Below are 100,193 nucleotides of genomic sequence, written 5' to 3' on the forward strand. Positions count from 1 at the left end.
CGGAGTTCTACAGCCCGGAGGGTTACAAGTTCGAGGGCAAGGTGCTCAGTGCCGCTGAGATGGGTGAGTTCTACGCCGAGCTGATCGGTGAGTTCCCGCTGGTCTCGATCGAGGATCCGCTGTCGGAGGACGACTGGGAGGGGTGGGTCGACCTGACGGATGCGATCGGCGACAAGATCCAGCTCGTCGGCGACGATCTGTTTGTCACCAACCCCGAGCGGCTGGAGGACGGTATCGCCCGGGGTGCCGCGAACGCGCTGTTGGTGAAGGTCAATCAGATCGGCACGCTGACGGAGACGCTGGATGCGGTGGCGTTGGCGCACAACAACGGCTACAAGTCGATGATGAGTCATCGCTCGGGTGAGACGGAGGACACCACCATCGCCGACCTGGCCGTGGCGGTGGGCTCGGGCCAGATCAAGACCGGTGCCCCGGCCCGCTCCGAGCGTGTCGCGAAGTACAACCAGCTGCTGCGCATCGAGGAGGAACTGGGCGACGCCGCACGGTACGCCGGCGACACCGCCTTCCCCCGCTTCGAGTTCACCAGCTAGTCCCCGCAGTACATCGAGAGTCGAAGGAGCACAGCCGAAGTGAGCAGTAGGTCCCGCCTCGTGCGCAGCCCGTCGGGCGGCGATGCCCGTGCGGACGGACGGAGCGCGGGGCGGACCGTCGTGCTGTTCCTCGTGCTGTGCGTCCTCGCCCTCACCCTCGCCGTGCCGGTCCGGACGTACATGTCCGAGCAGGCACGCGAGGAGAAGGTGGCGGCCGAGCACGCCCAGTTGCTCGCCGACATCGCGCGGCTCGAGGAGCAGAAGCGCCTGCAGGACGATCCGGAGTACGTCAAGGCGCAGGCCCGGATCCGGCTGCAGTACGTGATGCCCGGTGAGACGCCCTACCGCGTGCAGGTGCCCGGCGCGCCGAAGCCGACGCCCGAGCAGGTGGAGGCCGAGCAGGCGAAGCAGAACCCCTGGTACACCAATGTCTGGCGCACGATCGCGGTGCCGCACTGATGAGTGACGCAGTAGCTCAGGAGGATCTGGACCGGGTCGCCGCGCAGCTGGGCCGGGAGCCCCGTGGCGTGCTCGCCATCGCCTACCGCACCCCGGACGGCGAGCCCGCGGTGGTCAAGACCGCGCCGCGGCTGCCCGACGGTACGCCCTTCCCCACGCTCTACTACCTCACGGACCCGCGGCTCACCGCCGAGGCCAGCCGGCAGGAGAGCGCGGGGGTCATGCGCGAGATGGAGGCGCTGCTCGCCTCCGACGAGGCCATCGCCGAGAACTACCGCGCGGCGCACCGGCATTACCTCGAATCCCGCAACGCCCTGGAGGATCTGGGCACCGACTTCACCGGCGGTGGCATGCCGGACCGGGTGAAGTGCCTGCACGTGCTGATCGCCTACGCGCTCGCCGAGGGCCCCGGGGTCGTCCGGCTGGGCGACGAGGCCGTCGCCCTCGCCGCGGCAGCGGGCCTGCGCGGCAGCGCGATCCCGGCCGACTGGCCGGAGCCCCGGTTCCCCTGGGGTGGTGAGTGAATCCCCTGATCGTCGCGGCGATCGACTGCGGTACCAACAGTATCCGCCTGTACGTCGCGCGCGCCTCCGACGCGGGACTGGTGGAGCTGCACCGCGACATGCGGATCGTCCGGCTCGGTCAGGGCGTGGACGCCACGGGCGAGTTCGCCGCCGAGGCACTCGAGCGCGTCCGGGTGGCGCTCGACGACTACGTCTCCACGGCACTGGAACTGGGCGCGACCCGGGTTCGCATGGTCGCCACCTCCGCCGCCCGCGACGTGTCCAACCGCGATGCGTTCCTCGACCTCACCGCCGCCGCGCTGGGCCGGATCACGCCGGGTGCGCGCGCCGAGGTGATCGCCGGCACCGAGGAGGCGGAGCTGTCCTACCGCGGCGCCACCGCCGGGCTGTCGGCCGACGACCCGGCCCTCGTGGTCGACCTCGGCGGAGGCTCGACGGAGCTCGTCGTCGGCTCCGGAGGCGCCGTCGCGCGCGCCTATTCGGCCGACATCGGCTGCGTGCGGATCACCGAGCGTGCGCTGCACGCGGACCCGCCGACCGCCGCCGAGGTGGCGGAGGCGACCTTCCACATCGACGCCGCCCTCGACGAGGCCACCGCCGTCGTGCCGCTGGACGGCGTCCGCACCTGGATCGGCGTCGCCGGGACCTTCACGACGTTGGCCGCGCTGGCACACGGCCTCACCGAGTACGACCCCGCACTGATCCACGGCTCGCGGGTGCCGCTGGGCGATCTCGTCGCGCTGTGCCGCCGGCTGGTCGCGATGACCTCGGCGGAGCGCCTGGCGCTGGGCCCGATGCACCCCGGTCGCGCGGACGTGATCGGCGGCGGCGCGCTGGTGGCGATGCGGCTGGCCGAGCGGCTGGCCGCCGTCGGCGTGACCGAGCTCACCGTTTCCGAGCACGACATCCTCGACGGCGTGGCCATGGGGCTCGCCGAACCCGGGAATTAACGCACTGTTGACGAACTCACAGCCTTTCGGCAGCGCACGAAGCGGTTTCGCAGCCTAACGTCTTCGTCAGACGGCGAAAGGAAGTCGATGATGACGAAGGCAACCGAATGCGTGATCGTGGTGCTGGACGGCACCGACGCGACGGCACGACTGGTCGCTGAGCTCTCCGCGGCAGGGAACCGGGTGACCGCGGTGGGCACCAACTTCCGCGATGTGGTCTCCGTGCTCTCCGGTGACGTCTACGCGCTCGTGGCGGACCTCGCCGATCCGGAGCAGTGGTCGACGGCCGTCGACCGCGCCGAGGCGCGCCACGGCGTCGTCGACACCGTGCTCGACCCGGCCGGCCGGCTGGCCGCCTCCGCCGCCTGACCCGCACCGTCGTACCCCTGGAATAGGGGAGTATATCCGGGCTTTCACGGAGGCGGGCGCCGGTCGAACCGTCATAGCTTTGCCGCATGACGACGACGATCCCGTCGGTGCCGCGGATCGAGGCGCTCGACGCCCTGCGCGGCTTCGCGCTCGGGGGCATCTTCGCGGTGAACATCGCGATCATGGCGAACCCGGCGGGATTCGCGGAGGGCCCGGTGCGGTCCTTCGAGGAGATCTTCCTGCACAACCGCTTCTACGTGCTGTTCTCCTTCCTGTTCGGGTACTCGCTGACTCTGCAGTTCCGCTCCGCGGAGCGCGACGGTGCGAACGCCAGGGCTCGCACCGTGCGTCGCCTGCTCGCGCTCCTCGCGATCGGGCTGTTGCACACTGTTTTCCTGTTCACGGGCGACGTCCTCTTCGGCTACGGCCTGATCGGCCTGGCACTGCTCGCGTTGCGAGGGCTGGGGCCGCGGTCGGCGCTCCGGCTCGCCGGTGTCCTGTACGGAGCGTGCCTCCTCCTGTTCGTGGCGCTCACCGTCGCGCGGATCACCCAGTCCCCGGCAGATGCCGCGCAGACGGCGACCGACAACGCCGCGGCCCTCGACGCCGTCCGCGCGGGCTGGGGCGAGGCCGTCGCCTATCGGTGGAGCGACTGAGTCGGCCGCTTGGGGCCGACGGTCGCGTTCGGGATCCTCAACGTGCTGCCGCTGTTCCTCGTCGGCCTCGCCGCCGGAAAGGTGCGCCTGTTCGAGGACCCGGCCCGCTACCTCCAGCACCTGCCGCGGGTGCAGGCGATCGGATTCGGACTCGGCCTACCGCTCTCGATCCTCCCGGTGCTGCTGCACATCCCGCACACCGAGGCTCTCGGCTACGTCTCCGGACCCCTGCTCGCCGCCGCGTACGCCGCCACCTTCCTGCGGATCATCCACGCCCGCCCGGTGGTGTCCGAGGTCTTCGCGCCGGCGGGCCGGATCAGCGCCACGGTGTACCTCTCGCAGTCGCTGATCGCGGCCCTCGCCTTCACGGGCTACGGGTTCGCGCAGGCCGGAAGATGGTCCGACGGTGCGGTGCTCGCCTTCGCCGCGGCCGTCTTCGTCCTGCAACTCGTCGTCGCGCGCTGGTACACCCGGCGGTTCCGGTACGGCCCCGTCGAATGGGCGCTGCGGGTGGCGACGTACGGCGGCACCGCTCGGATGCAGGAGCACGCCCGCGCGACGGTCAGTGGGCCAGCTTGAGCCCGACGACACCGCCGACGATCGCCATGATGCAGACGACCTTGACCAGCGATGCGGTCTCCTCGCCGGTCGCCATTGCGTAGACCACGGTGAGCGTGGCGCCGATGCCGACCCAGACCGCGTAGGCGGTACCGGTGGGCAGATCGCGCATGGCGTAGGCCAGGCCGGCCATGCTGGCGACGAGCGCGACGCCGAACACGATCGACGGGGTGAGCTTGGAGAAGCCCTCGGACTTGCCGAGTGCGGTGGCCCAGATGGCCTCGAGAACGCCGGAAACGATCAGAACGATCCATGCCATGATGCGAACCTCCTCAGGTTCGCACCGTCTTTTCGCTCGCCGGGTACGGTGCGCCTCGTCCGGATGTCCTTTGCGACGCCACTTACGGTACTCGACGGAGTTCGATGGTCAAGTGACGGTGACGAATCTGACCCGCGCACTAGGGTGAGCTGCATGACGCGCGAACTGGTGTACACGGGATTCATCTCGCTCGACGGGGTGGCGGACTCGCCCGGCGGGACCGTCGAGGGTCATCGCAGCGGCGGCTGGGTGGCGCGGCACGACTTCCTCCCCGAGGCCTTCTCGCTCAAGGGCGAGGAGCTGGGGGAGACGACGGCGCTGCTCTTCGGGCGCCGCAGCTACGACGCCTTCGGCGCGGTGTGGCCGCAATCCGAGGACCACGCCGCCTACCGCGACCTGCCGAAGTACGTCGCCTCCACGACGATCGGCGAGGGCGACCTCGTCGACGGCTGGGGCGGTACGACGATCCTGCGGTCGACGGACGACGTCGCCGCGCTCAAGGCGACCGACGGCGGCGCGATCTTCATCCACGGCAGCTGCGAGCTCGCGCGCAACCTCGCCGACGCCGGCCTGATCGACCGGTACAACCTGTTGGTCTTCCCGTACCTGCTCGGCGCGGGCAAGAGCATCTTCGGCCGCGAGGATCGGGACGCCACGGCACTGCGGCTGCGGGAATCGCAGGCGTATCCCAACGGCGTGCTCAAGGTGATCTACGACGTGATTCGTTGACCGGTTCGCCGCGCATCCCCGGTTTCGGGAACTTGCGCGTGTGGCAGTCGTCCGTACCGTCGGAGGCATGTCCGATCTAGCCTTCCAGCTCAATGAGAACGGACGACAGTGGCTGATCCACACGCCCCTGGAGATAGGCCTCTACGTCGTCCTCGCCGTCGTCGTCCGATATCTGCTGCACCGCGGCATCGATCGGCTGGTCCGCGGCAACCGGCGCGACGGCGATTCGGCCCCACGGCGATTCGGCCTCGGCAGACTCGGTGGCCGGCTCAACGGTAGTCGACTGCCGGCCGTGCGGCGGCGCACCGTCGACGATCCGGCGAAGGCGCAGCGCGACCGGGAGGCCCGGGCCCGGCGGGCGCAGCGGGCCGAGACCATCGGCTCGGTGCTCAAGTCCGCGGTGTCCTTCCTGGTGCTGATCTGGGTGGTGATCCAGTCGCTCGCGATCGTCGGGGTGAACGTGGCGCCGCTCATCGCCTCCGCCGGCGTCGTGGGCGTGGCCTTGGGGTTCGGCGCGCAGAACCTGGTGCGGGACTTCATCTCCGGCATCTTCATGCTGATCGAGGACCAGTACGGCGTGGGCGACGTCGTACTGGTCCTCGGGGAGGTCACCGGCACCGTCGAGACGGTGGGCATGCGGATCACGACGGTGCGCGACGTGCAGGGCACGCTCTGGTACGTCCGCAACGGCGAGATCATGCGGGTCGCCAACTTCAGCCAGGACTACGCGGTGGCCTTCCTGCAACTGCCCATCTCGTACTCCGCCGACGTGGATCTGGCGTGCCGCGTCGCCCTCGAGGCGGCCCTCGAGGCCGTCGCGGAGGAGCCTTTGTCCGAGGACGTCCTGGGCGCGCCCGACATGTTGGGCGTCGACGGTGCCACCGCCGACCGGGTGAGCATCCGGCTCACCGTGCGGGTGCGCGCGAACCGGCAGTGGGCGGTGGAGCGCGAGCTGCGCCGCCGGATCCTGCGCGCCTTCGACGAGCACGACATCGCCCCGCCCTACCGCAGCGGACTCCCGGTGGCCGCCGGGGTCCCCGAGTGAGTCGCGATCACGTGGGCCGCACTCTGCGGTGTTCCGCGCATCGCCAACAGTCGTAGGGGGTTTCGGCTTCGGCGATGTCGTTCGCGGCTCCGCACCTGGGGCAGGTGAAACGTCGACGCCCCTCAGCGACCGGGCGCTCCTCTACTCCGCTGCGAGGCTGTGCCGGACGCCCCCGGTCTTCGCGCGGCGCGATCAGTGCGAAACCGGGGCCGAGCGGGCCGAGGAAGAAGAAGAACGCAGCGACGCTTCGGCCCCGCTGCTCGGCGATCATCGCCGCAGTGATCGCGCTGATGAACCAGACGGCTACAGCGATGATCAGCGCACTCGTGGTCAGTGACGTGAACGTCGATTCGATATCTTCGGTGACTTCCATTGCTCCTCCTCCGCGACTTCTGTGGAGGAATCTTTGCGTGCAGCGCCACTTTCCGGACGGAAACGGTGGACAATACAGACGGCCGAAGAAGTTCTGGACGAGGTGGTGAAGCGCCGATGCGCAGCGTGACCTATTCACTGAGCACGTCGGCGGACGGGTACATCGTGGGGCCGGACGGGGCGTTCGACTGGTCGCAGCCCGACGAGGAGGTGTTCCGCTTCGCCACCGACGAGGTGCGCGGGCTGGACGTGCACCTGATGGGGCGGAAGCTCTACGAGACGATGCTCTACTGGGACACCGCCGCGGAGACTCAGCCGCTGGACGCCGACGAGCGCGTCTTCGCCGCGCTGTGGAAGGACCTGCCGAAGGTCGTCTTCTCCACCACGCTCACCGCGGTGCAGGGCGCCAACACCCGCCTCGCCGACGGTGACCTGTCCGAGGAGGTCGCGCGGCTCCGCGCCGAACCCGGCGAGGGGAACATCGGCATCGGCGGCGCCGGCCTCGCGGCGGAGGCAGCGCGGCTCGGCCTGATCGATGAGTACCGCGTGCGCGTCTATCCCGTGCTCGTGGGCGGCGGCATCCCGTACTTCCCGCAGCAGGGGATCGCCACAGCTTTGGAGCGGGTGGGCGGCCGATCTTTCTCCTGCGGCGTCGATTTCGTGCACTACTGCGTCCTGCGGTAGGTATCCGTTCGGGGAGCGGTCGCTTCACGCGCAGATGGAGTCGGCCCGAGCGCTCTGGAGGGGCACGGTCGTCAAATGGCGACGAGTAGCAACCAACCGAAGCACATAAGGAGTGCGAGGCCGGATAGCACCATTCCTGCAATCGCCATGCCTCTCGGTGAATTCATCATGCCGACTCCGGAGAGTAGGAGGCCGATCGGCACCAAGAGCCACGCGATCATTCCGATCAATGGGATGAACGCGAAGAGCAGGGCGAGGAGTCCGATGACGAACCCTGCTACACCGACCGAGTTTCCAGGAGTGGCGACCTGGGTCACCACGATCTGCTGGGGAGGGTAGGCGTAGGGAGTCGGCGCCGGATACCCGTGCGGTGGCAGTGCGGGGTCGTAGTATGGGGCGTGTCGAATACGGGCCGGGGCTGAAGGGAGGGGGCGGGGATTGGGGTGCCGCAGGTGGCTCATGGGCCTCGGTCATGGTGTGCTCCGGAGACTCGTTCAACGGAGCGATGGAACCGGCGGCGGGTTCGCGCTGCGTCAAAGGTAAGTGGGAAAGGTGAATTCGTCGGGTGATCGTATATGCCGATCTCGTCCGATTCGAGCCTTTCCCGGCAAAAGGGGCCCGAAGTTGCGCGAACTCGTCATCGGCGCTGGCGTGTTGTGCCCCCAGTCGGACTCGAACCGACACTCGGCGGATTTTAAGTCCGCTGCCTCTGCCAATTGGGCTATAGGGGCGCGTGGGGAAGCCTAGCGCGGCGGCGCACCGTCGAGCCTGTCAACATGCGTTGACAGACCGAGTGTGTCAACGTAGATTGACAGGCGTGAGCTCACCACCCACCCTCGTCGGATCGGCGGCATCGGAGGACCCCGCGGAGGGGCTCCGGGCCGTCGTCGCACTGCGGAAGCTGGCCGACCAACTCGAGGCGGTCCAGGTGTCCAACGCCAGGAATCTCGGCTGGTCCTGGCAGGACATCGCGGAACACCTCGCGGTCAGCCGCCAGGCGGTGCACAAGAAGTACGGCAAGTAAGCCGGGAACAGGACTGCTGTGTTCGAACGGTTCACCAAGAGCGCCCGCGTCGCGGTCGTGCTCGCCCAGGAGGAGGCGCGCGAGAACGGCGCCGACAAGATCACCCCCACTCACCTACTGCTCGGCGTGCTCGGCACCGTCGACGGTCCGCTGCAGCACGAGCTGACCGACGTGGGGCTCACGCCCGAAGCGGTCCGCGCCTCCGCCGCCGGCCGCGTGCTCACGGACAGGGACGCCGAGGCCCTGCGCGGCATCGGCATCGACGTGGGCGCCGTCGCGGACGCGATCGAGAAGCGCTTCGGCTTCGACATTCTGCGGCCCATCCGCACGAAGTTCCGCGCCGGCCACATCCCGTTCGACCCCGCATCGAAGAAGACGCTGCAGCTCGCCGTGCGGGAGGCGGCGCACCGCAAGGATCGGAGCATCGAGAGCGCCCACATGCTGCTCGGTCTGCTGCGCAGCGACGACGCCGACTCGCTGGCCGCGGTGGAATCCGTCGTCCCCCGCGACGAGCTGCGCCGGCGCCTCTACGACCTGCTGGATCGTCCCGCGGCATAAGTTTCTGCACGCCCGCCGCGACACGGTTAAGCTGTTCGTAAAGAACGTTGCCGAAACTGGGAACTTCGGCCGCGGGCTCGAGCGTTGAAGAGTATGTACAGGTGCACGACCAGGGAAAGGACCCCACGGTGCGCGAAAGCAGCAACCCGATCTTCCGCGGGCTGACCAAGGAGACCCGCCAGCAGGCGCCCGCCGGCTATCAGCAGGGCTACCCGCAGCAGGGCTACGGTCAGCAGCAGGGATACCCGCAGGGCATGAACCTGGGGATGGGTGCCGCAGGCGCCGCCCAGGGCATGCAGTTCCAGCAGTACCAGCAGCCGCCGCAGGCCCCGTACCAGCAGGGCACGACCGGCGGCACCATGACCATCGACGACGTGGTCACGAAGACCGGTGCCACGCTCGGCGTGCTCATCGCCTTCGCGGTCGCGGCGTACGCACTCGTCGCCGGCGGCATCGTCGGTCCGATGCCGTTGGCGCTCGTCGGCGGTATCGGCGGCTTCATCCTGGTGATGGTCGCGAGCTTCGGCCGCAAGCAGGACAACCCGGCCATCGTGCTGTCGTACGCGGCGCTCGAGGGTCTGTTCGTCGGTGCCATCTCGTTCGTCTTCGCGAACTACATGGTCAGCGGCATCAGCGCCGGCGCCCTCATCGGTCAGGCCGTGCTCGCCACGGTCGGCGTGTTCATCGGCATGCTCGTGGTCTACAAGACCGGCGCCATCCGCGTGACCCCGCGCTTCACCCGCATGCTCTTCGCGGCCATGATCGGTGTCCTGGTCATGATGCTGGGCAGCGCCGTCATCGGCATGTTCGGATCGGGCCCCGGCCCGCTGCGTAACTTCCAGGAGAACCCGGTCATCGCGGTCGGCTTCTCGCTGGTCGTCATCGCGATCGCGGCGTTCAGCTTCCTGCTGGACTTCGACCAGGCGGATCAGCTGATCCGCGCCGGCGCACCGTCGAAGGCGGCGTGGGGCGTGGCCCTGGGCCTGACCGTCACGCTGGTCTGGCTGTACGTCGAGATCCTGCGCCTGCTGAGCTACTTCTACAGCAGCGACTAGTCACCACCGTCCGAACGCCCCGCAGCCCCGGCTGCGGGGCGTTCTGCGTTTGCGGCCGGTTCAGTCCCGGCGCAGGGCCCGGGCCAGGCGCGCCGTGAGTCGGTTCGCGTCGGCCGCCTCGGACACCTCCGGGGGCGAGGGGAGCGGCCCGTGCCACTCGCCGAGCGCGGCCAGCACCTCGGGGAGCAGCAGCCGCGCCGCCAGCTCGTAGCCCGCGGCCGACGGGTGGAAGTTGTCCGGCGAGAACATCCGCTCGGGCGCCTCCAGGAACTCCGGCGTCAGGGTGTCGGCGAAGGGCACGGGGTGTCCGCCCGCGGCGAGCACGTGCGCGCGCTGCCGCGCCGCCAGCTGCAGCCCGTACCGGCGGATCACCGACCGCAGGGGCTGGGGGATGGACTGCACGACGCCGATGTCCGGGCACGTGCCGACGACCACCTCGGCGCCCGCGCCGCGCAGCTGGGCCACGGCCGCGCCCAGGCGCCGCGCCGAGGGCTCGATCGAGTTGAGCGCCGTCACGTCGTTCGCGCCGACGATGATCACCGCCACGTCCGGGATCTGCTTCGCGATGAACGCCGCCTCGATCTGCGCGGCCAGCCCCTTCGACGTCGCGCCCACGATCGCCTTCACCGCGAGCCGCACGGTGCGCCCCGTCTCCGCCACGACGCCGCGTGCGAGCAGCACGCCGGGCGTGTGCTCGGCATCGTCGACCCCGAGGCCCGCGGCGGTGGAGTCCCCGAAGACCATGAGACTCACGTCGGCGGGATGGTGCGGCCCGGGCCGCTCGACGACGGTGGTGCCGGGGACGTAGACGCCGTCCTTCGCCGGTGCCTTGTCGGTGCGGTGGGGGATGACGGTGCGCGCGGTGCGCGCCTGCTTGGTGAGGAGCGCGTAGGCGCCCCAGGTGGCTCCGGCGCCGCTGACGGCGGCGGCCGAGGTGTACAGCGCGTCACGGGCGAGCCGGTTTCGGGAGTACCCCATGAGACCAATCTAGACGGCCTGGCGTGGACCGGGCGTGAGGCGTACCGGGCGCTCTGGGACGATGGAGGCATGCGTATCGCAGGACACGTCAGCGAGTTGATCGGCGACACCCCACTGGTTCGACTGAACTCCGTGGTGAAGCCCGGATCGGGCCTGGTCGCGGCCAAGATCGAGTACCTCAACCCCGGCGGGTCCAGCAAGGACCGGATCGCGGTGAAGATGATCGACGCCGCGGAGGAGTCGGGCGAGCTCAAGCCGGGCGGCACCATCGTCGAGCCGACGTCCGGCAACACCGGCGTGGGGCTGGCGATCGTCGCGCAGCAGCGCGGCTACAAGTGCGTCTTCGTCTGCCCGGACAAGGTCAGCGAGGACAAGCGCAACGTGCTCAAGGCCTACGGCGCCGAGGTCGTCGTGTGCCCGACCGCCGTCGCGCCCGAGCACCCGGACTCGTACTACAACGTCTCCGACCGGCTCACCCGCGAGATCCCGGGCGCCTGGAAGCCGAATCAGTACTCCAACCCCAACGGCCCCGCGTCGCACTACGAGACCACCGGCCCCGAGATCTGGCGCGACACCGAGGGTAAGATCACCCACTTCGTGGCGGGCGTCGGCACGGGCGGCACGATCACCGGCACCGGCAAGTACCTCAAGGAGGTCTCCGGCGGGAAGGTCAAGGTCGTCGGCGCCGATCCCGAGGGCTCCGTCTACTCCGGCGGCACCGGCCGCCCGTACCTCGTCGAGGGCGTGGGCGAGGACTTCTGGCCCACCGCCTACGACCCCGACATCCCGGACGAGATCATCGCCGTCTCCGACGCCGACTCCTTCGAGATGACCCGCCGCCTCGCCCGCGAGGAGGGCCTGCTCGTCGGCGGCTCGTGCGGCATGGCGGTCGTCGCCGCGCTGCGCGTCGCCGAGCGCGACCCCGACGCCGTCGTCGTCGTGCTGCTGCCCGACGGTGGCCGCGGCTACCTGTCGAAGATCTTCAACGACAAGTGGATGTCGAGCTACGGCTTCCTGCGCGCCCCGCTCGACCCCAACGAGCAGGAATCCCTCGTCGGCGACATCCTGCGCGGCAAGAAGGGCGAACTGCCCGACCTCGTGCACACGCACCCGTCGGAGACCATCCGCGACGCCATCGAGATCCTCGCCGAGTACAACGTCTCGCAGATGCCGGTCGTCGGCGCCGAGCCCCCGATCATGGCGGGCGAGGTGGCGGGCGCCGTCACCGAGCGCGAGCTGCTCTCGGCCGTCTTCGAGGGCCGCGCGAACCTCGCCGACCCGGTGAGCAAGCACATGGGCCCGGCGTTCCCGCTGATCGGTGCGGGCGAGCCGATCTCGGCCGCCAATACGGCGCTGCGGGAGTCCGACGCCCTCATGGTCATCGACGACGGCAAGCCCGTCGGCGTGATCACCCGGCACGACGTGCTGAACTTCCTCTCCCACGGCAAGTAGAAGGGCCAGCGACATGAGTGAGCAGAAGAGCGCCATCGACAAGCATGCGGCGCAGGGCTTCTCGACCCGCGCGATCCACGCCGGCTACGAGCCCGACCCGCTGACCGGCGCCGTCAACGTGCCGATCTACGCCAGCTCCACCTTCGCCCAGGACGGCGTCGGCGGCATGCGCGGCGGCTTCGAGTACGCCCGCACCGGCAACCCGACCCGGCGCGCCTACGAGGCCAACCTCGCCGCGATCGAGGAGGGCACCTTCGGCCGCGGCTTCGCCTCCGGCATGGCCGCCACCGACTGCCTGCTGCGCGCGACTCTGCGCCCCGGCGATCACCTGATCATCCCCGACGACGCCTACGGCGGGACCTTCCGTCTCATCGACAAGGTCTTCTCGCAGTGGGGGATCGAGCACACCCCGGCGCCCGTCACCGACGTCGACGCCGTGCGGGCGGCGATCCGCCCCAACACCAAGCTGGTGTGGATCGAGACGCCGACCAACCCGCTGCTCAACATCGGCGACATCGAGGCCCTCGCCGAGGTGGCCCACGCCGGCGGCGCGAAGCTGGTGGTGGACAACACCTTCGCCAGCCCGTACCTGCAGACACCGCTGGCCCTCGGCGCCGACGTGGTGCTGCACTCGGTGACCAAGTACCTCGGCGGGCACAGCGACACCGTCGGTGGCGCGTTGGTGACCAACGACGAGCAGCTCGACACCGACTTCGCCTTCCTGCAGAACGGCGCGGGCGCGGTGCCCGGCCCGTTCGACGTCTACCTCGCCCTGCGCGGCATCAAGACGCTCGGCGTCCGGATGGACCGGCACTGCGACAACGCGGAGAAGATCGTCGAGTTCCTCTCCGGCCGTCCCGAGGTGTCGACGGTGCTGTACCCGGGCCTCGAGAGCCACCCGAACCATGCGGTCGCGGCCAAGCAGATGAAGCGCTTCGGCGGCATGATCTCCGTCCGCCTCGCCGGCGGACGCGAAGCGGCGCAGCGGTTCTGCGCGCGGACCGAGATCTTCACGCTCGCCGAGTCGCTGGGCGGCATCGAGTCGCTCATCGAGCACCCCGCCGCGATGACCCACGCGTCCACCGCCGGCTCGCAGCTCGAGGTCCCCGAGGACCTGGTTCGGCTGTCCGTCGGCATCGAGGACATCGGCGACCTGGTCGCCGACTTGGAGAACGCGTTCAGCTGACGCCGCAGTACCGCCACATCCCGGACTCGTAGCGGAACTGCAGCAGCGTCTTCGCCCGGACGGGGTCCTCGTCCGGGTCGCTCGGGACACCCTGCGGCGAGTAGTGCACGACCATCGTGGCGGCCTCGCCGTCGACGGTGACGTCGCCGGTGGATCGGGGGCCGGGCGGGAACCAACGGGTGCTCCCGGCACCGTTCTTCAGTCGCGTGCACCACATGCCCGACACGTCGCGCGACGCGTCGACGTCGTCGGCGTAGATGCTGAACCGCGCTCGCACCGTGCGCTCGTCATGGGCGTCGACGGGGACCGGGTCGGACAGCGCGTGCACGAACAGCACGGCCAGTCCGAGGAGCAGGCCGGCGCCCACCGTGAGGATGACCAGGACGATCGCCGTCACGGTCAGGACGACGAAGGCGGCGGGGTGGCGCCGATGCCACGGCTCGAAGTAGTTCGGATGCACGGCACGATGGTCCGCTGCCGTCCTTGTCGGCTCCTTGTTCGCGCCTTAGGGGCCGCCGGGAGTAACGACTCGGTCACCATCTGAACCTTCGACTTCCCCTTCAGGGTTCGTGGGACTAAAGTGGCTCTTGTTGTAGAACATGACACAAGTGGCTGGAGTGAGTTCTTGAGGCCGAAGCAGAGCCGGAAGGTCCGCAACTACGCGGTCGCGGGGAGTGCCCTCGTGATCGCGGCTGCCGTCGCGGTCGGGTGCGGCGTGACCGGCGGCGATACGAGCCGACTCGGGTCGAGCCTCACCTTCGACCCGCTGCCGTCGGCCCCGTCGGGCGCCTCCTCGAAGCCGAGCGCCGGGGTCAACCCCGGGGCCCTGCCGCCGGGGCAGACCACCGCGCCCCCGTCGCCGCAGGCCCCAGCCACGATGACCGTGGTGGTGCCGCCGCCGAACGCGCCCGCGAAGCCGCAGCCCACCGTCGCCGGACCCACCGCGCCCGCGGTGCCGCCCGCGCCCGCCACCGCGGCCGGCGGCGACGCGAACCGGGGCGAGGGTGGACCGTCGGGCCAGGGCGGCGGACCGTCGGCCCCCGCGCCCGCACCTCAGGCGGCGGCGAAGCCCGTCACCAAGCCGGTGTACCTGCCGGACGGCAGCGTCGACTGCGCCAAGAGCAAGTGCGTCGCGCTCACCTTCTCCGGCGGTCCCGGCCCCGCGACCAGGCAGTTCCTGCAGATCCTCGACAATCACGGCGCCAAGGGCACGTTCTTCGTGACCGGCGCGCAGGTCAACCTCAACCCCGACATCATGACGGCGATCGCCGGCACCGGGAACGAGGTCGCCAACGGCACCTGGACCCAGCCCGACATGACGACGCTGTCCGAGACCGACAGCACCGCGCAGTTGCAGCAGACCAACGACGCGATCCGCAGCTCCGTGGGAAGCGCGCCCACACTGTTCCGGCCGATGGGCGGGCACACGTCGCCGTCCGTCGTGGACGCCGGCAAGCGGCTGGGCCTCACCCAGGTCCTCTGGGACCTGGATTCGATGGACTACAACTACCAGGGTGATCCCGACGGCCTGACGCAGGTGCTGCTGAAGGTGAAGCCGGGACAGATCGTGATGCTGCACGACACGTTCGTCTCGTCGGCGACGGCGATGGACCGCATGATGACGCAGCTCGGCGACCAGGGCTACGCCTTCGTCACAGTCAGCCAGCTCCAGAGCAGCCGCGCCGGATAGCAGCGACGCCGATACGCGAAAGCGGGCCCGTCCCCACTGGGGGCGGGCCCGCTTTCGACGGTGCCGGGGAGCTCAGGAGTGGTACGGCTCCGCGCTGACCAGGGTCACCTTGACGACCGCGCCGCTGGGGATCGTGTACTCGCGGGTCTCGCCGACCTTCGCGTCGATCAGGGCCGCGCCGAGCGGGGAGTTGGGGGAGTAGATCTCCAGCTCACCGTCGCCCCCGCCCTCCTCGCGCGTGGCGATGAGGAAGGTCTCGGTGTCCTTCTCGTCGCCGTCGTAGTAGACCTTCACGACCGAGCCGGGGAGCGCCACGCCGGACTGCGTGGGGGCCTCGCCGACCTTCGCGTTGTTGAGGAGCTCCTGCAGCTGGCGGATACGCGCCTCCTGCTGGCCCTGCTCGTCGCGCGCGGCGTGGTAGCCACCGTTCTCCTTGAGATCGCCCTCTTCGCGACGCTCATTGATCTCGGCGGCGATGACGGGGCGGTTGGCGATCAAGGCGTCCAACTCGTGCTTGAGGCGCTCGTGGGACTCGGGGGTCAACCACGTCACCTGAGTGTCCGTCATTTCTTCGTCCTTCGTCGTAGTCGGCGGCCCGCTGCGGCTTCACCATCCCACAGCCGGCCGGCCCCGAAACGGTGCCCGGGGCCCGTAAATGCAGCAATACACGGCTCCATCCGGAACCGTGTATCCGCTGATTCTAGCATGGGAAACGGAAACGGGTATTCGGATCAGGCGGCCTGGAGCGCCTGCTGGTAGGTGGGCTCCCGGCGTTTGAGGAAGCCGCACAGTGCGTAGCTCAGCGGCATGATGAGGATCTCGACCAGCGTCTTCCACACGAATCCCAGGATCAGGTAGTTGAGGAACTGACCCGGGGTGGTGAAGCCGAGCGCGGGCGCGGCGATGGAACAGAAGACGAGGGTGTCGAAGAACTCGCCGACGACCGTGGAGCCGAGCAGCCGCGACCACAGGTGCTTCTCGCCCGTCCAGGACTTCATGCGCACCAGGACCCAGGAGTTCATGAACTCGCCCACCAGGTAGCCCGCGAGGCCGGCGATCAGGAACCGCGGGACCACGCCCGCGACGGTCTTGAAGGCCTCGTCGTTGGGCCAGCCCGGGGCGGGCGGCAGCAGCGTGGTGACCCAGAAGCACAGTGCCGCGAGCGCGAGGATCGCGAAGCCGGTGAGGATCACCCTGCGCATGGCGCGGAAGCCGTACACCTCGGAGATCACGTCGCCGAGGACGTACGCGAGGGGGAAGAGGTAGAAGGCGCCGTCGGTGGCGATGCCGTCGATCTGCAGGCCGAGGATCTCGACGTGCAACGACGGGGCGAACAGCACGGCCTTGGTGCCCGTGATGTTGCTGATGATCATGACGCCGACGAACAGGCCGACGAGCATGGGGAAGTAGTAACTGCTGACTGTGGCGAAGGCCGGACCGCGGTTGCGGGCCGGCTGCCCAGACTTCGGGGTGGGGGAGTTGTCAGTGCTCACGCACGGTCAAGATACGCGGGCACGTTCGTCCCGCAACCGAAGACGTCGCCGACGGCGGGCGGTTCCGTGGTGCGCACCTCGCTGCTGACCACCACGACGGGGTCCGGCGACGGGGCGACGTAGAACTCGCGGCGGCCGATCTCGTCGCCCGCCTTGTTCTTGGCGTAGACGATGCAGCTGACCGCCTGCTGCGGGTCGGTGCGGGTCACCGTGACCTGCACGTCCACCGCCGAATCGGACAGCACCTCGTACCCCGCGGTCTCGCCGGTGACGGGCTGCCGCGAGAACTTCTGATAGCCCATCCACGCGAGGCCCACGCCGAGGATCACGACCACCACCAGCCCGATGAGGCCGATGCGACGCGTGCGCGCGGGATCGCGCTCGTCGGGGTAGCGATCGGAGGGGCGGACAGGGGCGGTCGACATGCTTCCATCGAAGCACACCCGGCGCGGCGGGCCCGCGCCCGATCGTGGAACACTGGGGGTCATGACCGGATACCGCCTCCTCGCCGTTCACGCGCACCCGGACGACGAGTCGAGCAAGGGCGCCGCCACCATGGCGCGGTACGCGGCCGAGGGGAACGACGTGCTGGTCGCGACGTTCACGGGCGGCGAACGGGGCGACATCCTCAACCCCGCGATGGACGTCGCGGGCGTCAAGGGCCGCCTGCCCGAGGTGCGTCGCGAGGAGATGGCCAAGGCCGCCGCCATCCTGGGCGTCGAGCACCGCTGGCTCGGCTTCGTCGACTCGGGGCTGCCCGAGGGCGACCCGCTGCCCCCGCTCCCGGACGGCTGCTTCGCGCTGGAGCCGGTGGAGGTGCCGACCGAGACACTGGTGCGCCTGATCCGCGAGTTCCGCCCGCACGTGATGATCACGTACGACGAGAACGGCGGCTACCCGCACCCCGACCACATCATGACCCACACCGTCTCGATGGCGGCCTACGAGGCCGCGGCCGATCCCGCGCAGTTCCCCGATGCCGGCGAGCCCTGGCAGATCTCGAAGGTCTACTACAGCCACGGCTTCCTGCGCGGGAAGTTCCAGGCTTTCGCGGACGAGTTCGAGAAGAACGGCCTCGAGAACCCCTACACCGAGTGGCTCGCGCGGTGGAAGGACGAGAAGAACGACATGATGGCCCGCGTGACCACGCAGGTCGAATGCGGCGAGTACTTCCCCGTGCGCGATGACGCGCTGCGCGCGCACGCCACCCAGATCGACCCCAACGGGCCGTTCTTCGCGGTGCCGATGGAGTGGCAGCAGCGCCTGTGGCCGACCGAGGAGTACGAGTTGGCGAAGACCACTGTGAGCAGCAGGATGCCTGAGAAGGACCTGTTCAGCGGGATCGAGAAGTGATGGGACCGCTACTGCAGCTCGCCACCGACGTCGCGATCCTCGCGCAGGACCCGCAGAAGCCCAAGGGGCCGGAGTTCGGCAAGTCGGGCCCGCTCGGCCTGGCCGTGATCGTCGCGCTTCTGGCGGTGACCTTCCTGCTGATCCGCTCGATGAACAAGCACGTGAAGAACCTCCCCGAGTCCTTCGACGACGAGGCGCCCGGCGAGGGCGACGAGGCCGGCGGCACCGACCACGCGGGGATCGAGGCCGACGGGGCCTCGCTCACCAAGGGCGACGGCGGACCGTCGAACAGTGCTGACGGTGCCGGGGGCGACGAGCCCCGGTAGCTCGACGCACGCCGCCGGATCGGCGGGGCGGTACGCCCGCTACTACTGGAAGAATCCGTAGACGGTGCTGATCCGGCCGTTCTCGACGACGGCCACATCGCGGCCGTTCCCCGCCGGCGGGTTCCCGGGCGACCCGAAGCTCCACTCGAAGTACACGACGTGGTGATGGCCGTGCAGCGCGCCACGCGTGAACTCGGAATCGGGGAACTGGGCCTGCCAGCCGGCCACGTAGGCATCGATGGCAGCGATTCCCCGCGCCGCGGAGTTCGGGTCCACGTAGTACGCGTCGGGCGTGAACACCGCGGCAGCCAGCGCCTGCCGGGCCCGCGGGTCGCGTTCGTTCCACATCGCGAGGTACGCCGCGACGAGTGCGGCGAAGCCGTCGTTCTCATCGGGCGTCCGGTCACCTGGGGAGGGTGTGTAGGAGTTCATGCGACCATGGTGAACGTTGAGGCCGGTCTGAAGGTCAAGGGGCTGACGAATGCACATCGGAGATCTGAGTCGCCGAACGGGTGTCAACGCCCACCAGCTGCGGTACTACGAGGCGCAGGCACTGCTGGATCCGGGGCGCACCGCCGCGGGGTACCGGGTCTACAGCGAGGACGACGTCGTCACGGTGCGGCAGATCCGGCACCTGCTCGCCGCCGGTCTCTCGACGGACGACATCGCCTACCTCCTGCCTTGCGCCAGGGGTGAGGCCCCGCAGCTCTTCGGCTGCCCGGAGCTGATCGAGGCCATGCGAGGCCGACTGGACCGCCTGGACGATCAGATCGGCACGCTGACCCGATCGCGAGCAGCGCTCGCGCATTACATAGACGAGGCTGCGCGACTCGGAGCCGAGACCTACGGGCCGTTCGGTGCGGGCGCTGCGGAGCAGCGCCCGACGGCGGCGCGCCGATGAACCGGTCGGCCTACACGCGCGACCCCGCGACCACCCCCGCACGCGGCGGACCGTCGGGCGGATCCGACGGTGCCGGGGCCGACGAGCCCCGGTAGGGGACCTCACAGCGACTTCCCAGGCTCAGGGCCGGGGGCGCGCAGTTCCGCCCGCGAGGGTGGCTTCCGTGAAGTACATGACTCCGCGGCGCTGTGCCGTGACCGCACTGCTCGCCGCCACGGCGCTGCTGTACTGCTGGAACCTGTCGATCAGCGGCTACGGCAACGACTTCTACGCCGCCGCGGCGCAGGCCGGCGGGCTGAGCTGGAAGGCCTGGCTGTTCGGCTCGCTCGACCCGGGCAACGTGATCACCGTCGACAAGCCGCCCGCGGCGCTGTGGGTGACCGGCCTGTTCGTGCGGGTCCTCGGCCTCTCGTCCTGGTCGATCCTGCTGCCGCAGGCGCTGATGGGGGTCGGCACCGTCGGGCTGGTGTACCTGACGACGCGCCGGCTCCTCGGCTCGCTTCCGTCGCGGATCGCGACCGGAGGGGCGCTGCTGGCGGGCGCGGTGTGCGCGCTGACCCCCGCGGCGGTGCTGATCTTCCGGTTCAACAACCCCGATGCCCTGCTGGTACTGCTCATGACCGCCGCGGCCTACTGCACCGTGCGGGCATGCCAGGCGGCGTCGTGGCGCTGGCTCGTGGCGTGCGGCGCGCTGCTCGGCTTCGCCTTCCTCACCAAGATGCTGCAGGGCCTCCTGGTGCTGCCCGGCTTCGGGCTCGCGTACCTGCTGTTCGCGCAGACCTCCTGGCTGCGGCGGGCTCGGGATCTGGCGCTGGGTGTTGTCGCCGTGGTCGTTTCGGCCGGCTGGTACGTGCTGCTGACGGTGCTGTGGCCCGCGTCGTCGCGGCCGTACATCGGCGGCTCGAAGGACGGCACGTTCATGGATCTGGTGCTCGGCTACAACGGTCTGGCGCGGATCGTCGGGAACAGCGGCGGCTCGGGTTCCGGCGGCTTCGGCGGCGGCGGGCCGGGCGGCAACGGCGCCACGGGCACGTCCTTCGGCGGCACGCCGAGCCTCGCGCGCCTGTTCAGCAACGAGTTCGGCAACGAGATCTCCTGGCTGCTGCCGGCGGCACTGGTCGTGTTGGTGATCGGTCTCGTGCTGGTGGCGCGGCGTCGCCTGGATCGTGATCTCGCGCTGGGGCTCACCGTCTTCGGCACCTGGCTCGTGGTGACCGGCGTGGTCTTCTCGTACATGAGCGGCACCGTGCACCCGTACTACACCGTGGCACTCGTCCCGGCGATCGCGGTGCTCGTGGGCGGCGGCGCGGCCGTCGCGTGGAGCCGCAGGTCGACGGTGCCGGGCACGCTCGCGCTCGCCGCTCTGGTGGTGGCCGCCGGTGGCTGGGGCATCGTCCGCGCGTGGCGAGCCGGGTATGCCTGGCCGTGGCTGGGGATCGTCGTCGGCGTCCTGATGGCGGCGGCGATCGTCGCGCTGGTCGTGACCCGATCGCGGGTCGGGCGTGCGGCGGCGGCCGCGCTGGTGTTCGCGCTGCTCGCCGGTGGCGTTGCGACGGCGGCGTTCTCGGTCTCGACGGCGAGCACCGCGCACAGCGGCGGCGTGCCGACGGCGGTGAAGACCGCGAAGTCCGGTGACATGTTCGGCGGGCCGGGCGGGCGTGAGGGGAAGGCATCGTCGGGCGGCGGAACGAAGGTCGAACTGCCCGCGGGCGTGGAGCTCCCGGAGGGCGTGAGCGCCGACGACATCAAGGCCGGCAAGGGGCCCGGCGAGCAGAAGTCCGACCCCGAGCTCATCGCCCTGCTGAAGAACACCACCACGCAGTGGGCGGCCGCGGTCAACGGAGCGCAGAGCCAGGGTTCGCTGCAACTGAACTCCGGCCGGCCGGTGGTCGCCATCGGCGGGTTCAGCGGCTCCGACCCCGCGCCCACGCTCGCGCAGTTCCAGCAGTGGGTGAAGGACGGGAAGATCTCGTACTACGTCTCCTCCGGCGGCTTCCGCCCGGGCGGCGGGAAGTCCGAGATCCAGAGCTGGGTGGAGAAGAACTTCACCGCCACCAAGGTCGGGAGCGCGACGGTCTACAAGCTGGTGGTGTAGTCATTCGCCGTGATCGCGCGTCACTCGTGCCGTCAATTCGGCTATCCGGGCGTCGACGTCGGCGAGCACGTCGATGATCCTGCGTCGCTCCGCTGCGGGAAGGCGGCGTTGCTGTAGGTCGAGTACCGCAAGGGCTTGGTGCTCGGTCCACTCGAATCCTTCCATCAACCGAGCCTTCGCAGTATCGACGTCCTCGGCCGCGTAGAGGAGCTCGTGCACTGTGCGATGTTCGCTCAACGCCAGGGCGATAGCAGCGAGGATGCTCCGCCGCGCAGACTCCTGCGCGAGAAGCTCGACGTCGGCCGGTGTACTTCTCCGGCTCATTCGTCGCCCTTCGGCTGACACGCAGCAATCCGCGGTGCTGCTGCGTATTCGTCCTCGACGCCTGCTTCCGGCCCAGCCGTGCCGAATCCTGTCGCGGCCATTACGACGTCCACGTTCTCCGACACGCTCGATGCGCCGCTGTCGAAAAGACCGAGGCGCATGTTCATCGCGGTCGTGATCGCGTTCACGCTCAGCCTCGGAGATCCACGATGACCGCGAACGGTAGGGACGTGGTTACCGTGCCGGTGAACACGTCCCCGTCGCGGTAGACCTGGGCCGCCGGGTCGAGCACGTAGGTGTACACGATCGGGGGTTCGTCGGCGGCCTGCTCGACGCGCCAGTAGAACCGGATTCCGGCCTTGGCGTACTGATCCGCCTTGACGACGCGGTCCGTTGTCTCCGAACCCGGGGAGACGACCTCCACCACGAGTAGGACGTCACGGGGCCGGGTCGGGGAGACGTCGATCGACTCCGCGCGGTAGACGATCACGTCGGGGCGCCGATTGGTCAGCGGTACGTCCTGCAGGCGGACGTCGAAATCAGTGTCGGCGTTCCACTCCTCGCCCGCCGCGGCATCAAGGGCGTTCGCCAACAGGCGAGCGAGGCGGTTGTGGCGTTTCGATGCGCTCGGGCTCACGACGACCATCCCGTCCACGATCTCGATGCCCGCGCACTGCTCCTCGGACCAGGAGTCGTATTGCTCGGCACTGATCTGCGAGCGCATCCACGACGGCGCGACAAGTTCCGTCACGAGCGCCTCCTTCGCGGATGAAATGCGACTACTTCGAGGATACGTCGGTCGAGGGCCGAATCAACCGCGGCCCGGAGCGGTCCGCGGGGGAGATGAGCGGCGGTCACGCCGGACAGGCGCCCGCGCCGGTGGGACCGGCGCGGACGGCACCGTCGGGCTAACCGACGGCGGTGCCCTCCAGCTCGACCTTCTGCCCCGGGATCGCGAGCCGGGTCACCCCGAGCATCGTGGTGGTGGGGGCGACCCCCGCGGCGCCGAGGCGCGCCGCGAGGACGCCGTAGTGCGAGAATAGCTCGTCGATGTCGGTGCTGTAGACGTTCAGGCGCACCAGGTTCGCGAGCGACATCCCGGCCGCGTCGAGCACGGCCTCGAGGTTGTCGACCGCGAGCGCGAGCTGCGCCGCGACGTCGTCCTCGTGCTTCGGCCGGCCGTCGGGGCTCATCGCGGTCTGCCCCGAGACGTACAGGGTCCGGGACTGTCCGGTGACCAGTTCGCCCTGGTTGAATCCGAGTTCCTGCGACCAGGACACCGGGTTGATCGCCGTGCGTTCCATGGCACTTCTCCGTTCGGTTCGGCGGGCGTGCGGCGGCCCCGTGGCCATCCGTCGATACCCGTACGACCAGGCTCGCAGCGAATCACGTCACCTCATGTCGTGATTTTCGGAGACAATCGAGCCATGCGCGCCGATCGACTGGTTTCGCTGGTGCTCCTCCTGCGCCGGCGCGGACGGATGACGGCAGACGAACTGGCCGCGGAGCTGGAGGTGTCGCCGCGCACCGTGCAGCGCGACATCGACGCGCTCTCGACCGCCGGGGTCCCCGTCTACGCCGATCGCGGGCGCCGTGGCGGCTACTCCCTCCTGCCGGGCTTCCGTACCGAGCTGACGGGCCTGACCCACGACGAGGCCCTCGCTCTGCTCACCGCCGGGTCGGGCACGGACCGGAAGGTGTTCGGCCTCAACGCTGCCCTCGCCTCAGCGATGCGCAAGGTCGTCGACGCGCTGCCGGAGGGGAACCGCGCGGACTTGGATCGGGCCGCGTCACGCTTCCTCGTCGAGCCCGAGACGGACCTGCTGTCCCGGCGCGCGGCGGCCGAGGAGTTCGACCCGGCGGTCATGGGCGAGGTCCGTCGCGCCGTCCTCGCGGGGCGCGTGCTCCGCTTCCGGTACGCCGCGCCGGAGAAGGAACCGCGGTGGCACACCGTCGATCCGATCGGCCTGGTCACGGTGCGCGGGCGCACGTACCTGCTCGCGGCGAAGGCGGGTGACGACCGCACGTACCGGGTGTCGCGGATGCTCGCGGCCGAGGCGCTCGCGGACTCCGCGCAGCGACCGGCGCAGGTCGACCTCGACCGGATCTGGGCCGAGCGGAGCGCGCAGTTCCTCTCCGAGAACCACCTTCCGGTCCTCGTCCGCGTCGAGGCGGCGCGGCGCGACGAACTGCTGAACCACGCGCGCGCGGTGCGCGCCGAAGTCACCGAGCCCGACGGGCGCATCCGCCTCGACGTCTCCTTCGAGGACCTGCGTCACGCGGTGTGGGCTGTGTGGCAGCTGGACACCGCCGCCGAGGCTCTCGCGCCCGAGGAGTTGCGGGCCGCCCTGCGTGCTCGGGCGATCGTCCTCGCGGACCGCTACCCGCCCACCTGACGATCAGGCCCCGTGGTCGCGGACGTCCGTCCCCAGCTCGGCGAAGGCCTTGAAGTCCTCCATGTGCTGCAGTTGCTGCTTGCGGAAGACGCCGGGAATCAGGAGCGCCATCAGGCGCATCAGGGGATTGCGGAAGCGGTACTCGTTCTCGCTCTCCCATAACGTCCGGTCCGGGCCGGCCTCCGTCAGCCGCTCGCGCGCGGCGTTCCACATCCCCGCGCCCTCGATCTCCCGCTCGTACCGCACGACGGTCCCTGCGGGGAGCGTGCGCAGGTCCGCCGGTTCACGGCGGGTGATGGTCTCGGTGAGCTCCATCGTCTGCTTCCCCGACCGCAGTACGACGCGCGAGACCGTCCCGACCTCGCCGTGCGTCCCGCTCACCGGTTCGTGGACCTCCATGCCCCGCAGCCACATCGGCAGGTGCGCCGGGTCGGAGAGCAATTGCGCGACCTGCTGCAGCGGCAGGGCGATCTCGATCGACGTCGTGCACTTCATGACCTCGGAAGGTAGTCTCCGCTCCGCGGATACGTCGAGCGCGAAGCCGGTATCGGAGGACTGGGGCAGGATGGGTACATGAACCGTCTCGGCGAGTCGACCAGCCCCTACCTGCGCCAGCACGCGGACAACCCCGTGCACTGGCAGGAGTGGAGCGAGGCCGCGCTGGCGGAGGCGGCGGAGCGGGATGTGCCCGTCCTGTTGTCCATCGGCTACGCCGCGTGCCACTGGTGCCACGTGATGGCGCACGAGTCCTTCGAGAACGAGGCCATCGCGGCGCAGATGAACGCCGGCTTCGTGTGCATCAAGGTCGACCGCGAGGAGCGCCCCGACCTCGACGCGATCTACATGAACGCCACCGTCGCCATGACCGGGCAGGGCGGCTGGCCGATGACCTGCTTCCTCACCCCGAGCGGCGAGCCGTTCTACTGCGGCACCTACTACCCGCCGGAGCCCCGCAACGGCCAGGCGAGCTTCCCGCAGCTCCTCGAGGCCATCACCGACACCTGGCGCGACCGGCGCGACGAGGTGAGCCGCGTCTCCGGGCAGGTGGCCGCGCACCTGCGGCAGGCCTCCGCCGGCCTGCCCGACGGTGCCGCACCCTCCGCCGAGGACCTGGCGGGGGCGGTGCGCGCGATCTGCGCCGACGAGGACCCGTCGGGCGGCTTCGGCCGCGCGCCGAAGTTCCCGCCGTCGGCCACCGTCGAGGCCCTGCTGCGGCACCACGAGCGCACCGGGGACCCGGCCTCCTACGGCGTCGCCGTGCGGTGCGCCGAGGCGATGGCCCGCGGCGGCATCTACGACCAGCTCGCCGGCGGCTTCGCCCGCTACGCCGTGGACGCCGACTGGGTGGTGCCGCATTTCGAGAAGATGTTGTACGACAACGCCCTTCTGCTCCGCTTCTACGCCCACCTCGGGCGCCGCACCGGCTCGCCCCTGGCGCTGCGGGTCGCCGACGAGACCGCCGACTTCCTGATCCGCGACCTCGGCGTCGACGGTGGCGGGCTCGCCTCCTCACTCGACGCGGACACCGTCGTCGACGGGCACGGCGTCGAGGGCGCCACGTACGTGTGGACGCCGTCGCAGCTCGTCGAGGTGCTCGGCGAGGCCGACGGAGCCTGGGCCGCCGAGGTTTTCGCGGTCACCGCGGGCGGCACCTTCGAGCACGGAACCTCCACGCTGCAGCTGCAGGGCGAGCCCGACCCGGTGCGCCTCGCCGACGTGCGACGCCGGCTGTACGACGTCAGGGTGCAGCGCCCACAGCCCGGCCGCGACGACAAGGTGGTCACCGTCTGGAACGGCCTCGCGATCACCGCGCTGGCGGAGACCGGTCGTGTCGACGAGGCCGCGTCCGTCGCCCGGTACGTCCTCGGAACCCATTGGGACGGTGCGCGACTGCGCCGCAGCTCACTCGGCGGCGCGGTCGGCGAAGCCGACGGCATGCTGGAGGACTACGCCGCCCTCGTCACCGGCCTGCTCGCGCTGGCGCAGCACGCGGGCGCCGCCGACACGGACGAGTCGCATTGGGCCGCAGCGGCAGCCGCGATCCTCGACGCCGCGATCGTGCGCTTCGCCGACCCCGCGGCGGACGGGAGCTGGTACGACGCACCGTCGGACGGCGAGACGCTGTTGACCCGCCCGCGCGACCCCGCGGACGGCGCCACCCCCGCCGGCGCGAGCCTCGTCGCCGAGGCCCTCACCTACGCCGAGGCGCTGCTCGGGGAGCGCTACGCCCAGCTCGCCGCCGCCACCCGGGCCCGCTCGGGGGAGCTGATCCGCCGGGTGCCGCGCGGGGCGGGGCACCACCTCGCCGTCGCCGAGCAGGCCGCGGCGAGCCTGCAGATCGCCGTCGCCGACGGGACGGGCGCCGCCGCCCTGGTGGCGGAGGCGCGCCGCCTCGCCCCCGGCGGCGCGGTAGTCATTGCTGGAGCTAAGGATTCGCACCCGCTGCTGGAGGGGCGCGGCCCCGTCGACGGGCGCGCGGCGGCGTACGTCTGCCACGGCACCGTCTGCTCCCTGCCGGTCACCGACGGTGAGACGCTCGCCACAGAGATCGCGCGATAGCTGTGCTATGTTCGGCTCGTGGGTATGAACGCGTATTGGCGCTTTACCGAGGCTCCGGGTGGAGCCGGCGGTGATGCGCGCATGCGCGGATAATCCCGACCGTACGAACCCGGAGCCGAAGGCAGCGAGATCACTCGCTGCCTTTTTCTATGGCACCGGAAGGGATCTGGTGCCGCCACCAGGAAGGTTTCTCATGACCATCGAACTCGATACACCGGCGTCGACATCGAACCGTCGGGTCTCGGCGTTCCACGCGATCCCCTCGCCCGCGCAGCTGCGCGACGAGCTGCCGCTCGCACCCCGTCTGGCCGCGCAGGTCGAGGCCGACCGGGCCGCGGTCGCCGACGTCATCGCGGGCCGCGACCAGCGGCTTCTCGTGGTGGTGGGCCCCTGCTCCGTGCACGACCCCGAGGCCGCGCTCGACTACGCCCGCCGGCTCAAGCCCATCGCGGACGAGCTGGCCGACGAGCTGCTCGTCGTGATGCGCGTGTACTTCGAGAAGCCGCGCACCACCGTCGGGTGGAAGGGCCTCATCAACGACCCCGGCATGGACGAGAGCTACGACGTGCCCCGCGGCCTGCGCACCGCCCGGCAGCTGCTGCTCGACATCCTGGAGATCGGCCTGCCCGTGGGCTGCGAGTTCCTCGAGCCGACCAGCCCGCAGTACATCGCCGACACCGTCGCCTGGGGTGCGATCGGCGCCCGCACCACGGAGTCGCAGGTGCACCGTCAGCTCGCCTCCGGGCTCTCGATGCCGATCGGCTTCAAGAACGCCACCGACGGAAACGTCTCCGTCGCGATCGACGGGGTGCAGGCGGCCGCCGCCCGGCACGTCTTCTTCGGCACCGATGACGAGGGCGCCGCCGCCGTGGTCGAGACCGTCGGCAACGACAACTGCCACGTCATCCTGCGCGGCGGCCGCGGTGGGCCGAACTTCGACGCCGCCTCCGTCTCCGCCGCCGTCGGCGCGCTGGAGAAGGCCAGCCTCGCCCCGTCGGTGATGGTGGACTGCTCGCACGCCAACTCGGGCAAGGACCACGTCCGTCAGGCCGAGGTCGCGCGCGAGATCGCGGGCCGCCTCGCCGCGGGCGAGAAGGGGATCTCCGGCGTGATGCTCGAGTCCTTCCTCGTCGCCGGCGCGCAGCAGCCCGGCCCCGGCCCGCTGGTCTACGGCCAGTCCGTCACCGACAAGTGCATGGACTTCGCCACCTCCGATTCGGTGCTACACGACCTCGCCGCCGCGCTGCGCTGAGGGGACTGTTCACGATTTCGCGTTCCGGCGCGGTACGCGTGCGCTGGAGCAGGTGTACGCGCGCAGAACCCGAAATCGTGAGCCGTCGGGCGCGCAGTAGATTCGTGGGCGTGGCGATCACACCGGACACCAAGGACTGGACGTGGGTCATCGAGCGGGCCTGCCCGGCCTGCGGATTCGACCCGTCGACGGTCCGCCGCGCGGACATCGCCGACCGCATCGCGCGGTCGGCCGTCGGCTGGGACGCCGCGCTGGCGAGGCCCGATGCCCGCGTCCGGCCCGACGAGCAGACCTGGTCGGTGCTCGAATACGGCTGCCACCTGCGCGACGTGCACCTCATCATGCGCGAACGGCTGAACCTCATGCTCGCCCGCGACGGCGCGACCTTCGCGAACTGGGATCAGGACGTGACCGCGGTCGAGGACGAGTACGACACGCAGGACCCGAGCACCGTGGCCGACGAGCTCGCGGACGCGGCGGCGGCGTTCGCGCAGGCCTACGCCACCGTCGGCGACGAGGACTGGGCGCGGTCGGGCCTGCGCTCCAACGGCTCCGCGTTCACCGTCGAGTCCTTCGCCGTCTACGCCCTGCACGACCTGGAACACCACCGCATCGACGTGGGAATGGAGAACACGCATGGCTGAGATCGCCGTCGTCACCGGAGCGAGCAGCGGGATCGGGGCCGCCACCGCGCGGCACCTGGTGCGCGCGGGGTTCGACGTGGTGATCGGAGCCCGTCGCGTGGAGCGGCTGGAGGACCTCAAGCGGCAGCTCGAGGCCGAGTACCCCGAGCGGATCGTCACCGCGCTGCCGCTCGACGTCTCCGACGTGGACTCGGTGAAGGCCTTCACCGACGCGATCGAGAAGGTCGACGTGCTGGTCAACAACGCGGGCGGCGCGCTCGGCGTGGACCGGATCGAGACCGCCGACGAGGCCGACTGGTCGCGCATGTACGACATCAACGTCCTGTCGATCCTGCGCGTCACCCAGGCGCTGCTGCCGAAGCTGCGGGCATCGCCAGCCGCGAGCGTCGTGACCATCGGGTCCGTCGCCGCGCTCGAGGCGTACGAGACCGGCGCTGGCTACAACGCCGCCAAGCACGGCGCCCGCGCGGTGACCCGCGTGCTGCGCCTGGAGCTCAAGGGCGAGCCGATCCGCGTCATCGAGATCGATCCCGGCCTCGTCGAGACCGAGTTCTCCGTGGTCCGCCTCGGCGGCGACCAAGCAGCGGCCGACAAGATCTACGAGGGCGTCGACAACCTCACGGCCGACGACATCGCCGACGCCGTGACCTGGACCGTCACCCGCCCGCCGCACGTGAACATCGACTCGATCCAGATCATGCCCCGGGACCAGGTAGCCGCTCGCAATGTGTACCGGAGGAACGTCTGAGCCACCCCGATGCCTCCCGACAGGTAGCCGCCCGCAACGTGCACCGCACCTAACGATCACCACGATTCGAACGGTTCCGATGCGAACCGCGGCCTGACAGAGTTTCCTGTTCGTGTGCCCACTGGGGCGCCGGAGAGGAATTCATGGCCGGGGAGCCCCCGCTACTGAGGGTCAAGAACGCCGTCATCGAACCGCTGCCGCTGGCGGTCAGGTCGTGGCTCGTCCGCATCATCGCGCTGCTCGTCTTCGTCGCCGCCTGGTGGCTGGTGAGCGGGCTGCGCCTGATCGACGAGACCTTCCTGCCCACGCCGAAGGCCGTCTGGGACGCCGCGGTGCGCGCGAGCACGTGGCACCAGGTGGCGCCGGGCGTGCCGCGCGAGGTGCTCGGCGAGCAGAACTACTTCCTGTGGGAGCACCTGGTCGCCAGCCTGCAGCGGATCTTCGCCGGCGTCGGCGCGGCGATCATCATCGGACCGCTGCTGGGCTTCGCGATGGGCACCTCGAAGACGATCAACACGATCATCGAGCCCTACCTGAACTTCCTGCGCGCGCTGCCGCCGCTGGGCTACATCGGCCTGCTCATCGTGTGGTTCGGCATCGGCGACACGTCGAAGATCTGGCTGCTCTTCCTGGCCGCCTTCCCCGCGATCGCGATCTCCACCGTCAACGGCGTGCAGGGCGTGAGCATCGATCAGATCAACGCCGCCCGCGCGCTCGGCGCGAACCGGCTGCAGACCATCCGCGGCGTGATCGTCCCGGCGACGCTGCCCGAGGTCATCAACGGCATCCGCATCGCCGTCGGCTTCGCGTGGACCACCGTCGTCGCGGCCGAGCTCAACAACGGCATCCCCGGCATCGGCGGCCTCGCCTACCTCGCCGGCCAGCAGCTCAACACCCCGCTGACGATCGCCTGCATCATCGTCATCGGCGTCACCGCGCTGCTGCTGGACTCGCTCATCAAGTGGATCGGCCTGCTGGCCGTCCCGTGGAAGGGGAAGGCATGAACCGCCTGAAGCGCCTCGCGCGCACGGCGCTCGTGGTCGGCGCCGTCGGCCTCACCCTGACCGGCTGCATCGTCGAATCCGGCCGCGCCGAACAGTCCCGCTCCATCGGCGGGACCACGGCGTGCCCCGTCGACCCGGACCCGACGGTGACCGGCACCGTCCGGATCGGCTGGCAGGAGATCCCGAACGGCGACCTCGTCGTCAAGGACACCGGCCTGCTCAAGACCTGCCTGCCCAACGTGAACGTCGTGTGGAGCAAGTTCGCCTCCGGCGGTGACGTGATCCAGGCGTTCGGCGCCAACAGCCTCGACGTCGGCCTGCTCGGCAGCGCGCCCGCCGCGAAGGCGCTCAGCGCGCCACTGAACATCGATATGAAGGTCATCTGGATCCAGGACCGGATCGGGGCCGCGGAGTCGCTCGTCGCCCGCGGCGACGGCATCAAGACCGTCGCCGACCTCAAGGGCAAGCGCATCGCCGTGCCCTTCGCGTCGACCGCGCACTACAGCCTGCTCACCGCCCTGGACAAGGCGGGCGTCACCGATGCGCAGGTCATCAACCTGGCCCCGGACGCCATCCGCGGCGCGTGGGGCGGCGGGCAGATCGACGCCACGTACATCTGGGAGCCGACGCTGAGCCAGCTCAAGGGCACCGTGCTCACCACGAGCGCCCAGGTCGCCGAGCAGGGCGCGCCGACCTACGATCTCGAGGGCGCCCGCGGCGACTTCGTGCGCGAGAACCCGGCCTTCCTCAAGGCCTGGACCGCCGCGCAGAGTTGGGCCGCGAACCTGCTGAACACCGATCCGAGCAAGGCGGCCGAGCACATCGCGGGCCAGCTCGGCGTGCCGCTGGGCCAGGTCCTCACCCAGATCAAGGGCTACGCCTACTTCGACGCGAAGACGCAGGGCGGCCCCGACCATCTCGGCGGGCAGCTCGGCGCCGACATCCGCCGGACCGCCGAGTTCCTGCTCCAGCAGGGCCAGGTCCAGGGCGTCGCTCCGGCGCAGCACTACACCGACGGCGTCTACGCCGACGCCGCACAGGGGGTTTCCAAGTGACCGGGACCGAACGCGTCGAGCTGACGGGGGTCGGCAAGACCTACGACACCGCGAGCGGGCAGACCATCGCGCTGCAGCCGACGGACCTCACGATCGAGCCGGGCGAGTTCGTCTCCATCGTCGGCCCTTCGGGCTGCGGCAAGACGACGCTGCTGCGGCTCGTCGCCGGCTTCGAGGACCCGACCGAGGGCGTCGTTGAGGTCGGCGGCGCGCGGGTGACGGCACCGTCGGCCGACCGGGGCGTGGTCTTCCAGGCCCCCACCCTGTACCCCTGGCTGACGGTGCGCGGCAACGTCGAGTTCGGGCCCAAGGTGAGTGGCGTGGGCAAGGCCGAGCGGCGTGAGCAGGCGCAGAAGCTGCTGGACCTCGTGGGCCTCGGCGACTTCGGCGACAAGCGGCCCTACGAGCTCTCCGGCGGCATGCAGCAGCGCGCGCAGATCGCCCGCGTCCTGGTCAACGATCCCGCGATCGTGCTCATGGACGAGCCCTACGGCGCGCTCGACGCGCTGACCCGCGAGCGGCTGCAGGTGGACCTGCTCAAGATCTGGCGGGAGGCGGGCAAGACCATCGTCTTCATCACCCACTCGGTGGAGGAGGCGGTGTTCCTGAGCACCCGCGTGCTGGTGATGAGCGCCCGCCCGGGACGCGTGGTGATCGACCGCAAGGTCGAGCTGCCGGGCGACGGGCCGGACACCGTGCGCGACCCGTCGGTCACCGCGACCGCCGAGTTCCAGGCCCTGCGGACCGAGCTGGCGGCCGCGATCTACGCGGCGCACGACTGACGCCGACCGTGCCGGGGACGGCACCAGCCTGGCGGGCGCCGTCCACCGTGCGCGAATGAGGCTGGGTCTCAGGTTCCGGTTGTAGGGTTGCAGGCGTGGTGAGTGCCCCCAAACTGCCAGTGTCGCTGCCCACGGACGCGGCCCGCAAGCTCGTCTCGCCGGCCTACGCGCTCTACGAGCGACGGCTGGTGAACGAGCTCACCAACGCCTATCGCGATGGAGCGCAGCGCCCCCGCCACGTGGCGGTGCTCTGCGACGGTAACCGGCGCTGGGCCCGGGCCGCCGGGTTCAGCGACGTGAGCCACGGCTACCGCATGGGTGCGAAGAAGATCGCCGAGATGCTCGAGTGGTGCGACGAGGCCGGCATCGAGCTCGCGACCATCTACCTGCTCTCCACCGAGAACCTGCAGCGCGACCCCGACGAGCTCGCGGCGCTGCTGGAGATCATCACCGACGTCGTCGAGGAGATCTCGGGCCCGGACAAGAACTGGTCGGTGAAGATCGTCGGCGCGATGGACCTGCTGCCGCCCGACGCCGCGCGCCGGCTCACGGCCGCCGCCGAGGGCACGAAGGGGCGCACCGGCACCCACGTGAACGTGGCCGTCGGCTACGGGGGCCGCAAGGAGATCGTCGACGCCGTGCAGTCCCTGCTGCGCAGCGAGCTCGCCGACGGGATGTCGGGCCAGGAACTGGTGGACGCGGTCACCGTCGAGGGGATCGACCAGCACCTGTACACCAAGGGGCAGCCCGATCCGGACCTGGTGATCCGCACGTCGGGGGAGCAGCGGCTCTCCGGCTTCCTGTTGTGGCAGAGCGCGTACAGCGAGATCTGGTTCACGGAGGCCTACTGGCCGGAGTTCCGCCGCGTCGACTTCCTGCGCGCGCTGCGCGACTACGCCGCGCGGCACCGTCGCTTCGGCGCCTGACCGCCCTCCTCGCCTGCGGTGATCGCTCGAATGAGCGACGATCGCAAATTATCTATCACTGATCCCTGGTGACCCGCGCCACATGCTGTTACGATTCATTCAACAGTCGTAACAACAAGGAGGCGGCATGACCCAGTTGGCGGAGCCCGAGGGCCGTACCGAGACCGTTCGTGCACCCGAGCGCTACGGGCCGCGATCGCAGTTCGTCGATCCGCTGGGGATGAGCGGCACTGTCGCCGGTCAATGGGCGTTCCTGCCGATCAACGGCGCGGCGTTCGTGATGCAGCTGATGCATCCCGTGATCGGCGACATCGTGGGGGAGTTCAGCGTCTCGTACACCGATCCGGTGGGGCGCGGGATCCGGTCGATGGACTCGGTGCAGCGCTGGTACTTCGGCGAGGACGCCGCCGTCGAGGAGGGCTACCGGCTCCGCGCGCAGCACCAGCCGCTGCAGATGCGCAACGCCGAGGGCAAACACATCAGTGCGCTCAATCCGGAGGCCTACGGCTGGGTGATCGCCACCGGAACGATCACGGGCATCGACTCGCTGCCGCGCAGCCTGGGTCGTCCGCTGACCGACGCCGACATCCTCGAGATCTTCGACGACTCCCGCAAGATCGCCGACATCGTCCAGGTGCCGGACGGCGCCGTCCCGTGGGAGCCGGAAGCCTTCGGCCGCTACTACGAGGACATGCTCACCAAACTGGTCGCGCATCCCGGCGCGCTGCAGTTCCTCGACGACTTCGCCCACGGCAACCCGCCGCTGCCGCCCGAGGCGGGCCCGTTCCTCCGGGCGATCGAGCCGGCGCTCAAGCCTCTCGGGATCGCCAACAACCGCGCCATCTACCTGCTCACGGTCGGTGTGCTGCGGCCCGAGGTCCGCGAGATCCTCGGCGTGTCGTGGAGCAGGCGCGAGGAGTACTCCTATCGCGCGGTCTCCGCCGCGATCCGTCACGCCTACAAAGTGATCCCGGAGCGGGTCGGCTACACGCCACTGGCCTACTACGCGCGCGGCAAGGCCCGCGCGTTGCGGGCGATGAAGGCTCGCGACAACACGGACTTCACCGCCTTCCAGCGCGAGCGCACGGCGACGTCGTCGTCCGCCGGCTGCCCGTTCGGCTGACTCGGCTACGCCGTCAGGAATTGCCGCACTGCGTCATCGAAGGCCTGCGGTGCTTCGACATTGGATAGATGTGTGACCGGGAGGGTGGCGATCTTCGCGCCTTGCACCACGCGGGCGATGTGTTCCCCATGCTCCGGCAGGCAGACGGCGTCGTATTCGCCGACGATGACGAGAGTCGGGGCCTCGACCAGTGCGACGGTGCGCCGCATGTCGAAGTCGCGCACGGCGGACAGACAACCCGCCAAACCCGTCGGGCTCATTCGCGTGATCGCCTCGCGGAACGGCCCGACGATCTGGTCGTCGGCCAGCAACTTCGTAGGAAACCAGTTGCGCACGAACCGATCGGCCGTGTCGGAGAGGTCTTCGCCCGCGAGCAGACTCGCGATCCGATCGTCCCACTGGCCCGAAGGCCCCAGGTGGGCCGATGTGTTCGCGAGGATCAGGCGATCGACCCGGTCAGGGGCGTGTACCGCGAGCCACTGCCCGATCATGCCGCCGAGTGATAGGCCGCAGAAGTGCGCGCGATCGATCTCCAGCGAGTCCAGCAGCTCGACCACGTCCCTGCCGAGGCGCGCCATCGAGTAGGCGCCGGCCGGGGCGTCGGACCCGCCGTGCCCGCGAGTGTCGTAGCGAAGCACGCGGAGGTCGCGTGCCATGACAGGGACGGTCTGGTCCCACATCGCTGATGTCGTGGCAATCGAGTTCGACAACACGATTACGGGGGCGCCCTCCGGTCCCTCGAGTTGATACCGCAGGCGCGTGCCGTCGCCGAGTACGGCGGTCGTGGTCATAGTGTTCCTTCCGGTTCAGCGGATACCGTGGCCGACGTACCGTAGGACCTGACAGTGATGTGAGGTTCAAGGAGTGCAGCGTGAAGATCGGCGAACTCTCCCGACGCACAGGTGTCAGCGTGCGGTCGCTGCGGTACTACGAGGAACAGCGGCTCCTGTCGCCGGCTCGCACGCCGGGCGGGCATCGCGACTACCCGGAGGCGGCAGTTGACCGGGTGATTCTCGTGCAGCAATTGTTCGCCGCGGGGTTACACAGCCCGAGGATCGCTCGAATGCTTCCGTGCATGCAGGCCCCAGAGGGCGGGCCCAATGAACGTGCCACCGCGAAGCTTGCGGATCAGCTGAAAGCGGAGCGTGAACGGATTGACGGGGCTATCACCGACCTCGTCAGGTCTCGGGTGCTCCTCGACGAGATCATCGCAGCGGCCGTCGAGCCTGATCACTGCACGAGGGGGACGAGCGCCGTGCGCGCGTAAGCGCGCGCGGCGTCGTCGTCCTCGAGATCGAACGGTGCGGGGGAGACGGCGAAGCACGCCGTGGTGAGCCGCACGAGGGCGTCGGCGCGGACGTCGGTCGCGTCCCCGGGCATCGTCCCGGCCTCCTGCTCCTGGACGATCATCGCGCGCACGAAGCCGATGCCGTGCCGCACCGTGTCCAGGCGCTCGTCTGCGAACAGCTCCGCGCGTTCCCGCGGATCCGAGGGCATGAGGCCGCGCCCCGCCCGACAGCACAGCACGAAGACCTCCTCGATCCGCGTCGGGACGTCGGGGGTCGTCGCGACCACCTCGGCCGTCTGGGCGAACAGTCGTCCCAGCGTCCACGCCAGCGCCGCCGCCAGGATCTCGTCCTTGGAGCCGAACTTCCGGAACAGGGTCATCCGGCTCATCCCCGCCTCCGTGGCGATCTTCTCCACCGTCGTGAGACGGGTGCCGTTGCGGCTCAGTGCGCGCAGGGCGGCCCGGTAGACGTGCGCATCGGCGTCGTCGACGTCCGCGCGTGCGCCCGCCTGCAGTAGGAGTTCGGGCAGCGAGGCCCCGGGACGGGTCATGGTGATCGATCGTAGGCCCGACGGTGCGCCGCCGGGCGCGGACCGTCAGAGCTTGCGCAGCCGAACGCGGTTGATGGAGTGGTCGGAGTCCTTGCGCAGCACCAGCGTCGCCCGCGGGCGGGTCGGCAGGATGTTCTGCACCAGGTTCGGGCGGTTGATGCCCGCCCAGATGCCCTCCGCGCGGTCGCGGGCCTCGGTGTCGGAGAGCCCGGCGTAGTGGTGGAAGTGCGAGGACGGGTCCGCGAACGAGGTGGTCCGCATCGAGAGGAACCGGTCGACGTACCAGCGCTCGATGTCCTCGATCCGCGCGTCCACGTAGACGGAGAAGTCGAACAGGTCCGAGACCATGAGTCGCGGCCCGGTCTGCAGCACGTTGAGCCCCTCCACGATGAGGATGTCGGGCCGGCGCACGTGGATGAACTCGCCGGGAACGATGTCGTAGAGCTGGTGCGAGTACATCGGCGCGGTCGCGTCCTCCGCGCCCGACTTCACCGTGGTCACGAAGCGCAGGAGGGCCCGGCGGTCGTAGGACTCGGGGAAGCCCTTGCGGTGCATGATGCCGCGACGCTCGAGCTCCGCCGTCGGGTGCAGGAAGCCGTCGGTGGTCACCAGGTCCACCCGGGGGTGCGAGTCCCACCGCGCGAGCAGCGCCTGCAGCACGCGGGCCGTCGTCGACTTGCCGACCGCCACCGAGCCGGCGACGCCGATGACGAAGGGGACCTGCGCGTTGTGCCGCTGCTCGCCGAGGAAGGTCGCGGTCGCGGCGTAGAGCCGCTGCCGCGCCGCCACCTGCAGGTGGATCAGGCGGGAGACGGGGAGGTAGACCTCGGCGACCTCGGCCAGGTCGATCTGCTCGCCCAGGCCGCGGAGGTCGGACAGGTCGGCCTCGGTCAGCGACAGCGGCGTCGACTGCCGGAGCTCGCGCCACTGAGCGCGGTCGAGCTCGATGTACGGGCTCGGTTCGCTCACCGGACGAGGCACCCCGCGTCAGACATGCCCTCTAGTCTGGCACGCATGGAGGAGCTGAGCGTCACCGACCGTTACCTGCGGCTGGGCCTGCGGTTCGACCGCATCGAATCCGGTTTCGTGGACGCCTACTTCGGCGACCCGGCGCACGGTCGGGCGGTGGAGGCCGAGGACGCCCCCGAACCCGCCCGCCTCGCCGCCGAGGCACGCACCCTGCTGCGCGACGTCGCCGCCGACATCGCGCTCGCCGCGCCGCGCCGCGAATTCCTGGCCGGGCACGTCGCCGCGCTCGAGTGCTCGGCGCGCAAGTTCGACGGTGCGCCGATCGGCTTCGTCGACGAGGTGAAGGCCTACTTCGACGTCGACATCGCCATGGGAGACACCGCCGACTACGAGGCGGCGCACGCCGCGCTCGACGAGCTCCTGCCCGGGTCGGGCCCCCTCCAGCCGCGGATGCAGGCCCAGCGCGATCGCTTCCTGGTGCCCGCCGAGCGCGTGCCCGAGGTGGTGGACGCGCTGGCCGGCGCGCTGCGGGACGTCGTGCGGGGGCGCTATCCGCTGCCCGAGGCGGAGACCGTGCGGTTCGAGATCGAACACGACAAGCCCTGGTCCGGCTTCAACTACTACCTCGGCGACTACACCTCGCGGGTCGCGGTCAACGGCGACCTGCCGCAGTACCTCTCGTCGCTGCCGCACCTCATCGCGCACGAGGCCTACCCGGGCCACCACACCGAGCACTGCCGCAAGGAGCAGCTGCTGGTCGCGCGGGAGAACCAGCCGGAGCAGACGATCTTCCTGGTCAACACGCCGCAGTGCCTCATGGCGGAGGGCCTGGCCGACCACGCGCTCGGCGCCGCGATCGGCCCCGGCTGGGGCCGCTGGGCGCAGGAGATCTACGCCGACCTCGGCCTGTCCTTCGACGGGGAGCTCGCCGAGCGGATCGCGGCGGCCTCGTCGGGCCTGCTGCACGTGCGGCAGGACGCCGCGCTGCTGCTGCACGACCGCGGCGCGAGCGAGGACGACGTGGCCGCCTACCTGCAGCGCTGGGGCCTCATGGCAGAGCGGAGCGCGCGGCAGTCGCTGCGCTTCGTCGGCTCGCCGCTGTGGCGGGCGTACATCAGCACCTACGTCGAGGGTTACGCGCTGCTCGGCACCTGGCTCGATCGCGCCGATTCCGGGCCGGCGCGGCTGGACCGGTTCGGAAGGCTGCTCGACGAGCCCCTCACCCCGTCTGCGCTGCGGCGGGAGCTCGCGGCTTAGGATGACCGCATGAGCGATTCCAGCGTGAACTCCGCGTCCCTGGCCGAACTCGATCCCGAGGTCGCGGCCGCCATGAACGGCGAGCTCGCGCGGCAGCGCGACACGCTGGAGATGATCGCCTCGGAGAACTTCGTGCCGCGCGCCGTGCTGCAGGCGCAGGGTTCCGTGCTCACCAACAAGTACGCCGAGGGCTACCCGGGGCGCCGCTACTACGGCGGCTGTGAGTACGTCGACGTCGTCGAGGACCTCGCGCGCAACCGGGCCAAGGAGCTGTTCGGCGCCGACTTCGCCAACGTCCAGCCGCACTCCGGCGCGCAGGCCAACGCCGCCGTGCTGCAGGCCCTCATGGAGCCGGGCGAGACCCTGATGGGCCTCGACCTCGCGCACGGCGGCCACCTCACGCACGGCATGCGCCTGAACTTCTCCGGCAAGCTCTACGAGAACGTCTTCTACGGCGTCTCCAAGGAGGACCACCGGGTCGATATGGACGAGGTGCGCAAGATCGCCCTCGACTCCAAGCCCAAGGTGATCGTCGCCGGCTGGTCGGCGTACCCGCGGCAGCTCGACTTCGCCGCCTTCCGCTCCATCGCCGACGAGGTGGGCGCCCACCTGTGGGTCGACATGGCGCACTTCGCCGGCCTCGTCGCCGCGGGCCTGCACCCCAGCCCCGTGCCGCACGCCGACGTCGTCAGCTCCACCGTCCACAAGACCCTCGGCGGCCCCCGCTCCGGCATCATTCTGGCGAAGCAGGAGTGGGCGAAGAAGCTCAACTCCGCCGTCTTCCCCGGCCAGCAGGGCGGCCCGCTCATGCACGTGATCGCAGCCAAGGCCGTCGCGCTTAAGGTCGCGGGCACGGAGGAGTTCCGCGAGAAGCAGCAGCGCACGCTCGACGGTGCCAAGATCCTCGCCGACCGCCTGAACGGCAAGGACGTCGCCGACGCCGGCATCACCGTGCTGACCGGCGGCACCGATGTGCACCTGGTGCTCGTAGACCTGCGCAACAGCGACCTCGACGGCCAGCAGGCCGAGGACCTCCTCCACGAGGTCGGCATCACCGTCAACCGCAACGCCGTGCCCTTCGACCCGCGCCCGCCGATGGTCACCTCCGGCCTCCGGATCGGCACCGCCGCCCTCGCCAGCCGTGGCTTCGGCGAGAAGGAGTTCACCGAGGTCGCCGACATCATCGGCACCGCGCTCGCGCAGGGCAAGGCCGCCGACACCGCCGCGCTGCGCGCCCGCGTCTCCGCGCTGGCGCTCGAGGTCCCGCTGTACGAGGGCCTCGAGGACTGGGGCCTGCTCTCGCGCTGACCGGCGTCGCCGGGGGAGGAGCCGTCGGATGAAGCGGACGGGAGTGATCGCCGGGATCGCGACCGTGGTCGCCGTGGCCGCCGTCGCGGTCGTCGTGCTGCTGCTGACCTGGTTCCGCTCCGACGAGAACGTCGAGTGCACCGGCCGGGCGTACAGCGGGGGCCATCCGGCCGTCGTCTACGGACAGGCCCTCACCGGCCGCGCCACCGCGACGCCCACGACCGGACCCGACGGGGTCCCGGCCACCCGGGCCATCACGATGAAGGTCGGCGGGTCGGAGCAGCTCCTCGGACGGGCGAGCGACTACACCGTCGTCGGCCCGCCCGGTGTGGTGAGCCTGACCGATGAGGAGACGGCGTCAGCCTCGGACGGCTGCCGGATCACGCAGACCGACCGCTACGTCGAGATGACCGCGATCGCGCCCGGCGTCGTGGCGGTCGCCGGGGTCGTCGTCACCGTGGTTTGAAGGCCGGGTGGGCGCTGCCTTACAGTGTCCGGGTGACTTCCAGCACTTCAGAGGACGACCTGACGCTCGCCATCGACAAGGCGCTGCCGGACATCCGTGCGGCCTACGTCGAGGCCGGCGACGCCTGGCAGCCGCACGACTACGTCCCGTGGGACGACGGCCGCAACTACTCCTTCCTCGGCGGCGAGGACTTCGTCCCCGCCGACGTCAAGGTCGACGCGGTGGTCAGCAACGGCCTCATCCTGGGCCTGCTGACCAAGGACCACCTGCCGTCCTTCCACCGCCTGCTGGCGCAGCACCACCTCATCGAGTCGGACTGGGGCAAGTTCGTCGGCCACTGGACCGCCGAGGAGAACCGCCACGGCATCGCGCTGCGCGACCACGTCGTGGTCAGCCGCACCTGCGACGTCGAGCAGTTGGAGATGTGGCGCCTCGAGGCCGTGACCCGCGGCTACCGGCAGTACGAGGGCACCCGCGACGAGATCCACATCGCCGAGCAGATCGCCATGGTGATCACGCACGAGGCGCTCTCCGCCGACTACTTCGACCGCCTCGCCGACTACGCCGAGACCGCCGAGGGCACGCCGGCCGGCCTGGCCACCACCCTGCGCAAGGTCGCGAACGACGACCGCGTACAGCAGCAGTACTGGACTGAGCTGCTCACCGTCGCGCTCGACGTCAACGAGGGCCACGTCAAGGACGCCCTGCTGAGCCAGGCGCGCGTCGCGTCGCCGATCGGCGCCGAGACCGCGGACGGCCTGGACGAGGCCCGCCGCATCGTCACCGAGGCCGGCATCAGCTCGCCCGAGCGTGATCGCGAGATCCTCAACGGGCTCCTCGCGACGTGGGGTCTCGCCCTGTAACAACGGTCCCCGGCCCGTAACGAAGTGTTCACGAACGCGCCGCGCAGCCTCCGGGCCGCGCGGCGCGTTCGGCGTTAGTTTGGCGGTGACGGATTGCGGGGAAGCAGTTCGTCCCGGGAGGTTCCAACCGTGACTCGACTCATCGTCGCGAGAGGGCCGGCCCCGGTCCTCGTCGTCGGGGCGTAAACCGCGCACCGAGGGCGTTTGGACCGGCCGGCCGCAGCTACACGCTTGCGTGGGCGCCGCGCAGGCTAGGAGCGTCACCGTGTCTTTCCGTGAGACCCCCCGCACGTACGTGCTCGACACCTCCGTCCTGCTGTCCGATCCCTGGGCCATCACCCGCTTCGCCGAGCACGACGTCGTGCTCCCGCTCGTGGTGATCAGCGAACTCGAGGGCAAGCGTCACCACGCCGAACTCGGCTGGTTCGCCCGCGAGTCCCTGCGCATGCTCGACGACCTGCGGCTCGAGCACGGCCGACTCGACCAGCCGATCCCCACCCCGGGCGGCGGCACGGTCCAGGTCGAGCTCAACCACATCGATCCGACGGTGCTGCCGGTCGGTTTCCGCACGGAGACCAACGACGCCCGCATCCTCGCCTGCGCGCTGAACCTGCGCGCCGAGGGCCGCGACGTGGTGCTGGTCTCGAAGGACATCCCGCTGCGGGTCAAGGCCGGCGCGGTGGGGCTGGATGCCGACGAGTACCGGGCGCAGGACGTGGTGACCTCCGGCTGGACCGGCATGGAGGAGCTCGAGGTCTCGCGCGAGGTGATCGACGCGCTGTTCGCGGGCGGGGTCGTCGATCACGACGCCGCGCGGGAGCTGCCGTGCAACACGGGCGTGCGGCTGCTGGGCGGCACGTCCAGCGCGCTCGGCCGGGTGACCGCGGAGAAGCAGCTGCAGCTGGTGCGCGGCGATCGGGAGGCCTTCGGGCTGCACGGGCGCAGCGCGGAGCAGCGCGTCGCGCTCGACCTGCTGCTCGACGAGTCGGTGGGGATCGTCTCCCTCGGCGGCAAGGCCGGCACCGGCAAGTCCGCGCTCGCGCTCTGCGCCGGCCTCGAGGCCGTGCTGGAGAAGCGCACGCAGCGCAAGGTGGTCGTCTTCCGCCCGCTGTACGCGGTCGGCGGCCAGGACCTCGGCTACCTGCCCGGCTCCGAGAACGAGAAGATGGGGCCGTGGGCGCAGGCCGTCTACGACACCCTCGACGGGCTCGCCTCGCCCGAGGTGATGGACGAGGTGATGTCGCGCGGGATGCTGGAGGTGCTGCCGCTCACGCACATCCGCGGCCGCTCGCTGCACGACTCCTTCGTCATCGTCGACGAGGCGCAGTCGCTGGAGCGCAACGTGCTGCTCACCGTGCTCTCGCGCCTCGGATCGGGCTCGCGGGTGGTGCTCACGCACGACGTGGCCCAGCGCGACAACCTGCGCGTCGGCCGGCACGACGGCGTCGCCGCGGTGATCGAGAAGCTCAAGGGCCACCCGCTGTTCGCGCACGTCACGCTCACCCGCTCCGAGCGCTCGCCGATCGCGGCCCTGGTCACCGAGATGCTGGAGGAGTTCGCCCCCGGCGCGTAGCCCGTTCCGAAACCGGCCTCCTGCGCGACCACGATGGAAATACGTCGCCGTGCGGCCCCAGGAGCCCGGTTTCGGAACGTGCCCCGTTGCTATACCTAGAAGCGCAAGGTATATCTGTACCTAGTGGTTCTAGGTATGGAGGGTCGATGCACATCGATAAGGATCTGGTCGCCGCGTCGGCGACCCCGCTGGTGCTGAGCATCCTCAGCAGCGGCGACAGCTACGGGTACGCGATCCTCACCCGCATCCGGGAGCTCTCCGGCGGGCGGCTGGAGTGGTCCGACGGCATGCTCTACCCGTTGCTGCACCGCCTCGAGCGGCTCGGGCACGTCGAATCGCGGTGGGGCGTCGCCGACACCGGCCGCAAGCGCAAGCACTACGCCATCACGCCCGCCGGGCGGGAGGCGCTCGCGGACCGTCGGGACCAGTGGCGGGTCGTCAGCGCCGCCCTCGACGGCCTGTGGTCCGACGGTGCGCCGCAGCCGGGGCTCGCATGACCGGCCCCGTCGACGCGCAGATCCGGCAGTGGCGCGGCTACCTGGAGGGCCGGCGCCGGATGCGGGCCGACGAGGTGGACGAGCTCGAGTCCCATCTGCGAGACCAGATCTCCGACCTCGAGGCCCGCGGCCTCGACGGCGACGAGTCCTTCCTCGTCGCGGTCAAGCGGATGGGTGCCGCCGACGCGGTGGCGCACGAGTTCGCGCGCGAGCACTCCGACCGGCTGTGGAAGCAGCTGGTCCTGGGCAGCGCCGACGACGAGTCCGCGCGGCGCGGCGAGCTGCCGGTGGTGCTCGCACTCGGCGCCGCGGCGGGATTGTCGTTGCTCGCGGTGCTGCACCTGCTCGGTGAGTCCGCGCCGCGCTTCGTCGGGTTCGCGGTGGCGCCCTTCCTCGTCGGGTACTTCGCCTGGAAGCGCGCGATGCCCCGGCGGGCCGTGGCGGTGGTGCTCGGCGGCTTCGCGGTGATGGCGGGCCTCCTCGCCGCGTACCCGTTCGAGTCCGGCGGCTCCACAGAGGTCCTGGCCGTGGTCGCCGAACCGGTGGTGCTGTGGTTCGGCGTGGGCGTCGCCTACACCGGCGGCGCGTGGCGCTCGGCGCCCCGGCGGATGGACTTCGTGCGGTTCACCGGCGAGTTCGTCATCTACTTCCTGCTCATCGCCCTCGGCGGCGGCGCGATCACGGGCCTGACGATCGCGGCGCTGGGCGCCGTCGGGCTGGACGCGGAGTCGCCGGTCACCGAGTGGGCGCTGCCGCTGTGCGTCGGCGGCGCGGTGCTGGTGGCCGCGTGGCTGGTCGAGGCGAAGCAGGAGGTGATCGAGAACATCGCGCCCGTGCTCACGCGGATCTTCACCCCGATCACGCTGGTCATGCTCGTGGTGGTGCTCGGCGCCTTCGCGTCGCGCCCGGGCCTGATCGGCGCCGACCGCGACCTGCTGGTGCTGATGACGGTGGTCCTCGTGCTCGTCGTCGGGCTGCTGCTGTACGCGGTCTCCGCCCGTGACCCGCGGCGCCGGCCGGACGTCTTCGACCGGCTGCAGGTGGCGCTGGTCGTCGCGGCGATCGCCGTCGACCTCGTGGTGCTCGTCGCGATGGTCACCCGCACCGCCGAGTTCGGCACGTCGCCGAACAAGGCCGCGGTCCTGGGCCTGAACCTGGTGCTGCTGGTGATCCTCGCGGGCGCGGCCCGGCTGGGGCTCGGATTCGTCCGGGGGAGCAGGGACTTCGCCGCGATCGAGCGCTGGCCGACGAGCACGCTGCCCGCGTACGCGGCGTGGGCGGCGGTCGTCGCCCTCGCCTTCCCGCCGCTCTTCGGATTCAGCTGACGGCGGCCTCGCGGGCGCGGAACTGCGACGGGCTCAGGCCGTGGTGGCGCTTGAACGCGGCGCTCAGCGCGAAGGCGGAGCCGTAGCCCACGCGCCGGGCGATCGCCTCGAGCCCGTCGTCCGATGAGGTCAGCGCGTCGGCCGCGAGGGTGAGCCGCCACAGCGTGAGGTAGCGGCCGGGCGGCTCGCCGACCCCGGCGCGGAACCGCGCCGCCAGGCCGGCCCGGGAGACGTGCAGCGCGCCGGCCAGGGAGGCCACCGTCCACGGCTCGTCCGGCGACTCGTGGATGAGGTCCAGCGCGCCCGCGACCACGTCGTCGACGGTGCCCGACAGCCACCCCGTCGGGGCGGTGCGGGCGGCGGAGCGGATCGCGGCGCAGACGACGACGTCGAGGAGCCGGTCGATGACGAAGCTGTGTCCGGGACGCGGATACGCGAGCTCGCGGCGCATCAGCCCGATCAGCGCGTCGTCGACCTCGCAGGGCGGCAGCACCGTGAACTCGGGGAGCTGCGCGACGAGGTGCCGGCCCACCTGGGAGGCCGAGGCGTAGGTGCCGACCAACAGCTGATCCGGGCCCTCGTCGTGGTTGCCCCACGTCAGCAGGCCGCGGTGCGTGGTCGAGCGCATCGACTCGGTGAGCGGCACGCACGCGCCGCCCTCCTCGATCCGGACGGTCGGCGGGCGATCCGGCTCGTCGGCGACGACGTAGTGCGGCCCGTGCGCGACCAGCGCGACGGCGCCCGCCTCGAGCCGGATCCGGGTGTCCGCCCCGGCGATCCAGGCGGCGCCGCGGTCGACGGCGATCACGCTCAGCGGCGCACCGTCGTCGATGTCCACCGACCACGGCGGAACCATCGAGATGCGCAGCGAGAACAGGCCCTGGGCGCGGAGCCCGGACACCATCCGGAACAGCGGGTCCACCCCGTCAGATTAGACGAATACGTATGCGATCCGGGGTCTGAACCATGGATCGCGCCACGCTCGGGCGCGATCCTTGATCCATGACACTCAAACTCCTCCTCGGATCGGCCGCCCTGCTCAGCGCGGTGCTGGCCGGCTTCTACTTCGCATACGCCACGGTGATCACGGCCGAGCGGGGCGCCCCCGACGGTGCCGACGCCATGCGCCGGATGAACGTCGCGGTCGAGCGGCCGCCCTTCCTCGCGCTCTTCATGCTGGGCGCGCTGCTGCCGGTCGTCGCCGCCGTCTGGCTGGTGATCGCGGAGGGCTTCGACGCCCGGACCCTCGCCGCCGGGCTGGGGGCGCTCTGTGCGGTCGCGGCCTTCGTGTTCACCATCGCGGTGAACGTCCCCCTGAACCAGCGGCTGATGGCGGGCACCGTCGAATGGGCCGAGTTCGCGCGCACCTGGGGAATGTGGAACCTGGCGCGGCTGTGGCTCAGCGTCGTGGCCGCCGTGGGCCTCGCGGTCCCGGCCCTGCGGTGACGGCACCGTCGGGCCCGGGTCGCCGCAGGTAGGGCAACCTAACCCGGACCGGCGATCCGCCGGGGAATACCCTCGATACGTGACTTCGAACAGCCCCGAATTCATCTATTCCGACCTGCTGCCCATCGGCCCCGACACGACGCCCTACCGGCTCGTCACGGCCGAGGGCGTGGAGACCTTCGAGGTCGACGGGCAGAAGTTCCTCAAGGTCGCGCCCGAGGCGCTGCAGCAGCTGACCGCGGAGGCGATGCACGACATCAGCCACTACCTGCGGCCCGCGCACCTGCAGCAGCTGCGGAAGATCATCGACGACCCCGAGGCGTCGGGCAACGACCGCTTCGTGGCGCTCGACCTGCTCAAGAACGTCAACATCTCCGCGGGCGGCGTGCTGCCGATGTGCCAGGACACCGGCACCGCGATCGTCATGGGCAAGAAGTCCGAGGGCGTGCTGACCGGCGTGGACGACGGGGAGTGGGTCTCCCGCGGCGTCTACGACGCGTACACCAAGCTCAACCTGCGCTACTCGCAGAACGCGCCGATCACCATGTACGAGGAGAAGAACACCGGCACCAACCTGCCGGCCCAGGTGGAGATCTACGCCACCGAGCAGGGGCCGAAGGGTCCGGAGTACAAATTCCTGTTCATGGCCAAGGGCGGCGGCTCGGCCAACAAGTCCTTCCTGTTCCAGGAGACGAAGGCGATCCTCAACCCGGACCGCATCCTGAAGTTCCTCGACGAGAAGATCCGCTCGCTGGGCACCGCGGCCTGCCCGCCGTACCACCTCGCGATCGTCATCGGCGGTACGTCCGCCGAGTTCGCGCTCAAGACCGCGAAGTACGCCTCGGCGCACTACCTCGACGAGCTGCCCGAGACGGGATCGATCTCGGCGCACGGCTTCCGCGACAAGGAGCTGGAGGAGAAGGTCTTCGAGCTCACCCAGTCCTTCGGCATCGGCGCGCAATTCGGCGGCAAGTACTTCTGCCACGACGTGCGCGTCGTGCGCCTGCCCCGGCACGGAGCCTCGCTGCCCGTCGCGATCGCGGTGTCGTGCTCCGCGGACCGCCAGGCGCTCGGCAAGATCACCGCGGACGGAGTCTTCCTGGAGCAGCTGGAGACCGACCCGGCGCAGTACATGCCGGACGCCGGTGTGGCGGAGGACATCGAGGGCGGCGCGGTCGTCGAGATCGACCTGAACCGGCCGATGTCCGAGATCCTCGCCGAGCTGTCGAAGTACCCGGTCAAGACGCGACTGTCGCTGACCGGACCGCTGGTCGTCGCGCGCGACATCGCGCACGCGAAGATCAAGGACCTGCTCGACTCGGGTGCCCCGATGCCGCAGTACCTCAAGGATCACCCGGTGTACTACGCCGGACCCGCGAAGACGCCGGAGGGCATGGCGTCCGGCTCCTTCGGTCCCACCACCGCGGGCCGCATGGACAGCTACGTCGATGAATTCCAGGCCGCGGGAGGATCTCTCGTGATGTTGGCCAAGGGGAACCGGTCGAAGCAGGTCACGCAGGCGTGCGACACGCACGGCGGCTTCTACCTCGGCTCCATCGGCGGGCCCGCCGCCCGGCTCGCGCTCGACTGCATCAAGTCGCAGGAGGTCATCGAGTACCCCGAGCTCGGCATGGAGGCCGTGTGGAAGATCGAGGTCGAGAACTTCCCCGCGTTCATCGTCGTCGACGACAAGGGCAACGACTTCTTCACCGATCCGTCGGGTGAGGTCGCCTTGCCGCTCAGCGGGATCCGGGTGCGCTCGAAGGAGCGGTAGGCCGTCCGGCGCACCGCCGTCGGGTTCGACGGTGCGCCGCTCGTTCCGTCAGGCCGGGCGGAGGATCGTCACGGCGAAATCGGCGCCGTCGTGCCAGGGCTTGACGTCCCAGGTGGACAGGCGCAGGTCGGTCCGCAGGCCGGCTTCGGCGGCGTGGGCGTCCAGCTGCTCGGGACTCAGGCCGCGGTCGGTGTGGAAGCCGACGACCGCGAAACCCTCTGGCGTCAAATGCTTCCGGAAGTTCGCGAGCACCGTCGTCTCCGTGCCCTCGGCGACGAAGACCAACACGTTCCCGGCGCAGACGATCGCGTCGAAGGTGCCGTCGAGGTCCAGCTCCGCGAGGTCCTGCACGAGCCAGCGCGGGCCCGGATGATCCTGCTCCGCCGCGGCGATGAGTTTCGGGTCCACGTCCACTCCGGTCACGTCGTGGCCCACCGAGTGCAGGTAGCCGCCGATCCGGCCCGGCCCGCACCCGGCGTCCAGGATCCGCGAACCGCGGCCCACCATCGCGTCGACGAGGCGGCCCTCACCCGCGAGGTCCGCGCCCTCGCGCGCCATCGTCCGGAAGCGCTCGATGTACCACTCGCTGTGGCCTTCTTTGGTGTCCGTGAACCAGCGCGGCGTGCTCATACCGTCCAAGTTACCCGCAGGGGTTCGTGCCGATCGCGACGCCGTTGCGGAGGGTGCGTACGTACGCTCCACTCCTGTGCTGCACCGCATAGCAGGCGGCCCCGAGGTCGGTGCCGTAGTCGATGTACGGGGTGTAGAAACGTTCGCCGTTCGCATCGACCGCGTTGATCGAGCCGCAGTTGAGGGCTCCGCTGTAGAAGTACTGCGCGGTGGGCTCGGCGGTGAGGCGCGCGGTGACGAGGGCGCGCAACGAGGGGTTGCTCTCTTCGATCGAGACGAGGGCCAGGATGTACCGGCCGTCGCACGCAGGCGTGCTCAGGGGCGTGGCAAGCCCGAGATCCGCCGAAGGCCGTGCACGCGGTGCGGTCACCGTCGTAGTGGGCTGGACAGTCACCGTGGACGGCGCAGCCGTGACCGTGGCGGGGCCCGCAGCGGTCGATACCGCAGTGCTCGGTGGCCGATCGACCGCGGCGGTGCGAGTGCCGGATTCCGGTGGGCGGTTCAGGAGTATCGCTCCGGCGATGGCCGCTCCGACCACCAGGACTGCCGTGGCGGCGGCGGGGAGCATCCATCGTCGACGCGGGCCGCTCGCAGCGGGTGCCGGCGTTCCTGCGACGTTCGGCGTAGCGACCGGTGGAGGCGTGGAGGTGGGCGCGATCATCGTGCGGTCGTACTGCTGGCCCGTGGGCACGGGCCGGAGCAAGGTGGAGTCGCTCGCGCCGGAGCGGGGCGCGGCGAGTTCGGCAGCGAATTCGCCTGCCGTCGAGGGTCGGTCGCGCGGCGCGCGGGCCATCCCGCGCGCGAGGACCGCGTCGATGCTCGGTGGCAGGTCGGGCCGGGCCATGAGCGCCGACGGGACGTCTCCCTCGAGCGCAGCGGCGACGACCGCGACCGGGCTACTGCGATCGAACGGGCGGACCCCGGTGAGCAGCGCGTAGGCGGTGGCGGCGAGCGAGTACGTGTCGGCCGCAGGTCCGATGGCTTCGCCGCGGAGTTGTTCCGGCGCGGAGTAGGCGACGGAGCCGATGGTGGTGCCGGTCGCGGTCAGTTCCGACGCGTCGTCGGCGGCGCGGGCGATGCCGAAGTCGGTGAGGAGCGCGCGCGACCCGTCGAGCATGATGTTCGCGGGTTTGACGTCGCGATGAAGCACCCCGCGATGATGAGCGAAGTCGAGCGCGGCGGCGGTGTCGCGGATGATGGCGATCACCTCGTCGAACGGAAGGCCGTTCGGTGCCCGGCCGAGGCGGGCCGCCGCATCGATACCGTCGATGTACGGCATCGATAGCCACAGCTGGCCCGAATCCTCGCCGCGGTCGAGCACGCTCACGATGTTCGGGTGGTTCAGGCCCGCGGCGAGGTCCGCTTCGCGGAGGAATCGCTGGCGGAAGGCCTCGTCGGAGGCGAGATGCGGGGGCAGGACTTTGATCGCGTCCTGCCGCGGTAGACGCGGGTGCTGTGCCAGGTAGACCTCGCCCATACCGCCGGCGCCGAGCTGTCGAACGATCGTGTAGCCGGCGAAGACCTCGCCCGGTATCAGTGTCATGCTGACCTCCCCGCGAAGAACCTACCGCGACCTGCTCCGGCGGGCGGGTGTTGTTCGGCTGAGCTCCTCGATCAGTTCCCTGCGGTTTCGGCGGCGCCGACCTGCGATTCGGTCGCCGAAACCGCAGGAATCGTCGTGCGACGCGCGACACGGGTCTACTACGCGCAGTAGTGGGTACTGTCGAGGAATGACCGACATCATCGACCGGATCGGCACCGCCCCGATCGCCGCCGCGGGACTCGTGGGCGGCTACTACATCGCCCGGGAGACGGGGATCCGCCCGCTCGGCGGCGTCGTGCTCGCGGCGGCGGGTGCCGCGGCCGCCCAGGGCTGGAACGCGAAGGCGGGAGCGGGGACTGCCTCGGCGCTCGGGGCGGTCTACCTGGGCGGATTCGGCGCGTCGCACCCGCTGGCGAAGAAGATCGGCGCGTGGCCGTCGGTGCTCGCCGTGGCGGCGGTCGCCGCGGGCGCGTCCTATGTGCTCGTCGATCGTCGCTGACCGGTTCCACGGGCCCGGCGACGGGCTATCCTCAGCGGGTGAGATTGAGAACAAGTTTCACTGCAGCGACCTGTGCAGCCGCGTTCGCCATCGCCGGCTGCGGGGCGCAGGCGGCCCCGTCGAACGAGGCGCACCCGGGCTCGCACAGCGTGGAGGCGAAGACGGCCACGGCCTCGTCGCTCACGGCGACGGAGGACGTCAGTCCGACGCCCACGGGCACGCCGCTCTACGCCCGCCTCGCCAGCTCCAGCGCTGTCGGCGACACCGGCCAGGCCCTCACCGCGACCCTCGCGGGCACCACCTACCGCAGCGCGACCGGCGTCTGGATCGGCTGCGAGGGCACCGCCGCGACTGCCGTCTACCGGCTCGGCGGCGAGTTCACCAAGCTCACGGGCGTCCTTGGGCTCCAGCCGCACACCCCGCGCGACCTGCGGGTGCGCGTCTCGTTCATCGTCGACGGCGCGACGAAGCTGGCCGCTGTCCTCGCGCGCGACGATGTGCCGCAGACCATCTCGATCCCGCTCGACGGTGCCCGGTCGGTCACCGTCTCCGCCCTCGCGACCGACGGTGAGTGCGCGCCCGCCCCGGCGCCTTATGGCGCCATCGGCGCCGCGAGCCTCACCTGACCCGGTCGACGTTGGCCATCGCCAGCACGTCCAGCCGGCGGTCCAGCTCCTCAAGCGTGAGCTTGTCGCCGATCAGGCCGCGGTCGATCACGGTCTGCCGGATCGTCTTGCCCTCCTTGAGCGCCTGCTTCGCGACGGCCGCCGCCTCCTCGTAGCCGATGAGCGAGTTGAGCGGGGTCACGATCGACGGCGAGGATTCGGCGAGCGTCCGCAGCCGGTCCTCGTGCGCGACCAGCCCCTCGATGCACTTGTCCGCGAAGAGCCGGGAGACGTTGGCCAGCAGCGTGATCGACTCGAGCACGTTGCGCGCCATCATAGGGATGTAGACGTTGAGCTCGAAGGCGCCGTTGCCGCCGCCCCACGCCACCGCGGCGTCGTTGCCGATCACCTGCGCGGCCACCTGCGTCACGGCCTCGGGGAGCACCGGGTTCACCTTGCCGGGCATGATCGAGCTGCCGGGCTGCAGGTCGGGGAGCGCGATCTCGCCGAGCCCGGTGAGCGGCCCGGAGCCCATCCAGCGCACGTCGTTCGCGATCTTGGTGAGCGACACCGCGATCGTCCGCAGCGCGCCCGACAGTTCGACGAGCCCGTCGCGCGCGGCCTGCGCCTCGAAGTTGTCCTTCGCCAGCCGGATGTCCTCGACCCCCGTGAGCCGCACCAGCTCCGCCACCACGAGCGAACCGAAGCCCTCCGGCGCGTTGAGGCCCGTGCCGACGGCGGTGCCGCCGATCGGCACCTCACCGACGCGGGGGAGCGTGGCCCGCACCCGCTCGACGCCGGCCTCGACCTGGCGGGCGTAGCCGCCGAACTCCTGGCCCAGCGTCACGGGCACCGCGTCCATGAGGTGCGTGCGGCCCGACTTCACCGTCGTGCGCCAGGCCGCGGACTTCGCGGCGAGCGCCGCCTGCAGGTGCTCCAGCGCGGGGATCAGCGTGGTGACGGCGCCCTCGGTGGCGGCGACGTGCGTCGCCGTGGGGAAGGTGTCGTTCGACGACTGCGACATGTTCACGTCGTCGTTGGGGTGCACCTGGACCCCGGCGCGTGCGGCGAGCGAGGCGATCACCTCGTTGGCGTTCATGTTCGAGCTGGTACCCGAGCCGGTCTGGAAGACGTCGATCGGGAACTGGTCGTCGTGCAGCCCGTCGGCGATCTCCTGCGCGGCGGCGATGATCGCGGCGGCCTTCTCCGGCGCCAGCAGCCCCAGGTCCTGGTTGACCTGCGCCGCGGCGGCCTTGAGCAGCCCCATCGCGCGGATCTGGGCGCGCTCGAGCGGGCGGAAGCTGATCGGGAAGTTCTCCACGGCGCGCTGCGTCTGCGCGCGCCAGAGGGCGTTCACGGGCACCCGGACCTCGCCCATGGTGTCGTGCTCGATGCGGTACTCGGTCTCCGGGGTGTCAGCGTTGTTAGCCATACCTTAGAAACCTACTCGGGCCCCGGGAATGTTCCCAGGGCCCGAGGAGAAGATCACTCTCAGTCGAAGATCTGCGCGTAGGTCTTGAGCTTGGTCAGGCGGTGCGTCGCGTCCACGGTGCGGACGGTGCCCGACTTGCTGCGCATCACGATCGACTGCGTGGTGGCGCCGTCGGCGCGGTAGCGCACGCCGCGCAGCAGGTCGCCGTCGGTCACGCCGGTCGCCGCGAAGTAGACGTGCTCGCCGCGCACCAGGTCGGTGGTGCCGAGCACCTGCGTCGGGTCGATGCCCAGGTCGGCGAGGCGCTGCTTCTCGATGTCGTTCGACGGTGCCAGGGTGCCCTGGATCTCACCGCCCATGCAGCGCAGTGCGGCCGCGGCGATGATGCCCTCGGGCGTGCCGCCGATGCCGACGAGGATGTCGGTCTTGGCCTCGGGGCGGGCGGCGGCGATGGCGCCGGCCACGTCACCGTCGGAGATGAGGCGCACGATCGCGCCGGTCGCGCGGATGTCGGCGATGAGCTGCTCGTGCCGGGGGCGGTCCAGCACCGTCAGGGTGACGTCGGTGACCTTGATGCCCTTGGCCTTGGCGACCTTCGCGATGTTGTCCGCGATCGGGGCCTCGATGTCGATGACGCCGGCCGCCTCGGGGCCCACGGCGATCTTGTTCATGTAGAACACGGCGGAGGGGTCGTACATCGCGCCGCGCTCGGCGACCGCGAGCACCGCGATCGAGCCGGGCATGCCCTTGGCCATGAGCGTCGTGCCGTCGACGGGGTCCACGGCGACGTCGGTCGACGGGCCGAAGCCGTTGCCCACCTCTTCGCCGTTGTAGAGCATGGGCGCCTCGTCCTTCTCGCCCTCGCCGATCACGACCACACCGCTCATCGACACCGTCGAGACCAGCTGGCGCATCGCGTCCACGGCCGCGCCGTCGCCCGACTCCTTCTGGCCGCGCCCCACCCAGCGGCCCGCGGCGAGCGCGCCGGCCTCGGTCACGCGGACCAGCTCCATGGCCAGGTTCCGGTCCGGCGCGATGGGGTTCTTCTCAGCGTGGGTATCGGACATGGATTCCTCCGGATCTCGATGCGCGCGGGTGGGCGCGGCGGGCCTCGCTCGATTCTTCCATGCCCTACCGGTCGGCGACGGGGCCGGTCGGGCCACGGCCCGTCGCGCCATGCCCGCCTCCACCGCCGGACGTCGCGCGCGGGATACTGGACGGCGTGGCTGACAAACCCCGGATCCTGCAGAACCGTCGCGACATGGTGCTCACGATGGTTCCGCTGCTCGCTCTGTGCCTGATCGTGCTGTTCGCATCCGGCAACTTCAAGCTGGGCTTCGGCGCCGACCCCAAGGACGAGACCGTCGAGCCGATCAACCCGAAGGGCGTCTACCAGGTGTCGGCGGACACGCTCGGCTTCCCGGTGCGGATGCCCGGCGGCGCGGGCGTGGTCGACGGTGTGCCGGAGGGCTGGAAGGCCACCGCCACCCGCGACGACGACGTGGTCGGCGGCAAGGTCTTCTCCGTCAATTACGTGACGCCCGAGAAGAACTCGCTGCAGCTCTCGCAGTCCGGATCGCCCGCCGACGTGGTGCTCGAGTCCGTCTACGGCGCGAAGGCCAAGCCCTCCGGCACGGTCCCCGTCGAGGGCCGGACCTGGGACGTCTACGGCCCGAACGACAAGAACCGCAGCGCCTGGGTCCTCCAGGTCGACGGTGCCGTCCTCGTCGTCTTCGGCGGCGGCACCGTGCCGCGGTTCACCGAGCTGGCCGCCGCGGTCCAGTCGCAGCAGCCGCTGCCGCGGTCCGGGGCGCCGGCCCCCGCCCCGCCCCGGTAGGCGGCGCGGCCCGTCCGCTCACTCCTCGGCGGCGATCGCCTTCTCGATGCGCTCCCGTGCACCCGCGAGGTGCTCCTCGCAGCGCTTGGCGAGCGCCTCGCCGCGCTCCCACAGGTTCAGCGACTCGTCCAGGTCGATCCCGCCCTGCTCCAGCAGCTTCACCACGACCGCGAGCTCGTCGCGGGCCTGCTCGTAGCCCAGCTCGGCCACCGGTGTCTCGTCGCTCATGCCTCATCCTCGGTTCGTACGGAGATCTTCGTCACGCCCATGACGGCTGCGCTGGCGGCACCGTCGGGCAGCCGGACCCGCAGTTGCGAGCCGGGCGCGAGTTCGTCGATGCCGCGGACCACGGGGTTCTCGCCGTCCGGCGTCACCTTCTGCACCACGGCGTAGCCGCGCGCCATCGTCGCGGCGGGACCGAGCGACGTCAGCCGCGCGGCCAGGTGCGCGGTCCGCTCGGATTCCCGTTCGACGGTGCGCCGCACGTCCCGCCGGACGTCGCGCAACAGGCGCGCGACATCGTCGGCGCGGTCGTCGACGAGGCGCAGCGGATGCGCGAACACCGGTCGCGACCGCAGCGCGTCGAGCGTGTGCTCCTCCCGTCGCACCCACCCGCGCAGTGCCGCCGCCGCGCGCCCGCGCAGCTCGGCGATCCGCTCCAGCTCGGCGACCACGTCGGGCACCACGCGCTTCGCGGCGTCGGTCGGCGTCGCGGCGCGCACGTCGGCGGCGAAGTCACAGAGCGGGTTGTCGGGCTCGTGGCCGATGGCCGAGACGATGGGGGTGCGGGCGGCGTGCACGGCGCGGCACAGCGTCTCGTCGGAGAAGGGCAGCAGGTCCTCCACGCTGCCGCCGCCGCGGGCCATGATGATCACGTTGACCTCGGGGTCGGCGTCCAGGGTGCGGAGGGCCGCCACCAGCTGCGGGACCGCGGTCGGGCCCTGCACGGTGGCGTACTCGGCGCGGATCCGCACGTCGGGCCAGCGGCCCTCGGCGATCGACCGCACGTCGCGCTCGGCGGCGCTCGCCCGCGCGGTCACCAGCCCGACGGTCCGCGGCAGGAAGGGCAGCGGCCGCTTGAGCCGCGGGTCGAACAGGCCCTCGGCGTGCAGCAGCTGCCGGAGCCGTTCGATGCGGGCGAGCAGCTCGCCCACGCCGACGGCACGGATCTCGGTGATCCGCAGCGACAGGCTGCCGCGGCCGGTCCAGTAGGTGAACCTGCCGCGCACGATGACCTGCGTGCCCTCGGTGAGCGGCACCTCGGAGCGGTCGAGGACCGCCGGCAGGCACGTGACCTGCACCGAGACGTTCGCCGACGGGTCGCGCAGCGTGAGGAAGGCGGTGCCCCCGCCGCGGCGGTTGAGCTGGGTGATCTGCCCCTCCACCCACACCTCGCCGAGGCGGTCGATCCACTGCGCGATCTTCATGGAGACCACGCGCACCGGCCACGGGTGCTCCGCGGTCGACGGGCCGCCCGCGCCGCCGCCGGGCGCGTTGGTGGAAGCCGGTCCGGTCACCGCGTAATGCGGTTCTCGAGCATCGTGAGGAAGGGCGGCCGCGCCTTGTGGCCGCGCTCGTACTCGACGAGCGACTCCACCTCGGGCGTGGTCAGGCCGGGCAGCCGGCCGCGCAGCTGCGCCAGGGTGAGCTCGGGGTAGTCGATGCGGAGCACCGCGGCGGGCAGGTCGTCGGGGGTCTCGGCGGGCGCCGCGGTGTCCGACGGTGCCGGGGCGGGGGAGCTGTACAGCGCGTACCGCCCGGCGCCCGACGGTGCCTCCTCGGCGGCCGGCTGCTCGTCCGCGGCCGGCGGGGCGGTGGCGACCGAGGTGGACTTCGCGGCACCGTCGGCCTGCACGGCCTCGGCCGACGCGGCTTCGGGGGAGCGGGCGGGCTCGGTGGCCGGCCGCACCTCGCCGTAAGCGGGATTCGTCGCGGGCAGGTCCACGTCGACGTCCTCGTCGTCGTCGAAGGTCGCCCAGGCGGCCTGCTCCTCCTCCTTGGCGGGGAAGACGCTCTCGAGCGCGCGGTCACCGCGGACGGCGAGGTCGGCGAGGTCCTGCTGGACGTGGATGAACGCCTGCGCGGACTTGCTGCCCAGCGTGAGCGGGGCGCTCACGGCGCCCCCGACGAACTCCTGGCCCTTCTCGGCGGCGAGGGCGACGGCCCCGACGGCGACGCGGACCACGAACGGTAAACGGCTCATGTGTCCAGGGTGCCTCATCGCGCTCACCGGCACACCGTCAGGTGCCGTAGCCTGGAGGCATGAGTTCTGGCAAGCGTGTCCTGCTGGCCGAGCCGCGTGGCTACTGCGCGGGCGTCGACCGTGCGGTGGAAACGGTCGAGAAGGCCCTCGAGAAGCACGGCGCCCCGGTGTACGTGCGCAAGGAGATCGTGCACAACCGGCACGTCGTGGAGACGCTGCAGGACAAGGGCGTGATCTTCGTCGACGAGACCGACGAGGTGCCCGAGGGCTCGCTCCTGGTGTTCTCCGCGCACGGCGTCTCGCCCGCGGTGCACGAGGGCGCCGCGCAGCGCAGCCTGCGCACCATCGACGCGACGTGCCCGCTGGTCACCAAGGTGCACCAGGAGGCCAAGCGCTTCGCCCGCGACGATTTCGACATCCTGCTCATCGGCCACGAGGGGCACGAGGAGGTCGAGGGCACCGCCGGCGAGGCGCCGGAGCACGTGCAGCTGGTCGACGGCCCGGACGCGGTCGACAACGTCACCGTCCGCGACGAGGACAAGCTGGTGTGGCTCTCGCAGACCACGCTCTCGGTCGACGAGACCATGGAGACGGTCCGTCGCCTGCGGGAGAAGTTCCCCAAGCTGCAGGATCCGCCGAGCGACGACATCTGCTACGCCACCCAGAACCGGCAGGTCGCGGTGAAGGCGATGGCCCCGGAGTGCGATCTGGTGATCGTCGTGGGCTCGCGGAACTCGTCGAACTCGGTGCGACTGGTAGAGGTGGCGCTGCAGGCCGGCGCCCGCGCCGCGTACCTCATCGACTTCGCCCGCGAGATCGATCCCGCCTGGCTCGACGGCGTGGAGACGGTCGGCATCACCTCCGGCGCGTCGGTGCCCGAGATCCTGGTCAAGGGCGTCGTCGAGTATCTGGACGGCGAGGGCTTCCACGACGTCAAGGCTGTCACCACTGCGAACGAGACGCTGGTCTTCGCGCTTCCGCGCGAACTGCGTCCCCGCGCCAAGGCCTGACCGCACCCGCGACGACGAAGGGCGCGCCACCGGATCCGGTGGCGCGCCCTTTCGCGTGCTGTGGGAGGAGTCAGTCCTTGTAGCGGTGCCGGCGGATCTGCCGGGGCTCGTCGGCGGGCTCCGTGAAGTCGTCCCGGAAGTTGGTCTCCACCGCCGAGTCCTCGCTCTGCGGACGGTAGCGCGGGGGCCGGTAGTGCTCGTAGCGTCCCGGGTTCGACGGTGTCTCGCCCCGGCGCGCGGTCCGCTCCTCGCCGGTCAGGCTGGGGAGGTCGGGCTGCGCGGCGCGGCTGCCGGAGATGCGGGGGAGCGAGGCGAAGTCGTCGCGCGGGATCTGCGAGCGCTCCCGCCCGGCGCGGGGCGCCGCGGGGTCCACGCCGCGGGCGCGGTCGATGTCGCCGGCCTCGCGCCGGTAGTCGCGCGAGTCGGCGGGGGCCGCCGCGCGCGCGGCGGGGGCGTCCGGGCGTCCCTCAGGACCCCGCGGAGTGCGCCACCGGGGCTGGGGCTCACCGATCCGGCGACGCTCGTCGTCGTGCCGCAGTTCCCGTGAGTCGTGGATCCCGGGCCGCGGCCGGTCGCCCTGCGCGACGGCGGGGCGGGGCCGGGCGCCGCGCGGTACCGCCCGACGGTCGTCCTCGCCGGGACGCCTCGGCATCGGCGGTCGCGGGATCTGCCCCGAGTCGGGCCGGATGACACGGTTGATCTGGGTCGCGGGTGCTCCGGCGTCGCGCGCGGCGATCTCCTCGCGGGTCCGCGCGAGGCGCGCTGCCGAGTCCCGGCGCTGTTCGTCGCGCCGCACCTCGTCGCGGCGGAGGTCCCGCCGCGGGTCCTCGCGGCGCGCGGCCGAGCTGCGGCCCCGGACCGCGGCGTCGGCCTCGGCGGGTTCGCGACGGTCGGCCCGATCCGCCCGGTCCCGGACGGCGCGGCTCGAGCGGTGCTCGGCGGAGCGGCTCTGGTGCCGCTCGGAGCGGTCGGCGCCGTCGCCGACGAGGGCAGCGGCGCCCACCGCGCCCGCGGCGGGCGCGGGGCGCAGGCGGGTGAACGCCGCTCGGATCCGCTCGCCCAGTGGCAGCCCGGCGGACTCGGCGGGCCGTTTCCCGCCGGCCGCGGCACCCGTGGCTCCAGCGCCTGCCGCGGGCTTCGCAGCGCCGGCGAGGGCGGGCTTCGCCGTCTCCGGCTTCGCCGCACCGGCCTTGGATCCGACTTTGGCGCCCGCCTTGGCGCCGGCCTTGGCGAGCGAGGCCTTCGTCCCCGACGTCGCTCCGCCGCGCTGTGCGCTGCGGGCGTTCGCGGTGAGCGAGCGGTACTGCAGCAGGCGCGCGCCGCCGATGACCAGCACGATCACGGTGGTCCAGAACATCCACGGGAACAGCGAGATCATGGGGAACAGCACGTCGGTGAGGATCTGGCTGGTCTTGCGCGGGCTGGGGAGGGAGAACCAGCGGTACAGCGGGATCGCGGTGGCGATGATGAGCGGGGGCTGCACCATCGCGGTAAACAGCGCGCGGTTGCGCACGGCGAGCACGGCGACGACCGCGCCGACCGACATCGCGAGCACGCCGGCGTTCGCGCCCGCGAACTCCCCCGAGGCGAGGGCGCCCGCCCCGGTGAAGACCAGCATGGTCAGGACGGCGCCCCACCACGGCAGTCCGGGCACCGTCGCGAGCACGGAACGCTCGTCGACGGGCACCTGGGAGCGGGACGGTGGGAACTTCGACACAGGTGAACCGTACCGGTTAAGGCTGTGAGAACCGAGAATCTGCCGCCGTGGGGACGGCCCGCGGCGCGCGGTCGAGCTCCAGCGGATCGTCGCGCGCACCGTCGGGCATGGAATCCAGATCGGCCAGACGGCGGGCGGTGACGCCCACCCGCGAGTTGTACGAGCCGACGGTGGCGTTGAACGCCTCGACGGTCCTGCCCAACGCCGTACCCAGTGAGGAGAAGTGGCTGTTCAGAACGTCGAATCGCTCGTTCAGTTCGCGGCCGAGGGCCTGGATCCGCGCCGCATCCTCGCCGAGGGCGTGTTGCCGCCAGCTCAGCGCGACGGCGCGGAGCATCGCGACGAGGGTGGTCGGTGTGGCGAGCACCACATTCCGGTCGAGGGCGAATTCGAGCAGCTCGGGGTCGGCCTGCAGCGCGGCGTCGAGGAAGGCCTCGGCGGGCACGAACATCACCACGAGCTCCGGCGAGCCGACGGCCTCCCAGTACCGCTTGCCCGCCAGCTGCACGACGTGGGAGCGGAACCGGCGGGCGTGGTCGGAGAGCAGGGCGGCGTGCTCCGCCGGCGGCGCCTCGAGCAGCTGCAGGTACGCGTCCAGCGGCACCTTCGCGTCGACCGCCAGATCGCGTCCGCCTGCGAGGTGCACCACGACGTCGGGCCGGACCCGCGCGTCACCGACCGTGCCGCCCACCTGGGTGGAGAAGTCGCAGTGCCGGCTCAGCCCGGCCAGCTCCACCACCCGTTCCAGCTGCAACTCGCCCCAGCGGCCGCGCACCGTGGACGACTTCATCGCGGAGCGCAGCGTCGCGGTCTCGGCGCGCAGGGCCTCGCTCGTGCGCGCGACGGTGCCGATCTGCTCCCGCAGCCCCGCGAACGCTGCGACGCGGCTGCGCTCGGCCACGGCGAACTCGTGGCCCAGCGAATCCAGGGTCTGCCGCAGGGGAGCGAGCAGCGCGTTCACCGGCCCGGCCACCGCGTCGGGGGCGGGCCCGGCACCGTCGGACCGGCCGGGCGGCGCGGGCAGGGACCGGGCCAGGATGATCCCCACGGCACCGCCGACCAGCAGCGCCAGCAGCGCGACGATCAGATGCGAGAGGTCCATGCCGTCAGCATGGACGCCCCCACTGACAAGTTTCAGGCCGTCTCGGCCGGGGCGTCCTTCGCCGGGTCCGCCGCCGGTGCTGCGGGCTTGCGCCGGAACTTGTCCCAGAAGCTGGGCTTCGGTTCCTCCTCGGGCGGTGGCGTCTCGCCGGTCTGTTCGTCGACGAGCTCGCCGAGGTACCGGAACAGCACCGCGATGGCCGCGGCGACGGGCACCGCGAGGAAGGCGCCGATGATGCCGAACTGGGTGCTGCCGAAGGCGATGGCGAGCAGCACGATCGCGGGGTGCAGCTCCATCGAGCGGGACTGCAGGATCGGGGAGAGGACGTTGCCCTCGAGCTGCTGCACGGCGATCACCACGGCGAGGACGGCCAGGGCGGTACCGGGACCGTTGGTCACCAGCGCCACGACCACCGCCAGCGCGCCGGCGACGAAGGCACCGACGATGGGGATGAAGCCGCCGAGGAAGGTGATCACGGCCAGCGCCCCGGCCAGGGGCACCTGCAGGATCACCAGGCCGAGGCCGATGAACAGGGCGTCGATGAAGCTGACCAGCGCCTGCGTGCGGATGAAGCCGCCCAGGGTGGTCCAGATGCGGCTGAGCAGTTCGGCGAAGTGCTCCGAGACGGGCGTGCCGGAGTGGCGCCGCAGCCACGGCATGAACTTGTCGCCGTCCTTGAGGAAGAAGAACGTCAGCATCGCGACCATCACGATCGCCACCACGAACGAGCCGGCGGCGCTGACGCCGGTGAAGACGCCCGACGCGATGGTCTCGGCGCTCTCCTGCAGCTTCTTGGTGATCGACGTGACGAACTTGCTGATCTGCTCGTCCTGCAGGTTCAGCGGCGGGCCCTGCGCCCACTTCTGCACCTTGCCGACGCCCTCGACGGCGCGGTCGGCGATCTCCTTGGACTGGCCGCCGATGGACGGCGCGATGGCGCCGATGACGCCGCCGAGGAGGCCCAGGGAGAGCAGCAGGACGAGCGCGGTGGCGAGCGCGGGCGGCAGGCCCTTGCTGCGCAGCCAGCGCACGGGCGGCCACAGCACGGTGCACAGCAGGATCGCCAGCAGCACGGGCAGCAGGATCGTCCAGAACTCGCCGATGATCCAGCTGAGTACGAACAGCATCGCCGCGACCGCGACCGTCCGCCAGCTCCAGGTGGCCAGCCAGCGGCCGGCCTCGCCGTAGACCTCGCTGCGGGTCTTCTTGCCCGGCGGCGGGGTCGTCGTCTCTTCGCTCACGTCGCGATCGTATGTGCCTCGTGGTCCAACAGCCACTCCTTCACGGCGAGTCCCCACCGGAATCCGCCGAGGGAGCCGTCCAGCCGCAGTACCCGGTGGCAGGGCACGAACAGCGCCGCCGCGTTGCGCGCGCAGGCCATCGCCGCGGCACGGACCGCCGCCGGGCGCCCGGACAGGTCGGCGTACTCCGTGTACGTCACGGGCTTTCCGGGTTCGACGGTGCGCAGCACGTCCCAGGCGTGCTCGATGAAGGCGCCGGAGCGCTGGCGCACGACGATGTCGTCGATCGCGGTCACCTCGCCGGCGTGGAAGGCCGCGACGGCCCGGGTGACGGGGCCGAGCTCGGCGCGCTCGTCGACGGCGGTGGGGCGTAGCGCGGTGTGGATGACGGGCAGCAGGTCGCCGGGGTCCGCGGTCCAGCCCGAGGCGAGGACGGCCCCGTCGGCGTCGACGACGGCGGTGAAGGGCCCGGCGGGCGTGGCGACGGTGGCGAAGTGGGCGGTCACGGCGTGATCCTCCGGTCGGTGGTGAGCGAGTGGTTCCACAGGTGCAGGGAGACGTAGCTGCCCCACGGGCTCCACCGGTTCTCGGTGATGTCGAGCCCGAGGGCTTCCGCGCCCTTCGCGACCACGAGGTCGGACGCGAGGAGGGTATCGGGGTCGGCGAGCAGGCGCATCGCCACGTAGTCGGCGGTCCACGGCCCGACTCCCTTGAGCCGCAGCAGCTCCGCGCGCGCCTCCTCGCGGGGCATGCCGCCGTGCAGCACGAGCCGCCCCTCGGCCAGCTCGGTCGCGACGCCGAGGATCGCGGCGATCCGGGTTCGCGGGCCGGTGAGCACCTCGCCGCCCCGCTCGGCGACGGCGGCCGGGGTGGGGAAGGCGCGCCGCACCCTGCCCGACGGGTCGTCGACCTCCGCCCCGAGCGCCTCGACGAGCCGGGCCTGGTGCGTGGCGGCCGCCGCGATGGAGATCTGCTGCCCGATCATGGTGCGCAGCAGTAGCTCCGCCGGGTCGACGGTGCCGAACAGCCGGATGCCCGGCGTCGCGGCGACGAGCGGCGCCAGCTGCGGATCGGCGGCCAGCGCCTCGTCCACGGCGGTGGGGTCGGCGTCCAGGTCCAGCAGGTGCCGCAGCCGCGCGACTGCGGTCGACAGGTCGCTCATCGCGGCGAGCGAGAGAGTGGCGCGGACGTACCCGTCCGGGGCGGGCCCCAGATCGATGCCGGCGATCCCGTTCCCGCCCGGCAGGCTCAGGACGCGGGTGTAGCGGTCACCGTCGGCGTGCTCGAGGCCCGCGACGGCGTGCGCGGCGAGGAACCACCGCACCCAGCCGGTGGCGTAGGGGCCGCGCAGCGCGAGGCGCAGGCTCAGCTCCCCGGTCGACGGGGCCGCCGGGTCGGGGCCGCGCTGCGTCCGCAGCTCCGACGGGGTCCGTGCGAAGACCTCGCGGATCGTGTCGTTGAACTGGCGGATCGACGTGAAGCCGGCGGCGAAGGCGATGTCGGAGAAGGGCAGCGTCGTGCCGGTGATGAGGATCCGCGCGGTGGTGGCGCGGTGCGCCCGCGCGAGTGCCAGTGGGCCGGCGCCGAGTTCCGCGGTGAGGACCCGGGTGAGCTGTCGCGAGCTGTAGCCGAGCCGCTCCGCCAGGCCCGTCACCCCGGACCGGTCGACCACCCCGTCGGCGATGAGGCGCATGGCCCGCGCGGCGAGGTCGGATTCGAGGTTCCACCGGGGCGAGCCGGGTACGGCGTCGGGAAGGCAGCGCCGGCACGCCCGGTAGCCCGCGGCCTGCGCCGCGGCGGCCGTGAGGTGGAAGCTCACGTTCGCGGCCTTGGGGGAGGTCGCGGGGCACGACGGGCGGCAGTAGATACCGGTGGTGGCGACGGCGGTGTAGAACTGGCCGTCGAACCGGGGATCGCGCCCGGCGATCGCCCGGTAGCACCGGTCGAAGTCGAGGTGGGGTGAGCTGGTGGTCACGCCTTCGACTCTGGCATTGCACAGGCGACCGCGCTAGCGGCTTTCGGACATCACCGTGGCGGTGGGCTCAGCAGCAGCGGGCCTGCACCGTCGCGCCGTCGTGGCGCGCCTTCCAGTACTCGCGCTCCGTCATCACGGGCTCGCCCGGATGCGTCGCGCGACGGTGCTCGACGTACCGCTGGTAGTGGTTGTCGCCCATGACCGAGCCCACGTACCAGCGGACCGCCTTCAGTGCCCGGATGATCGAGTCACTCCCTGGGCGTCCCATTGCTCCTGCACCTTCCTCTCGGCGGCGGTGGGGATGAGGCCGCTCGGCGCGAACAGCTTGCTGGGCACCGGTTCCTCCTCGGTGAGCGGGCGGCCGTTCCCGGAGACCGTGCGGTAGACGGTCCACACGCCCATGATCACGACGACGAGCACCATGAGCGCGAAGACGATCGACAGCGTGCCCTGGATGAAGGTGTTGCGCACCACCGCGTCGATGGCCTCCGGCGTCTTGGCGGAGCCGAACGACGACTTGCCGGCCTCGGCGGCGGCCTTGAAGTTGCTGTGCTGCTTCCAGTAGCCGACCGCCGGGTCGGAGCTGAAGATCTTCTGCCAGGAGGCGGTCATGGTCACGATGAGGTCCCAGACGAGCGGGATCGCGGGTATCCAGACCCACTTGTAGTAGCCCTTCTTGACCACCACCACGACGACCACCGTGAGCGCCATGGCGGCGAGCAGCTGGTTGGCGATGCCGAACAGCGGGAAGAGCGTGTTGATGCCGCCCAGTGGATCGGTCACGCCCATGAGCAGGATGCTGCCCCATGCGGCCACGACGAGCAGCGACGCGACCCACGCGCCGACGCGCCAGCTCGGGTCCTTCAGCCGCTGGAAGGGGCCGCCCAGGTTGCTCAGGGCGTCCGAGACGAGGAACCGGGCGACGCGGGTGCCGGCATCGACCGTGGTGAGGATGAACAGCGCCTCGAACATGATCGCGAAGTGGTACCAGAAGGACTTCATCGACGAGCCGCCGAACACCTGGTGCAGCACCTCTGACATGCCGAAGGCCAGCGTCGGGGCGCCGCCCGTGCGGGAGACGATGGACTCCTCGCCGACGTCCTTCGCCGCTTGCGACAGTTGCTGGCCGGTGACCGGATCGCCGCTCAGGCCCAGCGAATTGACGTAGGTGGCGGCGGTCTCCGCGGTGCCGCCCGTCTTGGCGATCGGCGCGTTCATCGCGAAGTAGAAGTGCTGGTTGATGATCGACGCGGTGATCAGCGCCATGATCGCGACGAAGGACTCGGTGAGCATGCCGCCGTAGCCGATCAGCCGCATCTGCCCCTCCTTCTCCAGCAGCTTCGGCGTGGTGCCGGAGCTCACCAGGGAATGGAAGCCGGAGAGGGCGCCGCACGCGATGGTGATGAACAGGAATGGGAACAGGGAGCCGGCGAAGACCGGACCGTCGCCGCGGGTCGCGAAATCGGAGACGGCGGGCGCCTCCATGAGCGGGCGGGCGATGAGGATGCCGATGGCCAGCAGCACGATGGTGCCGACCTTCATGAAGGTCGAGAGGTAGTCGCGCGGCGCGAGCAGCAGCCACACCGGGAGCACGGAGGCGGCGAAGCCGTAGATGATGATCGCCCAGCTCAGCTGGACCGGGGTGAGCGTGAACAGGTCCTTGCCCCAGCTGCTCTCGCCCACGTAGCGGCCGCCGATCACCGCGGCGAGCAGCAGCACGCAGCCGATGAGCGAGACCTCCGAGACCCGGCCGGGGCGGAGGAAGCGGAGGTAGACGCCCATGAACAGGGCGATGGGGATGGTCGCGGCGATGGAGAAGACGCCCCACGGGCTGTGGCCCAGCGCCTGCACCACGACGAGCGCGAGCACCGCGATGAGGATGGTCATGATCGCCGCGATGCCGATGATCGCGGCCGCGCCGCCGACGGGGCCGAGCTCGTCGCGGATCATCTGGCCGAGGGAGCGGCCGCGTCGGCGGGTCGCGACCCACAGCACGAGGTAGTCCTGGACGCAGCCGGCGACCAGCGCGCCGACGATGATCCAGATGGTGCCCGGGAGGTAGCCCATCTGCGCGGCGAGTACGGGGCCCACGAGCGGCCCGGCGCCGGCGATCGCGGCGAAGTGGTGCCCGAACAGCACGCGCCGGTCGGTGGGCAGGTAGTCGGTGCCGTTCTCCAGCACCTCCGCGGGCGTGGCGTGGTCGTCGCGCGGGCGGACCACCTTGAGTTCGATGAGGCGGGCGTAGAAGCGGTAACCGACGACGTAGGTGCAGATCGCGGCGAGCACGAACCACACGGCGTTCACGGATTCGCCGCGGGCGAGGGCGATCATCGCCCACGCGCCGGCGCCGATGAGTGCGATCACGCCGAAGATCACCTTGTGCTTGGTGGTGATCGGGCTGCGATCGATCACGGCGACGGGTGGCAGGTCCGGGTCCGTCCGGACGTAGGTGATGTCGCCGTCGGTCTCCGTGGTCGACGGAGCGGTGGGAGCTGACACGAGGCCTCCTGGATGTCTACGCCACGGTGGTGGTTCGCAGGGATCATCGTTTCATCCGGGTGGCGCGGGCGTCGCGGAATCGCTCGCGTTGGTGCGGGCGGGCGGTGGGTGGCGTCGGCGCGCGGTCCGACGAGCAATGACACGAGAACATCTGATGTGTTTGCGTCTGCGCTGGCGATTTCGTCGCGTTTCGTGCCGGTGCGTCGACTATTGACATGCAAACATCCGATGTCTAATGTGACTCAGCACACAGGGTGGTCGCTTGTCCACCCTGACCGAAGGACCAAGGACGCCGCCTGTCGGCGCCGGATCGGGCGGTGAGTGCATGAGCGTGGAAGCGACGTCGCAGGGGCCGGGCGCATCGGCCGCACGCGTCCCGCTGATCCGCATGAGCGGCGTGACCAAGCGCTTCCCCGGCGTCGTCGCGCTCGATCACGTCGACCTCGAGGTGTATCCGGGGGAGCGGATCGCGCTCGTCGGCGAGAACGGCGCCGGCAAGTCGACCCTCATGAAGCTGCTCAGCGGGGTCGAATCGCCCGACGAGGGCACCATCGAGATCGACGGTGCGCCGGTGCAGCTGACCTCGCCCGGGCAGGCGCAGTCGCTCGGCGTGAGCATCATCCACCAGGAGCTGGGGCTGGTCCCGGATCTCACTGTGGCGCAGAACATCACCCTGGGGCGGGAACGCACGCGCTTCGGCGTCGTCGACGGCCGCGGCGCCGTCCGCAGCACCGCCGCCCTGCTCGAACGGCTCGGCATGGTCATCGATCCCAACGCGCGTGTCCGGGACCTGACCGTGGGCAAGCAGCAGATGGTCGAGATCGCCCGCGCGCTCTCGGAGAACGCACGGCTGCTGATCCTCGACGAGCCGACTGCCGCCCTCAACGACGCCGAGGTGCAGACCCTGTTCGATCTGATCGGACGCTTCGTCACGGACGAGACCGGCGTCGTCTACATCTCGCACCGCATGGACGAACTGCCCCGCATCTCCGACCGCATCGTCGTGCTGCGGGACGGCACGTACGTGGGCCAGCGCCCCACGGCGAGGACGCCGATGCGCGAGATCATCGAGATGATGGTCGGCCGCGAGGTCGCCGACGAGCAGCGCCCGACGGTGCCGGAGACGCCCGGCGAGGTGGTCCTCAAGGTCGACGGACTGAGCAGTCGGCATCCGCTGCACGACATCTCGTTCGAGCTGCACCGCGGCGAGATCCTCGGTTTCGCCGGGCTCATGGGCGCCGGCCGCACCGAGCTGGCCCGCGCGATCATCGGCGCAGACCCGATCACCGCGGGCCGGATCGAGGTGAACGGCACCGAGCGCACGATCGACTCCCCGGCGACCGCGGCCGCCCTCGGCATCGGCTACCTCTCGGAGGACCGCAAACGATTCGGCGCCGTCGTCGACCAGACGGTGCGCGACAACATCGCGCTGTCGTCCCTCGACGCCCATTCGCGGTTCGGCGTGATCCGCGACGGCGAGCTCAACACCCTCGCCACCGACATGGTGTCCCGGTTGCGGGTCAAGACGCCGTCGATCCGGCAGGCCGTGCGCAACCTGTCGGGCGGCAATCAGCAGAAGGTCATCATCGGCAAGTGGCTGGCCCGCGACTGCGACATCCTCATCGTGGACGAGCCCACCCGCGGCATCGACGTCGGCGCCAAGGACGAGATCTACCGGCTCCTCGAACAACTGGCGGCGTCGGGGAAGGCGATCATGGTGATCTCCAGTGACCTGCCCGAGGTGCTGCGCCTCTCCCACCGCATCGCGGTGATGGGGGAGGGGCGCCTCGCCACCATTCTCGACAGCGACGAAGCAACCCAGGAGACGATCATGGAGAACGCCACCCGCTTCCACGAGACGGCGGTGAAGTGATGACCGCGACCACCGCGCCTCCCACGCCCGACAGCGGCGCCGCCGGCGGCTTCGCGCTGACCTCCTGGATCAGGGGGCAGATGCAGCAGTTCCTGGCCTTCGTCAGCCTGATCGTGATCGTGATCTTCTTCTCGTTCGCGAGCCCGAACTTCCTGACCGCCAGCAACCTCACGGGCATCCTCGTCGCTTCGGTGACGATCGGCCTGCTCGCCCTCGGCACCACCATCGTGATCATCACGGGCGGCATCGATCTGTCGATCGGCACGGCGATGATCCTGTCGGGCATCATGACCGGCGTCTTCCTGGTGCACTGGAACCTTCCGCTCTGGGTGGGCGTGATCGGCGGCGTCCTGTTCGGCGCCTTCGTCGGCCTCGTCAACGGCCTCGTCGTTGCGTACCTCGGGATACCGCCCTTCATCGCCACGCTCGCCATGATGCTGGTGACGATCGGTGCGTCGCTGGTGATCTCGGGCACCGAGCCGATCCGGTTCACCTCGGTCGAGGGGTTCAGCGCCATCGCCAACAAGTCCCTCGTGCCGGGCGCCCGCATCCCCTTCAGCGTGGTGCTGCTCGCGCTCATGGCGGTGATCGCCGGCATCGTGCTCGCGAAGACGAAGCTGGGCCGCTACGCCTACGCGATCGGTAGCAACGAGGAAGCGACCCGGCTCTCCGGCGTGAACGTCAAGAACTGGAAGGTCATCGTCTACACCTTCTCCGGCGTCTTCGTCGGCCTGGCCGGCGTGCTCGCCGCCGCGCGCCTGAACTCCGCCCAGCCCACCGGCGGCCAGGGGCTGGAGCTCGAGGCGATCGCCGCGGTGGTCATCGGCGGCACGTCGCTCGCCGGCGGCCGCGGCACCATCACCGGCACGGTGATCGGCATCCTCATCATGAGCGTGCTCACGAACGGCCTGCGGATCATGTCGATCCCGCAGGAATGGCAGTCCATCGCGGTCGGCGTGGTGATCCTCGTCGCCGTCTACATCGACATCGTCCGCAAACGACCCTGAGTCACCGACGCCCGTCGGTAACCACCTCCCACCCAACCAAGGAGAAACGCGTGTTCACCAAGGCTTCGACGCCCCTGCGGCGCATCTTCCGGGCGACGACCGTCACCGTCGCCGCGGTCGCGATGGTCACCACCGCGACCGCGTGCTCCAGCGGCGGCTCGTCGGGTGGCGACGGGCAGATCGCCATCATCTCCAAGGGCTACCAGCACCAGTTCTGGAAGGCCGTCAACAAGGGCGCCGAGGAGTCCGCGAAGGAACTCGGTAAGACCATCACCTTCGAGGGCCCCGACAACGAGACGCAGGTCGAGAAGCAGGTGCAGCTCCTGCAGACCGCGCTCGACCGCAACCCGTCGGCGATCGCGATCGCCGCGCTCGATTCGGCCGCGGTCGCGCCGATCCTGCAGCAGGCCAAGGACAAGGGCATCCCGGTCGTCGCCTTCGACTCCGGCGTCGACAGCGACATCCCCGTCACCACCGCGTCGACCGACAACAAGGCGGCGGCGGCCGAGGCCGCGAAGCGCATGGTCGACCTGATCGGCGGCAAGGGCGAGATCGGCGTCATCGCACATGATCAGACGTCGAAGACCGGTGTGGATCGGCGGGACGGCTTCACGGAGTGGATCAAGGCCAATGCGCCCGGCGTGCGCATCGTCGACGTGCAGTACGGCGGCGACCCGGCCAAGGCGGCCGACCTCGCGGCCACGATGATGCAGGCGTACCCGAACCTGGCGGGCCTGTACGGCACCAACGAGGGCGCGGCCACCGGCATCGTCCACGCGGCGCAGCGCGCGAACAAGCCGGCGATCAAGATCATCGGCTTCGACTCGGGCGCGGCGCAGATCGACGCGATCCGCTCGGGCCTGATGGCCGGCGCCATCACCCAGAACCCGGTGGGCATCGGCCGCGAGACCGTCGCGGCGGCGGTGAAGGCGATCAAGGGCGAGTCGCTGCCCAAGACCATCGACACCGGCTTCTACTGGTACGACAAGACCAACGTCGACGACCCCAAGATCGCGGGCAGCCTCTACCGCTGACCGACGGGCTTTCCGACGGTGCGGGCCGGACCTGGGTGAGGGCGGCCTGCACCGTCGGGAAGTGCACCTCCCGCACCGTCGGGGGCGCACGCGCGACCACGTAGAATGAGGCCCCGTGAGCCTTACCCTCGGAATCGTCGGACTGCCCAACGTCGGCAAGTCCACCCTGTTCAACGCCCTCACCAACAGTGAGGTGGAGGCGGCGAACTACCCGTTCGCCACCATCGAGCCGAACGTCGGCGTGGTGAACCTGCCGGACCCGCGTCTGAACCGCCTGGCCGAGATCTTCGGCTCGGAGCGCATCCTGCCCGCCACCGTGTCCTTCGTCGATATCGCCGGCATCGTCAAGGGCGCCTCCGAGGGCGAGGGCATGGGCAACCAGTTCCTCTCCAACATCCGCGAGGCCGACGCGATCTGCCAGGTGGTGCGCGTCTTCTCCGACGAGGACGTCGTGCACGTGGCAGGCAAGGTCGACCCGCTCGCCGACATCGAGACCGTCGCGACCGAGCTGATCCTCGCCGACCTGCAGACCATCGAGAAGGCCCTGCCCCGGCTCGAGAAGGACGCGCGCAAGAACAAGGAGCTCGTCGAGACGCTCGAGGCCGTGAAGGCCGCGGAGGCGATCCTGACCGACGGCAAGACCCTGTTCGGCGCCGGCTTCGACACCGCGCCGGTCCGCGAGCTGCACCTGATGACCGCGAAGCCCTTCCTGTACGTCTTCAACGCCGACGAGGGCGTGCTCACCGACGCCGCGCGCCGCGAGGAGCTCGTCGCCGCCGTCGCCCCGGCTGACGCCGTCTTCCTCGACGCCAAGATCGAGTCCGAGCTGCTGGAGCTCGACCCCGAGGACCAGGCCGAGATGCTGGAGTCCATCGGCCAGGACGAGCCGGGCCTCGACTCGCTCGCCCGCGCCGGCTTCCACACCCTGGGCCTGCAGACCTACCTCACCGCCGGCCCCAAGGAGTCGCGCGCCTGGACGATCCGCAAGGGCGACACCGCCCCCAAGGCCGCCGGCGTGATCCACACCGACTTCGAGAAGGGCTTCATCAAGGCCGAGATCGTCTCCTTCGCCGACCTCGACGCCAACGGCACCATGGCCGCCGCGAAAGCCGCCGGCAAGGTCCGCATGGAGGGCAAGGACTACGTCATGTCCGACGGTGACGTGGTCGAGTTCCGCTTCAACGTGTAGGTCGGGACGTCCCGATGCCCCGGCGCCGCGAGCTCGAAGACGTGTGCCGAGGGATCGCCACCAGTTTCGGTAGCCGGAACAACGACATCGCGGGCTGGTGGGGCATCGGCGTTCTCTGTCGTGAAGCGGGCCCGTCGGGAGTCGATCTCGACCTGCGAGCCGATACCCACGCTGATCCGCTCGCACGGAAGTACGGCGAGCAGTTCGTCCGCCAGCTATCCGCTCGCCGCATCCCGGGCGAGTGGGTGGACAGCGTGGCTCTCGCCCTGCGATTCACACCGGATCCGGTCGACGGCCGGTTCTGGCAGTACACGGTGACCGTGCGGATTCGTGACGATCGCGGGCGAACCTGGTCTGCGATTGACGCAGGGCGATGTTGGGCTCACGATCCTTCGCTCGAGCGCAGGTCGGGGAGATATCGCGCCGAGGGGCCGAGTATCTGGAAAGCATTGACGGCCCGCTGGCGCCGAAAGTCGTGATCCGGCTCGGCTCCGTTTGGGACGTTCGCTGGCCGCCCCGTCCCGCCGGGTTGGGCAAGGCGTGCCCGCCTGCCACGCTCACCGATCGCGCGTCACGGGACCGGGGTCGCGGAGGGCGTCGAGCGCGGCCTTCGGGCGCGACAGCGTGACCTCGCGGACCCAGTTCCGCACCGTCAGGTAGACCCCGGCGTCGGAATCCGCCTCGACCCCCACGGCGTCGATGCCCTGCGCTTGGCAGAGCGCGACGGCGCGGCGCAGGTGGAAGTCCTGCGTCACCAGGATCGCCTGGTCGATCCCGAACACGGTCCTGGCGCGGGCGCAGGTGTTGTAGGTCGTCACGCCGAAGCGGTCGTCGGTGATCGTGCCGGCCGCGACGCCGCGCTCCTCCAGGTACTTCCGCATCGCGGCCACCTCGTCGCCCTTCGTCGACGCCGCGTGTCCGGAGACGAGGACGCGCTGCGCGCGGTTCTCACGCAGGACGGTCAGCGCGGTGTCGAGTCGCTCCCGGAGGTACACCGACGGCTCGCCGTCGTGCACGCGGTCGCCCAGCACGACCACCCACGGCCGGGACGCATCCTGCTGGATGCGCGAGCGGCTCTCCCACTGCACCCACGCGCTCGAGGCGACCATCGACAGGACGGCCGCGATCACGGCGTAGCGGATCAGGCGGCGCAGGATGGCGAACACTGGACCGAGCGTACTGATCGCCCGGACGCCGCCGCGGATGTCGGCGCGCCGGTCCGTCGTCAGGGCGAATCGGGACGAAGGCCATCCAGGAGGAGGGTGAGCCCGAACGCGAACTCCTTGTCGTACGAATCGGCGCCCTGGCTGCCGGCCCGGACACGCGCGACCTCGACGAGGTGCGGGTATTCGGATTCGGAAACCGTCGAAGCGAGCTCTGTGGCCGCGTCGGCGATCGTGCGATCCGCACCGAGCGGAAGGCTCTTCTCGGTGAGTGCGCTGCCGTAGACGTAGCTGTCGAGCACTGCGACGGCTCGAACCGCCGTGTCGGCGGAGAAGCCGGCGGCGAGCAGGAGTCCGAGGACGAAGTCGTGGCGGCGCAGCGTCGCGGGCCCTGGAGTGGTCCGCGAATCGAGCATGCCGATCGCCCAGGGGTGCCGCTGCAATGCGGTCCGGGTCTGCTCGGCGATCTCGCGCAGTGCGGGGCGCCACGTCGTGGATTCGGCGGGAAGCGAGATCTCGGCGAAGACCGCGTCGATCATGCAGTCGAGGAGGTCCTCCCGGTTCTTCACGTGGTTGTACAGCGACATCGCCTCGACATCGAGGGCGCCGGCCACCGCACGCATAGTGGCGGCGGCGAGACCTGTCGCGTCCGCCAGCGCGACGGCGGCGCCGACGACACGCGCCCGGGTCAGCGGTGGCCGGTTCTTTCGCACGAAGGTCCTCTCGGGTCTTGCGGAAACTTACCATGTAAGTCTAGCGTACTTACATCGTAAGTTTCATAGCTCGAGAAGGAGACGTCATGACGGAGCATGGGATTCGGCGGGTCTGCGTCGTGGGCGCGTCGGGGAAGCTCGGCCGCTACCTGGTCGACGAGGCGCTGCGTCGCGACCACCAGGTGGTCGGGGTCTGCCGGGAGCGCAGCCTCGGCAAACTCGCCGATCGCGCGGACCGGATCACGGTGATACCCGGCGACACCGACGACACGGACGTGATCCGTCGCGCCGTCGCCGGATGCGACGGCGTGCTCACGGTCCTCGTGCCGTGGGGAGTGCGCGGCTACTCCTCGGGAACGGCGCAGGCCGTTCTCAACGCCGCGGAACCCGATGCCCGGCTGATCTTCTCGTGCGGCTGGCACGTGCCGTACGACGATGCGGACCGGTATTCGAAGCGAACGGTACTGATGCAGTCGGCGGTGACGAGGATGATGCGGGCTCTGCGGATCATGGACATCGACGACCAGGTCGAGGCGGCACGACGGATCTATGCGAGTGACGCGGCGTGGACCCTCGTGCGGGCGAGCACACTCGAGGAGGGACCGGGCCAGGGCCTCCCGATCGCGGGGGAGCACGTGGGCGACCCGATCCTCGCGAGTGACCGCATGCGTCGCGCCGACTACGCGCTGTACATGGTCGAGGCGCTGACCGACGACTCTCTGATCCGGTCGGCGCCGGCCATCGTAGGCTGCGAGCCCCCGAGTGCGCTGGCGGGTCGGCGATGAGTAGCGGCGACCACGCGCTCCTCGTCGGTCCCGCGACCGGCGACGACGACATCGCTTCCATCGCGCAGGTGTGCGCGACCGCCTTCGCGGACGACGCGTTCACCTGCTGGATGCATCCCGACGAGTCCGCCCGCGAGATTGTCCTTGAGCAGATGTTCGCCGCCGCGATCGCCGAGGCCATGTCGACGGGCGGCGTCACCACGGCGGTCGTACCGAGCGCGGGCGCCGTGGGCGTCTCGATCTGGCTGGATCCGCGGTCCGGCCCGGAAGATGCAATCGCCGGCGACGATCCGCTCGCGCGCCGGATGCGGGCGGTGCAGGCGGCGACGGACAGTGTGCGGCCCGCCGAGCCGCACATCCATCTCGCGTCGATGGCGGTCCTGCCGGCGCGGCGCGGAGAGGGTAACGGCGCGAAGATGCTCGCGGAGGGCTTGCGCCGCGCCGCCGCCCGCGGGTTGCCGTGCTACCTGGAGGCGTCCTCGGAGGACAATCGCCGCCTGTACGGGCGGAACGGATTCGTCGATCTCGGCGCTCCGATCATCGCCGCCCCGGACGCCCCGCCGCTGTGGCCGATGTGGTGCGATCCGCGATGAGCCGGCGGGTGCGGCGTCAGTGCGGGGTGAGGATGAAGACCCTCGCACCGCCGTCGAACGCCCGGCGCAGGTCGTCGGGGGCGGGGGAGCCGTCGGCGGTGAAGCTGATGTTGTTGAACGAGGCGAAGTTCTTGTTGTCGGCCGCGATCACGCCGTACAGCTCGACCACGCCCGCCTCGTCCGAGACCACCCGCACGTCGGCGGTCCTCCGGCGGCCCGCGAGCTGGATGTCGATCGGGTCGTCCGTGCGCAGGTTCTTGCCCCACGCGAACGGGGAGCCGACCAGGAGATTTCCGTCGTGCTTCGTGTACGCGACGGGCACCTCGAAGACCTTGCCCGACTTCCGGCCCACTACGTACAGCGTGAGCAGCCGCTCGCCGATGAACTTGGACACTCCGGGAGCCTTGAGCAACGTGCGCATCACGGCGTTCATGACGCCCTGGAGCGGCATGGTGCTGGCGGTTCCGGCGCTTCTGCTCATGTATCGACGGTAGCCCCGTCCGCCGGGGTCGGCCAGGGCGCCGACGCTCGTGAAAACAGCGGAATCCGGGCACACGAGGCCAAATCTGGCCTCGTGCGCCGGCAGAACGCCGGATTCACGAATCGGGTCGGCGGGTGATGTCGAAAGACCTGTCAGTGGTTCGTCGTATTCATGAGGGCGATCGACAGGTCGCCGCGGAAAACGACTATGAGGAAGCCACCATGGCCACGCACACTGAACAGATGGACCATCCCCCCACCGACCTCACGAAGCCCGCCGACGCATCGACGACCGAGCGGACCGAGCAGGCGGGGCGTACGCCGCTGGTGATCAAGCTGCTGGTCGCGGCCACCTTCGTCGTGATCCTCAACGAGACGATCATGATCAACGCCATCCCGCGTCTCATGACCGACTTCCACGTCGACGCCCGCGCTGCCCAGTGGCTCTCCACCGTCTTCATGCTCACCATGGCCGCGGTGATCCCGGTGACGGGCTGGTTCCTGCAGCGCGTCAGCACTCGCACCGCCTACGCGGTGGCCATGGCGACGTTCAGCGCCGGCACCGCCCTCGCCGCGATCGCCCCGACCTTCGAGGTGCTGCTCGCGGCACGCGTCGTCCAGGCGGGCGGCACCGCGGTGATGATGCCGCTGCTCATGACGACGCTGATGACCGTCGTCCCGGAGAGCGACCGCGGCCGCGTGATGGGCCAGGTCACCCTGGCCATGTCGTGCGCGCCCGCCCTCGGACCGGCGGTGTCGGGAGTGATCCTGCACCTCGGTTCGTGGCGGCTGATCTTCGTCTTCGTGCTGCCGATCGCTGTTCTCGTCGGCGTCGCCGGGATGCGGCAGCTGCAGAACGTCGGGGAGACCGAGAGCACGCCGATCAGCTGGCTCAGCGTCGTTCTCGCGGCGGGCGGCTTCGGCAGCCTGGTGTACGGGCTCAGTGAGATCGGCACGGGTGATGTCACCGGCCCGGTCCTCATCGTCGTCGCCGGCGTCCTGCTCATCGCCGCCTTCGCGGCGTACCAGGTGCGCCTGCAGCAGCGTGAGATGCCGCTGCTGGATCTGCGCACCCTCCGGCATCGGACCTTCGCGATCTCCCTGCTGCTGATGACGGCCGGCTTCATGGCCTTCCTCGGCTCCATGATCCTGCTGCCGCTGTACCTGCAGGAACTGCGCGGCCTGTCCGAGCTGCAGACCGGCCTGTTGGTGATGCCCGGCGGCCTGGCGATGGGCCTGCTCGGCCCGCAGGTCGGCAAGCTCTACGACCGCGTCGGCGCCCGCCCCCTGGTGATCCCCGGCGCCATCGGGATCGTGGTCGCCCTCGCGGCGCTCAGCCGCATCGGCGCGACCACGCCGTACCCGCTCCTCGTCGCGATCCACGTCGCGCTCATGGTGAGCCTGGCCGCCGTCTTCACCCCGATCTTCACCGTCGGCCTCGGCGACCTGCCCGAGCACCTATACTCGCACGGCTCGTCGCTGCTCGGCACCCTCCAGCAGGTCGCCGGCGCGATCGGCACCGCGGCGCTCATCGTCGTCATGTCGAACCGCTCCAGCCGGCTCGCCGAGACGGGCGCCTCCCAGCCGGAGGCCTTCGTCGGCGGATTGCAGTGGGCCTTCGCCGCCGCCGCGCTCATGGGTGTCGTGGTCGTCGTGGCCGCCCTGCTCCTGCCCTCCAAGGTCGACGGTGCCGCCCCGTCCGGCCCGGCGCATCACTGAGTCCGGGACCGTCATGGATCTCTTCGCACGGCTCGCCGTGACCGACCTACCGCGAGCGATCGCGTGGGGCGAGCAGCTCTTCGGCGACGTGGAGTCGTTCGCGCCCAACGACGTCGAGCACGTGTGGACGCTGGGGGAGCACGCGTACGTCTACGTCGAGCTGCTCCCCGAGCACGCGGGCCATTCCGCGGTCACGCTGTTCCTCAGCGACTTCGAGACCTTTCTCGCCGCAGCGGCCGGACGCGGACTGCTGCCGGACTCGGAGCAGTCCTACGACAACGGTGTGCGCAAGGCGGTCTTCATCGATCCCGACGGCAACGAGGTCGGGATCGGCGGCGGGCCCGCATAGCCCGACGAATTCGGGGACGATGGAACGCATGGCACTGCACGTACGAACCACGCTGGAGCCGGTCGGGCCGGCCACTGCCATCGAACTCACCGATGCGCAGGTCGAGGAACTCGGCGGAGGCAAGCGCGCGGCGGTGCGCGTCACGATCGGCGATCGCACCGCGCGGCTGCGGCTCGCGGGCATGGGTGGGTGCAACCTGATCGGCCTGTCCAAGGCCGCACGCAAGGACCTCGAGGTCGAGATCGGCGACACCGTCGACGCCCTGGTCGAGCTCGACGAGGCCGAGCGGACCGTCGACCTCCCGGACGATCTCGCCGCCGCGCTGCAGACGGCGGGCCGCCGCGAGGCCTTCGACGCCCTCAGCTACACCCGCCGCAAGGAGGCGGCGCGCGGCGTGGCCGAGGCGAAGCGGGCCGAGACCCGCGAGCGGCGCATCGCCGCCGTCGTCGCGTCCCTCTAGGATCGCGGGAAAGCCGCCGAGACCCTAGGAGAGACCACGATGACCCAGTTCCGGGCCCTGATCGCCGAATCCGCCGACGACGCGGTGACCACCCGCGTGGAGACCCGCGAACCGGCGGCGCTGGAGCCCGGGCAGCTGCGGATCGCCGTCGAGTTCTCGGGCGTGAACTTCAAGGACGCCCTGGCTCTGACACCGGGCGGCGGCGTGGTGCGCCAGTACCCGATCGTCCCCGGCATCGACATCGCCGGCACCGTCCTGGAGTCCACCTCGGACGAGTTCGCCGCTGGCGACCGCGTCATCGCCCACGGCTACGAGATCGGCACCGCCCGCGACGGCGGCTACGCCGAACAGGCCGTCGTCCCCGCCGAATGGGCCGTCAAGCTGGCTGCCCTGAGCACCCGCGAGGCCGCCGCCATCGGCACCGCCGGCTTCACCGCGGCCATGAGCGTCGCCGCCATCCTCGACGCCGGCATCACCCCCGATGCCGGGCCCGTCGTGGTCACCGGCGCGACCGGCGGCGTGGGCTCCACCAGCATTGACCTGCTCGCCGGCCTCGGCTACGAGGTCGTGGCGTCGTCGGGCAAACCCGCCGCCGCGGATCGCCTGCGCGAGCTCGGCGCCGCCGAGGTCATCGGCCGGCTCCCGCTCGACCCCGACGCCAAGCCCCGGCCGCTGGGCAGGAGCCGCTGGGCCGCCGCGGTCGACTGCGTCGGCGGGGCCGCGCTCGCCGACGTGATCAGCACCCTCAACTACGGCGGCGTCGTCGCCGCCAGCGGCCTCACCGGCGGCGCCGGCCTCAAGACCACGGTCATGCCCTTCATCCTCCGCGGCGTCACCCTCGCCGGCATCGATTCGGTGCTCATGCCGATCGAACCCCGCCGTGCCCTGTGGCAGCGGATCGAGACCGACCTGCGCCCGCGGCATCTCGACCTCGTCGCCAACGACATCGGGATCGACGGTGTCGACACCGTTGTCGAGGCCCTCCGCGCGGGCGGGTACACCGGCCGTGCCGTTGTGGATCTCGGCCGCGGCTGGTAACCGCCGGATGCGTCGCGGTGAAATGTGCGGTCGTTCGTCCTCACGATCACTTGGATCGATGACCGCATGTTCGGCGAGCGCGACCTGAAAAGAGGTCGAGATCTGGCCGCTGCCGCCGCTACCGTTTCCGCATGACCGTCAGACAGATTCAGGTGACCTTCGACTGTGCGGACCCGAAGCGCGTCGCGCTGTTCTGGTGCGAGGTGCTCGGGTACATCGTGCCGCCGCCCCCGCCGGGTTTCGAGGACTGGGACGCCTTCGAGGCGTCGCTGCCGGCGGAGGTGCACGGCTCGGCGTTCGCGTGCGTCGACCCCAACGGCGTCGGCCCGCGCCTGTTCTTCCAGCGCGTGCCCGAGGGCAAGACGGTCAAGAACCGCGTGCACCTCGACGTCCGCGTCGGCACCGGCATGGTGGGCGCCGAACGGCTCGCGGCCCTCGAGGCGGAGTGCGCGCGACTCGAGAAGCTCGGTGCGACCCGCCTCTACCTGCAGGAGGCCGACGGCGCGAACGAGTCCTGCCTCACCATGGCCGACGTCGAGGGCAACGAGTTCTGCCTCGATTGACGGTTCGCCCTGGATGAACGGGGTGGCCGTGGTCCCCTCCGGTGTGGACACTGGAGTCAAGTGGGTCCCTACGGCTCGAGGAGTCAAGTCATGGCAGGTAACGACAACCCGTTCGGGTTCGGTCCGGGCGAGTTCGACGACCTCGCGCGCGAGGCCCGGGACATGATCGGCCGGATCGTCGGCGGCACCGCGGGCCGGGAGGCCTTCTCCGGGCTGTTCGACGATGCCGTCCGCCGCCCGAAGCGCCAGCCGGAGACGGCGGGCGAGACCGGCGACGGGGTGTGGGCGATCATCGCCACCGCCGAGGACGGGGGAGCCCGCGTCGAGCAGGTCTACGCCACCGAGATCGACGCGCTGCGCTCCAACCAGCACAACACCGATGTCACCCGGAAGGTCCGCTTCCTGCCGTACGGGATCGCGGTCACTGCTCTGGACGACTGACGGCCTCGGGGGCCGCCTCGGCCTCGCCGTCGGCGGCGGGCTCAGGCCCGCGCGTCGGATCGGGCGTCGGCTCGGGGCGCAGCCACAGCCACGTGCCCACGATCGCCATGATCGCGGTGCCGATGCCGGCGATCCACCAGTGCGGCGTCACGAGGAACAGGATCACGGCGCACACGGCCATGCTGCCGACGGCCATGTACTTGGCCTTGCGGCTGACGGCGCCGGTGGCCTGCCAGTCCCGGATCATCGGGCCGAAGACCCGGTGCTCGAGGAGCTTGCGGTGCAGGGTGTCGGAACCGCGCGCCGCGCAGTACGCCGCGATCAGGATGAACACGGTGGTCGGCATGAGCGGGACGACGACGCCGACGATGCCCAGGCCGAGCGCGATGTAGGCGCAGAGCCACCACATCCACTTCAGTCGAGATCGCCCTGCCATGCCACCAGTGTAGGGAAGGGCCGCGGGGTCAGGCGTCGCCGTGCTCGACGAGCCAGTCCAGCAGCGCGGATGTCTCGCGCCAGTGCTTGCGGATCTGCGGCACCAGCTTCGGCGTGTGGATGATCTCCTCGAAGCCGTAGTCGCGCATCACGGTGAGGGACTTGTGCCGCAACAGGTCGATCCGCGGGTGGTCGGGATCCCATCCGCGCGGTGAGGTCTTGAGCGTCTCGCCGCCGATCTCCCAGCCCTTGCGGCGCAGCTTCGCGATGACCTGCTCCAGCGCGGGACCGTACAGCTCGTTGTCGATCGCCTTCCGGAATGCGGCCAGCCGGGTGGGGCTCGCCTCGTAGAAGCCGGCGCCGACCCGCACCCCGGGCGCGCCGATCTGCAGGTAGTAGCCGGTCGCGGGGCCGACGCCGACGAAGGCGCCCTGGTGCGTCTTGTACGGTGTCTTGTCCTTGGAGAAGCGGACGTCGCGGTAGGGGCGGAAGATCTTCGCGGTGCCGAACTCGTCGGCCAGCTCCTCGGTCAGCGCGGACATGGGGGCGGCGACGGCGGTCTTGTAGACCTCCTTGTGCGCCTCCCAGAAGACCTTCGAGTTGTCGGCCTCGAGGTCGTCGTAGAAGTCCAGCGCAGCCTCGGGGAATCCGGTGAAGCTCATGCGCCGAGGTTACCGCCGGACCGGATATTCGATGGCGCCGGACGGCTTCCCCGCCTACCGTTCGTCCGATGCCCATCGACTTGACCGGGGAGAACCGGGACGTGACGCGCGCCGTGGAAGTGATCCGCGCGCTGCTCGGTGATGCCCACGTGACGCCGCGTACCGCGACGTCCTTCGCGGAGGACGCGCTCGGCGTTCTCGAGGCGCAGCACACGGTCATCAAGATCGCGACCACGCCCGCGACGGCCGTCGCGGTGGGCCTCGCCGTGTCGCGGCTCGTCGCCGAGCACGACGCCGAGTCGGGACCGGCCTGCCACACGGACCCGCCGTCCTGGCTCTCGATCGACCTGGGGGACGGCGCCGACCGCATCCCCGGAGATGCGGCGTTCGCCTTCCGTGCGGGCACCCTTGCCGATGCGCCGGTCGTGCTGCGTTGCGAGACCGAGTACCGCGAGACGCTGAGCGTCGGCGTCGTCACCCGGTCGTGCGACGTCGCTGTCGGCGAGGCGGTCCGTGACCGGATCCGCGCCGCGGCAGAGGAACTCAACCCGCTCAAGGGGCGGGCGATCGCAGTCTCCTTCCACGGCGGCATGACCTTCCGCGCATTCGAGCTCACCGGTGACCGCGCCGACGTCGTCGTCCCCGACCGGGTCTGGGCCGAGATCGACCTTTCCGTCCGCGCGGTCACCACCCACGCGGAACAGCTGCGACGCCTCGGCTTCCGCGCCGCGCGCGGTGTGCTGCTCTGCGGGCCGCCCGGCGTGGGGAAGACGGCGGTCTCCCGCGCGGTCGCCGCCGAGTTGGTCGGCGACTTCACCGTGATCGTCGTCGGCGCGGCCGCGATCGGCGCGGGGCTCGCGTCGGTCTACGCGGCGGCCGTCGAGCTCGGACGGTGCGTCGTGATCCTCGACGACGTGGACCTCGCGGTCCGTCGCCGCGGTGACGGCGACGACACCGCGCTCGCGTCGCTGCTCGACGCGCTCGACGGCGTCGATCAGTCCGCCGAGGTGCTCACCATCGCGACGACCAACGACCCGCGCTCACTCGACGGAGCCGCCACCCGCGCGACCCGCTTCGACAGCGTCGTCGAGGTGGGCTACCCGAATCGCGAGGCGCTGATCGGCATCCTGCGACGGCGCACAGTCGGCCTCGGCCTCACCGACGGCGACGTGGCCTCGATCGCCGACGCTCTGCCGCCTGAGACCAGCGGCGCCGACGTGGGCGCTCTCGTTCGGCGCGTCGTCCTGGCCAATGCGGGCACCGACCTCGAGGCATTCCTCACGGAGGTGCGGCGCCGTGGCTGGCTGGCGGCCGTCCCGGTCGGGCAGTACCTGTGAGCGCCGCCGACGGGGGCGCTCCGGCGGACGGGGGACTAGCGTGGTCGCCATGAAACCCGGTGACACCGCGCCCGACTTCGAACTGCCCGATCAGGACGGCACCCCGCGGAAGCTGAGCGACCTGCTCGCCGCCGGCCCCGTCGCCCTGTTCTTCTACCCGGCGGCGTTCACGCCGGGCTGCACCAAGGAGGCGTGCCACTTCCGCGACCTGGCCGCCGAGTTCGCGGAGGCGGGCGTGCAGCGCGTCGGCATCAGCCGCGACGCGGTCGCCAAGCAGCAGGACTGGACGGCGAAGCACGGCCTGGATTACCCGCTGCTCTCCGACGTCGACGGCGCCGTGGCCACGGCGTTCGGCGTGAAGCGCGACGGACTGCTCAAGCTGGCCGGCATGCCCACCAAGCGCACCACCTTCGCGATCCGGCCCGACGGCACCGTCGCCGACGTCATCGCCTCCGAGGTGAACATGCAGGTCCACGCCGACCGCGCCCTCGCCGCTCTCCGGGCCTGAGGCGCCGCCGGAACCCCGCGCAGATTTGCTTTCAACCCCGCGAATATTCATGATGGCGGATATGGGGCGAAGGTTCGGCGGCGGTGTTCTCGGGCGCGAGGTCCCGCCGGTGTTCGTCGTCGGATTCGGGTTCCGCGGTGCGGGGTTCATCGCGCTGGCGGCGTACGGAGGCATGGCGGTGCTCGCACTCGTTGGGAGTGTGGGGATGCGGCAAGCGGGTGAGTCGGCCTCCGCGGTGGCCGTCGTCGGCGCGCTGGGGGTGGCTTCGGCGGGCTACGTCGTGGCGCTGGCGGCTCTCCTGGCCTCGCGCCGTGTCGCGGCAGTCCTGTCGCCGAGGGGCATCGCTCTGCCCTGGGTCGCGGATCCGGCACTCCGCGAGTGGGATTGGTCGGAGATCCAGAGGATCGAGGTGATGAAGCGGGATGCGAGGGGCGTGACCTATCGGTCGGACTTCCTACTCCAGCTGCATCCGTCCGCGCGTGCCTCCGCGCTGGAATCGGTGTCTGACGACCTCACGGGTTGGCAACGACGATGGGTTCATCCCGCCGGTCCCGCGTCGTTCTCGATCGGGTGGATGACCGCGCCCGCGCCCCGCCACGTGAGGCGCTACATCTACGCGGTCGCACCGGAACTCGGCTTGCCGTTGATCCCGCCGCGGCATCGTCCCAAGGGATACCCGTGGGGCGAAAACCGCTCGACAGGTCCGGAAGAATGACCGGAGTGATCACGCTCCGCAATGGCGCCGACGCAGACCATCCCGCGCTGGTGCGGGTGTGGCGCAGTTCCGTCGACGCCACGCACGACTTCCTCGCCGAGGCCGACCGCGACGCCATCGAGGCGCGGCTCGCGAGCGATTATTTCCCGCAGGTCCGGCTCACCGTCGCGGAGATCGACGGTGCCGTGGCCGGGTTCGCCGGCACGGCCGGCGACGATCTGGCGATGCTCTTCGTGCATGCCGACGCCCGGGGGCACGGCGTCGGCCGCGCCCTTCTCGACCACGCCGTCCGCGAGCTCGGCGTGCGCACCGTCGACGTCAACGAGCAGAACGCGCAGGCCGTCGGCTTCTACGCGCACAGCGGCTTCGCCGTGACGGGCCGCAGCGCGGCCGACGGCGAGGGCCGCCCGTACCCGTTGCTGCACCTGGCCCTGGCGCGGGACTAACTCGCGCAGCCGTCGCGCGACGTCCGGGCGACGATCGCGACCGCGCGCCGCAGCACCTCGGCGTCGCCGGGGGAGAGCGGCCCGAGCAACTCCGCCTCGGCGGCACTGACTTCCGCGCCCACCTCGCGCAACATCGCCAGCCCCGCATCGGTGGGGACGACCCGCCGTGCCCGGCGATCGGTGGGGGAGGGCTCGCGACGCACGAGTCCCGCGTCGACGAGGTCGTCCACCACGTACGGCATCACCGACTTGTCGATGAGCAGGTACTCCGCGAGCGCCAGCTGTGTCGGCAGGTCGTACGTCGCGGCGGCGTACAGCGTCTGGTAGCCGCGCACCCCGCGGGGGATCCGGTCCAGGATCGGCGCCACCGCCTCCGCGTACGCCTTGTTCAACACTCCCACGGACCAGCCGAAATCGCAGGTCTCCTCGTCCTCCGCCACACGCTCAGCCTAGCAGGCGTCACATATCAGTTGATTCACATATCAGTTGTGATACCGTTCAGTTGTCACGCAAACCAACTGAGGAGTACGTCATGAGCCGCATCCTGGTCGTCGCCACCAGCGTCCCGTCCTACGCCGTGAGCGGCCGCCGCACCGGCCTCTGGCTCGGCGAGCTCACCCATTTCGTCGATGCCGTCGAGGCCGCGGGCCACAGCACCGTCATCGTCAGCATCGAGGGCGGCTTCGTCCCCATCGACCCCGAATCCCTCAGCCACGAGGTGCTGGCGCAGGGCGGCACGCGCGCCCGCTACGACGACCCCGCCTTCATGGACCGCCTGCGGAACACACCCTCGCTCCGGGACGTCGATGCCGCCGACTTCGACGCGATCTACCTCACCGGCGGTCACGGCGTCATGTTCGACTTCCCGACCGACGAGCGTCTCGCGGCGCTGCTCCGCGACTTCGACGCGGCGGGCAAGGTCGTGTCCGCCGTCTGCCACGGGACCGCCGGGCTCCTCGGCGCCACGAAGGCCGACGGTGCGCCGCTGATCGCCGGCCTGCGCATCGCGGGCTTCTCCTGGAACGAGGAGGTGCTGGCGGGGCTGGATTCGATCGTCCCGTTCAACCTCGAGGAGCGGATCGCCGCGCTCGGCGCCACGTACGTGCAGGCCGACGAGGCGTGGACCCCGTTCGCCGTCACCGACGGCACCGTCGTGACAGGCCAGAACCCGGCCAGCGCGCACCCTGTGGCGGAGGCGGTTCTGAAGCTCCTCTGATCGCGAACCGGGTACTGGCGGTACCCCCGAACGGAAGCATCTGGGCATAACCGGACGAACCGCACAGGATGGGCTCATCAGTCGCACCGAACGAAGGGTCCCCATGATGTTCCGCACCACCAGTCGCCGCCCGGCGCTCGTCGTCGCCCCCGTCGCCGCCGCGATCGCGCTCGCCGGGTGCGGGGCGAGCTCGAACGAGGCCGGTCCGACCTCGACCGGGGCGGCCTCCGTCGCCGCTGCGTCCTCCGCATCGCCGGCGGCCGGGCGGATCCAGATGGACCCGGTCACCAAGGCCTTCGTCGACGCGTGGAACAACCAGGATGCCACCGCCATGGTCAACCTGTTCACCACCGACGGGGTCCTGGTCGACGACACGCGCACATTCCGCGGCCACGACGAGATCCGCACCTTCGCCGAGCCCGAGGTCACCGGCTACACGATCGAGGTGCTCACGGTGGAGGAGCGTCGCGCCGACGGTCAGAAGATCCTGGTCGAGGTGAACCGCAACTCGGGCGGCGGCTTCAAGGCGACCTTCGACTTCACCATCGCCGACGGCAGGATCCCGCGCGCGAACCTGCAGTACGCCTGATCGGCACGCCCTGTCGATTCCGCGTCGCCTCGATCGTCATCCCTGTGCCCCGCCCCTGGGGCACAGTGGACTGGAGGAGGAACCATGCATTACGCACTGCTGATCAACAACGCCGAACCCGACGAGGGCGACATCGCGGAGGAGGCCTTCCTGCAGATGCAGCGGGCCATGGCGGACTACACCGCCGCTCTGCAAGCCGCGGGCGTGCTCATCGGCGCCGAGATCCTGGAACCGCAGGCGCAGACGGTCACCGTCACCCGCCGCGACGGCGACCTGACGATCCAGGACGGCCCGTTCGCCGACACCCGCGAGGCGCTCGCCGGCGTCTTCCTGCTCGACGTTCCGGACCAGGACGCGGCACTGGCCTGGGCCGAGAAGCACCCCGCCACCCAGTACGCGGTGATCGAGGTCCGCAAGGTCGCCGCAGCCTGCGACGAGGGCATCTGGAACGCCGAGGACTGATGGCCGGGGATGCCGAGGTGCGGGCGGAGAACGCCGCCCGCACCTCGTACGGCCGGCTCCTCGCGCTGCTCGCGACCCGCACGCACGACCTCGCTGCCGCCGAGGACGCCCTGGCGGACGCCTTCGAGCGAGCGCTGACGCGGTGGCCGGTCGACGGGACGCCCGACGATCCGGACGCGTGGCTGCTCACCGTGGCGAGGAACCGCCAGCGCGACCGGTGGAAGTCCGCGGCGGAGCGTCGCTCGCTGCCCTTCGACGAGGCGGCGCACGACGCCGCGGCGCCGGGCGAGAGCCCCGACCGACGGCTCGAACTGCTCCTCGTCTGCGCGCACCCGGCCGTCGCGGGCGCGAGCGTGCCGCTCATGCTCAACACCGTCCTGGGCTTCACCGCCGAGCAGATCGGCGCTGCCCTGCTGGTCCCGACGGCGACCATGGCCGCCCGCCTGACGCGGGCGAAGAAGCGCATCGAGCGCGAGCGGATCCCGTTCGCGGTCCCCGAGGTGGACGCGCTCGCGGGCCGCCTCGGGCCCGTCCTCGAAGCCGTGTACGGCTCGTACTCGATCGAATGGCCCACCCCGCCGCGCGAGCGCCATGCACTCCTCCTCGGGCTGGCCGGGACCATCGCCGAGTCGGCCCCGACGGTCGCGGAGGCGCACGGCCTCGCCGCCCTGATGTACCTCTCCAGCGCCCGGCTGCCCGCCCGCGTCGACGAGGACGGACGCTACGTTCCACTCCCACAGCAGGATCCGCGGCGGTGGGACAGCGATCTCATCGCCGCCGGACGCCGGCACCTACGCACCGCGCACGCGCTCGGCTCCGTCGGACGGTTCCAGGTGGAGGCCGCCATCGGGGCCGTGCACTGCGCCCGACCCGCCGGCGAAGCACCCGATTGGGCGCACCTGCGCCCGCTCTACGACGCGCTCCTCGGCCTCGCTCCCACCCGCGGCGCGGCCGTCGCCCGCGCCGCCGTCGTCGCCGAGACCGACGGTGCGCGTGCGGGACTGGACGCGCTCGACGCCCTCGACGGCGTGGAACGGCTGCAGTCCGCGTGGGCGCTGCGCGCATCGCTGCTGGACCGGCTCAGCGACCCCGCCGCCGATGCCGCCTACGCCAAGGCGATCTCGCTCACCACCGATCCCGCCGAGCGCGAGTACCTGGGGCGCCGCGCCCGCGGAACCGGGCGATAGCGGCGGTATCAGGGCGGAATCGCTAGGGTCGGGCCCATGGCGGACAGCGATGGGATCCGGGTGGGCGACCCCGAAAGGCAGCGGGCCGTCGAGCTGCTCGGGGAGGCGATGGCGACCGGCTACCTGACCGTGGAGGAGTTCGATCAGCGCACGCACGCGGCCTACGCCGCCGCGAATCGCGGTGAGCTGCAGGTGCTCGTGAACGACCTCCCGATCCGCGACCGGCTCTTCCCCTCGGTGCCGGACGCAGGGGAGCGGCCGGTCGAGGTACTCGACCTGGAATGGACGACCGTGCACCGCAAGGGGGTGTGGACGGTGCCCGCGCGCCTGCGCATCACGGGTTCGACGGGCACGGCGAAGATCGACTTCCGTAACGCGGACTTCCCCTACGGCGGGGTCGAGATCGACGTCCAGGTCTCGTGGAGCACGCTCAAGCTGCACCTGACTCCGACGATGCGCGTCGACGCCTCGGGGATGGACTACTCGGGGTGGAGCTCGCTCAAGGACAAGGCGGGCCCGGCGGGCGGTGCGGCGGGCCCGTTCCTTCTGCTGCGTGGCTCGGCCTCTGCGGGGAGCACGATCCAACTTCGCCGGTGAGGCCGCGGCTTCCGCGCTACGGTGAGCGCAACGAAGGAGTCGCATGTCCGATGTCTGGCAACTGGTCCATGCGGAACGCCGCGCCCTGATCGCCTTCCTCGAGGGCGTCGACGACGCGCGCTGGGACACGCCGTCGCTGTGCCCGGGGTGGCGCGTGCGCGACGTCGTCGCCCACCAGATCTCCACCGCGGACACCACCCGCCTGGGCTTCATCAAGGGAATGATCCTGGCCCGCTTCGACTTCGACCGCGACAACCAGAACGGCGTCGACCGCGAGCTGGGCCCGGCGGCGCAGATGCTGGATCGCTACCGCGCGCTCGTCGACCGCACCTCGGGCCCGCCCGCCCCGCTCGACACCCGGCTCGTCGAGGCCGTGGTGCACGGCGAGGACATCCGGCGTCCGCTGGGCGCCGTCGGCGACTACCCGCCGGAGGCCGTCGAGCGGGCCCTGCGGTTGCAGGCGCGCACTGGGAAGGGCATGGGCGGTGCGAAGGAACATGTCGCGGGGCTGCGGTTGCGCGCCACCGACGCGGACGTCACCGTCGGCGACGGCCCCGAGGTCTCCGGTCCACTGCTCGCCCTGCTGCTCGCCGTGAGCGGGCGCACCGTCGCCCTGGAGGAGCTGAGCGGAGAGGGCCTGCCCGCCCTGACCGACCGCGTCGCCTGACGGTCAGCGCGGCGGCGTGATCGTGATCCGCGCGTCGATGCGGGTGATGAGGCACGTGCTCCGCGGGATCCGGAAGTCCTCGTTCGTGGGTGCGTCCACGATGCGCTGCCCGGCGATGCGCACGGGCACGATGAATCGGTAGTTGAGCAGGTCGCGATCGCCGCCGGGCGCGACGGTGCGGGCCGTGACCCGCGGAGCGTCCATGATCGAGTACTGGAGGTGGCGGTCGAGGTCGCCGCGGAGTTGCTCGCCGGAGAAGCCCGTCTGCAGGCCGTTCTCGAACCGGACGGCGTTCGGCGCGAAGGGGACCGCGCCGGCCTTCGTGCGATCGCCGAGCGCCGCGATGTAGGCGTCGGCGGCGGCGAGCTGGCGTGCGGGAGTGCACGTCGCCGCCGTGGCGGGCGCGGCGATCGCGGCGGCGGCGAGCGCGGGGATCAGGGCGGGCGCGAGGCGGGCGAGGACGGGCATGGGCTCACAGTAGCCGCGTCATCCCTCGGTGTACGCCGAAAGGACCTCGCGCACCGCGGCGTCGATCGTCGCGTGGTCCACGCCGCGTTCGGTCAGGAACAGCGCGCCGGGGCCGGTGCCCTCCGCCAGGATGCCGAGCAGGATGTGCTCGGTCCCGACGTAATTGTGCCCGAGCCGGAGCGCCTCGCGCAGCACCATCTCCACGGCCTTCTTCGCCGCGGGCGAGAAGGGGATGAGATCCGGGCTCTCGTCGGTGTCCGCCCCGGAGATCCGCCGGTGCAGGACGGCTTCGGTGACCGCCTCCGCCGTGATCCCGCGGCCGAGCAGCAGACGTGCGGCGATGCCCTCGGGCTCGCGGAACAGCCCCAGCAGCATGTGGTCGGTGTCGATCACCGGGCTCCCCACCTCGCGCGCCTCGTCCTGCGCCGCCACCACGACACTCCGCGCCCGCGGCGTGAACCGCGAGTACGGCGAGCCGGTCGCGTCGATCAGCGCCGACGGGTCGATGCTCGGCGGCGCCGAGCGCTGCTGCGCCGCCTGCTTCGTCATCCCCATGGACTCGCCGATCGAGGTCCAGGTGGCGCCGCTGCGCCGCGCTTGGTCGACGAAGTGCCCGACGAGGTGGTCGGCGGTCTCGCCGAGGTGCGCCGCGACCGCGACGGCGTCGCCGAGGTGATCGAGCGCGTCCCCGTCCGGGTGCAGCGCGTGCACGGTGCGGATGAGGGCGTCGAGGCTGACGGGATCGTTCTGCGACATACGTCAAGCATGAGTTGACGCAGGGCGGTTGTCAACCGTTGATTGACGCAGCGTCAGGCGGCGGCACCGTCGACTGTGCGCGCGGCGACCGCCGCTGCGGTGTCCTCGGCCACGGCCTCGCGGGCGCGATGCCGCTCGGGATCGTCCGACTCCCCGTCGCCCAGCAGGAACAGCCCCGAATCCTCCGCGCCCATGTAGTTCGCGAGCCCGTCGACCAGCTGGGCGTGCATCCCGTCGAGGTAGCCGTGCTTGCGGTAGGTCGACTCGCCGACCGCGCCGATCGGGAAGAAGTACAGCCGCTTCGGCGCCGCGAGCTCCGCGCCGGAGTTCGTGTCGTCGTACGCCCAGTCGCGGGTGAAGACGCGGTCGACCCAGCCCTTGAGCGGTCCGGGCAGGCCCCACCAGTACACCGGGAAGACGACGGCGATCGCGTCGAACTCCTCCAGCCGGCGCTGCTCGGCCCGGACGTCCGCGGGGACGACGGTGCCGTCGCGGTAGGCCGCGTGGTCGGCCGAGCCGAACGTCGGGTCGAAGCCGGCGGCGAGGACGTCGTGCCGCTCGACCTCGGCGTACCCGCCGCGGAGCAGGCCGCGGGCCACGGCGGCGGCGGTGGAAGCGGTGGCGGAGTCGGCGTCGGGGTGCGCTGTCACCACGACCGCGCGGAGCTGCTGCTGATTCGTCATACTGAGAGCATGAACTCTGACACCAGTGTCATGGTCAAGCCCGGGCTGCGGATGCGTGACCTGTGCGCCCGCACGGGTGCCACGCCGCGCATGATCCGGCACTATGAGAAAACGGGGATCCTCGCGCCGGGGCGCGAATCCAACGGCTATCGGGTGTTCACCGAGGAGGACGTGCGCACCGTCGCCGATGCGCGGTGTCTCATCGAGGCCGGGCTGTCGGCCACGGAGACGGCGGAGTTGGTGGGCATCGTCTGCGGCGAGGGCGACGCCCCGCTGGCGGAGTTGGACGCGGCGCTGGTCCGTATCGGCGAGCGTCGCACCGTGCTCGACGAGCGGATCGCGCAGCTCGTCGCCGCGAAGGAAAAGCTCGACGAGCTCCGCGACTACGTCCACGACATCCGAGGCGTCACCAGATGACGGCGAGCCCCGCGGCGGTCAGTGACAGCAGGCCCGCGGCGTAGAACATCCCGCGCGGGACGGCCTCGCCGGTGCGCTTCTGTCGTGCGCTGCCCATGCCGAGCAGGCCGCCGAGGACGAGCAGGATTAGCAGCTTGATCCCGATCTTGGGATAGTTCAGCTCGATTCCCGCGGGCCAGGGCGCGGCCAGAGCGAGGCCCGTGACGAGCGAGACCAGCAGCCCGTAGTCCATGACGCGCTCGAACCGGAACCGTCCCGCGGCCGCGGAGGCAACCCAGCCGCCGAAGGTGACGGCGAAGCCCACGATGTGCACCAGAACTATTACGTTGCGTAGTACTTCCATGGTCTGAGCGTAGCGAACCGGACGAATCGTGCACCCGATACGGCGATTCGAGGGGTTCCCCTCGTCGGCGGACGGGGCTACGGTCGAGGGCATGGGTGCGATCGTCATCGTCGGAGCAGGACTGGCGGCCGCGAAAGCGGCCGAGGCGCTACGGGATCTGGGCCACGACGGCCCGATCACGGTGATCGGCGCCGAATCCCATCCGCCCTACGAGCGACCCCCGCTGTCGAAGGACTACCTGCAGGGCAAGGCCGAGCGCGACAGCGTCTTCACCTTCGACGCCGCCTGGTACGCCGACCACGACGTCACCGTGCGGACCGGCGTCCGCGCCACCGCCCTCGACCGGGAGGCGCGCACCGTCGGCCTGGACACGGGGGAGTCGCTGCCCTACGAGCACCTGGTGCTGGCAACGGGATCCCGCGCGCGACCGCTGCCCGGGGCCGACGGGGTGCACTACCTCCGCACCCTCGACGACAGTGACGCGCTGCGGGACGTGTTCGAGAAGGGCGGGCGGCTCGGCGTCGTCGGCGGCGGGTGGATCGGTCTCGAGGCGGCCGCCGCGGCCCGCGGGGCCGGCCTGGAGGTCACCGTCGTCGAACCCGCCGAGCAGCCGCTGCTCGGCGCCCTCGGCGCCGAACTCGGCAAGGTCTTCGCGGACCTGCACCGCGCGCACGGCGTGGACCTGCGCACCGGCACCGGCGTGCGGGCCGTCGAGCCCGGCGGCCGGGGACTGGTCCTCGAGGACGGGACCACGATCGAGACCGACGCCGTGCTCGTCGGGATCGGCGCGATGCCGAACGTCGAACTCGCCGAGGCCTCCGGCCTCGAGACCGCCGAGGGCGGCGTGGCCGTCGACGCCGGGCTGCGCACCTCCGACCCGCACGTCTTCGCCGTCGGCGACATCGCCGCCGCCGAGAACCCGACGGTGGGCCGGCGCGTGCGCGTCGAGCACTGGGCCAACGCCCTCAACCAGCCGCGCGTGGCCGCCGCCAACATCCTCGGCGGATCCGAGGTCTACGACCGCCTCCCGTACTTCTTCACCGACCAGTACCAGCTGGGCATGGAGTACCTCGGCCTGTCCACCGGCTACGACGACGTGGTGATCCGCGGCGACCTGGACGCCCTCGAGTTCGTCGCCTTCTGGCTGAAGGAAGGACGCGTTCTGGCCGGTATGAACGTGAACGTGTGGGACGTGGGCGATGATGTGCGTGCGCTGATCACGTCCCGCCGGGTGGTCGACGCCGCTCGTCTCGCCGATCCCGGCGTACCGCTCGCGGAGGTCTAGTACGCATGATGCCCCGACGGTCGGCGCGGGTCGCCGGCACGATCGCCGCTGCCCTGGTCACCGTCGCGCTGGTCGCCGCCCCGCCGGTGAGCGCGGCACCGTCGCCCTACTGCGGCACCGCGCTGACGCCAGCGGAGAACAAGCGCATCGTCGCGCTGTCCGATCCGCGAGCCCTGCCGACGGCGCCGACCTTCGCCAGCCTCGACGACCTGACGGTGCGGCAGCGCGGCATCGCCGACATCCTCGGCGCTCACCGCGACCGACGGGGACTGTTCGGCGTCGGCATGGACGGCGTGATTCGCGATGCGGTGACCCCGACGCAGCGCAACGAGGCCGGCCTCGACGACCCGCGGTACGCCAAGTCCCTGTCCATCGACCTGGTCAGCCGCTACCTGAAGGCCGTCCACGCGCAGTGGACCGGCGGTGCCGTGCCGCAGTGGTGGGGCAACTACTTCCGGCTGGCCGCGCGGTGCGAACTGCCGCCCGGGCGGGTGGCGATGGCGGGCTACAACGCGCACATCACCGTCGACCTCGCGTACACGGTCGCGCACACCCGCAGCACACCCGCGAACGCGCTCGACTTCTACCGCATCGTCGACTCGATCGCGAAGAACGGCAACGTGATCCCCGAGCGCAGCAAGCGGATCTACGGCGCCGACCTGTGGGGCCTGTGGACCTTCTACTTCTTCGGCCAGGGGCTCGACCGGATCGTCGGAGCGGGCGTCGCATCGAACCTGATGCTCCGCGCCGCCGACGACGGCTACAACACCCTCACCTTCGCCAACGGCCTCGCGCTGCAGAACCCCGCCGTGCGGCCCGCCACGGAGGGCGCGATCCTCGCGCTGTGGCAGACCGGCGAGATCGCCTTCGACGTCCTCTCCGGGCTCGGCGGGCTCGGCACCCCCGTCGCGCCAGTGCCGAACCCGCGCCCCGCACCCACCCCGGTGCCGCGCCCCACGCCCGCCCCGGTGCTCGCCGCGACCGGCCGCTGAACGCCGGGGTGCGATAGTGCTGGGGTGACCTTCGACGAACTCGTCAGCTACAACGCCTCCCTGCCGTTCAACCGGTGGGCCGGAATCGAGGTGCTCAGCGCCGACCTCGACGAGGTCGTGCTCCGGCTCGAGCGCCGCGACGACCTGTGCCAGAACGTCGGCGGCCTGCACGCCGCGCTCATCGCCGGCGTCCTGGAGAACGCGTGCGGCTACGCGCTCGCGATGCACCCCGGTGCGGGTGGCCTCGTGACCCAGATGGACACGCAGTTCCTGCGTCCCGCGCAGGGCGAGGCCTTCCTCGCCGTCGGCCGGGTGATCAAGCCCGGCAGCAAGCAGAGCTTCTCCGAGGCCGACTTCTTCATCGAGGTCGACGGTGCGCGCGGGCCCCGGTTCGCCACGGCCCGCGCGCTCGTCGTCCCCTCCTAGCCGCTCAGGAGCGAGGCCGGAACCGCCGCACCGCCCGGTACACGCCGTACAGCACCAGCAGCACCGCGGCCCACGGCAGCACCGCGCCCACGATCACCAAGAGCCAACGTCCGGCGGCGAGCAGTGCGTCCCAGCCGTTCTGCAGGCCGCCCGTGAATCCCGACCGGTCAGCGGTCACGGTCGGCTTCTCGATGGACACCGTCACCGTCGAGAGGGAGACCCGGTCGCCGATCGATGCGCGCCGTGACTGCAGGGATTCGAGCTCCTGCTGGCGCGAGGTGAGTGCGGACTCCGCCGCGATCACCTGGTCGGTGGTGTCGGCCCTGGCGAGGATCGCCGTCAGCCGGTCGACGGAGACCTGGGTCGCGCGGATGCGCGCCTCGAGGTCGACGACGGTGCCGGTCACGTCCTCGTGCTCCAGCTGCACGGAGCCGACCTCGCCGAGCCCGCCGATCTTCTCCACCAGCTCGTTGACCTTGTCGTTCGGCACCCGCAGCGTGAGCTTGGCGCGGGCCTTCTCGCCGCCGGTCTCGGTGCGCGCGTCGACGCGGCCGCCGAGGCGCTCCGCGGTCGCGGCCAGCTCCCGGGCCGCCGACGCCGGATCGGCGTTCGTCACGTCGACGGTGCCGGTGGTGATCACCTGACGGTCCGCCGGCGCGTTCGCCGGGGTCGACGGCGCGGCCGGCCCCGTCGTGGGCGCCGCCTTCGGCGCGGGGGCGACCGCGGCCTGGCCGCCCGTGATGGGCGCGGACTCCGCGGCCCCGCGGCCCCCGGCCTGGGGTGCCGGTGCGGAGTACGACGAGGAATCGCTCGCGCCGCCCTGGAACTGGCTCGCGACGACGCCGCCCACGGCGACGACCGCGATCGCCGCGGCCGCGGCGATGCCCATCGTCCGGTGCTTGCGACGGCTGCGGCGCGCCTGCAGGTCGTCGCCGACCTCGGTCATGACGGCGGCGCGCATGGCGGAGAGCCGGTCGTCGGTGAGGATGTCGTCGGGGGTGATCCGGGTGGTCATGACTGCTCCCTCAGGGTGCTCAGGTCGGCGCGCAGGCGGCCGCGCAGCCGGGAGACGCGGTTGCGCACGGCGGCGTGGGTCACGCCCACCTCCGCGGCGGCCCGCTCGTAGGTCTGTTCGTCCTCCACGCACAGGCGGTAAAGACGCTGGTCGGTGGGGGAGAGGGCGCTCACCGCGCCCGCGATGAGCGCGCGGATCTCGGCGGCGAGCACGTCGTCCTCGGGCGACGGAGCCGCCCCCGGTGGCTCGGCGTCGTCGAGCGGCGCCGATCTGTCCCGGACCGCGGAGAGTCGTCTCCCCGCGTTGAGCGCGGTGTACCGCGCGGTGGTCAGCAGCCACGGGAGCACCGACTCGTCGACGATCCGCACCGCGTCGATGCGGCGCCAGAGCGTGAGGAAGGTGTCCTGGGCGACTTCCTGTGCGGCGTCGGCGTCGCGCAGTACGGTGTACGCCTGCCAGTAGACGGGGCGCACGTGGCGGTCGTGGATCGCCGCGAACGCCGACCCGTCGCCGCCCGCGGCGCGGGCGAGGAGGGTCCGGTCCGCGGACTCGTCGGTTCTCATCGTGGACGTCACACCCCTCTATGTCGCCGGGGCGGCGGACCGTCTCACCCGGATGCGACGGTGTCGGTCACAGCGTCAGGTGGATGCCCTCGTCGTCGACGGTGACCGCGACCTTCGTCAGGTCGTCGACCTGCGCGTCGGGGGAGAAGCGGGCCGCCCCCGGGCCCACCCCGACCACCCGCATCCCGGCGGCCTTGCCCGCGGCGATGCCCGCCTCCGAGTCCTCGAAGACGATGCAATCGGCGGGGGCGATGCCGAGCAGCTCCGCGCCGCGGAGGAAGCCCTCGGGGTCGGGCTTGCTCGCGCGCACGTCCTCGGCGGTCACGCGCACCGCGGGCAGGGGCAGGCCCGCGGCGCCCATCCGTGCCGTCGACAGCGGGACGTCCGCGGAGGTCACCAGGGCGTGCGGCGCACCGTCGAGCGCGGCGAGGAAGGCGGGCGCCCCGGCGACGGGGACGATGCCCTCGGTGTCGGCGGTCTCCTGCGCCAGCAGTTCGCGGTTCTCCGCGAGATTGACCTCGACGGGGCGGTCCGGCAGCAGCTCGGCCATCGTCGCGTGGCCCTGGCGGCCGTGCGCGACGGCCAGCACCGCCGCGGGATCGAGGCCCTTCTCCCGCGCCCACCGGCTCCAGCACCGTTCCACGACGGCGTGCGAATCCACGAGCGTGCCGTCCATGTCCAGCAGCAGAGCGCGACCGGTGAGCATGCATGTCCTCCTGAGATGGGCGTGTGGGCCCAACGATACGGACGGCGCGGGGAGTGGCGGCGCGGATCAGCGGGGGACGACGAGGTCCGGCGTGAGCTCGCCGAGGCGGACGGCGCCCGCCAGCCCCATCGCGTGCCGGAGCTCCTCCTGCAGGCCGGCCACAATCGAGCGGACACCGTCGGCGCCGGAGACCGCCAGGCCCCATAGGATCGGCCGGCCCACGAAGACGGCGTCCGCGCCCAGGGCGAGGGCGGCCAGCGCGTCGAGACCGTCGCGGACGTCGCCGTCGACGAGCACGGTCGCGTCGGCGCCGACGGCCGCCGCGATTCCGGGCAACGCCTGCGCGGGCGCGACGGTGCGCCCCAGCTGCCGACCGCCGTGATCGCTCACCCACACCCCGGCCGCGCCGGCGTCGACGCACCGTCGGGCCTCGTCGCCGCGCAGCACGCCCTTGACGATCACCGGGAGCCCCGTCAGGTCGGCGTGCCGCCCGATGTCCTCGAGGACGGCCCCCGCGTCCTGCTCGATCGCGGCCCACGCGTCGGCCCCGGGCGGCAGGTGCTGCGCGACGTTGACCAGGGCCACGTCGTCGCCCAGCGGCGGCAGCCCGCGGCCGCCGGAGCGGCCCACGTAGGGGGTGTCGCCGGTGAGCACCAACGCCGTCGCGCCGGCCGCCGCGGCCCGCTGCACCAGCGCGTCGGTGATGGATCGGTCGCGCATGAGGTAGACCTGCTGCCACCACGGGCCGCCCACCGCGGCGGCGACCTCCTCGATCCGGGTGGTCGCGCGCATGGACAGGACGAACGGAGCGCCGCATTCGGCCGCGGCGCGGGCGGTCGCCGCCTCGCCGCCGGGGTGGACGAGGCGGTGGAAGGCCGTCGGTGCGACGCCGATGGGGGAGCGCCAGTCGCCGAGGACGGTGGTCGTGGTGTCGATGGACCTCACGTCGCGCAGCACTCGCGGCGTGAATCGCCAGCGCTCCCAAGGGGACTCGCCGACGGTCGCGCCGCGCATCACGTACGCCCACACGTCGGGCGGGACTACCTGCTCGGCCTGCTGCGCGAGTTCGATCATCCGGTCGTTCCCCCTGATTCGTGGCACTGAGGCCGCGCGGTGCCCGGCACGCTGGCGCGGCCGGGCGGGGCTTCACGATCTCACAGTCGCTTCGAATGTGTTACGGCGCACAGTGTCCCCGATCACACTTTAGGTCATCACTTAAAGATTGGCGGCGAGGTGGCGCGGCCGGGAGACTCTTGGTCATGACCAATTACCGTGATTTCAAGAGCCTCACCGCCGACCCGACCGCCGGCACCGTCTACGCCCGCCTCGCGGACATCCACGAGGACGCTGCGAAGCCCACCGCCGCGCCGCGCTCCGGATTCGCCGCCGCCGGCCTGCGTGCCGCCCTGCAGCGCTTCGTCACCGCCAACCCCGAGTACACCGGTCCCGCCGCGCTGCGCTTCTGATCCTCCCCGCTCGATCTCAGGCGCGGTGGCCGCGTACCAGCCGGTCACCGTCCGGCGTGCGCCGATAGAGCACCTCGCGCCCGCTCCGGGCCCGGTCGACCAGGCCGTTCTCGTGGAGCACGCGCAGGCTCTGGGACGCCGCCGACGGCGTGACCTCCAGTCGCCGCGCCAATTCACTGACCGCCATCGGCTCGACCAGGGCGTGCAGCACGTCCGCCTTCGCTCCGCCGATCAGCCGCCGCAGTGCGCCCGGCGGAACCTCCCGCATCGACTCCATGAGGGTCGCGCTGCCGCGCGCCGGATAGCCGGCGTGCGGCGTCGCCGTCTCCGGTGAATGCGCGCTGACGAGACGGGTCAGGAAGACGCTCGGAATCAGGATGAGCCCCCGGCCCGCGGAGGCGTACTCGCCGGATCGCGTGTACGCCAGATCCAGGCGCAACCGCCCGTCGCGATCCCACGCCAGGTTGGGGTTGAGCGAGGCGAACAGCTGGGTCGGCCCGCCGATCGCCAGCTCCCGCCCGCGGAACGTGATGTCCGACTCCAGGATCCGGTTCACCGACGGCCAGATCGGTGCGATGACCACCCGGTGGTAGCGCTCCAGCGCCCCCGCGATCCGCGGCCCCGCCCGCTCGGGGTCGTCGAGCAGGCGCGCCAGCGCGGGCGACGGATCGTCGCCCTCCCGCAGGTCGTCCAGTTGCGCATGGATCAGCGCCGGATCGGTCGCCGCGATCGCGGCGAGTCCGTCGTCGAGCGACGGCCGCGCGTTGCCGGGCTCCGGCATCGGCGTGAGGAAGTCCGGGATCGCGTTCCCCGACGGCGCCACCAGCGCACTGACGAGCCGGTGGTCGTACCGGTCCCGCTGCGCCTGCGCGTTGCTGCGCCACCGATTCAGGTGGGCGGAACTCTCGTGCGTCGTGTTCAGGTGGAACAGGCTCAGCGAGGTCTCGTTCATCGGCGCCAGGACGAAGCGCACGTCCGAGAGGTCGCGGACGTCCAGCACGTAGGTGAGCATGAGACGCCCAGCTTAGGGTCGCGCCGGCCCCGCCGCCCCCGGTTCACGACTTAACAGCGTTAGCCCGGAGGGCTTCCTGGGGATTCGTGGGGAGCGAGTGCTTGCTACTCGCGGGTAACCGCGTCCGTCATTGCGCCCTGCTCATCAGCCGCAGCAGTGCGGGGCCCACGAGCGGCGCCGTCAGCGTCCGGATCATCAGGTCCTGCACGCCGAGATGCAGCCTGCTCGGCGGCGCGAACCGCGCCATCCCGGCGCGCGCCTGTCGCCGGCGCTGCGCGACCTCCGGGCGCAACCCGGCCTCCCATGCATGCAGTGCCGCGCCGATGTCCCCGGGTTGCTCCGCGAGCGCGCGCCCCAAACGGTCGGCGCCCGCGAGGGCGAGGCCGGCGCCGTGGCCGGCGAAGAGGGAGACGCACCACGCGGCATCGCCGACCAGCACCACGCGCCCGCTGCTCCACGCGTCCATGACCACCTGGGACACGGAATCGAAGTAGCCGTCCCCGGCGCCGGCGGCCCCGCGGATCGCCTCGTGCACCGGGCCGGTGAGATCGCCGAAGTGCGCCGCGAAGGCGTCGGCGGGCGAGCCCGCCGCGTCGGCCTCGGCGGACGGGGTGCGGTAGGTGAAGAAGGCCGACGGTGCGTGCTCACGGGGCCGGAATACCGCCGCGGTGCGGCCCACGTCGATGAAGGTGCTGGCGGTCTGCTCCGGAAGGCCGTTCGGCGCGGCGTCCAGCGGGAAGGCCGCCACGGCGTGCTGTAGATCGCGGACGAACTCGGGCGCCGGCCCGAAGGCGACCTCGCGCACCCCGGAGTGCAGCCCGTCAGCGCCGACCAGCAGGTCTGCGTCGTGGACGGTGCCGTCGCTGAGCGTGACGCGGAGCCCGTCGGCCTCGTCGGCCCCGGTGACCGTCGTGCCGAACCGGATCTCGACCGCCCCGTCGAGGGCGTCGTGCAGCGCGGCCTCCAGGTCGCCTCGGAAGACGGTGAGCGCGCGGGAGCCCAAGGACTGCTCGGCGAGCGCCGCGGGCATGGTGAGCTTCGTCGAGCCGTCGGCCCGGACCAGGAGCGAGGTGAAGACGCCCTGGTCGCGGGTGCGCAGGGCGGGCACCAGGCCGAGCGCATCGGCCGCGTCGAACCCCGCGCCGAGGAGGTTCACGAGGTAGCCGCCGGTCCGGCGGGCCGGCGCGCGCTCGACGACGACGACGCGGTGCCCGTCGCGGTGCAGCCGGAGCGCGGTCGCGAGGCCGGCGATCCCCGCGCCGGCGATGACGATCCGCAGGGGGCGTTCGATGTGGTCCGGCATGATTCCCTCTCGGTATGAGCGTGCGTTCATACCGAGTATGAGCGATTGTTCATACTCGGCGCAAGGACGCGGGCGCGACTCGTAGAATCGACGCATGCCCAGAGGAGTCGCGATCGACGGCGCGCGCCAGCGCCTGTTCTCGGCCGCCGAGGCCGTGATCCTCCGCGACGGGGTGGTCGGTCTGAAGGGGCGTGCGGTCACCACGCAGGCGGGCGTCGCCACCGGACTGCTGCACGCCCACTTCGGCGACTTCGAGGGCTTCCTCGCCGCCTATGCGGTCGACCGCAGTTTCCTGCTCGCTGCAGAACTCGGGGATGCGACGCGGTCAGAACCGGAAGCGTCGGTGGCGGAATCGATCTGCGCGCAGCTCGACGCGCTGCCGCAGTCCACCGCCACCGCCTTCGCCCGACTGCTGGCCGCCCGACCGGACCTGCGCGAGCGCGCCGCCGAGGTGCTGGGCGCGGACGCGGCCGGATTCGAGGGGGTGACGGCGGCGGTCGCCGGCGAGCTCGCGGCCGAGGTGCGTGGGGGCCGGCTGCGGGTCGGAACGCACGCCGGCGATCTCGCCTACGCCGTCGTCGGGGCGGCGCTGCGCGCCTGGTGCGCCGGCGACCCCGACGAGCGGTGGCGCGCTGCAGTGGCTGCGATCGTGGCCGCCGTGGTCGAGACCGGGTAGTACGACAGCGGCGGGGGGGGGGGGGGGGGGGGGGGCGGGGGGGGGGGGGGGGGGGCGGGGGGGGGGGGCGCGCGCGGGCGCGGGTGCGGGGGGCGGGCGCGGGG

Annotated in this window: 121 protein-coding genes, 1 tRNA gene and 1 riboswitch; of the genes, 73 read left to right on the forward strand and 49 right to left on the reverse strand. The window is 71.0% G+C overall.

Annotated features, from left to right (window positions below):
• The 7 genes from ACLQ3K_RS18595 to ACLQ3K_RS18625 form a co-directional block, all read left to right on the forward strand.
• Nucleotides 1–551 (forward strand): enolase C-terminal domain-like protein (locus ACLQ3K_RS18595; protein ID WP_426001052.1); only part of this gene is annotated, 551 nt, incomplete at its 5' end.
• A gap of 39 nt (nucleotides 552–590) precedes the next feature.
• Nucleotides 591–1,010, forward strand: coding sequence for an FtsB family cell division protein (locus ACLQ3K_RS18600; RefSeq protein WP_224645817.1), 420 nt, complete (start codon nucleotides 591–593; stop codon nucleotides 1,008–1,010).
• Nucleotides 1,010–1,534: a DUF501 domain-containing protein gene (locus tag ACLQ3K_RS18605; protein ID WP_224645818.1), complete on the forward strand. Its 525-nt coding sequence runs from the start codon at nucleotides 1,010–1,012 to the stop codon at nucleotides 1,532–1,534. The genes ACLQ3K_RS18600 and ACLQ3K_RS18605 overlap by 1 nt, the downstream gene beginning before the upstream one ends.
• A complete protein-coding gene (locus ACLQ3K_RS18610; protein WP_426001053.1) occupies nucleotides 1,531–2,484 on the forward strand; it encodes an exopolyphosphatase in 954 nt (317 codons plus the stop codon). Before ACLQ3K_RS18605 ends, ACLQ3K_RS18610 begins: the two co-directional genes overlap by 4 nt.
• A gap of 90 nt (nucleotides 2,485–2,574) precedes the next feature.
• Complete coding sequence (locus tag ACLQ3K_RS18615; RefSeq protein ID WP_336670074.1) at nucleotides 2,575–2,853, forward strand: hypothetical protein; 279 nt, start codon at nucleotides 2,575–2,577, stop codon at nucleotides 2,851–2,853.
• A gap of 86 nt (nucleotides 2,854–2,939) precedes the next feature.
• Nucleotides 2,940–3,509: a DUF418 domain-containing protein gene (locus ACLQ3K_RS18620; protein ID WP_426001054.1), complete on the forward strand. Its 570-nt coding sequence runs from the start codon at nucleotides 2,940–2,942 to the stop codon at nucleotides 3,507–3,509.
• Nucleotides 3,510–3,518: 9 nt separating this feature from the next.
• Nucleotides 3,519–4,088 (forward strand): DUF418 domain-containing protein, encoded by a 570-nt coding sequence (locus ACLQ3K_RS18625; protein WP_426001055.1) that lies wholly within the window; start codon nucleotides 3,519–3,521, stop codon nucleotides 4,086–4,088.
• On the opposite strand, the gene ACLQ3K_RS18630 is transcribed toward ACLQ3K_RS18625, so the two are convergent.
• Complete coding sequence (locus ACLQ3K_RS18630; RefSeq protein WP_224645822.1) at nucleotides 4,072–4,386, reverse strand: DMT family transporter; 315 nt, start codon at nucleotides 4,384–4,386, stop codon at nucleotides 4,072–4,074. The genes ACLQ3K_RS18625 and ACLQ3K_RS18630 overlap by 17 nt on opposite strands.
• 18 nt (nucleotides 4,387–4,404) lie before the next feature.
• A riboswitch (guanidine-III (ykkC-III) riboswitch) is annotated at nucleotides 4,405–4,468 on the reverse strand.
• Between the two features lie 71 nt (nucleotides 4,469–4,539).
• Here ACLQ3K_RS18630 and ACLQ3K_RS18635 point away from each other — a divergent pair.
• Nucleotides 4,540–5,115, forward strand: a complete 576-nt coding sequence (locus ACLQ3K_RS18635; RefSeq protein ID WP_426001056.1) for a dihydrofolate reductase family protein — start codon at nucleotides 4,540–4,542, stop codon at nucleotides 5,113–5,115.
• A gap of 67 nt (nucleotides 5,116–5,182) precedes the next feature.
• Nucleotides 5,183–6,160 carry a mechanosensitive ion channel family protein gene (locus ACLQ3K_RS18640; RefSeq protein ID WP_426001057.1) on the forward strand — a complete coding sequence of 326 codons (978 nt, stop codon included), beginning with the start codon at nucleotides 5,183–5,185 and terminating at the stop codon, nucleotides 6,158–6,160.
• Between the two features lie 7 nt (nucleotides 6,161–6,167).
• Here ACLQ3K_RS18640 and ACLQ3K_RS18645 read toward each other — a convergent pair whose 3' ends face one another.
• The gene (locus ACLQ3K_RS18645) at nucleotides 6,168–6,533 is read right to left on the reverse strand and encodes a hypothetical protein (protein ID WP_426001058.1); all 366 of its coding nucleotides are present in this window, start codon (nucleotides 6,531–6,533) and stop codon (nucleotides 6,168–6,170) included.
• Nucleotides 6,534–6,649: 116 nt separating this feature from the next.
• Here ACLQ3K_RS18645 and ACLQ3K_RS18650 point away from each other — a divergent pair, with 116 nt between their 5' ends.
• Nucleotides 6,650–7,216, forward strand: a complete 567-nt coding sequence (locus tag ACLQ3K_RS18650) for a dihydrofolate reductase family protein (protein ID WP_426001059.1) — start codon at nucleotides 6,650–6,652, stop codon at nucleotides 7,214–7,216.
• Between the two features lie 71 nt (nucleotides 7,217–7,287).
• Here ACLQ3K_RS18650 and ACLQ3K_RS18655 read toward each other — a convergent pair whose 3' ends face one another.
• On the reverse strand, nucleotides 7,288–7,533 hold the full coding sequence (locus ACLQ3K_RS18655; RefSeq protein ID WP_426001060.1) for a hypothetical protein: 246 nt from the start codon (nucleotides 7,531–7,533) through the stop codon (nucleotides 7,288–7,290).
• Nucleotides 7,534–7,873: 340 nt separating this feature from the next.
• Nucleotides 7,874–7,947: transfer RNA gene (locus ACLQ3K_RS18660), tRNA-Leu, on the reverse strand.
• Between the two features lie 86 nt (nucleotides 7,948–8,033).
• Here ACLQ3K_RS18660 and ACLQ3K_RS18665 point away from each other — a divergent pair.
• From ACLQ3K_RS18665 to ACLQ3K_RS18675, 3 genes are all read left to right on the forward strand, one after another.
• Complete coding sequence (locus tag ACLQ3K_RS18665; RefSeq protein ID WP_068524404.1) at nucleotides 8,034–8,240, forward strand: RNA polymerase subunit sigma-70; 207 nt, start codon at nucleotides 8,034–8,036, stop codon at nucleotides 8,238–8,240.
• Nucleotides 8,241–8,258: 18 nt separating this feature from the next.
• Nucleotides 8,259–8,798, forward strand: a complete 540-nt coding sequence (locus tag ACLQ3K_RS18670; protein WP_426001061.1) for a Clp protease N-terminal domain-containing protein — start codon at nucleotides 8,259–8,261, stop codon at nucleotides 8,796–8,798.
• A 128-nt stretch (nucleotides 8,799–8,926) separates the two neighbouring features.
• The gene (locus tag ACLQ3K_RS18675; protein ID WP_224645922.1) at nucleotides 8,927–9,853 is read left to right on the forward strand and encodes a Bax inhibitor-1/YccA family protein; all 927 of its coding nucleotides are present in this window, start codon (nucleotides 8,927–8,929) and stop codon (nucleotides 9,851–9,853) included.
• Nucleotides 9,854–9,913: 60 nt separating this feature from the next.
• On the opposite strand, the gene ACLQ3K_RS18680 is transcribed toward ACLQ3K_RS18675, so the two are convergent.
• Complete coding sequence (locus tag ACLQ3K_RS18680; RefSeq protein ID WP_426001062.1) at nucleotides 9,914–10,831, reverse strand: SGNH/GDSL hydrolase family protein; 918 nt, start codon at nucleotides 10,829–10,831, stop codon at nucleotides 9,914–9,916.
• Nucleotides 10,832–10,900: 69 nt separating this feature from the next.
• Between ACLQ3K_RS18680 and ACLQ3K_RS18685 the strand changes: the two genes are divergently transcribed.
• Both ACLQ3K_RS18685 and ACLQ3K_RS18690 read left to right on the forward strand, forming a co-directional pair.
• On the forward strand, nucleotides 10,901–12,283 hold the full coding sequence (locus tag ACLQ3K_RS18685) for a cystathionine beta-synthase (protein ID WP_426001063.1): 1,383 nt from the start codon (nucleotides 10,901–10,903) through the stop codon (nucleotides 12,281–12,283).
• Between the two features lie 13 nt (nucleotides 12,284–12,296).
• The gene (locus ACLQ3K_RS18690; protein ID WP_224645829.1) at nucleotides 12,297–13,469 is read left to right on the forward strand and encodes a cystathionine gamma-synthase; all 1,173 of its coding nucleotides are present in this window, start codon (nucleotides 12,297–12,299) and stop codon (nucleotides 13,467–13,469) included.
• Here ACLQ3K_RS18690 and ACLQ3K_RS18695 read toward each other — a convergent pair.
• Complete coding sequence (locus ACLQ3K_RS18695) at nucleotides 13,462–13,929, reverse strand: hypothetical protein (RefSeq protein WP_224645830.1); 468 nt, start codon at nucleotides 13,927–13,929, stop codon at nucleotides 13,462–13,464. The genes ACLQ3K_RS18690 and ACLQ3K_RS18695 overlap by 8 nt on opposite strands.
• 165 nt (nucleotides 13,930–14,094) lie before the next feature.
• Here ACLQ3K_RS18695 and ACLQ3K_RS18700 point away from each other — a divergent pair, with 165 nt between their 5' ends.
• Complete coding sequence (locus tag ACLQ3K_RS18700) at nucleotides 14,095–15,159, forward strand: polysaccharide deacetylase family protein (RefSeq protein WP_426001064.1); 1,065 nt, start codon at nucleotides 14,095–14,097, stop codon at nucleotides 15,157–15,159.
• Nucleotides 15,160–15,231: 72 nt separating this feature from the next.
• On the opposite strand, the gene greA is transcribed toward ACLQ3K_RS18700, so the two are convergent.
• The 3 genes from greA to ACLQ3K_RS18715 form a co-directional block, all read right to left on the reverse strand.
• Nucleotides 15,232–15,726: a transcription elongation factor GreA gene (gene greA / locus ACLQ3K_RS18705; RefSeq protein WP_068524412.1), complete on the reverse strand. Its 495-nt coding sequence runs from the start codon at nucleotides 15,724–15,726 to the stop codon at nucleotides 15,232–15,234.
• 164 nt (nucleotides 15,727–15,890) lie between these two features.
• Complete coding sequence (locus tag ACLQ3K_RS18710; RefSeq protein ID WP_426001234.1) at nucleotides 15,891–16,559, reverse strand: queuosine precursor transporter; 669 nt, start codon at nucleotides 16,557–16,559, stop codon at nucleotides 15,891–15,893.
• 89 nt (nucleotides 16,560–16,648) lie between these two features.
• Entirely contained in the window at nucleotides 16,649–17,077 is a 429-nt protein-coding gene (locus ACLQ3K_RS18715; protein WP_224645833.1) for a DUF4307 domain-containing protein, read from the reverse strand.
• A 61-nt stretch (nucleotides 17,078–17,138) separates the two neighbouring features.
• Between ACLQ3K_RS18715 and mca the strand changes: the two genes are divergently transcribed.
• On the forward strand, nucleotides 17,139–18,005 hold the full coding sequence (gene mca / locus ACLQ3K_RS18720) for a mycothiol conjugate amidase Mca (protein WP_426001065.1): 867 nt from the start codon (nucleotides 17,139–17,141) through the stop codon (nucleotides 18,003–18,005).
• Entirely contained in the window at nucleotides 18,005–18,331 is a 327-nt protein-coding gene (locus tag ACLQ3K_RS18725) for a hypothetical protein (RefSeq protein WP_224645835.1), read from the forward strand. Before mca ends, ACLQ3K_RS18725 begins: the two co-directional genes overlap by 1 nt.
• 42 nt (nucleotides 18,332–18,373) lie before the next feature.
• Here ACLQ3K_RS18725 and ACLQ3K_RS18730 read toward each other — a convergent pair whose 3' ends face one another.
• Nucleotides 18,374–18,763, reverse strand: a complete 390-nt coding sequence (locus tag ACLQ3K_RS18730) for a nuclear transport factor 2 family protein (RefSeq protein WP_426001066.1) — start codon at nucleotides 18,761–18,763, stop codon at nucleotides 18,374–18,376.
• Nucleotides 18,764–18,812: 49 nt separating this feature from the next.
• Here ACLQ3K_RS18730 and ACLQ3K_RS18735 point away from each other — a divergent pair, with 49 nt between their 5' ends.
• Nucleotides 18,813–19,232, forward strand: coding sequence for a MerR family transcriptional regulator (locus ACLQ3K_RS18735; protein WP_224645837.1), 420 nt, complete (start codon nucleotides 18,813–18,815; stop codon nucleotides 19,230–19,232).
• A gap of 172 nt (nucleotides 19,233–19,404) precedes the next feature.
• Nucleotides 19,405–21,327, forward strand: coding sequence for an ArnT family glycosyltransferase (locus ACLQ3K_RS18740; RefSeq protein WP_426001236.1), 1,923 nt, complete (start codon nucleotides 19,405–19,407; stop codon nucleotides 21,325–21,327).
• Here the strand turns inward: ACLQ3K_RS18740 and ACLQ3K_RS18745 are convergent, their stop codons facing one another.
• From ACLQ3K_RS18745 to ACLQ3K_RS18760, 4 genes are all read right to left on the reverse strand, one after another.
• Nucleotides 21,328–21,546 (reverse strand): hypothetical protein, encoded by a 219-nt coding sequence (locus ACLQ3K_RS18745; protein WP_426001067.1) that lies wholly within the window; start codon nucleotides 21,544–21,546, stop codon nucleotides 21,328–21,330.
• Nucleotides 21,547–21,647: 101 nt separating this feature from the next.
• Nucleotides 21,648–21,839: a hypothetical protein gene (locus tag ACLQ3K_RS18750; RefSeq protein WP_426001068.1), complete on the reverse strand. Its 192-nt coding sequence runs from the start codon at nucleotides 21,837–21,839 to the stop codon at nucleotides 21,648–21,650.
• A gap of 2 nt (nucleotides 21,840–21,841) precedes the next feature.
• On the reverse strand, nucleotides 21,842–22,402 hold the full coding sequence (locus ACLQ3K_RS18755; RefSeq protein WP_426001069.1) for a Uma2 family endonuclease: 561 nt from the start codon (nucleotides 22,400–22,402) through the stop codon (nucleotides 21,842–21,844).
• Between the two features lie 157 nt (nucleotides 22,403–22,559).
• Nucleotides 22,560–22,955: a RidA family protein gene (locus ACLQ3K_RS18760; protein ID WP_336670080.1), complete on the reverse strand. Its 396-nt coding sequence runs from the start codon at nucleotides 22,953–22,955 to the stop codon at nucleotides 22,560–22,562.
• 123 nt (nucleotides 22,956–23,078) lie between these two features.
• On the opposite strand from ACLQ3K_RS18760, the gene ACLQ3K_RS18765 reads away from it, so the two are divergent.
• Nucleotides 23,079–24,047 (forward strand): helix-turn-helix transcriptional regulator, encoded by a 969-nt coding sequence (locus ACLQ3K_RS18765; protein WP_426001070.1) that lies wholly within the window; start codon nucleotides 23,079–23,081, stop codon nucleotides 24,045–24,047.
• Between the two features lie 3 nt (nucleotides 24,048–24,050).
• Here the strand turns inward: ACLQ3K_RS18765 and ACLQ3K_RS18770 are convergent, their stop codons facing one another.
• Entirely contained in the window at nucleotides 24,051–24,542 is a 492-nt protein-coding gene (locus ACLQ3K_RS18770; RefSeq protein ID WP_426001071.1) for an SRPBCC family protein, read from the reverse strand.
• Nucleotides 24,543–24,620: 78 nt separating this feature from the next.
• On the opposite strand from ACLQ3K_RS18770, the gene ACLQ3K_RS18775 reads away from it, so the two are divergent.
• From ACLQ3K_RS18775 to ACLQ3K_RS18815, 9 genes are all read left to right on the forward strand, one after another.
• A complete protein-coding gene (locus ACLQ3K_RS18775; RefSeq protein WP_426001072.1) occupies nucleotides 24,621–26,606 on the forward strand; it encodes a thioredoxin domain-containing protein in 1,986 nt (661 codons plus the stop codon).
• A 193-nt stretch (nucleotides 26,607–26,799) separates the two neighbouring features.
• The gene (locus ACLQ3K_RS18780) at nucleotides 26,800–27,858 is read left to right on the forward strand and encodes a 3-deoxy-7-phosphoheptulonate synthase (protein ID WP_426001073.1); all 1,059 of its coding nucleotides are present in this window, start codon (nucleotides 26,800–26,802) and stop codon (nucleotides 27,856–27,858) included.
• Nucleotides 27,859–27,968: 110 nt separating this feature from the next.
• Nucleotides 27,969–28,502 carry a DinB family protein gene (locus ACLQ3K_RS18785; protein WP_426001074.1) on the forward strand — a complete coding sequence of 178 codons (534 nt, stop codon included), beginning with the start codon at nucleotides 27,969–27,971 and terminating at the stop codon, nucleotides 28,500–28,502.
• A complete protein-coding gene (locus ACLQ3K_RS18790; RefSeq protein ID WP_426001075.1) occupies nucleotides 28,495–29,250 on the forward strand; it encodes an SDR family NAD(P)-dependent oxidoreductase in 756 nt (251 codons plus the stop codon). Before ACLQ3K_RS18785 ends, ACLQ3K_RS18790 begins: the two co-directional genes overlap by 8 nt.
• A 143-nt stretch (nucleotides 29,251–29,393) precedes the next feature.
• Nucleotides 29,394–30,254, forward strand: a complete 861-nt coding sequence (locus tag ACLQ3K_RS18795; protein ID WP_224645848.1) for an ABC transporter permease — start codon at nucleotides 29,394–29,396, stop codon at nucleotides 30,252–30,254.
• Nucleotides 30,251–31,309, forward strand: coding sequence for an ABC transporter substrate-binding protein (locus ACLQ3K_RS18800; RefSeq protein WP_426001076.1), 1,059 nt, complete (start codon nucleotides 30,251–30,253; stop codon nucleotides 31,307–31,309). The genes ACLQ3K_RS18795 and ACLQ3K_RS18800 overlap by 4 nt, the downstream gene beginning before the upstream one ends.
• Nucleotides 31,306–32,091 carry an ABC transporter ATP-binding protein gene (locus ACLQ3K_RS18805; protein WP_224645850.1) on the forward strand — a complete coding sequence of 262 codons (786 nt, stop codon included), beginning with the start codon at nucleotides 31,306–31,308 and terminating at the stop codon, nucleotides 32,089–32,091. Before ACLQ3K_RS18800 ends, ACLQ3K_RS18805 begins: the two co-directional genes overlap by 4 nt.
• 125 nt (nucleotides 32,092–32,216) lie before the next feature.
• The gene (locus ACLQ3K_RS18810) at nucleotides 32,217–33,017 is read left to right on the forward strand and encodes an isoprenyl transferase (RefSeq protein ID WP_224645925.1); all 801 of its coding nucleotides are present in this window, start codon (nucleotides 32,217–32,219) and stop codon (nucleotides 33,015–33,017) included.
• Nucleotides 33,018–33,144: 127 nt separating this feature from the next.
• Entirely contained in the window at nucleotides 33,145–34,140 is a 996-nt protein-coding gene (locus ACLQ3K_RS18815) for an oxygenase MpaB family protein (RefSeq protein ID WP_426001077.1), read from the forward strand.
• 5 nt (nucleotides 34,141–34,145) lie between these two features.
• On the opposite strand, the gene ACLQ3K_RS18820 is transcribed toward ACLQ3K_RS18815, so the two are convergent.
• Complete coding sequence (locus tag ACLQ3K_RS18820) at nucleotides 34,146–34,931, reverse strand: alpha/beta fold hydrolase (RefSeq protein WP_426001078.1); 786 nt, start codon at nucleotides 34,929–34,931, stop codon at nucleotides 34,146–34,148.
• 80 nt (nucleotides 34,932–35,011) lie between these two features.
• Between ACLQ3K_RS18820 and ACLQ3K_RS18825 the strand changes: the two genes are divergently transcribed.
• Nucleotides 35,012–35,407: a MerR family transcriptional regulator gene (locus ACLQ3K_RS18825; RefSeq protein ID WP_426001079.1), complete on the forward strand. Its 396-nt coding sequence runs from the start codon at nucleotides 35,012–35,014 to the stop codon at nucleotides 35,405–35,407.
• Here ACLQ3K_RS18825 and ACLQ3K_RS18830 read toward each other — a convergent pair.
• Both ACLQ3K_RS18830 and coaA read right to left on the reverse strand, forming a co-directional pair.
• Nucleotides 35,371–35,979, reverse strand: a complete 609-nt coding sequence (locus ACLQ3K_RS18830) for a helix-turn-helix domain-containing protein (RefSeq protein WP_336670084.1) — start codon at nucleotides 35,977–35,979, stop codon at nucleotides 35,371–35,373. The two genes, ACLQ3K_RS18825 and ACLQ3K_RS18830, sit on opposite strands and share 37 nt — an antisense overlap.
• A 45-nt stretch (nucleotides 35,980–36,024) precedes the next feature.
• Entirely contained in the window at nucleotides 36,025–36,960 is a 936-nt protein-coding gene (gene coaA, locus ACLQ3K_RS18835; protein WP_224645855.1) for a type I pantothenate kinase, read from the reverse strand.
• A 33-nt stretch (nucleotides 36,961–36,993) separates the two neighbouring features.
• Between coaA and ACLQ3K_RS18840 the strand changes: the two genes are divergently transcribed.
• The 7 genes from ACLQ3K_RS18840 (at nucleotide 36,994) to ACLQ3K_RS18870 (ending at nucleotide 44,237) form a co-directional block, all read left to right on the forward strand.
• A complete protein-coding gene (locus ACLQ3K_RS18840; protein ID WP_426001080.1) occupies nucleotides 36,994–38,205 on the forward strand; it encodes a DUF885 domain-containing protein in 1,212 nt (403 codons plus the stop codon).
• A 9-nt stretch (nucleotides 38,206–38,214) separates the two neighbouring features.
• On the forward strand, nucleotides 38,215–39,513 hold the full coding sequence (glyA, locus tag ACLQ3K_RS18845; protein WP_426001081.1) for a serine hydroxymethyltransferase: 1,299 nt from the start codon (nucleotides 38,215–38,217) through the stop codon (nucleotides 39,511–39,513).
• Nucleotides 39,514–39,541: 28 nt separating this feature from the next.
• A complete protein-coding gene (locus ACLQ3K_RS18850) occupies nucleotides 39,542–39,979 on the forward strand; it encodes a hypothetical protein (protein ID WP_426001082.1) in 438 nt (145 codons plus the stop codon).
• Between the two features lie 32 nt (nucleotides 39,980–40,011).
• Complete coding sequence (locus ACLQ3K_RS18855; protein ID WP_426001083.1) at nucleotides 40,012–40,842, forward strand: acyl-ACP desaturase; 831 nt, start codon at nucleotides 40,012–40,014, stop codon at nucleotides 40,840–40,842.
• Nucleotides 40,843–41,107: 265 nt separating this feature from the next.
• Nucleotides 41,108–42,415, forward strand: a complete 1,308-nt coding sequence (locus ACLQ3K_RS18860; protein WP_224645860.1) for a PhoH family protein — start codon at nucleotides 41,108–41,110, stop codon at nucleotides 42,413–42,415.
• A 146-nt stretch (nucleotides 42,416–42,561) separates the two neighbouring features.
• Nucleotides 42,562–42,912 carry a PadR family transcriptional regulator gene (locus ACLQ3K_RS18865; RefSeq protein WP_224645861.1) on the forward strand — a complete coding sequence of 117 codons (351 nt, stop codon included), beginning with the start codon at nucleotides 42,562–42,564 and terminating at the stop codon, nucleotides 42,910–42,912.
• Nucleotides 42,909–44,237 carry a permease prefix domain 1-containing protein gene (locus tag ACLQ3K_RS18870; RefSeq protein WP_426001084.1) on the forward strand — a complete coding sequence of 443 codons (1,329 nt, stop codon included), beginning with the start codon at nucleotides 42,909–42,911 and terminating at the stop codon, nucleotides 44,235–44,237. Before ACLQ3K_RS18865 ends, ACLQ3K_RS18870 begins: the two co-directional genes overlap by 4 nt.
• Here the strand turns inward: ACLQ3K_RS18870 and ACLQ3K_RS18875 are convergent.
• Nucleotides 44,230–45,159: a cupin domain-containing protein gene (locus ACLQ3K_RS18875; RefSeq protein WP_426001085.1), complete on the reverse strand. Its 930-nt coding sequence runs from the start codon at nucleotides 45,157–45,159 to the stop codon at nucleotides 44,230–44,232. The genes ACLQ3K_RS18870 and ACLQ3K_RS18875 overlap by 8 nt on opposite strands.
• Nucleotides 45,160–45,239: 80 nt before the next feature.
• On the opposite strand from ACLQ3K_RS18875, the gene ACLQ3K_RS18880 reads away from it, so the two are divergent.
• Both ACLQ3K_RS18880 and ACLQ3K_RS18885 read left to right on the forward strand, forming a co-directional pair.
• Entirely contained in the window at nucleotides 45,240–45,683 is a 444-nt protein-coding gene (locus ACLQ3K_RS18880) for an anthrone oxygenase family protein (protein WP_426001086.1), read from the forward strand.
• A 79-nt stretch (nucleotides 45,684–45,762) separates the two neighbouring features.
• Entirely contained in the window at nucleotides 45,763–47,457 is a 1,695-nt protein-coding gene (locus ACLQ3K_RS18885; protein WP_224645865.1) for a fumarate hydratase, read from the forward strand.
• 48 nt (nucleotides 47,458–47,505) lie between these two features.
• Here ACLQ3K_RS18885 and ACLQ3K_RS18890 read toward each other — a convergent pair whose 3' ends face one another.
• Together ACLQ3K_RS18890 and ACLQ3K_RS18895 are read right to left on the reverse strand one after the other, a co-directional pair.
• Nucleotides 47,506–48,087, reverse strand: coding sequence for a class I SAM-dependent DNA methyltransferase (locus tag ACLQ3K_RS18890; RefSeq protein ID WP_426001087.1), 582 nt, complete (start codon nucleotides 48,085–48,087; stop codon nucleotides 47,506–47,508).
• Nucleotides 48,088–48,097: 10 nt separating this feature from the next.
• A complete protein-coding gene (locus tag ACLQ3K_RS18895; RefSeq protein ID WP_426001088.1) occupies nucleotides 48,098–49,630 on the reverse strand; it encodes a protein kinase domain-containing protein in 1,533 nt (510 codons plus the stop codon).
• Nucleotides 49,631–49,817: 187 nt separating this feature from the next.
• Between ACLQ3K_RS18895 and ACLQ3K_RS18900 the strand changes: the two genes are divergently transcribed.
• Together ACLQ3K_RS18900 and ACLQ3K_RS18905 are read left to right on the forward strand one after the other, a co-directional pair.
• Nucleotides 49,818–50,129 (forward strand): hypothetical protein, encoded by a 312-nt coding sequence (locus ACLQ3K_RS18900; protein WP_426001089.1) that lies wholly within the window; start codon nucleotides 49,818–49,820, stop codon nucleotides 50,127–50,129.
• A gap of 38 nt (nucleotides 50,130–50,167) precedes the next feature.
• A complete protein-coding gene (locus tag ACLQ3K_RS18905) occupies nucleotides 50,168–50,755 on the forward strand; it encodes an NPCBM/NEW2 domain-containing protein (protein ID WP_426001090.1) in 588 nt (195 codons plus the stop codon).
• On the opposite strand, the gene ACLQ3K_RS18910 is transcribed toward ACLQ3K_RS18905, so the two are convergent.
• Together ACLQ3K_RS18910 and glpX are read right to left on the reverse strand one after the other, a co-directional pair.
• Nucleotides 50,748–52,166, reverse strand: a complete 1,419-nt coding sequence (locus ACLQ3K_RS18910) for a class II fumarate hydratase (protein ID WP_426001091.1) — start codon at nucleotides 52,164–52,166, stop codon at nucleotides 50,748–50,750. The genes ACLQ3K_RS18905 and ACLQ3K_RS18910 overlap by 8 nt on opposite strands.
• A gap of 59 nt (nucleotides 52,167–52,225) precedes the next feature.
• Nucleotides 52,226–53,233, reverse strand: coding sequence for a class II fructose-bisphosphatase (gene glpX, locus ACLQ3K_RS18915; RefSeq protein WP_224645871.1), 1,008 nt, complete (start codon nucleotides 53,231–53,233; stop codon nucleotides 52,226–52,228).
• A gap of 155 nt (nucleotides 53,234–53,388) precedes the next feature.
• Here glpX and ACLQ3K_RS18920 point away from each other — a divergent pair, with 155 nt between their 5' ends.
• Nucleotides 53,389–54,003 (forward strand): DUF4245 domain-containing protein, encoded by a 615-nt coding sequence (locus tag ACLQ3K_RS18920; RefSeq protein WP_224645872.1) that lies wholly within the window; start codon nucleotides 53,389–53,391, stop codon nucleotides 54,001–54,003.
• Nucleotides 54,004–54,021: 18 nt separating this feature from the next.
• On the opposite strand, the gene ACLQ3K_RS18925 is transcribed toward ACLQ3K_RS18920, so the two are convergent.
• Genes ACLQ3K_RS18925 through ACLQ3K_RS18935 form a run of 3 tightly spaced genes read right to left on the reverse strand, consistent with a single transcriptional unit; the run spans nucleotide 54,022 to nucleotide 56,206 of the window.
• Nucleotides 54,022–54,231 carry an exodeoxyribonuclease VII small subunit gene (locus ACLQ3K_RS18925; protein ID WP_068532691.1) on the reverse strand — a complete coding sequence of 70 codons (210 nt, stop codon included), beginning with the start codon at nucleotides 54,229–54,231 and terminating at the stop codon, nucleotides 54,022–54,024.
• Nucleotides 54,228–55,520: an exodeoxyribonuclease VII large subunit gene (gene xseA / locus ACLQ3K_RS18930; protein ID WP_426001092.1), complete on the reverse strand. Its 1,293-nt coding sequence runs from the start codon at nucleotides 55,518–55,520 to the stop codon at nucleotides 54,228–54,230. Before xseA ends, ACLQ3K_RS18925 begins: the two co-directional genes overlap by 4 nt.
• Nucleotides 55,517–56,206, reverse strand: a complete 690-nt coding sequence (locus ACLQ3K_RS18935; RefSeq protein WP_426001093.1) for a lipid droplet-associated protein — start codon at nucleotides 56,204–56,206, stop codon at nucleotides 55,517–55,519. Before ACLQ3K_RS18935 ends, xseA begins: the two co-directional genes overlap by 4 nt.
• A 59-nt stretch (nucleotides 56,207–56,265) precedes the next feature.
• Between ACLQ3K_RS18935 and ACLQ3K_RS18940 the strand changes: the two genes are divergently transcribed.
• Complete coding sequence (locus tag ACLQ3K_RS18940; protein WP_224645876.1) at nucleotides 56,266–57,216, forward strand: 4-hydroxy-3-methylbut-2-enyl diphosphate reductase; 951 nt, start codon at nucleotides 56,266–56,268, stop codon at nucleotides 57,214–57,216.
• Nucleotides 57,217–57,286: 70 nt separating this feature from the next.
• Here ACLQ3K_RS18940 and ACLQ3K_RS18945 read toward each other — a convergent pair whose 3' ends face one another.
• The 7 genes from ACLQ3K_RS18945 to ACLQ3K_RS18975 form a co-directional block, all read right to left on the reverse strand.
• Nucleotides 57,287–58,933, reverse strand: a complete 1,647-nt coding sequence (locus ACLQ3K_RS18945; RefSeq protein ID WP_426001094.1) for a DUF6542 domain-containing protein — start codon at nucleotides 58,931–58,933, stop codon at nucleotides 57,287–57,289.
• Nucleotides 58,934–58,949: 16 nt separating this feature from the next.
• Complete coding sequence (locus ACLQ3K_RS18950; protein ID WP_426001095.1) at nucleotides 58,950–60,035, reverse strand: DNA recombination protein RmuC; 1,086 nt, start codon at nucleotides 60,033–60,035, stop codon at nucleotides 58,950–58,952.
• 32 nt (nucleotides 60,036–60,067) lie between these two features.
• Nucleotides 60,068–61,276 carry an AI-2E family transporter gene (locus ACLQ3K_RS18955; protein ID WP_426001096.1) on the reverse strand — a complete coding sequence of 403 codons (1,209 nt, stop codon included), beginning with the start codon at nucleotides 61,274–61,276 and terminating at the stop codon, nucleotides 60,068–60,070.
• Entirely contained in the window at nucleotides 61,273–61,782 is a 510-nt protein-coding gene (locus ACLQ3K_RS18960) for a methylated-DNA--[protein]-cysteine S-methyltransferase (RefSeq protein WP_426001097.1), read from the reverse strand. Before ACLQ3K_RS18960 ends, ACLQ3K_RS18955 begins: the two co-directional genes overlap by 4 nt.
• On the reverse strand, nucleotides 61,779–63,251 hold the full coding sequence (locus ACLQ3K_RS18965; protein WP_426001098.1) for an AlkA N-terminal domain-containing protein: 1,473 nt from the start codon (nucleotides 63,249–63,251) through the stop codon (nucleotides 61,779–61,781). The genes ACLQ3K_RS18960 and ACLQ3K_RS18965 overlap by 4 nt, the downstream gene beginning before the upstream one ends.
• A 67-nt stretch (nucleotides 63,252–63,318) precedes the next feature.
• Nucleotides 63,319–63,519 carry a YbdD/YjiX family protein gene (locus tag ACLQ3K_RS18970; RefSeq protein WP_224645882.1) on the reverse strand — a complete coding sequence of 67 codons (201 nt, stop codon included), beginning with the start codon at nucleotides 63,517–63,519 and terminating at the stop codon, nucleotides 63,319–63,321.
• The gene (locus tag ACLQ3K_RS18975) at nucleotides 63,480–65,750 is read right to left on the reverse strand and encodes a carbon starvation CstA family protein (protein WP_426001099.1); all 2,271 of its coding nucleotides are present in this window, start codon (nucleotides 65,748–65,750) and stop codon (nucleotides 63,480–63,482) included. The genes ACLQ3K_RS18970 and ACLQ3K_RS18975 overlap by 40 nt, the downstream gene beginning before the upstream one ends.
• A 325-nt stretch (nucleotides 65,751–66,075) precedes the next feature.
• Here ACLQ3K_RS18975 and ACLQ3K_RS18980 point away from each other — a divergent pair, with 325 nt between their 5' ends.
• The 5 genes from ACLQ3K_RS18980 (at nucleotide 66,076) to ACLQ3K_RS19000 (ending at nucleotide 71,332) form a co-directional block, all read left to right on the forward strand.
• Nucleotides 66,076–67,623: a sugar ABC transporter ATP-binding protein gene (locus ACLQ3K_RS18980; RefSeq protein ID WP_426001100.1), complete on the forward strand. Its 1,548-nt coding sequence runs from the start codon at nucleotides 66,076–66,078 to the stop codon at nucleotides 67,621–67,623.
• Entirely contained in the window at nucleotides 67,623–68,630 is a 1,008-nt protein-coding gene (locus ACLQ3K_RS18985; protein WP_224645885.1) for an ABC transporter permease, read from the forward strand. The genes ACLQ3K_RS18980 and ACLQ3K_RS18985 overlap by 1 nt, the downstream gene beginning before the upstream one ends.
• Before the next feature lie 50 nt (nucleotides 68,631–68,680).
• On the forward strand, nucleotides 68,681–69,664 hold the full coding sequence (locus tag ACLQ3K_RS18990; protein ID WP_426001101.1) for an ABC transporter substrate-binding protein: 984 nt from the start codon (nucleotides 68,681–68,683) through the stop codon (nucleotides 69,662–69,664).
• Nucleotides 69,665–69,779: 115 nt separating this feature from the next.
• Nucleotides 69,780–70,853, forward strand: a complete 1,074-nt coding sequence (gene ychF, locus ACLQ3K_RS18995) for a redox-regulated ATPase YchF (RefSeq protein WP_224645887.1) — start codon at nucleotides 69,780–69,782, stop codon at nucleotides 70,851–70,853.
• Between the two features lie 14 nt (nucleotides 70,854–70,867).
• Nucleotides 70,868–71,332 (forward strand): hypothetical protein, encoded by a 465-nt coding sequence (locus tag ACLQ3K_RS19000; RefSeq protein WP_426001102.1) that lies wholly within the window; start codon nucleotides 70,868–70,870, stop codon nucleotides 71,330–71,332.
• 78 nt (nucleotides 71,333–71,410) lie between these two features.
• Here ACLQ3K_RS19000 and ACLQ3K_RS19005 read toward each other — a convergent pair whose 3' ends face one another.
• A complete protein-coding gene (locus ACLQ3K_RS19005; RefSeq protein ID WP_426001103.1) occupies nucleotides 71,411–72,019 on the reverse strand; it encodes a SanA/YdcF family protein in 609 nt (202 codons plus the stop codon).
• Between the two features lie 59 nt (nucleotides 72,020–72,078).
• The gene (locus tag ACLQ3K_RS19010) at nucleotides 72,079–72,729 is read right to left on the reverse strand and encodes a TetR/AcrR family transcriptional regulator C-terminal domain-containing protein (RefSeq protein ID WP_426001104.1); all 651 of its coding nucleotides are present in this window, start codon (nucleotides 72,727–72,729) and stop codon (nucleotides 72,079–72,081) included.
• An 86-nt stretch (nucleotides 72,730–72,815) separates the two neighbouring features.
• Between ACLQ3K_RS19010 and ACLQ3K_RS19015 the strand changes: the two genes are divergently transcribed.
• Nucleotides 72,816–73,514 carry an NAD(P)-dependent oxidoreductase gene (locus tag ACLQ3K_RS19015; RefSeq protein ID WP_426001105.1) on the forward strand — a complete coding sequence of 233 codons (699 nt, stop codon included), beginning with the start codon at nucleotides 72,816–72,818 and terminating at the stop codon, nucleotides 73,512–73,514.
• Nucleotides 73,511–74,107, forward strand: a complete 597-nt coding sequence (locus tag ACLQ3K_RS19020; protein WP_426001106.1) for a GNAT family N-acetyltransferase — start codon at nucleotides 73,511–73,513, stop codon at nucleotides 74,105–74,107. Before ACLQ3K_RS19015 ends, ACLQ3K_RS19020 begins: the two co-directional genes overlap by 4 nt.
• Nucleotides 74,108–74,123: 16 nt before the next feature.
• Here ACLQ3K_RS19020 and ACLQ3K_RS19025 read toward each other — a convergent pair whose 3' ends face one another.
• Nucleotides 74,124–74,588, reverse strand: a complete 465-nt coding sequence (locus ACLQ3K_RS19025) for a nitroreductase/quinone reductase family protein (RefSeq protein WP_426001107.1) — start codon at nucleotides 74,586–74,588, stop codon at nucleotides 74,124–74,126.
• A gap of 221 nt (nucleotides 74,589–74,809) precedes the next feature.
• Between ACLQ3K_RS19025 and ACLQ3K_RS19030 the strand changes: the two genes are divergently transcribed.
• The 6 genes from ACLQ3K_RS19030 (at nucleotide 74,810) to ACLQ3K_RS19055 (ending at nucleotide 79,157) form a co-directional block, all read left to right on the forward strand.
• The gene (locus ACLQ3K_RS19030; RefSeq protein ID WP_426001108.1) at nucleotides 74,810–76,306 is read left to right on the forward strand and encodes an MDR family MFS transporter; all 1,497 of its coding nucleotides are present in this window, start codon (nucleotides 74,810–74,812) and stop codon (nucleotides 76,304–76,306) included.
• A gap of 13 nt (nucleotides 76,307–76,319) precedes the next feature.
• A complete protein-coding gene (locus tag ACLQ3K_RS19035; RefSeq protein ID WP_426001109.1) occupies nucleotides 76,320–76,655 on the forward strand; it encodes a VOC family protein in 336 nt (111 codons plus the stop codon).
• A gap of 28 nt (nucleotides 76,656–76,683) precedes the next feature.
• Nucleotides 76,684–77,115 (forward strand): YdeI/OmpD-associated family protein, encoded by a 432-nt coding sequence (locus ACLQ3K_RS19040; protein WP_426001110.1) that lies wholly within the window; start codon nucleotides 76,684–76,686, stop codon nucleotides 77,113–77,115.
• A gap of 39 nt (nucleotides 77,116–77,154) precedes the next feature.
• Nucleotides 77,155–78,153: an acryloyl-CoA reductase gene (locus ACLQ3K_RS19045; RefSeq protein ID WP_426001111.1), complete on the forward strand. Its 999-nt coding sequence runs from the start codon at nucleotides 77,155–77,157 to the stop codon at nucleotides 78,151–78,153.
• Nucleotides 78,154–78,284: 131 nt separating this feature from the next.
• Complete coding sequence (locus ACLQ3K_RS19050) at nucleotides 78,285–78,716, forward strand: VOC family protein (RefSeq protein WP_224645898.1); 432 nt, start codon at nucleotides 78,285–78,287, stop codon at nucleotides 78,714–78,716.
• 90 nt (nucleotides 78,717–78,806) lie between these two features.
• The gene (locus ACLQ3K_RS19055) at nucleotides 78,807–79,157 is read left to right on the forward strand and encodes a hypothetical protein (RefSeq protein WP_336671993.1); all 351 of its coding nucleotides are present in this window, start codon (nucleotides 78,807–78,809) and stop codon (nucleotides 79,155–79,157) included.
• Here the strand turns inward: ACLQ3K_RS19055 and ACLQ3K_RS19060 are convergent.
• Entirely contained in the window at nucleotides 79,138–79,593 is a 456-nt protein-coding gene (locus ACLQ3K_RS19060) for a YbaN family protein (RefSeq protein ID WP_426001112.1), read from the reverse strand. The genes ACLQ3K_RS19055 and ACLQ3K_RS19060 overlap by 20 nt on opposite strands.
• Before the next feature lie 28 nt (nucleotides 79,594–79,621).
• Nucleotides 79,622–80,254, reverse strand: coding sequence for a DUF2461 domain-containing protein (locus ACLQ3K_RS19065; protein ID WP_426001113.1), 633 nt, complete (start codon nucleotides 80,252–80,254; stop codon nucleotides 79,622–79,624).
• Between the two features lie 68 nt (nucleotides 80,255–80,322).
• Here ACLQ3K_RS19065 and ACLQ3K_RS19070 point away from each other — a divergent pair, with 68 nt between their 5' ends.
• From ACLQ3K_RS19070 to ACLQ3K_RS19085, 4 genes are all read left to right on the forward strand, one after another.
• A complete protein-coding gene (locus ACLQ3K_RS19070) occupies nucleotides 80,323–81,591 on the forward strand; it encodes an AAA family ATPase (RefSeq protein ID WP_426001114.1) in 1,269 nt (422 codons plus the stop codon).
• Between the two features lie 49 nt (nucleotides 81,592–81,640).
• Complete coding sequence (locus tag ACLQ3K_RS19075; protein ID WP_224645903.1) at nucleotides 81,641–82,099, forward strand: peroxiredoxin; 459 nt, start codon at nucleotides 81,641–81,643, stop codon at nucleotides 82,097–82,099.
• Nucleotides 82,100–82,208: 109 nt separating this feature from the next.
• Nucleotides 82,209–82,814, forward strand: a complete 606-nt coding sequence (locus ACLQ3K_RS19080) for a hypothetical protein (protein ID WP_426001115.1) — start codon at nucleotides 82,209–82,211, stop codon at nucleotides 82,812–82,814.
• Entirely contained in the window at nucleotides 82,811–83,260 is a 450-nt protein-coding gene (locus ACLQ3K_RS19085) for an acetyltransferase (protein ID WP_426001116.1), read from the forward strand. Before ACLQ3K_RS19080 ends, ACLQ3K_RS19085 begins: the two co-directional genes overlap by 4 nt.
• On the opposite strand, the gene ACLQ3K_RS19090 is transcribed toward ACLQ3K_RS19085, so the two are convergent.
• Entirely contained in the window at nucleotides 83,257–83,700 is a 444-nt protein-coding gene (locus ACLQ3K_RS19090; protein WP_426001117.1) for a MarR family winged helix-turn-helix transcriptional regulator, read from the reverse strand. The two genes, ACLQ3K_RS19085 and ACLQ3K_RS19090, sit on opposite strands and share 4 nt — an antisense overlap.
• Nucleotides 83,701–83,792: 92 nt before the next feature.
• Here ACLQ3K_RS19090 and ACLQ3K_RS19095 point away from each other — a divergent pair, with 92 nt between their 5' ends.
• The 6 genes from ACLQ3K_RS19095 to ACLQ3K_RS19120 all read left to right on the forward strand — a co-directional run bounded on the left by ACLQ3K_RS19095 (nucleotide 83,793) and on the right by ACLQ3K_RS19120 (nucleotide 87,978).
• Nucleotides 83,793–84,476: a type 1 glutamine amidotransferase domain-containing protein gene (locus ACLQ3K_RS19095; RefSeq protein WP_426001118.1), complete on the forward strand. Its 684-nt coding sequence runs from the start codon at nucleotides 83,793–83,795 to the stop codon at nucleotides 84,474–84,476.
• Between the two features lie 106 nt (nucleotides 84,477–84,582).
• The gene (locus ACLQ3K_RS19100) at nucleotides 84,583–85,065 is read left to right on the forward strand and encodes a nuclear transport factor 2 family protein (RefSeq protein ID WP_426001119.1); all 483 of its coding nucleotides are present in this window, start codon (nucleotides 84,583–84,585) and stop codon (nucleotides 85,063–85,065) included.
• A gap of 84 nt (nucleotides 85,066–85,149) precedes the next feature.
• Nucleotides 85,150–85,527 (forward strand): YciI family protein, encoded by a 378-nt coding sequence (locus ACLQ3K_RS19105; protein ID WP_426001120.1) that lies wholly within the window; start codon nucleotides 85,150–85,152, stop codon nucleotides 85,525–85,527.
• Entirely contained in the window at nucleotides 85,527–86,714 is a 1,188-nt protein-coding gene (locus tag ACLQ3K_RS19110) for an RNA polymerase sigma factor (RefSeq protein WP_426001121.1), read from the forward strand. Before ACLQ3K_RS19105 ends, ACLQ3K_RS19110 begins: the two co-directional genes overlap by 1 nt.
• Nucleotides 86,715–86,750: 36 nt before the next feature.
• A complete protein-coding gene (locus ACLQ3K_RS19115; RefSeq protein WP_426001122.1) occupies nucleotides 86,751–87,311 on the forward strand; it encodes a DUF1707 SHOCT-like domain-containing protein in 561 nt (186 codons plus the stop codon).
• 43 nt (nucleotides 87,312–87,354) lie between these two features.
• On the forward strand, nucleotides 87,355–87,978 hold the full coding sequence (locus ACLQ3K_RS19120) for a maleylpyruvate isomerase family mycothiol-dependent enzyme (RefSeq protein ID WP_426001123.1): 624 nt from the start codon (nucleotides 87,355–87,357) through the stop codon (nucleotides 87,976–87,978).
• A 3-nt stretch (nucleotides 87,979–87,981) separates the two neighbouring features.
• On the opposite strand, the gene ACLQ3K_RS19125 is transcribed toward ACLQ3K_RS19120, so the two are convergent.
• The 3 genes from ACLQ3K_RS19125 to ACLQ3K_RS19135 are packed head-to-tail and all read right to left on the reverse strand — an operon-like array spanning nucleotide 87,982 to nucleotide 89,885.
• Nucleotides 87,982–88,446 carry a hypothetical protein gene (locus ACLQ3K_RS19125; RefSeq protein ID WP_426001124.1) on the reverse strand — a complete coding sequence of 155 codons (465 nt, stop codon included), beginning with the start codon at nucleotides 88,444–88,446 and terminating at the stop codon, nucleotides 87,982–87,984.
• A gap of 18 nt (nucleotides 88,447–88,464) precedes the next feature.
• Entirely contained in the window at nucleotides 88,465–89,202 is a 738-nt protein-coding gene (locus tag ACLQ3K_RS19130; RefSeq protein WP_426001125.1) for a Clp protease N-terminal domain-containing protein, read from the reverse strand.
• A gap of 53 nt (nucleotides 89,203–89,255) precedes the next feature.
• Nucleotides 89,256–89,885, reverse strand: coding sequence for an NAD(P)H-dependent oxidoreductase (locus tag ACLQ3K_RS19135; protein ID WP_426001126.1), 630 nt, complete (start codon nucleotides 89,883–89,885; stop codon nucleotides 89,256–89,258).
• A gap of 9 nt (nucleotides 89,886–89,894) precedes the next feature.
• Here ACLQ3K_RS19135 and ACLQ3K_RS19140 point away from each other — a divergent pair, with 9 nt between their 5' ends.
• On the forward strand, nucleotides 89,895–90,302 hold the full coding sequence (locus ACLQ3K_RS19140; RefSeq protein ID WP_426001127.1) for a MerR family transcriptional regulator: 408 nt from the start codon (nucleotides 89,895–89,897) through the stop codon (nucleotides 90,300–90,302).
• Here ACLQ3K_RS19140 and ACLQ3K_RS19145 read toward each other — a convergent pair.
• Nucleotides 90,292–90,645, reverse strand: a complete 354-nt coding sequence (locus ACLQ3K_RS19145; protein WP_224645917.1) for a Fe-S protein — start codon at nucleotides 90,643–90,645, stop codon at nucleotides 90,292–90,294. The two genes, ACLQ3K_RS19140 and ACLQ3K_RS19145, sit on opposite strands and share 11 nt — an antisense overlap.
• A 91-nt stretch (nucleotides 90,646–90,736) precedes the next feature.
• On the opposite strand from ACLQ3K_RS19145, the gene ACLQ3K_RS19150 reads away from it, so the two are divergent.
• Genes ACLQ3K_RS19150 through ACLQ3K_RS19160 form a run of 3 tightly spaced genes read left to right on the forward strand, consistent with a single transcriptional unit; the run spans nucleotide 90,737 to nucleotide 93,348 of the window.
• Nucleotides 90,737–91,930, forward strand: coding sequence for an NAD(P)/FAD-dependent oxidoreductase (locus ACLQ3K_RS19150; protein WP_426001128.1), 1,194 nt, complete (start codon nucleotides 90,737–90,739; stop codon nucleotides 91,928–91,930).
• Between the two features lie 8 nt (nucleotides 91,931–91,938).
• Nucleotides 91,939–92,922, forward strand: coding sequence for a DUF5995 family protein (locus ACLQ3K_RS19155; protein ID WP_426001129.1), 984 nt, complete (start codon nucleotides 91,939–91,941; stop codon nucleotides 92,920–92,922).
• A gap of 24 nt (nucleotides 92,923–92,946) precedes the next feature.
• Nucleotides 92,947–93,348: a PaaI family thioesterase gene (locus ACLQ3K_RS19160; RefSeq protein ID WP_224646128.1), complete on the forward strand. Its 402-nt coding sequence runs from the start codon at nucleotides 92,947–92,949 to the stop codon at nucleotides 93,346–93,348.
• A gap of 4 nt (nucleotides 93,349–93,352) precedes the next feature.
• On the opposite strand, the gene ACLQ3K_RS19165 is transcribed toward ACLQ3K_RS19160, so the two are convergent.
• The 4 genes from ACLQ3K_RS19165 to ACLQ3K_RS19180 all read right to left on the reverse strand — a co-directional run bounded on the left by ACLQ3K_RS19165 (nucleotide 93,353) and on the right by ACLQ3K_RS19180 (nucleotide 96,706).
• Nucleotides 93,353–94,363 carry a DUF4349 domain-containing protein gene (locus ACLQ3K_RS19165; RefSeq protein ID WP_426001130.1) on the reverse strand — a complete coding sequence of 337 codons (1,011 nt, stop codon included), beginning with the start codon at nucleotides 94,361–94,363 and terminating at the stop codon, nucleotides 93,353–93,355.
• Nucleotides 94,360–94,926 carry an RNA polymerase sigma factor gene (locus tag ACLQ3K_RS19170; protein WP_426001131.1) on the reverse strand — a complete coding sequence of 189 codons (567 nt, stop codon included), beginning with the start codon at nucleotides 94,924–94,926 and terminating at the stop codon, nucleotides 94,360–94,362. Before ACLQ3K_RS19170 ends, ACLQ3K_RS19165 begins: the two co-directional genes overlap by 4 nt.
• A 67-nt stretch (nucleotides 94,927–94,993) precedes the next feature.
• Nucleotides 94,994–95,632 carry an HAD-IA family hydrolase gene (locus tag ACLQ3K_RS19175; protein WP_426001132.1) on the reverse strand — a complete coding sequence of 213 codons (639 nt, stop codon included), beginning with the start codon at nucleotides 95,630–95,632 and terminating at the stop codon, nucleotides 94,994–94,996.
• A gap of 66 nt (nucleotides 95,633–95,698) precedes the next feature.
• Nucleotides 95,699–96,706, reverse strand: coding sequence for an alpha-hydroxy acid oxidase (locus ACLQ3K_RS19180; protein ID WP_426001133.1), 1,008 nt, complete (start codon nucleotides 96,704–96,706; stop codon nucleotides 95,699–95,701).
• A gap of 185 nt (nucleotides 96,707–96,891) precedes the next feature.
• On the opposite strand from ACLQ3K_RS19180, the gene ACLQ3K_RS19185 reads away from it, so the two are divergent.
• On the forward strand, nucleotides 96,892–97,098 hold the full coding sequence (locus ACLQ3K_RS19185; protein WP_224646123.1) for a hypothetical protein: 207 nt from the start codon (nucleotides 96,892–96,894) through the stop codon (nucleotides 97,096–97,098).
• A gap of 16 nt (nucleotides 97,099–97,114) precedes the next feature.
• On the opposite strand, the gene ACLQ3K_RS19190 is transcribed toward ACLQ3K_RS19185, so the two are convergent.
• On the reverse strand, nucleotides 97,115–98,110 hold the full coding sequence (locus ACLQ3K_RS19190; protein WP_224646122.1) for an ArsR/SmtB family transcription factor: 996 nt from the start codon (nucleotides 98,108–98,110) through the stop codon (nucleotides 97,115–97,117).
• Nucleotides 98,111–98,237: 127 nt separating this feature from the next.
• Complete coding sequence (locus tag ACLQ3K_RS19195; protein WP_426001134.1) at nucleotides 98,238–99,413, reverse strand: FAD-dependent oxidoreductase; 1,176 nt, start codon at nucleotides 99,411–99,413, stop codon at nucleotides 98,238–98,240.
• Nucleotides 99,414–99,507: 94 nt separating this feature from the next.
• On the opposite strand from ACLQ3K_RS19195, the gene ACLQ3K_RS19200 reads away from it, so the two are divergent.
• Complete coding sequence (locus ACLQ3K_RS19200; RefSeq protein ID WP_426001135.1) at nucleotides 99,508–100,089, forward strand: hypothetical protein; 582 nt, start codon at nucleotides 99,508–99,510, stop codon at nucleotides 100,087–100,089.
• Nucleotides 100,090–100,193: the final 104 nt, after the last annotated feature.

It is taken from the genome of Tsukamurella sp. DT100 (genome assembly GCF_049844855.1).
Classification (GTDB): domain Bacteria; phylum Actinomycetota; class Actinomycetes; order Mycobacteriales; family Mycobacteriaceae; genus Tsukamurella.

Coding starts and splice junctions, on each gene's coding strand:
- ACLQ3K_RS18685 (WP_426001063.1), top strand. CDS start 10,901: ATGCGTATCGCAGGACACGTCAGCGAGTTGATCGGCGACACCCCACTG.
- glpX (WP_224645871.1), bottom strand. CDS start 53,233: ATGTCCGATACCCACGCTGAGAAGAACCCCATCGCGCCGGACCGGAAC.
- ACLQ3K_RS19110 (WP_426001121.1), top strand. CDS start 85,527: ATGGCCGGGGATGCCGAGGTGCGGGCGGAGAACGCCGCCCGCACCTCG.
- ACLQ3K_RS18770 (WP_426001071.1), bottom strand. CDS start 24,542: ATGAAGTGCACGACGTCGATCGAGATCGCCCTGCCGCTGCAGCAGGTC.
- ACLQ3K_RS19175 (WP_426001132.1), bottom strand. CDS start 95,632: ATGCTCACCGGTCGCGCTCTGCTGCTGGACATGGACGGCACGCTCGTG.
- ACLQ3K_RS18635 (WP_426001056.1), top strand. CDS start 4,540: ATGACGCGCGAACTGGTGTACACGGGATTCATCTCGCTCGACGGGGTG.
- ACLQ3K_RS19020 (WP_426001106.1), top strand. CDS start 73,511: ATGAGTAGCGGCGACCACGCGCTCCTCGTCGGTCCCGCGACCGGCGAC.
- ACLQ3K_RS18640 (WP_426001057.1), top strand. CDS start 5,183: ATGTCCGATCTAGCCTTCCAGCTCAATGAGAACGGACGACAGTGGCTG.
- ACLQ3K_RS19025 (WP_426001107.1), bottom strand. CDS start 74,588: ATGAGCAGAAGCGCCGGAACCGCCAGCACCATGCCGCTCCAGGGCGTC.
- ACLQ3K_RS19185 (WP_224646123.1), top strand. CDS start 96,892: ATGACCAATTACCGTGATTTCAAGAGCCTCACCGCCGACCCGACCGCC.
- ACLQ3K_RS18900 (WP_426001089.1), top strand. CDS start 49,818: ATGACCGACATCATCGACCGGATCGGCACCGCCCCGATCGCCGCCGCG.
- ACLQ3K_RS18820 (WP_426001078.1), bottom strand. CDS start 34,931: ATGACCACGACCGCCGTACTCGGCGACGGCACGCGCCTGCGGTATCAA.
- ACLQ3K_RS19045 (WP_426001111.1), top strand. CDS start 77,155: ATGACCCAGTTCCGGGCCCTGATCGCCGAATCCGCCGACGACGCGGTG.
- ACLQ3K_RS18840 (WP_426001080.1), top strand. CDS start 36,994: ATGGAGGAGCTGAGCGTCACCGACCGTTACCTGCGGCTGGGCCTGCGG.
- ACLQ3K_RS18910 (WP_426001091.1), bottom strand. CDS start 52,166: ATGGCTAACAACGCTGACACCCCGGAGACCGAGTACCGCATCGAGCAC.
- ACLQ3K_RS18730 (WP_426001066.1), bottom strand. CDS start 18,763: ATGAACTCCTACACACCCTCCCCAGGTGACCGGACGCCCGATGAGAAC.
- ACLQ3K_RS19145 (WP_224645917.1), bottom strand. CDS start 90,645: ATGGAAGTACTACGCAACGTAATAGTTCTGGTGCACATCGTGGGCTTC.
- ACLQ3K_RS18940 (WP_224645876.1), top strand. CDS start 56,266: ATGAGTTCTGGCAAGCGTGTCCTGCTGGCCGAGCCGCGTGGCTACTGC.
- ACLQ3K_RS18725 (WP_224645835.1), top strand. CDS start 18,005: ATGGGACCGCTACTGCAGCTCGCCACCGACGTCGCGATCCTCGCGCAG.
- ACLQ3K_RS19180 (WP_426001133.1), bottom strand. CDS start 96,706: ATGATCGAACTCGCGCAGCAGGCCGAGCAGGTAGTCCCGCCCGACGTG.
- ACLQ3K_RS19035 (WP_426001109.1), top strand. CDS start 76,320: ATGGATCTCTTCGCACGGCTCGCCGTGACCGACCTACCGCGAGCGATC.
- ACLQ3K_RS18830 (WP_336670084.1), bottom strand. CDS start 35,979: ATGACCCGTCCCGGGGCCTCGCTGCCCGAACTCCTACTGCAGGCGGGC.
- ACLQ3K_RS18800 (WP_426001076.1), top strand. CDS start 30,251: ATGAACCGCCTGAAGCGCCTCGCGCGCACGGCGCTCGTGGTCGGCGCC.
- ACLQ3K_RS19070 (WP_426001114.1), top strand. CDS start 80,323: ATGCCCATCGACTTGACCGGGGAGAACCGGGACGTGACGCGCGCCGTG.
- ACLQ3K_RS18780 (WP_426001073.1), top strand. CDS start 26,800: ATGACCATCGAACTCGATACACCGGCGTCGACATCGAACCGTCGGGTC.
- ACLQ3K_RS18795 (WP_224645848.1), top strand. CDS start 29,394: ATGGCCGGGGAGCCCCCGCTACTGAGGGTCAAGAACGCCGTCATCGAA.
- ACLQ3K_RS18870 (WP_426001084.1), top strand. CDS start 42,909: ATGACCGGCCCCGTCGACGCGCAGATCCGGCAGTGGCGCGGCTACCTG.
- ACLQ3K_RS18790 (WP_426001075.1), top strand. CDS start 28,495: ATGGCTGAGATCGCCGTCGTCACCGGAGCGAGCAGCGGGATCGGGGCC.
- mca (WP_426001065.1), top strand. CDS start 17,139: ATGACCGGATACCGCCTCCTCGCCGTTCACGCGCACCCGGACGACGAG.
- ACLQ3K_RS19140 (WP_426001127.1), top strand. CDS start 89,895: ATGAACTCTGACACCAGTGTCATGGTCAAGCCCGGGCTGCGGATGCGT.
- ACLQ3K_RS18985 (WP_224645885.1), top strand. CDS start 67,623: ATGACCGCGACCACCGCGCCTCCCACGCCCGACAGCGGCGCCGCCGGC.
- ACLQ3K_RS18980 (WP_426001100.1), top strand. CDS start 66,076: ATGAGCGTGGAAGCGACGTCGCAGGGGCCGGGCGCATCGGCCGCACGC.
- ACLQ3K_RS19040 (WP_426001110.1), top strand. CDS start 76,684: ATGGCACTGCACGTACGAACCACGCTGGAGCCGGTCGGGCCGGCCACT.
- ACLQ3K_RS19135 (WP_426001126.1), bottom strand. CDS start 89,885: ATGACGAATCAGCAGCAGCTCCGCGCGGTCGTGGTGACAGCGCACCCC.
- ACLQ3K_RS18605 (WP_224645818.1), top strand. CDS start 1,010: ATGAGTGACGCAGTAGCTCAGGAGGATCTGGACCGGGTCGCCGCGCAG.
- ACLQ3K_RS19200 (WP_426001135.1), top strand. CDS start 99,508: ATGCCCAGAGGAGTCGCGATCGACGGCGCGCGCCAGCGCCTGTTCTCG.
- ACLQ3K_RS18925 (WP_068532691.1), bottom strand. CDS start 54,231: ATGAGCGACGAGACACCGGTGGCCGAGCTGGGCTACGAGCAGGCCCGC.
- ACLQ3K_RS18630 (WP_224645822.1), bottom strand. CDS start 4,386: ATGGCATGGATCGTTCTGATCGTTTCCGGCGTTCTCGAGGCCATCTGG.
- ACLQ3K_RS18615 (WP_336670074.1), top strand. CDS start 2,575: ATGACGAAGGCAACCGAATGCGTGATCGTGGTGCTGGACGGCACCGAC.
- ACLQ3K_RS19100 (WP_426001119.1), top strand. CDS start 84,583: ATGTTCCGCACCACCAGTCGCCGCCCGGCGCTCGTCGTCGCCCCCGTC.
- ACLQ3K_RS18775 (WP_426001072.1), top strand. CDS start 24,621: ATGAACCGTCTCGGCGAGTCGACCAGCCCCTACCTGCGCCAGCACGCG.
- ACLQ3K_RS18880 (WP_426001086.1), top strand. CDS start 45,240: ATGACACTCAAACTCCTCCTCGGATCGGCCGCCCTGCTCAGCGCGGTG.
- ACLQ3K_RS19075 (WP_224645903.1), top strand. CDS start 81,641: ATGAAACCCGGTGACACCGCGCCCGACTTCGAACTGCCCGATCAGGAC.
- ACLQ3K_RS19030 (WP_426001108.1), top strand. CDS start 74,810: ATGGCCACGCACACTGAACAGATGGACCATCCCCCCACCGACCTCACG.
- ACLQ3K_RS19115 (WP_426001122.1), top strand. CDS start 86,751: ATGGCGGACAGCGATGGGATCCGGGTGGGCGACCCCGAAAGGCAGCGG.
- ACLQ3K_RS19155 (WP_426001129.1), top strand. CDS start 91,939: ATGCCCCGACGGTCGGCGCGGGTCGCCGGCACGATCGCCGCTGCCCTG.
- ACLQ3K_RS18890 (WP_426001087.1), bottom strand. CDS start 48,087: ATGAGCACGCCGCGCTGGTTCACGGACACCAAAGAAGGCCACAGCGAG.
- ACLQ3K_RS18815 (WP_426001077.1), top strand. CDS start 33,145: ATGACCCAGTTGGCGGAGCCCGAGGGCCGTACCGAGACCGTTCGTGCA.
- ACLQ3K_RS18865 (WP_224645861.1), top strand. CDS start 42,562: ATGCACATCGATAAGGATCTGGTCGCCGCGTCGGCGACCCCGCTGGTG.
- ACLQ3K_RS18895 (WP_426001088.1), bottom strand. CDS start 49,630: ATGACACTGATACCGGGCGAGGTCTTCGCCGGCTACACGATCGTTCGA.
- ACLQ3K_RS18740 (WP_426001236.1), top strand. CDS start 19,405: ATGACTCCGCGGCGCTGTGCCGTGACCGCACTGCTCGCCGCCACGGCG.
- ACLQ3K_RS19120 (WP_426001123.1), top strand. CDS start 87,355: ATGTCCGATGTCTGGCAACTGGTCCATGCGGAACGCCGCGCCCTGATC.
- ACLQ3K_RS18935 (WP_426001093.1), bottom strand. CDS start 56,206: ATGAGCCGTTTACCGTTCGTGGTCCGCGTCGCCGTCGGGGCCGTCGCC.
- ACLQ3K_RS19150 (WP_426001128.1), top strand. CDS start 90,737: ATGGGTGCGATCGTCATCGTCGGAGCAGGACTGGCGGCCGCGAAAGCG.
- ACLQ3K_RS19125 (WP_426001124.1), bottom strand. CDS start 88,446: ATGCCCGTCCTCGCCCGCCTCGCGCCCGCCCTGATCCCCGCGCTCGCC.
- ACLQ3K_RS19190 (WP_224646122.1), bottom strand. CDS start 98,110: ATGCTCACCTACGTGCTGGACGTCCGCGACCTCTCGGACGTGCGCTTC.
- ACLQ3K_RS19065 (WP_426001113.1), bottom strand. CDS start 80,254: ATGAGCTTCACCGGATTCCCCGAGGCTGCGCTGGACTTCTACGACGAC.
- ACLQ3K_RS19015 (WP_426001105.1), top strand. CDS start 72,816: ATGACGGAGCATGGGATTCGGCGGGTCTGCGTCGTGGGCGCGTCGGGG.
- ACLQ3K_RS18970 (WP_224645882.1), bottom strand. CDS start 63,519: ATGGGACGCCCAGGGAGTGACTCGATCATCCGGGCACTGAAGGCGGTC.
- ACLQ3K_RS18620 (WP_426001054.1), top strand. CDS start 2,940: ATGACGACGACGATCCCGTCGGTGCCGCGGATCGAGGCGCTCGACGCC.
- ACLQ3K_RS19055 (WP_336671993.1), top strand. CDS start 78,807: ATGGCAGGTAACGACAACCCGTTCGGGTTCGGTCCGGGCGAGTTCGAC.
- ACLQ3K_RS19060 (WP_426001112.1), bottom strand. CDS start 79,593: ATGGCAGGGCGATCTCGACTGAAGTGGATGTGGTGGCTCTGCGCCTAC.
- ACLQ3K_RS18850 (WP_426001082.1), top strand. CDS start 39,542: ATGAAGCGGACGGGAGTGATCGCCGGGATCGCGACCGTGGTCGCCGTG.
- ACLQ3K_RS19085 (WP_426001116.1), top strand. CDS start 82,811: ATGACCGGAGTGATCACGCTCCGCAATGGCGCCGACGCAGACCATCCC.
- greA (WP_068524412.1), bottom strand. CDS start 15,726: ATGACGGACACTCAGGTGACGTGGTTGACCCCCGAGTCCCACGAGCGC.
- ACLQ3K_RS18690 (WP_224645829.1), top strand. CDS start 12,297: ATGAGTGAGCAGAAGAGCGCCATCGACAAGCATGCGGCGCAGGGCTTC.
- ACLQ3K_RS19170 (WP_426001131.1), bottom strand. CDS start 94,926: ATGAGAACCGACGAGTCCGCGGACCGGACCCTCCTCGCCCGCGCCGCG.
- ACLQ3K_RS18760 (WP_336670080.1), bottom strand. CDS start 22,955: ATGGAACGCACGGCGATCAACCCGGTGTCCTGGTCGCAGGAACTCGGA.
- ACLQ3K_RS19165 (WP_426001130.1), bottom strand. CDS start 94,363: ATGACCACCCGGATCACCCCCGACGACATCCTCACCGACGACCGGCTC.
- glyA (WP_426001081.1), top strand. CDS start 38,215: ATGAGCGATTCCAGCGTGAACTCCGCGTCCCTGGCCGAACTCGATCCC.
- ACLQ3K_RS19105 (WP_426001120.1), top strand. CDS start 85,150: ATGCATTACGCACTGCTGATCAACAACGCCGAACCCGACGAGGGCGAC.
- ACLQ3K_RS18715 (WP_224645833.1), bottom strand. CDS start 17,077: ATGTCGACCGCCCCTGTCCGCCCCTCCGATCGCTACCCCGACGAGCGC.
- ACLQ3K_RS18765 (WP_426001070.1), top strand. CDS start 23,079: ATGCGCGCCGATCGACTGGTTTCGCTGGTGCTCCTCCTGCGCCGGCGC.
- ACLQ3K_RS18710 (WP_426001234.1), bottom strand. CDS start 16,559: ATGCTCGTCGGCCTGTTCGTCGGCGTCATGATCATCAGCAACATCACG.
- ACLQ3K_RS18680 (WP_426001062.1), bottom strand. CDS start 10,831: ATGGGGTACTCCCGAAACCGGCTCGCCCGTGACGCGCTGTACACCTCG.
- ACLQ3K_RS18950 (WP_426001095.1), bottom strand. CDS start 60,035: ATGGACCTCTCGCATCTGATCGTCGCGCTGCTGGCGCTGCTGGTCGGC.
- ACLQ3K_RS18650 (WP_426001059.1), top strand. CDS start 6,650: ATGCGCAGCGTGACCTATTCACTGAGCACGTCGGCGGACGGGTACATC.
- ACLQ3K_RS19095 (WP_426001118.1), top strand. CDS start 83,793: ATGAGCCGCATCCTGGTCGTCGCCACCAGCGTCCCGTCCTACGCCGTG.
- ACLQ3K_RS18735 (WP_224645837.1), top strand. CDS start 18,813: ATGCACATCGGAGATCTGAGTCGCCGAACGGGTGTCAACGCCCACCAG.
- ACLQ3K_RS18645 (WP_426001058.1), bottom strand. CDS start 6,533: ATGGAAGTCACCGAAGATATCGAATCGACGTTCACGTCACTGACCACG.
- ACLQ3K_RS19050 (WP_224645898.1), top strand. CDS start 78,285: ATGACCGTCAGACAGATTCAGGTGACCTTCGACTGTGCGGACCCGAAG.
- ACLQ3K_RS19130 (WP_426001125.1), bottom strand. CDS start 89,202: ATGTCGCAGAACGATCCCGTCAGCCTCGACGCCCTCATCCGCACCGTG.
- ACLQ3K_RS19000 (WP_426001102.1), top strand. CDS start 70,868: ATGCCCCGGCGCCGCGAGCTCGAAGACGTGTGCCGAGGGATCGCCACC.
- ACLQ3K_RS19195 (WP_426001134.1), bottom strand. CDS start 99,413: ATGCCGGACCACATCGAACGCCCCCTGCGGATCGTCATCGCCGGCGCG.